The organism is Actinomyces timonensis DSM 23838, from assembly GCF_000295095.1.
GTDB classification, from domain to species: Bacteria; Actinomycetota; Actinomycetes; order Actinomycetales; family Actinomycetaceae; genus Actinomyces; species Actinomyces timonensis.
This window is the reverse complement of the sequence record NZ_JH806633.1, coordinates 523,044-622,052: the sequence shown is the minus strand read 5'-3', so window position 1 is coordinate 622,052 and position 99,009 is coordinate 523,044. Positions and strand designations below refer to the sequence as shown.

Sequence of the window (99,009 nt, the reverse complement as noted above, 5' to 3'; positions counted from 1 at the left end):
AGGCCGCCCCCGCCCCGGCCCCCGAGGCGGCGCCCGCCCAGAGCGCCCCGGCGGCCAGCGGCCCGGTGGACGACCTGCCCTTCGGCGCCACCGACGCCCTGACGGTCCTCCTGGCCCACGCCTCGCGGATCCGCCCCGAGCAGATCGGCGCCACCGACACCACCGAGACCCTCACCAACGGCGTCTCCTCCCGGCGCAACCAGCTCCTCATGGACCTGGGCACCGAGCTCCAGCTCGCCAGCATCGACGGCGCCGCTGACGCCGACATGACGGCCCTGGCCGCCACCGTCGCCAAGGGGGCCCCCGGCTACAAGGCCTTCGGGCCGGTCCTGTCCGACGCCATTCGCACGGGCCTGGGCCGCATCCTCGGCCCCTCCGGCGTGCGCGCCACGCGCGTGGGCGAGCGGGTCAAGGGCACGTGGGGCCTCGGCGACGGCTGGGTCTCCCACGTCACCGCCGAGCTCATGCTGGGCACCCGCGAGGGCGCCTCCATGCGCGGCGAGGACCTGGCCAGCCTCGGTTCCTCCGCCCCGCTGACCAGCGCCAGCGCCGTCGACGCCCTCATCGACTCCGCCGTCCAGGCGGTCGCCGGCGCCCACGGCGTGAGCGTGGCCAAGCCCTCGGCCGCCGGCGGCGCCGGGGGAGCGGTGGTCGACTCCGCCGCCCTGGACGCCTTCGCGGCGACCGTCACTGGTGAGTCCGGTGTCCTGGCCTCGACCGCCCGCACCATCCTCGACGCCCTCGGCCTGTCCGAGAAGGTGACGATCCCCGCGGACGCCGACGACGAGGCGGCCGCCACCCGCGCCGCCCTCGCGGCGATCGACGCCGAGCTCGGCTCCGGCTGGGTCAAGTCCGTCACCCCGGCCTTCGAGCCCGCCCGCGCCGTCCTCATCGACGACCGCTGGGCCACCGCCCGCGAGGACCTGGCCCGCCTGGGCAACGGCGAGCTCGACCTCGACACCGCCCGCCGCGTCCTGCGCCCCGAGGCCTTCACTGGCCTGGGCCAGGCGGTCGCCGACCAGGCCGACTGGTGGTCGCGGACCCTGCGCGCCGGCGAGCTCGCCGACCGCGAGGAGCGCGCTGCCCTCGCCGCCTCACTGGCCTCCGCCGCCCGCGCCGCCGCGGCCCCGGGCGACGCCGCCACCCGCTGGGCCGACGACGTCGCCGTGGTCACCGGCGTGGCCCCCGGCTCCATCGCCGCGGCCGTCACCGGCGAGATCCTCGCCGGCGGCGCGACCGTCGTCGCCACCTCGTCGCGCCTGAGCCACGAGCGCCTGGCCTTCGCCACGCGCCTGTACCGCGAGCACGCCTCCGCCGGCGCCCGCCTGTGGATCGTGCCCGCCAATCTCGCCTCCTACCGCGACGTCGACGCCCTGGCCGACTGGATCGGCCACGAGCAGGCCGTCACCGCCGGCGGCAAGACCACCGTCGTCAAGGAGGCCCTCGTCCCGACCCTCCTGTTCCCCTTCGCCGCCCCGCGCGTCATGGGGACGCTGGCCGACGCCGGCCCGGAGGCCGAGTCCCAGACCCGCCTCCTGCTGTGGAGCGTCGAGCGGTCCATCGCGGCGCTGAGCGCCATCGGCACCGACACGCATGTCGACCACCGCCTGCACGTCGTCCTGCCCGGCTCCCCGAACCGCGGCACCTTCGGCGGCGACGGCGCCTACGGCGAGGTCAAGGCCGCGCTCGACGCGATTGTCAACCGCTGGTCCTCGGAGTCGGCCTGGTCCGGGCGGGTCACCCTGGCCCACCCGCGCATCGGATGGGTCCGCGGCACCGGCCTCATGGGCGGCAACGACCCGCTGGTCGACGCCGTCGAGGCCGCCGGGGTGCGCACCTGGTCCACCGAGGAGATGGCCGCCGAGCTCATGGGCCTGTGCGACACCGCCACCCGCGCCCGCGCGGCCGAGCGCCCCGTCGAGGCGGACCTCACCGGGGGCCTCGGCGATGGCATCGACCTCGTGGCCCTGCGCGAGTCCGCCGCCGCCTCCCTGGCCGCCAAGGCGGCCCCGGCCGAGCAGCGCGCCGAGATCCGCGCCCTGCCCTCGCCGGTGGTGCCCACCCAGCCCACCGCCCCCCAGTGGGGCGACGTGGAGGCCGACCTCGACGACATGGTCGTCATCGTCTCCACCGGTGAGATCTCCACCTGGGGCTCGGGGCGCACCCGCCGCGAGGCCGAGCTGGGCATGAGCGGCGGGGAGGACGTCGAGCTCACCGCCGCGGGCGTCCTCGAGCTCGCCTGGGGCATGGGCCTTCTCACCTGGTACGACTCGCCCAAGGCCGGCTGGTACGACACCGACGGCGAGCGCGTCCCCGAGGAGGACATCTGGACCCGCTACCGCGACGAGGTCGTGGCCCGCTGCGGTATCCGCGAGTTCGTCGACGACGGCGTCATCGCCACCATCGCCGACGAGGAGGTCCCCGTCTACCTCGACCACGACATCACGCTGAGCGTGCCCGACGAGGCCACCGCCCGCACCATCGAGGACTCCGACCCCGAGCACACCCTCGTGGCCCCCGACGCCGAGACCGGCGAGTGGACCGTCACCCGCCTGGCTGGCTCGCTGGCCCGCGTCCCGCGCCGCGCGGCCCTGAGCCGCACCGTGGGCGGCCAGTTCCCGGTCGACTTCGACCCCGAGCGCTGGGGCATCCCCGCCGCCATGGTCCAGGGCATGGACACCATCGCCTCCTGGAACCTGGTGACCGCCGTCGAGGCCTTCCTCGCCGCCGGCTTCACCCCCGCCGAGCTCCTCACCGCCGTCCACCCCTCCGACGTGGCCTCCACGCAGGGCACGGGCTTCGGCGGCATGGAGTCGATGCGCAAGATGTTCGTCGGCCGGCTCCTCGGCGAGGAGCGCCCCAGCGACATCCTCCAGGAGGCCCTGCCCAACGTCGTCGCCGCGCACGTCATGCAGTCCTACATCGGCGGCTACGGATCCATGGTCCAGCCCGTGAGCGCCTGCGCCACCGCGGCCGTCTCCATCGAGGAGGGCTGGGACAAGATCGCCCTGGGCAAGGCCGACGTCGTCATCGCCGGCGCCATCGACGACATCTCCATCGAGTCCGTCGTCGGCTTCGGCAACATGAGCGCCACCGCCGAGGCCGCCGCCATGCGCGCCAAGGGCATCTCCGACCGCCACTTCTCCCGGGCCAACGACCGCCGTCGCGGCGGCTTCGTCGAGGCCGAGGGCGGCGGCACGGTCATCCTGGCCCGCGCCTCCGTGGCGGCCCGCATGGGCCTGCCCGTGGCCGGCGTGGTCGGCTTCGTCTCCTCCTACGCCGACGGCGCCCACACCTCCATCCCGGCACCGGGCCTCGGGGCCCTGGGCGCGGGCCGCGGCGGCACGGACTCGCGCCTGGCGCGCGCCCTGCGCGCCCTCGGCGTGGAGGCCGACGACATCGCCCTGGTCTCCAAGCACGACACCTCCACCGGCGCCAACGACCCCAACGAGTCCGAGCTCCACACCCGCCTGGCGCGGGCGCTGGGCCGCTCCGAGGGCAACCCGCTCGTGGCGGTCTCCCAGAAGACCATCACGGGCCACGCCAAGGGCGGCGCTGCGGTCTTCCAGGTCGCCGGGCTCACCGAGATCCTGGCCACCGGCATCGCGCCGGGCAACGCCTCCCTCGACGTCGTCGACGCGCCGCTGGCCAAGGACGCCTTCTGGGTGTGGCCGCGCACGCCGATGCGCCTTGCCGGCCGCGGCGGGGCCTCAGGGCGCGTCCCCGGCGCCGGCCCCGTGCGCGCGGGCCTGCTGACCTCGCTCGGCTTCGGGCACGTCTCGGGCCTCATCGCCCTGGTCCACCCCGGCGCCTTCGAGGCCGCGCTGCGCAAGGCCAGCGGCCAGGAGGCCGTCGACGCCTGGCTCGCCTCGGCCAACGCCCGCCTCGCCGCGGGCACGCGCCGCCGCCGCGCCGGCATGATCGGCCGCGTCGAGCTCTTCGAGCAGGTCCAGGGCCGCCGCCTCGGCGAGGCCGGCAAGAACCGCGACCCGCACGAGGTCGAGGCCGCCATGCTCCTCGACCCCGAGGCGCGCCTGGGCGCCGACGGCGTCTACCACGCGGGGGAGTGACCCCATCCGGCGCGCGGGCCCGGCGATCCCTGGTGGATCGCCGGGCCCGCGCCCGTGCTCGTTCCTAGACACCCAGGGACTTCGGTCCTACGCTTCTCATGAGTCGGGATTCGGCGCCGTCGCCGCCGACGCGCGCACGAGAATCACCCGGTACCCCTCACCGACTGGAGGCACCCGTGAGCGAGACCACCTATCAGGCGATCGCCATGATCATCTACTTCGTCGCGATGATCATGATCGGCCTGTGGGCCTACACCCGCACCGATGACATCGACGACTACATGCTCGGCGGGCGCGACCTCAACCCCTTCGTCGCCGCCCTGTCGGCCGGCGCGGCGGATATGTCCGGCTGGCTCCTCATGGGCCTGCCCGGCGCCCTGTACGCCTCGGGCTTCGTGGAGGCATGGATCGCCGTCGGACTGACCATCGGCGCCTGGGTCAACTGGAAGGTAACCGCCCCCAGGCTGCGCGCCTACACGGAGGTCGCCGGGGACGCGATCACCATCCCGAGCTTCCTCGACAACCGCCTGCACGACCCCAGGCGCCTGCTGCGCTGGGCGTCCGGGCTCATCATCCTCGTGTTCTTCACCCTGTACGTCTCCTCGGGCATGGTGGCCGGCGGCGTCTTCTTCCAGTCCTCCTTCGGCATGGACTACCGGCTCGGCATGACGCTCGTCGCCGCGATCACCGTGCTCTACACGCTCGTGGGCGGCTTCCTCGCCGTGTCCTGGACGGACCTCGTCCAGGGCCTCATGATGGTCGCCGCGCTCATCGCTGTCCCGATCGTTGGGATCATGCGGGCCGGCGGCGTGGGAAGCCTCGTGGACCGGGTCAACGCGATCGACTCGAGCTACTGGGCGCTGTGGGGTCCGTCGGTCTCCACCATCGGCGTCGTCTCGGCGCTGGCCTGGGGCCTGGGCTACTTCGGCCAGCCCCACATCATCGTGCGCTTCATGGCGATCCGCTCGCCGCGCGAGGCCGTCCAGGGCCGGCGGATCGGCATCGGCTGGATGCTCTTCGCCGTGGCCGGCGCGGCCGGCACCGCGGTGGTCGGCGTGGCCGAGTACGGGCGCGATCCCTCGCGCCTGGCGGACCCGGAGGCCGTCTTCATCGAGCTCGGCCAGCTCATGTTCCACCCGCTCGTCGCCGGGTTCATGCTCGCCGCGATCCTGGCGGCCATCATGTCCACGGTCTCCTCCCAGCTGCTCGTCACCTCCTCCGCCCTCGTGGAGGACCTCTACCGGGCGCTGCGCAGGAACCCGCCGTCGGGCGGCCACCTCGTCATCATGTCGCGCTCCGCGGTGCTCGTCGTCGCCCTTGTGGCCGCGGTGATGGCCTGGGAGCAGAACGACACGATCCTCGCCCTCGTCGCCTTCGCCTGGGCGGGCTTCGGCGCCTCCTTCGGCCCGACGGTCCTGCTGAGCCTCTACTGGCGCGGCCTGACCTCCATCGGGGCCGTGGCGGGCATGGCCGCGGGCGCGCTCATGGTCATCATCTGGGGCAACGTCGACGGCGGCCCCGGAGGGATCTTCGACCTGTACGAGATCATCCCCGGCTTCCTGGCGAACCTCGCCGTGGCCTGGGGCGTCTCCCGCCTGGGCTCCCCGCATCCCGACGTCGACGAGGAGTTCTCCCGCGCCGTCGCAGCCTCCCGTGCCTGACGCCCCCGCCCCCCGGCTGCCCGAGACGCCTGGCGCCGGCATGGTGAGCGCGGTCGGCATGGACCTTGTCCACGTGCCGGGCCTGGCCCACCAGCTGACGATCCCCGGGACGGTCTTCGCCGAGCGGGCCTTCACCGCCCGCGAGCTGCGCGAGGCCCAGCGGCGGGCCAATCGCGCCGGCTCCCTGGTCGCGGAGCCCCTGGCCGCCAGGTGGGCCGCCAAGGAGTCCTTCATCAAGGCCTGGAGCCAGGCGCTCGTGGCCAGGGACAGGGGCGGCCGGGGGAGTGGCACCGGCGCCGCGCCGGTCATCGCGCCCGAGTCCGTGGACTGGCGGGAGATCGAGCTCGTCTCCGACCGCTGGGGCCGCCCCTCGCTCAGCCTGACCGGCCGGATCGCCGACGCCGTCGAGGCGGGCCTCGGGGCCGGGGCCGCCGCCCCGGAGCACTGGCCGGTCTCCCTCACCCACGACGGCGACTGGGCCGCCGCCATCGTCCTGTGGGCCAGTGCTTGACCACCTCGCCGCGCGGCGAGAAGGTGTCACCCGCTCGCGGAAATTGATACTTTAGGCCTTAACGTATCGCCGGAGAGGAGACCACGATGGCGAACAGGGCCCTCATCATCGTCGACGCGCAGAACACCTTCTGCGAGGGCGGCAGCCTTGCCGTCGCGGGAGGAACCGCCGTCGCCGAGCGCATCGCCGCCTGGCTCACCGGTGGGGCCGCCGCCCGCTACAGAGCGATCGTCACGACCCAGGACTGGCACATCCAGCCCGGTGACCACTTCTCCACCTCCCCGGACTTCGTGGGCACCTGGCCCGTCCACGGCGCCGCGGGCACCGACGACGCCGCCCTGCGTCCCGAGATCGCCGCCGCCGCGCCCGGTGCCACCGCCTTCTACAAGGGCCAGTACTCCGCGGCCTACTCCGGCTTCGAGGGCATCGACGGCGCCACCTCCGGGACCTACCTCGACCCCTGGCTGCGCGAGCGCGGCATCGAGGAGGTCGACGTCGTTGGCCTGGCCCTCGACTACTGCGTGCGCGCCACCGCACTCCAGGCGGCCGCCCTGGGCTACGCCACTCGCGTGCTCACCGACCTCACCGCGCCGGTGAGCGCGGCGGGTGCGCCGACCACCCTCGTCGAGCTCGCCGTCGCCGGGGTCGAGGCGCTGGACTCAGCCAGCGCCCGGCGCTGAGGCCGCCTGCTCCTGGCCGCCCCGGCGGGCCAGGCGCTCGGCGCGGACCACGGGGCCGAGCTCGGAGAGCAGCATCGCCGTCAGGGCCAGGCCGCCGCCCACCAGCAGCCGCCACGTCATCGGCTCCTGACCGGCGAGGATCGCAAACAGGGAGGCGAAGACCGGCTCGAAGGTCATGACCACCACCGCGCGGGTCGCGCTCATCCGCGCCTGCGCCCAGGTCTGGAGCAGCAGGGCCAGCAGGCCCGAGGCCAGCGCCATCCACAGCAGCGGGCCCCACACGCCCCACACCATCGGCACGCGCACCCCGCCCGGCAGCGCCGCAGGCCACAGGACGGCGCAGATCCCGAGCATCTGCAGCGCCGTCAGGCTCAGCGGGTCCTGGCCCTGGACGAGCGAGCCCAGGAGCACGATATGCAGCGCGTAGAGGAAGGCCGAGGCCATGAGCAGGGGGATGCCGGCCCCCAGGGCGAACCCGTCGAGGCTGAGCACGCTCACCCCGCCGAGCGCCAGGACGGCCGCCACCCAGGTCACCCGGGACACGCGCGTGCGCAGCAGGACAAGCGCGAGCATCGGCGTGATGACGACGTACAGGGCGGTGACGAAGCCAGCCGTCGAGGCCGGCGTGTAGCGCAGGCCCACTGTCTGCGCGATCTGAGCCAGCCCGTAGACCGTGCCGACGCCGATCCCGGTGAGCGCCTGCCGGCGGGTGAGCCGCAGCAGCCGCCGCCAGCACAGCGCGCAGGCCGCGGCGCTCTTGCCGCCCTCGCCGCTCCCGCGCCGTCCCAGCGCGCCCGGGTCCCTGGCCGGCCGCTCGAGGGCGCTCCTGCCCGTGTGGTTCGGCGAGCCGGGCCCCGGCGGGGTAGGGTTTCCCCAGCAACGTGCTCCGGGGTCGGTGGAAATCCGAGCCGGCGGTGAGAGTCCGCGACCCGAGCCCTCCGCCCGCCGGGCGCGATGGCCCGGTTGAGCCGGTGGGATTCCGGCACCGACGGTGAGAGTCCGGATGGGAGGAAGCACGGGGCGGCCGCGAGGCCCGGATCGGCCACGCGCAGGCGCTTCCCGCGCCAGCCGCCACGGGAGCCGCGCCCCAGGGCGCCGCTGGCCCACCACCCCGGAGAGCGCCCCGGGGACACCCGGGGGAGAGCCCGGAGGAGAACCGACGTGCCTGGTGCCAGCAGTACCGGCCCCGACGTCGCCGAGCGCCCGGCGCGCCCCACGCGGCGAGCGCGACGGCGCGATGACGAGCGCCGCGGGCCCCTGCCCGCCCTCCTCCTGGGCGCCGTCGTCCTCGGGCTCTGGCTCTACGCCTCCCGCAGCGGAACTATCCCGCAGATCCTCCTGCCGGACCCCCTGCGGGTCCTGGAGCGCCTGTGGCTGGCCAGCACGAGGGCGGGCCTGCTGGACTACGCCTGGGTGACCCTGCGCGAGGCGGTCCTGGGCTGCGCCAGCGCGGCCGCTTTCGCGATCCCCCTGGCCTGGACGCTCCACCACTGGGATCTCTTCCGCCGGGCCGTCCTGCCCTATGTGGCGGCCAGCCAGGCGATCCCCGCGATCGCCATCGCCCCGCTCCTCGTCCTGTGGATCGGCTACGGCACCGTGCCGATCGTCGTCCTGTGCGCCTTCATGGTCTTCTTCCCGATCACCGTGACGGTCCTGCTGGGCCTGCGCGGCCTGGACACCGACATCCTCGACGCGGCCCGGCTCGACGGCGCCCACGGCTGGACGATGGTCGTCCACATGGAGGCGCCCATGGTCCTCCCCGCGATCCTCGCCGGCGTGCGCACCGCCTTCACCCTGTCCATCACCGGCGCCGTCATCGGCGAGATGGTCATGGGCGGCGACGGCATGGGCCAGCTGCTGTCCATCCAGCGCGATGCCGTCGACACCACTGGCCTGTTCGCCACCATCACCCTGCTGTGCGCCATGGCCACCACTGTCCACTGGCTCCTGCTCGCCGCCGAGCACCGCAGCCGGACCGTCGCCGCCCTGCGCGGGCGGCGCGCCACCTGACCACTCAACCTTCTGACCACCGACCATCGTCCGATCCGCGAGCCCACGATCCACCGCCCCGCGGCCCGCCTGCGGACCGCGCCATACAAGGAGAACACCGTGACCAGCCAGCCCTCCCGCCCCCGCCTGAGCCGCAGGGGCCTCCTGACCTCCGCCCTCGCCCTCACCGGCGCTGGCGCCCTCGCCGCCTGCTCGTCGGGCACCGCCTCGCAGGCCCTCAACTCCGGCGGCCCCGGGGCGGGCGGCGCGCTGACCATCGGCCTGACCTACACGCCGAACATCCAGTTTGCCCCCTTCTACATGGCCCTGGCCAACAAGGACTACGAGTCGACCGTGGAACTGCGCCACCACGGCGGCTCCGAAGGACTCTTCGACGCGCTGCTGGCCGGGACCGAGCACATGGTCATCGCCGGGGCCGACGAGGCCGCGGTCGCGGCCTCCAACGGCTCCCCGCTCGTCGTCATCGGCGGCTACTACCAGGGTTACCCGGGCTGCGTCATCGCCCGCGAGGACTCCGCCGTCGCCTCGCTGGCGGACCTCAAGGGACGGGTCGTCGGCCTGCCCGGGCGCATGGGGGAGAACTGGTACGCCCTCCAGGTGGCCATGAGGAACGCCGGCCTGACCGAGTCCGACCTGACGATCCTCGAGATCGGCTTCACCCAGCAGGCCGCGCTGGCCCAGCCCAAGTCCGACGCCTCCGACACCTCGAAGCCCGACGCGATCATCGGCTTCTCCAACAACGACGCCGTGGGGCTCAAGGAGTCCGGGGTGGCCGTGCGCACGATCCCCGTCGGCGACGACATCCCCCTCATCGGCGCCTCGCTCGTGACCACCCAGGCCGTCCTGGAGGCGCGCCGCGCCGAACTCAACGACGCCGTCATGGCCTCCTCGCGCGGCATGGCCGCCTTCGTCGCCGACCCGGACGCCGCCGTGACCGCCACCCGCCAGTACGTGCCCGACCTGGTCGACGACGCCCAGGCCAGGCAGGCCCGCGCCGTCGCCGTGGCCACGGCCGAGCTCATCGCGCCCTCGGGAACCTACACCACCATCGGGGCCCTCGATCCGAGCAAAGCCGCCACCATGATCGAGTTCCTTGGCACTCAGGGCATCCTCGGCGCCACCACGATCACCGCCGACGGCGTCTGCCAGCCGCTCCTTGCCGCCTGACGCCCGCGCGACGACGAGACCGGCCCTCGGGCGCGGGCTGGGGATCCAGCGCGCCCGAGGAACGGGGTGGTTGCCAGCGAGAGGCGGGCTCAGCCCGCCGGGGCCGCCGAGGCCCGTCGAGGCCGTCAGAGCCGGCAGGCGAGGAGCTCGGAGACGAGGATCGCGCGCGCCCCCACCTCGTAGAGCTCGTCCATGAGGCGGTTCATATCAGCGCGCGGCACCATGGAGCGCACCGCCACCCAGTCCGGGTTCTGCAGCGGGGAGACCGTGGGGGACTGGATGCCCGGCGTGATCTCGGTGGCCAGGTGCAGCCGGTTCATGGGCACGTCGTAGTCCATGAGCACGTAGGAGCGCGCCCGCATGACCCCCTCCAGGCGCCGCACGAGCGTGGCCAGGCCAGCCTCGTCGGCGAAGGCCTCGGTGGTGATGAGGACCGCCTCGCTGGTGAGGATCGGATCGCCGAAGACCTCCAGGCCGGCCGCGCGCAGCGTCGTGCCGGTCTCGACGACGTCGGCGATGAGGTCGGCGACGCCCAGCTGCACCGAGGACTCCACGGCGCCGTCGAGGTGGACGGTGGTGGCGTCGATGCCGCGCTCGGCCAGGAAGCGGCGCACGAGCACGTCGTAGGAGGTGGCGATGCGCTTGCCCGCGATATCGGCCAGGCTGGACATGGTGCCGGCGGGGGCGGCGAAGCGGAAGGTCGAGCGGGCGAAGTCCAGCGGCAGGTGCTCGATGGCGTCCACGCCGGAGTCAAGGAGGAGGTCGCGGCCCGTGATGCCCGCGTGGACCGTGCCCTGGCCGACATACACGGCGATGTCGCGGGGGCGCAGGAAGAAGAACTCGACCTCGTTGGCCTCGTCGAGGAGGACCAGCTCGCGACCGGAGCGGCGCGCGCGGTAGCCCGCCTCCCTCAGCAGCGAGATGGCGGGATCGGACAGGGAGCCCTTGTTGGGGACGGCGATGCGCAGCATGGTGGTGGTCCTCCGGCTCACAGGTAGGCGTAGACGTCGTCGAGCGTGTAGCCCTTGGCGATCATCATGACCTGGGCGTGGTAGAGGAGCTGCGAGATCTCCTCGCAGGCGGCCTCATCGGACTCGTGCTCGCAGGCCATCCAGGCCTCGGCGGCCTCCTCCACGAGCTTCTTGCCGATGAAGTGGACGCCGCGGTCGAGCTCGGCCACGGTTCCCGAGCCCTCGGGCCGGGTGGCGGCCCGCTCCTGCAACTGCGCGAAAAGGTCCTCGAAGCGTGTCATGGCGCCAGGCTAGCCCACGCCAGGCGCCCTGCCCGCACCGGTCTCACCGCCGCAGTCATCACGGCGCCGTGCCGCGCCCGCGCGTCTCGGGGAAGTGGGGCGGGCCCTGCTACTGAGAGACGAGCGAGACCGCGTGCCTGCCCGCCGCGGCGGCCGCGATGAAGGCGGCATCGTCGGCGTCCAGGCGCCGCCCCATGGTGGACAGGCGGATGCCGGTTTCGGCCTCCATGGCCTCCAGCGCCGAGCGCAGCCCCTCGGCGCTGGACTCCACGAGCCGGTGGCGCTCAGCGCGCCCCCGCTCCTCGCACAGGGAAGCCGCCTGCTCGCGCGCGCCGGCCCAGAAGCCCTCCATGCCGACGGGGTCGGGAGCGCCCACCGGCAGGACGACGTCGGCGCTGGCCAGGGCGACACGCCCGTAGGCGGTCATGGAGTGGTGGGAGACCCCCAGGTGCCGTGGGCGGGCATCGGCCTGGGAGACGCGCAGGCAGGCCACGGGGCGCCCGCCGAGGGCCGCGGCCGCGTTGATGGCCTCCCCGCAGGCCACCCCGGAGAAGCCCCAGGGAGTGTCCGTTCCCAGGTTCCCCGGGCCCTGGATGACGACGATGACCTCGGCGCCCAGCACGTGGCGCGCCGCGAGCAGGCCGTTGTGGACGGAGACGGCCTCGAGGTCCCCGCCCCAGGCCTGGCCCGCCGTCACGGTGCCGGCCAGCCATCCGGCGTCGATGAGGGCCGAGGCCGCCCGCGAGTAGGGCAGGGGGAGGGCCCCGCCGTCGGTCATGACGTAGGCGACCCGTGGGGCGGCGCCATCGGCGCGAAGACCGGCGAGGATCGCGGGCAGGCTCGAGTGCAGGTCGGCGACGACGACGGGCGCGCCGTCGAGCCAGAGCTCGCCGATGGGCGCGGCTAGGACGCCGTGGTGCTCGGTGTCCTGCTCGTCGACGCCGGTGACCATGATCTGGTCCGGCATGTAGCGGGCCTTGACGAGGTGGCCCCCGGGGGCGGGGTCGGCGGGGAGGGCGTCCAGGCGGGCCGTCACCATGGCGTGCCCGCCGGTGCCGAGCCGCCGCGCCAGCGCGGAGACCTCCAGGCGGACGCGCTCGCCCGGCTCCGGCAGGCCGCCGAGGGACTCGTAGGCGACGGCCCGGCAGGATTCGCCCGCCAGGAGCGCCGCGGCGCCAGCGGGGGCGGCGGTGATCCGCGCCTCGAGCTCGGCGCAGCGCCGGCCCGGCGCGCCCCAGGCCCGCCGCAGGGAGACGATCTCGGCATCGCGCAGCATCATGGCGCCACCATAGAGGACGCGTGGGCGGCCACCGGCGCCCCGGGGCCTACGCTGGGGGCGTGCCCACGACCGCCATCCCCGCCGAGGAGCGGCAGATCAACCTCCTCCTCGCCCTGCGCGCCACCAGGACCGGCCTGAGCGCGGCCCAGATCCTCCGCGACGTCGCCGGATACGACCCTCACGGTGGCGCGTCCGCGGCCCGCATGTTCGAGCGGGACAAGGACGCCCTGCGCGAGCTCGGCATCGCGATCCTCACCGAGGGCCCCGCCGACGCCGTGCGCTACCGGATCGAGGAGTCCGACTACGCCCTCCCCGACCTCCACCTCGACGCCGCCCAGGCCAGCGCCATCGCCCTGGCCGCCTCCTCCTGGTCCGACGGCGCCCTGCCCACCGCGGCACGCCGGGCGCTGACCAAGCTGCGCGCCGTCGCCGAGGATGGTGTCGGGGCCCTGCCGGACCTCACCGTCGACCTCGCCGGGCATGAGATCCCCCTGCCGCTGCTCACCGCCATCGAGGAGCGCCGCGCCGTCGCCTTCGACTACGCCTCCTCCTCGCCCGGCAGCTCCGGGACGACGCGGGCACGCCAGGTCGAGCCCCACAGGGTCACCCGCCTCGAGGGCGCCTGGTACCTCGACGGCGCGGATCAGGCCACCGGCGAGCACCGCCGGTTCCGCCTCGCGCGCATCCTCGGCGACGTCACGCCCATCGGCCCGGTGGGCGCCTTCGAACCGCCGCCCCCTCCCGCCCCTGAGACCAGGACCGCGCGCCTCGCGGTCCTCCCCGGTCGGGCCCTCGGCCTGCGCGCCCGGGCCCGCGGCGCCGAGCCCGGCGAGCAGAACAGCGAGCCCTGGCGGGGCCGCGACGTCATCGGCGTCCCCTACGCCGACCCCTTCAGTTTCGCGGGCGCGCTGGCCGCGCTCGGCGACGCCGTCGTCGTCCTCGAGCCCGCTGACCTGCGCGAGGCCGTCCTCTCCCACCTGCGGGGCGCCGCGCGCCTGGTGCCCGATGCCGGCGCCGCGACGGCGGGGGAGGAGTGACATGGCCCGCACACCCGCCGCCGCCCGCCTCGTCCGCCTCCTCGCGCTTCCCGCGTGGGTCGCGGAGAACGACGGCGCCACCATCGCCGAGGCCGCCGCCCACTTCGAGGTCGACGAGGCCACCATCCGCCGTGACGTGGGCACCCTGTGGCTCTCCGGCCTGCCCGGCGGTCTGCACGACGACCTCATCGACTTCTCCGCCACCGCCTGGGAGTCCGGCCGTCTCAGCCTCAGCCAGGCCCACGGCCTCGACCGGCCCGTGCGCCTGTCCCGCGAGGAGGCCGTCTCCCTCCTGCTCTCCCTGCGCGTCCTGGGCGGCGTGCTGGGCGCCGACGCCGAGGCGGCCAGCGCCCTGCGCGGCGCGGAGGCGGCCCTCGCCTCCCTGCTCGGTCCCGCAGTGGTCCCGGACGCAGCGGACGGCGTCGACGAGTCCGGCGCGCATGAAGCGCCATTCCCGGCCGGCCCCGCTGTTCCATCCATGATCCTCGCCGAGGTCTGCCGCGCGCTCGACGAGGGACGCCGCCTCCATCTCTCCTACGTCTCGGCCACCGACGCCCCCTCCGAGCGCGACGTCGACCCCATCGCCCTGAGCACCGACGGCTCCACCCTCACCCTGACCGCCTGGTGCCTGAGCGCCAAGGCCGAGCGAAGCTTCCGCCTCGACCGCGTCCTGGCCGCCACCGTCCTCGACACCCCGAGCACCGCTCACCGCGCGCGCCGCCGCGCCCAGGGGGACGGCCTCGATCACGATCAGGACGCGATCGAGGCGCCCACAGCCGAGCTCATCCTCGAGTTCACCGGCCGCTGGCTCATCGAGCAGCTTCCCCGCACCAGTGCTGAGATCCTGGACGACGGGGCCATCCGCGCCGTCGTCGAGGGACGGGACTGGGACTGGCTGCGGGGCCTCGTCCTCTCCGCCGGGCGCCACCTGCGCTCCGTCGCCCCCGAGCACCTGGCCCTCTCCGCGAGCCAGGCCGCGCGAGCAGCGCTCGATGCTTACGCCGACGGTGGAAACCCCCCGGCCTGAGCGGAGCCGTGAACGGGGCTCTCATCCGGGCCCGCTACACTCAGGGGCGTTCACACGCGCATCGTCAAGCGGAAGCAGGAATCATCATGGGAGCCCTCAAGCCCTGGCACTGGATTGTGCTGCTCGTCGTCGTCCTCCTCGTCTTCGGGGCTGGCAAGCTGCCCGAGATCGCCTCGAGCCTCGGCCAGTCGATGAAGGTGTTCAAGAAGGAGGTCAAGGAGCTCCGCGAGGACGACGCCCCCGCGCAGATCCAGCAGCCCCAGGAGGGCACCTACTACACCCAGCCCACCCAGCCGGGCCAGGCCGCCCCCCAGCAGAACGCCGAGGGCACCAACCAGCAGTGAGGGCCTGACGCCCCGGAGCGCCCCTCAGATCCGCCCGGATCAACGCCGCAGGAGCGGCCCACCACACCCGCCGTCGCAGGAAGCAGCTCATGGTCACCGTGCCCAAGGCCTCCAAGGCCCGCCGCAAGGACAACCCCGAGGCGCGAATGTCCATCGGGGACCACCTGCGCGAGCTGCGCAACCGCCTCATCATCTCCGCAATCGCGATCGTCATCGGATCAGTCGTGGGCTACTTCCTCTACGATCCCGCGTTCTCGCTCATCACGCGACCGATCGCGCAGGCGAACGCCAAGGGCGCCAACCTGTCGCTCAACTTCGGCACGGTCCTGTCCTCCTTCGACATCCGCCTGCGCGTGTCGATCTGGCTGGGCTTCATCATCTCCTCGCCCATGTGGATGTACCAGTTCTGGGCCTTCGTCGGCCCCGGCATGACGCGCAAGGAGAAGCGCTACGCCTGGCTCTACTGCGGCATCGGCGCCCTGCTCTTCCTCGCGGGCGTGGCCCTGGGCATCTGGATCCTCCCGCACGCCATCGACATCCTCACCGGATTCATCCCGGCGGGGGCGACCACCGGATTCATCGACGCCAGCCCCTACCTCTCCTTCGTCACCCGGATCATCCTGGTCTTCGGCCTCACCTTCCTGCTCCCCGAGGTCCTTGTGGCGATCAACCAGTTGGGGCTCGTCAAGGGCCGCACCCTCCTGCGCGGCTGGCGGTGGGCCGTGGTGGGCATCGTGGCGCTCATGGCCATCGCCAACCCCCTGCCCGACCCCTGGTCCATGATCTTCATGTCCATCCCGATCATCGGCCTGTACTTCGGCGCCTGCGGCATCGCCATCCGCCACGACAAGCGCCTCGCCAAGCGCCGGGCGGCCCTCGACGCCGAGCTCGACGCGGCCCTCGCCCGCCCCTCGAAGAACGCGATCGAGGCCGGGCCCGGATCAGCCTCCTGAGCCGCCGCTCGCGCCGCCGATGACACCGCCCCGCCCCTCAGAGGCCCCTGCCTCGCCCGCCGAGCGCTACGCCGCCGCCCGGCGCCGCCAGGCCGCCTCGCGGACCGAGCTCGCCGCCTTCGCCGCCGGACTCGACTTCGTCCTCGACGACTTCCAGGTGACCGGCTGCCAGGCCCTCGAGCGCGGCGAGGGCGTCCTCGTCGCCGCGCCCACCGGGGCCGGCAAGACCGTCGTCGGGGAGTTCGCCGTCCATCTGGGACTGGCCAAGGGCCTCAAGACCTTCTACACCACCCCCATCAAGGCCCTGTCCAACCAGAAGTACCTGGACCTGTCGCGCCGCCACGGGACGGAGCGGGTGGGCCTGCTCACCGGTGACACCTCGATCAACCCGCATGCCGACGTCATCGTCATGACCACCGAGGTCCTGCGCAACATGCTCTACTCGGGCTCGCGGGACCTCGACCGCCTCGGCTACGTCGTCATGGACGAGGTCCACTACCTCGCCGACCGCTTCCGCGGCCCCGTGTGGGAGGAGGTCATCATCCACCTCGCCCCCGAGGTACGGGTGGTCTCCCTGTCCGCCACCGTCTCCAACGCCGAGGAGTTCGGCCAATGGCTCGGCGAGGTGCGGGGGAGCACCGCCGTCGTCGTCTCCGAGCACCGGCCCGTGCCGCTCACCCAGCACATGATCGTCGGCCGGCGCCTCCTGCCCCTCTACGCCCACAGCGAGGCCGCGGCCGAGGCAGCCCGGGCGGATGCCCAGGGCACCCAGAGCGACGACGGCGCCCCATCCGCCGAGCCAGCCCCGCCCCTCAACCCCGACCTCGTCAAGGCCGTGCGCGCCGCCCAGCGCGCCGCGGCCGCCGAGGGAGCCGCCTCGAAGAACCGGGGAGGGGACGGCCCCCAGCCGTGGAAGCGCGGCGGGCGGGGCTCTGACCGCGCGCCACGGCGCGGCGCGGGAGGCGCCCGGGTGGGCCGGCTGCGCCCGCCCTCGCGCCTCGCCGTCATCAACGCCCTGGAGGCCGCCGACCTCCTGCCCGCCATCGTCTTCGTGTTCTCCCGGGCGGGCTGCGAGGCCGCCGTCGGCCAGGCGATGGCCGGGGGAGTGGACCTCACCACCCGCGAGGAGGCCGAGCGCATCCGCGAGATCATCGACCGCCGCACCGCCGACATCCCCGCCACGGACCGGGGCGTCCTCGGCTTCCACTCCTGGGCCTCCGCGCTGGAGAGGGGCATCGCCGCGCACCATGCGGGCCTGCTCCCGGTGTTCAAGGAGACCGTCGAGGAGCTCTTCAGCGCCGGGCTCGTCAAAGTCGTCTACGCCACCGAGACCCTGGCACTGGGCATCAACATGCCCGCCCGCACGGTCGTCCTGGAGTCGCTGCGCAAGTGGAACGGCTCCGCGCATGTCACCCTCAGCCCCGGCGAGTACACGCAGCTGACCGGCCGCGCGGGGCGGCGCGGCATCGACACCGAGGGCCACGCGATCGTCCTGGCCGCCGACGACGTCGAGCCGGCCCTCGTCTCCTCCCTGGCCTCCCGGCGCACCTACCCGCTCGTCTCCGCCTTCCGCCCCACCTACAACATGGCCGTCAACCTGCTCGGCCGCACGAGCCGCGAGCGGGCCAGGGAGGTCCTGGAGTCCTCCTTCGCCCAGTTCCAGGCCGACCGGGGCATCGTCGAGCTCGCCGCCCAGGCCCGCCGCAAGCGCCACGGCCTGGAGGAGCTGGAGTCCCGGATGGCCTGCCACCTCGGGGACTTCCGCGAGTACGCTGCGCTGCGCCAGGAGATCGCCGAGGCGGAGGCGGACCTGTCCTCCGAGCGCAGCTCGGCCCGCCGGGTCGAGGCAGGCAGGTCCATGGCCTCCCTGCGGCGCGGCGACGTCGTCGTCTACCGCAAGGGGCGGCGCTCCAAGCACGCGGTGGTCCTCTCCGGCGGGGAGGACCGCACCGGCGCGCCCGCGCTCACGGTCCTGGGGGAGGACGGGCGCGTCGTCACCCTCAGCCCGGACACCTCGCCCGACGGCGTCATGCGACTGGGCTCCCTGCGCGTGGCCAGCAGCGTGGACGTGCGCCGCCGTGAGCACCGCGACCGGCTCGTCGGGCGCCTCATCGACGCCATCCGCTCCGGCACGCTCTCCGAGGCGCCCCAGCGCAAGCGCCGCCGCACCAGCCCCGCCCAGCGGCGCGGGGAGGCTGATAGCCGCTCGCAGGCGACCACCGCGGAGCGCCTCGAGGAACTGCGCCGCCAGTTGCGCGCCCACCCCTGCCACGGCTGCCCTGACCGCGAGGAGCACGCCCGCGTGGGCCGCAAGTGGGCGAAGGCCCGCTCCGAGGCCGCCCGCCTCATGTCCCGCATCGAGACCCGCACCGGCACGATCGCCCGCCTCTTCGACGCCGTCTGCGAGGTCCTCCTCCACCTGGGCTACCTGGAGCCCGCCGAGGAGGGGCATCCCGAGGGCGAGCTGCGGGTCACGAGCGCCGGCCGCCTCCTCGCCCGCGTCTACGCCGAGAGGGACCTCCTCATCGCCGAGTGCCTGCGCTCGGGGCTCTGGGACGCCCTGGGCGCGGCGGAGCTCGCCGGGGCCGTCTCGGCCTGCGTGTACGAGCCTCGGCTCAGCGCGCAGTCCCTGGGCCTGCCGGTGTCCCCGGGCAGCAGGCTCGGTCAGGTGCTGCGCGGCGAGCTGCGGATCTCACGGTCCATCAACGACCTGGAGGGCCTGGGCCGCATCGCACACTCGCCGGGGGCCGAGCCCGCCCTGGCGGGCGCCGTCAGCGCCTGGGCCAAGGGCGCCGAGCTCGCCGAGGTCCTCGACGCCACGGATATGACCGCCGGCGACTTCGTGCGCTGGGCCAAGCAGCTCCTCGATGTCCTCGGCCAGCTCGCCGGCCTCGTCCCCGAGCCGGGCGCCCACCCGGAGGAGTCCGCCGCGCTCACGGCCCTGGCGCGCACCGCCGCGGAGGCGAGCCTCGACGTCGGCAGGGGAGTGGTCTCGTGGTCCGGGGTGTGAGCGGATATGACCGGACCCGGCCCGCTGGACCTGGCAGGCGGGCCCGGCTCGGCCGCGCGCTGCGGGGCATGATCCTGCCCACCGGCTGGGCGGCCGCCTCGGGACTGGCCCTCACCTCCGCCTTCTCGCCCCTGGACTTCTGGTGGGCGGCGCCGGTGGGCGTGGCCGGGCTCGGCGCCATCGTGCGCGGGCGGACGTGGGGGAGGAGCGCCTGGCTCGGATTCGTCTGCGGACTCGCCTTCTTCGCGCCCCTGCTCCACTTCACGGTGCCCGCGATGGGCAACGCCCAGGGCTGGATCGCGCTGACCATCACCGAATCGCTCTACCTCGCGCTGCTCGGCGCGGCATGGTCCTGGGCGAGCAGGCTCGGACCGCTGGACGACGGGCGCGACGGGGACGGACGGCGGGGCTGGCGCGGCGCCGCCGCCCGGGTGGCCGCCCTCGCGGTGCTGTGGGCAGCCGTCGAGGAGCTGAGGTCGTCCTGGCCCTGGGGCGGCTTCCCCTTCGGGCGGCTCGCCTTCGCCATGGCCGATTCACCCCTGCTGCCCTTCGCCTCGATCGGCGGGGTCGCCGGGCTCGGCCTGCTCGTCGCGCTCATCGGCGCGCTCGAGGCCGAGGCCGCCCACGCCCTGCGCCACGGCACGGGCCTCGGGGCGCTCACCGCCCTCATCGCTGCGGGAGCCGCCGCCGTCGCCCCCCTCGCGATCCCCATGCCCTCCCAGCCAGAGTCCGGCACCCTGCGCCTGGCCGCCGTCCAGGGCAGTGTCGCCGACGCCCAGGACTCCTACGACCGTGCCATGGAAGTCACCGGCAAGCACGCCGACGAGACCATCCGCCTCGCCGGGGAGGCGGGCCCTGGGGCGGTCGACGCCGTCGTCTGGCCGGAGAACGCCGCCGACCTCGACCCCCGCGACCACCCCGCCTCCGCGGCGCGCGTCGACGAGGCAGCGCAGGCCATCGGCGCCCCGATCCTCGTCGGCGCGGTCAAGTACGAGGACGACGCGCGCTACAACGACCTCCTCCTGTGGGCCCCCGGCAGCGGTGCAGGTCCCTACTACCGCAAGCACCGGCCCGTGCCCTTCGCCGAGTACATCCCCCTGCGCTCCCAGATCAGGCGCGTGACCACGCAGGTCGACCGCATCGGCGTCGATATGCTGCCCGGCACCGGCCCGGCCATCCTCTCCGTCCCCTCGGCCTCCCAGGGCCGCGACGTCCCCCTGGCCATCGGCATCTGCTTCGAGGTCGCCTACGACGACCTCCTGCGCGACGGCGTCGAGCAGGGCGGCGAGGCCATCATCATCCCGACGAACAACGCCAACTTCATCGGCACCTCGGAGACCGGCCAGCAGATCGCCCAGGGCAGGGTCCAGGCGGTCGCCCACGGGCGCGCTGTCCTCCAGGTCTCCACCACCGGCACCACCGCCGTCATCAGCCCGAGGGGAGTCATCGAGCAGGAGCTTCCGGACAACACCCAGTCCTCGCTCGTGGCCGAGCTGCCGCTGCGAACCACGCGGACCATCGCCGACCGGCTTGGTCACGGCCCGGCCACGCTCATCGAGGTTGCTGGGGCGCTCCTGGCCATCGCCGGTATGGTGTCCGCTGGACGACGGCGCTGGGCGGCCCGAGCCCCACGCGGCGGGCACCAGGCGCGCCGTCGCACATCAGGTCCGGCGTCCGGCGCCGGACGATCGTCGAGCACACGGAGGAAGCGGACGTGAAGGCACTCGTCGTCATCCCCACCTACAACGAGATCGAGTCACTTCCCGTGGCCCTGGACCGGGTGCGCGAGCACGCCCCGGCCGCCGACATCCTCGTCGTCGACGACAACTCCCCGGACGGCACGGGCGATCTCGCCGATGGCCGTGCGGCCGCCGACGAGCACATCCACGTCCTGCACCGCACGGAGAAGAACGGGCTCGGCCCCGCCTACCTCGCCGGGTTCTCCTGGGGGCTCGGCGCCGGCTACGAGCTGCTCATCGAGATGGACGCCGACGGCTCCCACCGCGCCGAGGACCTCGCCCTGCTCATCCAGCGCGCCGAGATGGCCGACGCCCCGGACCTCGTCATCGGCTCGCGGTGGGTGGCCGGGGGAGCCACCGAGGGCTGGGACGCCAAGCGCGTGGCGCTGTCGCGCGCCGGGAACCTCTACATCAACGCCATGCTCGGCCTTCGCGTCAAGGACGCCACCGCGGGCTTCCGCGTCTACCGCGCCGACCTCCTGCGCCGCATGGACCTGTCCGCGATCGAGGCCCTCGGCTACGGCTTCCAGGTCAACATGACCAAGCTCGTCGATGAGGCCGGCGGGCGCATCGTCGAGATGCCCATCACCTTCCTCGAGCGCGAGGCCGGCCAGTCCAAGCTCAGCGGCGGCATCTTCACCGAGGAGCTCGCCCTCGTCACCCGCTGGGGCGCCGCCAAGAGGGGCGCCCAGCTCGCCGGCCTCGTCACCGCCGCCGCCCAGCGCCTGCGCGGCAAGTGAGAGCGGCGAGAGCACGGCGCGAGGCGAGCGACGCACAAGGGCGGCCGGGGTGGTTCCTCAAGGGAACCACCCCGGCCGCGCCTTATCTCTTCGGGGCCGTGCTTGGGAAGCGCTCAGAAGCGCTCGCGATAGATCTCGCCTGTGCGCAGCATCTCCAGGCGCTCATCGAGGAGCACCTTGAGCTCGTCCATCTCCCGGCGCTCCAGGAGCATGTCCCAGTGCGTGCGGGGGGCCTTCTTGGGCTCATCGGACTCAGGCTCATCCTCCTCGCCGCGGCGCACCGCGGGAAGACCGCACTCGGGGCACTCCCAGGTCTGGGGGACCTCCGCCTCCATCGCCATCGGGACCACCGTGACATGCGCCTCAGGGCATTCGTAGGTGATCTCCTGGCGCTCGACGAACTCGACGCCCTCCTCGGACTCCATCGACTTCGCGCCGATGGTCATGCCTCGCAGCGCGCGGTCTGCCATGCCTGTGCCTCCTGGGTGCGGTGAATCGAGGCGCCTCCCCGTCCGACCACCGCACGGGTGATGGGCCAAGGGGGACGGTCGGGCGCCGTGGGCCTCAACACGGGGCGGGCCGGGAATGTTCCCGGGCCCCGTCGGGCCAGGCCACATCATAGCGTTCGCGGGCGCAGGGCCCCATCACGTGAGATGCTGCGGTCATACCCTGACCGAATGGCTGGAGGAGGCCCTGATGTCCGACGCCATGACAGCCGTGCAGCCCACCGCGCGCGGATCGCGGGCGCGCCTGCGGCTCTGGCCCGGGCGCCGGGCCGAGCCGCTGGGCCTGTGCCTCGTGGTCCCCGGCCTCGGCTACACGGCGTCCATGCCGCTGCTGTTCTGGCCGGCGACGGCTCTCACCGAGGCGGGATGGGCGGTCGTGGCCCTGGAGTGGGATGAGCCGCCGGGCAGCCTGGAGGAGCTGGAGAGCCAGGCGCACTGGACTCGCTCCGCCTCCAAGCGCATGACCGGCCGGGAGTCCCCGATGATGATCGTCGGCAAGTCCCTGGGCACGCGCCTGGCGCCGTGGGCGGAGCGCGAGGCGATCCCGGCGGCCTGGCTCACCCCCGTGCTCAATGACGAGGCGGTCCTGACGACCCTCGAGCTCGGCAAGGCTCCCGCGCTCGTCGCCGGCGGGACCGCGGACCCGGCGTGGCGGGGCGGGCCCCGGCCCCGGATGGACCTGGAGGTCCTGGAGTTCCCCCAGGCGGATCACTCACTGCTCATCACGGGGGACTGGCAGCGCTCCATGCGCATCCAGAACCGCATCACCTCGCGCATCCTCGACCTGGCCGCCCGCGTCGTCGCCCGGGGATAGCCGCGCGCATCGTCGCCCTCGCGGCCCGGCGTCGAGTTCGTCCCTTTGACACCGAGTTCGTACCTCTACCCACCGAACTCGACACGAAAGTGACGAACTCGCGGTCCGCGGGCCCGTTCAGAGCGCGCGGCTCATGAGGGTGAGGTCGAGGACGCGCCCGTGCTTCTCCCCGGCGGCCGGGATCGTGCCGACGATCTGGAAGCCGTGGTGCTCGTGCAGGCGGATGGACACGGCGTTGCCGGCCTCGATGGCGGCGATCATCATGCGGTCGCCCGCACCCCGGGAGGCCTCGATGAGCGCGGCTAGCAGAGCGCCGCCGACGCCCTGGTCTGCCTCGGAGGGGGTGGGACCGCGAAGAACGCCAAACGCCTTATGGATGCGGGGCTCAACGTCATCCACCTGCCCAAGACCATTGACAACGACATCGTCCACACCGACTCCTCCTTCGGCTTCGCCACGGCCCTGGAGATCGCCACGCAGGCCGTGGACCGGCTGCACTCGACGGCGCACTCCCACCACCGCATCATCCTCACCGAGATCATGGGGCACCGGGCCGGCTGGCTGGCCCTGGGCGCCGGCATCGCAGGTGGGGCCGACGTCATTCTGCTGCCGGAGATTCCGTACTCAGTGGACGCGATCGCGGACAAGATCGAGCGGCGCCGCTCCCACGGGTCCTCCTTCTCCGTGGTGGCCGTGGCCGAGGGGGCACTGTCCGTGACCGATCACGCCGAGCTCGAGCACGCCCGCGCCCTGGTCAAGGACGCCTCCAGCCCTGAGCGCAAGGCCATGGCCAAGCGGGGCGTCAAGCGCCTGGAGGCCTCCCACCGTGCCAACACTTTCACCCTGGCCGAGCAGCTGGAGAACCTGACCGGGCTGGAGGCGCGCGTGTCCATCCTGGGATACGTCCAGCGCGGCGGTTCACCTTGCGGAGCTGATCGTCTCCTGGGCACGCGTCTGGGCGTGGCCGGTGCCGAAGCGATCGCAGCCGGCCATTTCGGAGTTATGGTGGCCGACCGCGGTCACGGCACGGAGCTGGTGCCGCTCAAGGAGGTGGCCGGCCACACCAAGTTCGTTCCGGCCGACCACGAGTGGATCCAGGCCGCACGCGCCGTGGGGACGGCGCTGGGGGACTGAGGACCCCGCCCTACGGGGAGGACGACGGCCGGGCCTCAGCTGGGCTGGAGCGGCCCCGGAGTCCAGGCGATCTCTCCGGGTCCCACGCCGGTGGGGGCGTCACCGGAGACGATGACGTCGGCACGCTGCCAGGGACGGTCCTTGGCGAAGAAGGACCGCTCGCCTGCCATCCACCAGTGCCAGAAACGCACCGACTCCTCGGCGTCACCGTTGACGCCCTCAGCAATGTCCCGCTTGATGCCGCGGCGCTCGGCGACGTCGTCGCCGGTCTGTACCCACACATGCGCGTCAATGAGGCCGCTGACCGCGGCTAGGCCGGCACCGGTGCCCTCAATGAGGACCAGGGGAGAGCCGGCGGGGATCCGGATGGAGCCCTCGCGTCCGTGCTCGCGCCACTTGTCCGGGACGAGGTCGAGGCTGCCGGCCTGCCGCAGCTGAGTCAGGGTGTCGACGTACAGCTGATCCCAGTCGTAGAGCGGCTCGTTCCAGATGAGGTCGTCCAAGTGAAAGGCTTGAGCACCGGGGACGGCCGCGGCCAGCGCCGTGGTGAGCGTGGTCTTGCCCGAACCGCCTCGCCCGTCGATCGCGATGATTGCCGGCCGCCCCTGCGGGGCTCCGACCAGGCTCAGCAGGTGCGCGACGAGCTCATCGGTGGCGCTGACCCGCCACTGAGTGACGGCGGGTTCCTCCGGCTGGAGCTCGATGGACTGGTCGGCGTCAACACATCGGAGGCTGTCGCCGTCGATGGGCTTGTTCTGGCTGCCGCACATGGTGGGTCCTTTCAGGTAACGGCTCATGAGGGTCAGGTCGAGGACCTGACCGTGCTTCTCGCCGGCCTGCGGGATAGTGCCGACAGTGGTGAAACCATAGCGCTCGTGCAGGTGCACCGAGGTCACGTTACCCGCCTCGATGAGGGCGATCATGGTGCGGTCTCCGGCCCTTTGTGAGGCTTCGATCAGGGCGGCAAGGAGCCTGGCACCGAGCCCTTTGCCTTGAGCGGCCGGGCTGAGGTAGATCGAGTCCTCGACTGTGCGGGCGTAGCCCTCGTAGGAGTGCCAGGGTCCGGCCACCGCGAAGCCGACGACGTCCTGCGGCCTCCCGGTGACATGGGCGACAAGAGCCGTTCCGCGCCGCACCATGGGGGCCAGCCAGGCCTCGGCGCCAGTGGGATCCTGCTCGACGCTGGTCCAGATGGCCAGGGACTCCCGCACGGCGGCGTTGCGGATCTGGCGGATCGCGGGGGAGTCCGACATGGTCGCCGGGCGGATCCCGTAGGTCTGTACCGCTTCGGAGCGTCCATGGCCCTTGGTCTCAGGAGAGGGCATGGTCGTCCTCCTGCTTGACGTACCGGGCGAGATTCGGTGTTCCGGTGAACACTGTCAGCCTGCGCATGGGAATGACGTCGTGCTTGTCAGCGGCGGTCTGTGCATCAGTCCTTCCATCAGTCACGCACACGATTGTGCCGGACGGCGTCGCACTGAGGCCGCAACAAGCATCGTGCTGAGAAGCCAAACCCACTCACCTAACGCCGATAATGGACATTATGTCATTTTCGGTGGGAGTGGCGATGCCACACTTGCCCGGGCTTGTCCAGGACTGGCGCCGCTCGCCCGTCCGTCTCAGACGGGCCCCTCCTCCGTGCTCGCCATGGCGAGCACCAGCCGGCGCGCCCGGAAGGTCACCATCATGATCGTCGTTCCCACGACCAGCCCGAAGGCGCCCAGCGGCCACAGCACGAGCGCGGCCGCTCCGCGCCCGAGGATGATCGCGAGCAGCCCGACGCAGGCCAGGATGGCTCCCGCGCAGATGCCGGTGCGCCACACGGGCGCCAGGACGCTGCGGCTCAAGGATCCCGGGACTCCCTCACCGAAGGCGCCCGAGAGCTCGCCGAAGCGGTCGTGCGGCGCCTCGATCGGCGCTCCCGACTCATCGATGTAGATCGTCTCCGACATCCCTGTCCCTGTCTCAGCGGAACTACTTCCGGCCATGATGGGACGCTAGGACCGCGACCTTCGTCGAAGCCCTGAGCAACCTGAGAGGAGGCTGGTAGTCGGGCGCTTTGCCGCGAAATGACATAAGTGTGTTCGCGGCTCGTTTTTCCTTTCCCGTCGCCCGATCCAACCGCCCGGCCCAGCCGTCCAGCCCCGCTCACAAGTGCGCGGTCACGCGCGCGCCCCCATCGACCTGCGCCGTCGTGCTCAGCGGGCCTAGGCTCGCCGTATGGCACCCACAGACCCGCCAGCGGGACCGGATGGCCCAACGGTCCCCCAATTGACACCCCACCCCACCGCCGTCTTCCTCGGCGACTCCATCGTCACGGGGTGGAGATCGGTCAGCCACCCCCGCAACCGCTTCTCGTCACTTGTCTGCGAGCACCTGCGCTGGCGCGAGGCGAGCCTGGCCGCCGACGGCATCGGCTTCTTCTGCCGGCGCGGCGGGAAGCTGCCCGGGGGCGGCCGCTCCCCCTCGTGCCGGGACACCACCTGGCTCGAGACGGTCCTGCGCGCCGAGCCCGACGTGGTCACCGTCTGCCTGGGCCTCAATGACGCCGCCCTCCTGCCCTCCCAGCGCGACCTCGTCGAGCAGGCCATCGAGCATGACCTCTCGTTCCTCGCCGAGCGGCTTCCGGGCGTCCCCACGATCGTCGCCCCCTACTTCCCGGCGCTCGGCGTCGGGCCGCGATTCAGCATCATCCACCGGCTCGTCCATGACCACGCCACCGGCCTCGGCCTGGCCTCTACTGACGCCATGAGCATGGCGATCGACGGCGATGAGAACAAGCTCGCGATCGACGGCATCCACCCCAACGACGCCGGTCACGCGGCGATTGCCCGCGCCATGATCACTGTCTATCGCGAGATGGTCCCAGATCTGGCCCCCTCTCCCCCATCCTCTGCCGCGCCGTCGGACGGCGGCGTCCCGCTGTAGCAGCGCGCCGCGCGCGGGCATAGGCTTGCCCGCGGTTGAGTCCTGACCTCAAGACATAGGAGTTGCTGTGCCTCAGCGCCGAGAGCCGACGCTCGCCGACGTCGCCGAGCTCGCGGGTGTCTCGCTGACCACGGTGTCTCGGGTTCTCAACAACCGCGGGTACCTCAGCGAGACGACGAAGGAGAGGGTCGGCGCCGCCATCGCGGAGCTCAACTACCGGCCGAACCAGATCGCGCGCGCCCTCCACGGCATGGCCACCCAGAGCATCGGCGTCATCGTGCCGACGGTCGCCCTTCCCTTCTTCGGCGAGCTCGCCGCACGGCTCGAGGTCGCCCTCGCGGAGCACGGCTACCGCATCCTCGTCTGCAATTCCCAGGGGCGCGCCGAGCGCGAGCGCGAGTACCTCGACCTGCTCGTCTCCCACAGGGTGGACGGCATCATCTCCTCGGCTCACAACGAGGACCTCGCCGACTACGGCACGGTGAGGATGCCGCTGGTCATGATCGACCGCGACCTCTCCCCCACCATCCCCAATATCCGCTGCGACAACGCCCGGGGAGGCGTCCTCGCCACCGAGCACCTCCTGGCGCGCGGGTCGCGCCGCCCGCTGCTCCTCACCTCGCGCACGGGAAGCCGCAACGGCCGCGAGGCCGGCTACCGCGCCGCGCTGGCCCGCTCCGGCATCGAGCCCCAGATCGTCGCCGTCGTCTTCAACACCCCTGAGCCGGAGCGCACCCAGCGCATCGCCGAGGAGCTGACCAATCGCATCGGCCATTTCGACGCCGTATTCGCCACCGATGACCTCACCGCCGCCGGCGTCGTGGAATGGGCGCGCCTGGCGGGCATGCGCGTTCCCGAGGACCTGCGGGTCATCGGCTTCGACGGCACGCAGGCCGTCCGCCAGGCCATGCCGGGCCTGACCACCATCCGCCAGCCCATCGACCAGATCGCGCGCCGCGCCGTCGCCGAGCTGCTCGCCCAGATCGAGGCGGTTCACGACGGCGTCGAGCTGCGGGAGCGGGAGACCGCACCGATGGAGCTCCCCGTCGAGCTCGTCGTCGGCCGGACGACCTGAGCCGCGCTGCCGCCACGTATTCCCCGGACCGGTCTCGCGGTGCTGTTCGCCCGGTTTCGCGGTGCTGATCGCCCGGTCTCGGCGAAGGAGCCGGGCCCCACCGCGCTCTCGCGATGGGGCCCGGCTCCGTTGAAGTGGATGCGCTGGGCGCGCTCAGTCGTGGTTGACGCTGAACAGCGCGTCACCACGCGAGGCGTCCCGGGTGCCAGCCTCGGAGATCCCGGAGAACTTGTCCCCGTTCGACACGACGATCGGCGTGACGATCTGGTACCCGGCCTTCTTGACCGCGTCCCAGTCGACCTCCACCAGCGGCGTGCCGCGGCGGATGACGTCGCCCTGGTGGACCTTCGGGCTGAAGTGCTTGCCGTCGAGCTGGACGGTGTCCATGCCGACGTGGATGAGGATCTCCACGCCGCTGGCGGCGCGGATGCCGTAGGCGTGGCCGGACGGGAAGGCGACGATGACCTCGCCGTCGACCGGTGAGACCACCGGGCCCGTGGACGGGACCACGGCAAGGCCCGGGCCGAGCAGGCCCTGGGAGAAGACGGCGTCCTCGACCTCGGACAGCGGCACCACGCGCCCCTCGATGGGCGAGGTAACGGAGTAGTCCTCGGCGGCCTCCGCTGGGAGCTCGGCCTTGACGGCCTCGTGGGGAGCGTCCTCGGCGGTGTGCTCGTGGGCGGCCTCCGCCTCGGCCTCGAGCGCGGCCTCATCCTCGACATCGCCGTCGGCGAGGGAGGCGGCCCCCTTGGCCGTGCGCGAGTAGAAGTACGCGCCGCTGAAGGCGATCGCCGCGACGAGGACCTCCAGGGCGAGGTAGGCCGGGATGTGCTTGGGGACCATCGACACGAAGCCGACGAATCCCGCGGCACCGAGAGCCTGGCTGCGCACATTGAACACGGCCACGAGCGCGGCGCCAATGGCGGCCGAGCCCATGCCGATGAAGAACGGCCAGCGCAGGCGCAGGTTGACACCGAAGATGGCGGGCTCGGTGATGCCCAGGAGCGCCGAGACACCTCCGGCGCCGGCCAGGCCCTTCATCTTGGCGTCCCTGGCGCGGAAGAACACCGCGATGGCGACGGCGCCCTGGGCGACATTCGCCATGGAGGCGATCGGGAAGATGAAGGAGCCGCCCGTGTTGGCGATGTCAGAGATCAGCGGGATCTCGACGGCCGGGAAGGACTGGTGGAGACCGGTGACGACGATCGGCGAGTACACGAGGCCGAACAGCGCGCCACCCAGCGGGCCGAGCGTGTTGTAGGTCCAGTCCAGGCCGTCGGTGATCCAGATCGAGAGCTGGCGCGTGATCGGGCCGATGACGACGAAGGTGAGGAAGCCGGTTCCCAGCAGGGTGATGAGCGGAGTGAGGAGGAAGTCAGCCGTGCCGGACAGGCGCTTGTGCAGTCGCTTCTCGATGACCGACATGAGGTAGGCGACGCAGATGATCGGGATGACCATCGCCTGGTAGCCGATCTTCTGGACCTCCAGGCCGAACAGGTGCCAGCTGGAGGCGGCCCCGGTGAACTCCCAGAACTTCGCGGCCGCCTCGGGCTTGGACATGTCGTAGGCGCTCAGCAGGGAGCTGGAGACCATGGCGGCGCCCATGGCCCCGCCGAGGTAGACGTTGCCGCCGAAGCGCTTGGCCGCGGAGAAGCCCACGAGCACGGGCAGGAAGGCGAAGGCCGCCGAGGAGATGAGGTTGATGAGGTCGGCGTAGTCGCCGAGCCAGGTCCAGCGCTCCTTGAGCGACATGTCGCCGAAGAGGCCCTCGGCCGTCAGGACGTTGTTGATCGCCATCATGAGACCGCCGGCGATGAGGGCGGGGAGGATCGGGACGAAGATGTCTGCGATCATCTTGATGAAGCGCGAGACGAGGTTGCCGGACTGCGCGGCGACCTGCTTGGCCTCGTCCTTCGAGACCTCCTTGACCCCGCCGGTCGCGATCATGCGATCGAAGACCTGGTCGACATCGCCGGGGCCGACGATGATCTGGTACATGCCTCCGGCGATGAAGGTCCCCTTGATATCGGGGTCCTTGTCGAGCGCCTTCTGATCGACCTTGTCCAAGTCCGCAAGGACAAGGCGCAGGCGGGTCGCGCAGTGCGCGGCCGCCGTGATGTTCTCCGCGCCGCCGACGTAGGTCAGGACGTCGGTCGCCACCCGGGCGTGATCCATTGCCACCCGGTGCCTCCTCTCAGTGGTCGGCACTGCCAGGCGCCATCCACTCAGTCACCGGGCGCGGCAGACCGCGAGATGGGGATCCTGGGGTGGGATGAGGCGCCACGGGGTCGTCGATGATCCCCCTGGCAGAGCCTGTGTCAAACGTAGGTCACAGTACCGTCGCGACCGTGCCCGGGCAAGGCCCGTCTGTCTGTCGGGCGGGGCCTTCGCCAGTGCCTCCCGCGGTTCCGTCGAGCGGGCGGCACCCTAATTCGCTCATCCTTCGGTGGGGCTCGGCCCGATCCGCCCGCGCCCCGCTAGGCTCTCCACCATGACAGTTGAGCGCCCGCGCACCCCAGGGACCCTGCCCGCCTCCTCTTCCAGCGGCCGCCGCCGAGTCAAGGCCCCTGCCGCCCCCGACAACCAGCCCGGCCCCTCGCTCGGCATCGACCTGGGTACCACGCGCACCGTGGTGGCCCGCGTCGACCGTGGGAACTACCCGGTGGTCACCTTCACCGATGAGCACGGCGATATCCAGGAGTACCTGCCCTCGCTCACCGCCCTGACCCCCGACGGCCTCGTCCACGGCTTCGCCGCCCGGGCCGCGGCCCGTGAGGGCGCTCCCCTGCTGCGCAGCCTCAAGCGTCGCCTGTCGAGCCCGCGCATCACCCCGGCCGCCGAGGTCGACCTCGGCGGCCAGCGCTTCACCGTCCTGGAGATCCTCACCGACTACCTGCGCCACCTGCGCGCTCAGCTCAAGGCGGCCCCCGGCATGGATGGCACGGACCCCGGCGCGCGGGGATCGCGCGTGTCGGTGGCCGTCGCTGTGCCGGCCCACGCCTTCGGCGCCCAGCGCCTCCTGACGTTGGAGGCCTTCGGCGACGCCGGATTCAACGTCATCGCCATGCTCAACGAGCCCAGCGCGGCCGGCTTCGAGTACACCCACCGCAAGGCCCGCACTGTCTCCTCCAAGCGCACCCGTGTGCTGGTCTACGACCTCGGTGGGGGCACGTTCGACACCTCGCTCGTCGACGTGCGCGGCATCGCCCACGAGGTGCTCGCCTCGCGCGGCCTGGGAGACCTCGGCGGCGACGACGTCGACCTCCTCCTGGCCCAGTTCGCGCTCGAGCGCGCGGGCCTGCGCGAGGAGGACCTCGATGACCGCGAGGTCTCCGACCTGCTCGACCAGTGCCGCGACGCCAAGGAGGCCCTGTCCCCCCAGACGCGCCGCATCGCCCTGGATGTGCGCGGCGAGGACATCGTCATCCAGGCCGCTGAGCTCTACGACGCCTGCCGCCCGCTCCTGGAGCGCTCGCTGGATCTCATGGAGCCGCTCGTCGGCAGGCTCGCCGACGGCGACCCGGACCTCACCGAGGTCGCGGGCGTCCACCTCGTCGGCGGGGGCTCCGCGCTCCCCCTCGTGCCCAGGATGCTGCGCGAGCGCTTCGGCGCGCGGGTCCACCGCTCTCCCTACCCCGGCGCCTCCACCGCGATCGGCCTGGCCATCGCCTCGGACCGCGACTCCGGCTACGACCTCATCGACCGCCTCTCGCGCGGCTTCGGCGTGTTCCGCGAGGCCGAGGGCGGCCAGCGCACGATCTTCGACGCGATCCTGGGCGAGGACGCGATCCAAGCCGGCGCCACCCGCGAGGGCACGGTCATCACCCGCGAGTACACGGCGGTACACAACATCGGCTGCTTCCGCTTCGTCGAGTGCGCGGGCGTGGACGCCGACGGCGAGCCCCGCGGCGAACTCGCCCCGTACCAGGAGATCGTCTTCCCCTTCGACCCCGCCCTGCGCGACGAGGACCTGGCCGGGCGCGCCGTCGAGCGCACGGGGGTGGGCCGCCGCATCCAGGAGCGCTACGAGATCGACTCCGCCGGGCTCGTCCAGGTGACGATCACCGACCTGGAGGACGGCTTCTCCCGCCGCTACGTCCTGGGCCGCCAGACCGACTGAGGGCCGGCCCCGAGGCGCGCGAACGCCCCGCTCGCACCCTGGCAACAGGGGCGGCGGGGCGTCGTTGTGAGTGGATGATTCAGCCGGCCTGGCGCTTGGCGGCCCTGCGCTTGGCGAGCTCGTCCTCAACGACGGGGGCCTCGGCGTGGTCGACGGGCAGCTCGGCGAGCGATCCCTCGACCTCGTGCCAGACCCGGCCCACAGCGATCCCGAAGACGCCCTGCCCGCCCTGGACGAGGTCGATGACCTCATCGGCGGAGGTGCACTCGTAGACGGAGGCGCCGTCGCTCATGAGGGTCATGGAGGTGAGGTCCTCGACGCCCCGCTCGTGGAGGGCGTCCACCGCGGTGCGGATCTGCTGGAGGGAGACGCCGGTGTCGAGCAGCCGCTTGACGATCTTGAGCAGGAGGATGTCGCGGAAGGAGTAGAGGCGCTGCGTGCCCGAGCCCTTGGCGCCGCGCACCGTGGGCTCGACCAGCCCGGTGCGGGCCCAGTAGTCCAGCTGGCGGTAGGTGATACCGGCGGCGCGGCAGGCGATCGGCCCGCGGTACCCCGAGGAGGTGTCGAGGTCCGGAAGCGTGTCGCCGAAGAGCATGCCCTGGGCGAGCTGCGGTGCGGGTGCGTGAAGACTCGCTTCGTTCGCGCTCACAGGACTGCTCCTCACAGATCGGGTACCGGCCATGGGATCGCGACGGGGGTTCCGTCGTCGACCGCATGCCCCACGATAGAGGGCCATCCGCCCCCGCTCAACGAAGGGCACGCCGACGGAGGCGCCCCTTCTGGTCCTCAATCTCAACCTCAACTCGATGCGCGACGGCGAGGGGTCGGGTTTCGCCTGGTATCCGGGGATTCCAGGGCCACCCCGTCAACCGTGAACGTGACGGAGATCACCTCAGTAGTCACATCTGTCACATGAGTCCCGCGTGTCGCTCCAGCGAGGTGATCATCCCGCCCTCACCTGCCCGGAGGTTCCTCCGGAATGGCGGTGGCGAGGCTGCGGCGCCAGCGGGCCATCCTCTCGTGCATGGTCTGCTCGCCCAGGTCCACCCCGCGCAGCCTCAGAAGCGCCTCGGAGGCCAGGATCGGCCGGTCCAAGGCGCTCGCCAGGACAAGGGCGTCGCCGGGAGCGCAGGGGATCTCCCCCACCTCCCCGCGGTCGTGGTTGCCGGCGAGGACGAGCCCGCAGACGAGGCGCGCATCGGCGTCGGCACCCAAGCGGATCTGGAGGATGGAGCCGCCCAGCGCCTGAATACTGCGCGCCAGGAGACCCGCCCAGGCGGGCTGCGTGGAGGGATCGGGCTCGGAGAGAACAAGCCCTTCGCGCGCGGTGACCGGCACGGCGATCATGCCGGGTCCACCGGCCTCGACGAGGATGGCGACGAGTCCGGTGGATGCTGCGGTGGATCGGATGCCCACGAGATGCATGGGGCGCACGCCACAAGGCTACGGGTCGGCTGGGCGCCACGTCTGGCGAATGGGCTCACCGACTCACCGGTGATCGCAGGGATGCGGGTGGGGCTGATGACCGGTGGCGCGGCTCAGGACAGGGCGCGCACGGCCAGGTGCAGCAGTTCCCCATGCAACTGGCCGACGATACCCGCGAGCTGGGTCGCGGAGTCCTCGGCCGCTGTGGCCGAGCGGCGCCGGGCCGACTGCGTGGCCTGGTCGATGGAGTCCGCGGCCCTCTCCGCGCTGGTGCGCACGGATCGTAGATTGCGCAGGGGCAGCCCCAGGCGCGCCGCCTCCAGGGCGAGGCGCGTGATGCGCAGGCTCTGGGGGGCGAAGCGCCCGCGCGCGTCGGCGGCGATGAGCCCGGCTGAGATGAGCTCGTTGATATCCGACTCAGAGGCGCCCGTGAGGGCCCGCAGGTCCTCCAGGCTCATGTCGGATCCCTCGACGGCGCGCCCCTGCGAGACGACCACTCGGGCCACCGGCGCGGGATCCGGGGCGGAGGCGGAGGCGTCCATGTCCTCCAGGCGCTCCCGGATGACGCCCAGTGGCAGGTACTCGTCGCGCTGTGCGGTCAAGGCGAAGCGCAGCCGGGCGACGTCGGCCTGCGAGTAGCGCCGGTAGCCGTTGCCGATCCGGTGGGGCGAGATGAGGCCCTCGGTCTCCAGGTAGCGCAGCTTGGAGACCGACAGCGCGGGGAACTCCGCCCTCAGCGCCTCGACGACCTCGCTGATCTTCATCGTGGCCTCGCGGGAGACACCGCGCGGCCACGGCCCCAGAGCCCCCTGGACGGGGGCGGGGCTGTGCTCTCTGGCTCGACTGGGCCGGTTCACAGGGCGGGCGCGGCGGGGCCGGGGTGGTAGGTCATCCGGAACTTGCCGATCTGGACCTCGTCACCGGCGCGCAGGGCGGTCTGCTCCACGCGCTCCCTGTTGACGTACGTGCCGTTGAGCGAGCCGGAGTCGCGCACAGCGTACCCGCCGCCGTCGACGGAGGAGAAGATCGCGTGCTTGCGGGACACGGTCACGTCGTCGAGGAAGATGTCGGCGCGGGGATGGCGGCCGACGGTCGTCTGCTGGGCGTCCAGGAGGAATCGCGCCCCGGTCACCGGGCCGTGCTGGACGATGAGAAGCGCCGTGCCCGCCGGTAGGGCGGCGATCGCAGCCCGGTCCTGAGCCGAGAGGCCGATGACCTGGGCGTCGACGTCGGCGGAGAAATCGATCGCGCCGAGGGTCTGAGTCGACGTGGTGTCCGAATCCGATGGAATGCTCGTCATCGTGGCCCCCTCTGGTAGGGCGGCGCTCGTCGCGCCGCGATGGGCCCCACCATACCGGTCTCCGCGCGCCATCGTCGCGCCGATCGGGCCGTCACTCCCTCATCGAACGTGGGAATACGGCCACAGGCCGCGGATCGGACCGGGCGATGGCGGGCGGTCAGCCCACGACCCTGCGGGCCCGCAGCGCCCGGGCCAGGTCGTCCTCCGACTTGAGCACGAGGCGCCGCAGGGCGGCGGGGGCGCCCGCGTGGTGGACGAGCCAGGACTCCACCTGGGACAGGTCGTCATCGTCCCCCGCGGCGGGGAAGAGCCCCAGTACGATGAGCGTGGCGATCTCCTGCCCGCGCTCGGACCAGATCCGCTCCAGGGCGTCGAGGTAGGTGCCGGTCAGGGGCGCGGTCAGGCGCCGGTGCGCCACGGTCGAGTAGGCCTTGAGGAGCGCGCCGACCTCGTCGTTGGACAGCGCGGGGTCCTCCAGGAGTCTGGTGAGGATCTCCTGCTTGGCCTCGGCTGTGGGCGCGGCCGAGGCCACCTGGAGGGCGTGGACGCGGCCGGAGGCGGAGGGGTCGGCGCGCCGCTGGGCCTCGAGGTCGCCGCCGGTGAGGGCTCCTAGGCGCGCGAGGGCGCCGAGGGCCTGCCAGCGCAGCTCGGCGGTCATCTCCAGGCCCGGCAGGCCGGCGTCGAGGAGCGAGCGCAGGCGCGCCACCGTCGCCTCGACTCCCTCTCCCCCGGCGGGGCCGTCCTCGTCGTCCTCGGCCAGCACTGAGGCGTTTCCCGCCAGCGCGAGCCAGGCTCGCAGCCGGACGAGCTGGGCGCCAGAGCCAGGCCTGCTGCGCTCCAGGCGCTCCCAGGCGTCGGGGGCCCCGGAGTCGGCCATGCCGTCGCCCGAGGGCACGCCGAGGAGGCGCCCCACGAGGGCGCGGCGCTCGTGCCCCTCGGCGTAGGTGAGCGCGGCGCGGGAGGCCTGCGAGAGCAGCGTGGCGAGAGTGCCGAGCTCGGTGGCGTCGTCGGCGTGGGCGAGGACCGCCGTGACGAAGTCCGTCGCGCTCAGGCGGGCGTCGCGCAGCAGGTTGTGCAGGCTCGACCACGCCAGGGCCCGGGCCATCGGGTCGGCCAGCGCGCTGAGCGAGTCGAGCATGACGCGCAGGGATGCCGCCTCCGGGCGCACGACGGCGTAGGTGAGGTCCTCGTCGTTGACGAGCACCAGGTCCGGGGCGTCCAGGCCCACAGCCCCGGGGATCTCGGTGATCTCCTCGGCCAGACGGGCTGGGAGCCGGTCCGTGCGGGTGAGGGCGCCGGAGGAGTCGAAGGAGTAGAGCCCGACGACGAGGCTGTGGGGGCGGATGACGGGCTCGCCGGTGAGCGGGTCGGTGCAGGCCTGCTTGACGGCGAGCCGCGTGATGGCGCCGTCCTCGGTCTCGATCTCGGTGGTGAGGATCGAGGGGCCGCAGGTGCGCAGCCACGCCTGGGCCCATGGGCGCATGTCCCGCCCGGAGGCCCGGCCGAGGGTGTCGAGGAAGTCGTCGAGGGCGCCGTTGGCGAAGGCGCGCGAGTCGAACCATTCGTGCGCGGCGGCGTAGAAGGCCTCCTCCCCCACATAGGCGGCGAGCTGTTTGAGGACCGCCGCGCCCTTGGCGTAGCTGATGCCGTCGAAGACCTGGCGGGCCGCCTCGACGTCGTCGACGGTGGCGACGATCGGGTGGGTCGTGGCGGCGCGCTGGTCCTCCAGGTAGGCCCAGGCCTTGCGGGTCGAGGCGAAGGAGACCCAGGCGCCGTCGTAGCCCAGGGCGCTGGCAGCCCAGGTGCCCTGGTGGTCCGCGAAGGACTCCTTGAGCCAGGTGTCCTCCCACCATCGCGGGGTGACGAGGTCGCCGAACCACATATGGCTCATCTCGTGCAGGATGGTGGTGGCCCTCGACGCCCTTTGGGCCGAGGTGGCAGGGCCCCGGAACAGGTAGCGCTCCTCGCTGAAGGTGACGCAGCCGGGGTTCTCCATGGCCCCGAGGTTGTACTCGGGAACAAGGACGGAGTCGTAGGAGCCCCAGGGGAACGGGTAGCCGTAGGCCCGCTCGAACAGGCCCAGTCCGTCGCGGGTCAGCGCCAGGAGCTCGTCGGCGTCGAGGTGCTCGGCCAAGGAGGCGCGGCAGCACCAGGACAGCGGCACGTGCTTCGTCTCCGGGTACTCGGGGCTGCGCCACTGGCCCGTCGCCCGGTGCCACGGCCCCGCGGCGAGCGCCGTGAGATAGGAGGGCAGCGGCCTGGTGGGCGCGAAGCGGGTGACGACGGCGCCGGCAGGCAAGGCCGCGAGGGGCCAGTCCCCCAGCGCGCCGGGAGCACCACCCGGCTCAGCGGCGGCCTCTGGCAGGCCGTTGGCCAGGACGGTCCAGGACGCGGGGTGGGCCACGGCCAGCGAGACCGGCGCCTTGAGGTCGGGCTGCTCCATGACCGGCCAGGCGCGCCGGGCATCGGAGGGCTCGAAATGCGTGTAGAGGTACGTCGCGCCGTCGACGGGGTCGTGGAAGCGGTGGAGCCCCTGCCCGGAGTTGGAGTAGAGCCCCCGGGCGTTCACGACGACGTCGTGCTCCCCGGCGCCCAGGCGGGGCAGCGCGATCCGGGACCCGTCCCACTCGACGCGCTCCGGGTTTCCGTCGATGACGAGCGAGTCCACGCCCTCGCCCTGGAAGTCCAGCCACAGGCCCCGGGCCGGCCGCCCCAGCTCGAGGCTGAGGCGGCCGCGCACCGGAAAGGCGCGCTGGGCGGGATCCTCAGCGCCCGTGAGATCAATACTGATCCCGAGTGCCTTCAGTTTGACGACGGTCGAGCGCCAGGCGGCCTCATCGCGCCCAATACTCGTGGACGATGCGGGGCGCGATGGCGGCTCCGGCGTGTTGAAATCCGGCATCCTCGTTCCGTCCCGGTCTCAGTCCCACTTCTCCTCGACGCGCTCGGACGCGGACCAGGTGACGTGGTAGGTGCCCTCCGGGTCGTCCACGCGGTGGTAGGTGTGCGAGCCGAAGAAGTCGCGCTGGCCCTGGATGAGGGCGGCGGGCAGGCGCTCGGCGCGCAGCTGGTCCACGTAGGCCAGTGAGGAGGCGAAGGCGGGGGCGGGGACGCCGGCGAGGGCCGCTGTGGCGACGATCTGGCGCCAGGCGGGCAGGGCGGCCTCCAGCGCGGAGGCGAAGACCGGCGCGGTCAGGAGGCTGCCGAGCGCCGGCTCCTCGGCGTAGGCGCGGGTGATGTCGTCGAGGAAGCGGGCGCGGATGATGCAGCCGCCGCGCCAGATGCGGGCCATGGCGCCAAGGTCCACCTCCCAGCCGTAGAGCTCGGAGGCCGTGGCGATCTCGTCGAAGCCCTGGGCGTAGGCGGCGATCTTCGAGCCGTAGAGGGCGTCCTTGACGGCGGCCACGAACTCCTCGCGCGCCTCAGGGGTCTCAAGCGCCGGTGGCTGCGCGGCGGCGTCGAGGGCGGCGTGGCGCACGGCCAGGCGGGCGCCGGCGGAGGAGGAGGCGGCGCGGGCGAAGGTCGCCTCGGCGATGGCGGGCACGGCCACGCCGAGCTCGAGGGCCGTCTGGGTGGTCCACACGCCGGTGCCCTTCTGGCCCGCGGCGTCGACGATGGCGTCGACGAAGGGCCCGCCCGTGGCGGGGTCCGTGCGCGAGAGGACCTCGGTGGTGACGTCGATGAGGTAGGAATCGAGCTCGGAGTCCTTCCAGGCGCGGAAGACCTCGGCGATCTCGGGAACGCTCATGCCTGCCACGCCGCGCAGGAGGTCGTAGGCCTCGGCGATGAGCTGCATGTCGGCGTACTCGATGCCGTTGTGGACCATCTTGACGAAGTGCCCGGCGCCGTCGGGGCCCACATGGGTGCAGCAGGGGGTGCCGTCGACGTGAGCGGAGATGGACTCGAGCATGGGGCCGAGGCGGTCGTAGGACTCGGCAGTGCCGCCTGGCATGATCGAGGGGCCGAGCAGCGCGCCCTCCTCGCCGCCGGAGACCCCCATGCCCACGAAGTGCAGGCCGCGCTCGCGCAGCGCCTCCTCGCGGCGGCGGGTGTCGGTGTAGAGGGTGTTGCCCGCGTCGACGATGATGTCGCCGGGCTCCATGAGCTCGGCGAGGGCGTCGATGACCTGCTCGGTGGCGGCCCCTGCCTGCACCATGATGATGGCCACGCGGGGGCGGCGCAGGGAGGCGACGAAGTCGGCCAGCTCGGCGGCGGGCACGAAGGCCCCCTCGTCGGCGTAGCGATCCATGAGTTTCTCGGTGCGGGCCAGCGTCCGGTTGAAGACGGCGACCTCGTGGCCGTGGCGGGCCAGGTTGCGGGCGAGGTTGGCTCCCATCACCCCCAGGCCGACGACGCCGAGGTCTGCGGTTGAGGGGGCCGGGGTGAAGCTGGTCATCGCGTTGCCTTTCAGTGGATCACGGCACGAGCGGCCGTTGCGGCTGGCGCCATCGGCTCCCCTGGGCGTGGGGATTTCGCGTGGGCCGCCGCCAACACTAGCCCGCGGCGCCACCCGCCCCGACTCCTTACTCTCCACGTGAAACGCGCGAGGGCCCCGCGCGCCGGGCGCCTAGAGTGAGGCCAGCCGCAGGCCCCTGCGGCCACTGCCACCCCAGGAAGGCACCCGTGCCAGCATCCACAGCACCGGCCCAGCCCCACTCCTCCTCGCCGGGCGCGACCTCGGCGACGGCCCTGCTCGACAGCCGCGATCTGCGCCTGCCCAGGATCGCCGACCCCTGCGTCCTCGTCATGTTCGGCATCACGGGCGATCTGGCCCGCAACAAGCTGCTGCCGGCCATCTACGACCTGGCCAACCGCGGCCTCCTCTCCCCCAGTTTCTCCCTGGTGGGCGTGGGCCGCCGCGACTGGGACGACGACGCCATGCGCGACTACGTCGAGAAATGGTCCCGGGCCGGTGCCCGCACCCCGTGGCGCGACGCAACCTGGGAGCAGCTGTCCGCCGGGATGCGATTCGTCACCTTCTCCTCCTTCGAGGACGACGCCGCCTACCAGCGCCTCACCAGCGTGGTCGAGGACCTCGACGGCTCGCGCGGAACAGCGGGCAATCGGGCCTTCTACCTGTCGATTCCCCCGGGCTGGTTCCCCGCCGTCACCGAGCGCATCGCCCGCTCGGGCCTGGTGGAGCGCGACGAGCGCTCCTGGCGGCGCGTCGTCGTCGAGAAGCCCTTCGGCCACGACCGGGCCTCCGCCCGCGAGCTCGACGAGCTCATCGGGCGCATCGTGCGGCCCGACGATGTCTTCCGGGTGGACCACTACCTGGGCAAGGAGACGGTCCAGAACATCCTGGCGCTGCGCTTCGCCAACACGATGTTCGAGCCCCTGTGGAACCAGCGCTACGTCGACCACGTGCAGATCACCATGGCCGAGGACATCGGGATCGGCACGCGCGCCGGCTACTACGACACCATCGGCTCTGCCCGCGACGTCATCCAGAACCACCTCCTGCAGCTCCTGGCCCTCGTGGCCATGGAGGAGCCGACCTCCATGGACGCCGCGGCCGTGCGGGCGGAGAAGGAGAAGGTGCTGGCCTCGGTGCGCCTGGAGCGCGACGGCGTCCTCGACCTTGACGCCACGACCTCCCGGGGCCGCTACAGCTCCGGCTACCAGGGCGGCATCGCCGTCAAGGGCTACCTGGAGGAGGACGGCGTCGCCGCCGACTCCAGCACGGAGACCTTCGCGGCGCTGCGCCTGGAGATCGCCAACCGCCGCTGGGCGGGCGTGCCCTTCTACCTCCGGGCAGGCAAGCGCCTGGCCCGGCGTGTCACCGAGGTCGCCATCGTCTTCCGCCAGCCGCCCTTCCTGCCCTTCGACGCCGCCGCCACCGCCGGGATCGGCGCCAACACCATCGTCCTGCGCATCCAGCCCGACGAGGGCGTGACGCTGCGGGTGGCCTCCAAGGTGCCCGGCACCCAGATGGAGCTGCGCGATGTGACGATGGACTTCGGCTACGGCGCCACCTTCAACGAGGACTCCCCCGAGGCCTACGAGCGCCTCATCCTCGACGCGCTCCTCGGGGACGCCCCGCTCTTCCCGCACCAGCGGGAGGTGGACCTGTCCTGGAGGATCCTCGACCCGGTCATCGAGCACTGGATGGCCGCCGGCTCGCCCAAGGACTACCGCCCCGGCTCCTGGGGTCCCGAGGACGCACACGATCTGCTCGCCCGCGAGGGCCGTGCCTGGAGGCGCTCATGATCACCACGCACACCGCCACCACCACCGCCCGGATCACCTCCACGATCCTGGCCGACGAGGGCGCCCACGGCCGCTCGCACGTGCTGACCCTGCTCATCGCCTGCGACGCCGAGCACCTCGAGGCCTCCCTGGAGGCCGCGCACGGGGCCAGCCGCGACCACCCCAGCCGCATCATCGCCGTCGTCCCCGAGCACGAGGAGGCGCAGGAGCCCGCAGGCCCGCGCAGCCGTGACGGGCACGTCGCCTCCGACGTCGGAGGGCACCTCGATGCCGAGATCCGCACCGGTCACGACGCCGGCGCGGGCGAGACGATCGTCCTGCGCCCCTGGGGCGAGGCCGCCGAGCACATCGACACGCTCGTCGTGCCCTTCCTCCTGCCTGACACACCTGTGGTCGTCTGGTGGCCGCACGACTGCCCGCCCGTCCCCTCCGAGGACCCGCTCGGGCGCCTGGCCACCGCCCGGATCACCAACACCCCCGCCCTCGAGCGGCCTGAGACCGCCCTGCGGGGCCTGGCGCCGAGCTCGCGCCGCGGGGACATCGACCTCGCGTGGACGCGCATCACCCTGTGGCGCGCCATGGTGGCCTCCGCCCTCTCCCCCGCGCTGCGCGGGTCGGGGGTGACCTCCGTGCTCATCGAGGGCGAGCGCTGCAACGCCTCCGTGGCGCTTATGACGTCCTGGCTGAGGCTGCGCCTGGGCGTGCCCGTGGAGCGCCGCGACGTCGAGGACTTCAAGGGCATCGCCTCCGTCCAGGCCCGCACTCCCGAGGGCGACATCACGATCACCCGCGTCGACACCGACCGCGTGCGCATCTGCCGCCCCGATGGGCGCGAGCCCCAGATCGCCACCATGACGCGGCGCAGCGAGGTGACGACCCTCGACGAGGAGCTGCGGCGCCTCTCGCCCGACCCCCTCTACGGGGAGGTCCTCGCGGCCTTCCTCGCCGAGGGCCCCAGGAACCAGGACAGCCAGCCCACCGAGGAGGCCGCGCGATGAGCGAGCCCAGCACAGAGCGTCCCGGCGCGCGCCATGCCGTCGAGGCCATTGAGGCCATCGAGACCATCGAGTCTGTGGCGGAGGGACTGCCTGCCCCCGTCGTCGATATCGCGCCGACGCGAGAGGAGGCCTCCGAGCGGGCGAGCGCCGCGATCGCGGCCGCCCTCGCCGAGGCCCTGTCGGCCAGGGGCGCCGCCCATCTCGCGCTGACCGGGGGCTCCGGCGGCAAGGCCATCGCCAACGCCCTGCCCGTGGCCCTCGCCGAGGCGGGGATCTCGCCCCAGGACCTGCGGGGGGTGCATATCTGGTTCGGCGATGAGCGCTTCGTTCCCGCGGGCGACGCCGAGCGCAATGACCTCTTCGCCACCCCGCTGGCGGCCGCTGGTGTGCCCGAGGAGAACATCCACCGCCTGGCCGGGCCCGAGGCCGCCGCCAGCATCCTTATCGCCGCGGAGGCGCTCGAGCGCGACCTGGCCGCCCGGGGCCCCGCTGGAGGCCGCTTCGACGCCGTCCACCTGGGTATGGGCCCAGACGGGCACGTGTGCTCCCTCTTCCCCGGCCACCCCGTGGCGCTGACCACCGGGAGGGACATGGCCGCCGTCGAGAACTCCCCCAAGCCCCCGCCCCAGCGGACCACCCTCACCTTCCCAGCGCTCCACCGCGCCCGCCTCGTCGTCCTCCTGGCCTTCGGGGGCGACAAGCGCGACGCCGCCCGCGCCGGGCTGGGCTCGCCTGACGCGGTGGGGGCCCCGATCTCCTGCGCTCGGGGCGAGAGGACCGCCTGGTTCCTCGACGAGGGTGCCGCTCCGCGGGACAGGTAGTTCTCCCCGTCCCGCACCGGCCCGCGCCTTCGTAGGCTGGGGGGATGAGAAGCACCAGCCTTGGCACCTCGAAGATCCCCGCCTCCAACATCATCCTCGGATGCATGCGCATCAAGGACCTCGACGACGCTGCGATCCGCCAGCTCGTCTCCACCGCCCTCGACGAGGGGGTGACCATGTTCGACCACGCCGACATCTACGGCGGCGGTCATGCCTGCGAGGAGCGATTCGGCTCCGCCCTGGGATGGTCCTCCTCAGACCGCGAGCAGGTCATCCTCCAGTCCAAGTGCGGGATCCGCGACGGCTACTTCGACTTCTCCGCGGAGCACATCGCGTCCTCAGTGGATGAGACGCTGCGGGCACTGCGCACCGACTACCTCGACGTCCTCCTCCTGCACCGCCCCGACGCCCTCATGGAACCGCAGGAGATCGCGGAGGCCTTCGACTCCCTGGCCGCCTCGGGCAAGGTCCGCGCATTCGGCGTGTCCAACCACAGCCGCGGCCAGCTCGAGCTGCTGCGCTCGGTGGTCGGCCAGCCGCTCGTGGCCAACCAGCTCCAGCTCTCGCTCACGCACGCCCCGATCATCGCCGAGGGCGTGGCCCTCAACATGGCCGATGCCCAGTCCATCGACCGCAGCGGCGGCATCCTCGACTACTGCCGGCTCACCGCCACCACCGTGCAGGCGTGGTCGCCGATGCGCGGTCCGGGCTGGGAGGGGCCCTTCCTCGGCGACCGGGCGCGCTTCCCCGAGCTCAACGACGTCGTCGACCGCCTGGCCGCCGAGTACCAGGTGGCCCCGGAGGCGATCGCCACCGCGTGGATCACCCGCCACCCTGCCGATATCCAGGTGGTGCTGGGGACGACGAGCCCGGACCGCCTGCGCCGCTCCATCCCCGGATCCGACCTGCCCCTGACTCGGCCCCAGTGGTACGAGCTGTTCCGGGCAGCCGGGCATATCGTGCCCTGATCCTGTGGATCGGCGGCGGTGACGCGCGCTATCCACAGGCCTCCACCCGACCCATGGCCCGCCGACGTACGGTCGGCTCATGCGCCGCATCTCCCCCGCCCTGCCGCTGGCCATGACGGCGTGCGCTTTTCTCCTGGCTGCCGCCCCGGCGGGAGCGATGGCCGTGCCCGCGCCGTCGGTTCCCTCCACGGCGCCCAGCGCTCCTACCGCGCCAGCCTGGCTCGACGGCGTCGCCTGGGATGACCGCGCGAGCGCCGTCCTCGATCCCGCCGCAGCGATCGAGGCACTGGACGCCCTCCCGGCGGACCAGCCGGCCGCCGAGTCCTGGGGCGCGGGCGGTAGCCGCACCGGCTGGTTCGGCAAGGCGTGGGAGGACGTCGACGGCGATGGCTGCGACACCCGCAATGAGATCCTCGCGCGGGACCTGTCCGAGGCGGACTTCTCGCGCGCCGACGGGCAGCAGGGCCGCGAGGAGGGCAGGGGCCAGGGGGCGGGGGTCTGCCCCGACGCCACCGTGTGGAGCGGCGTCCTCCACGACCCCTACACAGGCAGCGCGGTGAGCTTCCAGCGCGGGCAGTCGACCTCCGACGCCGTCCAGATCGACCACATCGTCCCCCTCAACTACCTCTACGCCCATGGCGCCTGGGCATGGGACGCCCGTACCCGCCTGCTCGTTGCCAACGACCCGCTCAACCTCGTTGCGGTCGAGGGGCAGGCCAACCAGTCCAAAGGCGCCTGCGGCCCGGCCACCTGCCCGATCGGCTCCACGGAGACCGGCACGTGGGCGACGGCCGAGGGCCCCGGCTGGTGGCCGCCGAACAACGCGTACCGGTGCTCCTACTCGCAGCGCTTCGTGAGCGTGGCCGCTGCCTACCGGCTCGGCCTGCCGGAGGCGGACCGCGAGGCCCTGCGCGCCACACTCACGGACTGCGCCGCGGGCGGGGATGGCGCCCCCAGCATCCTGGAGACCACCAGGGACGCCGTGACCGGGACGCCGGGAGCCCTCTTGGCGGACCGCCGGTACGCGGCCCTGCTCATCGTCGGGATGCTGCTCCTGGGGGCGGGGATCGTGGCGCGGGCGCGCCGGTCTCTGCGCCGGGTGGTCCGTCGACGGCGTCGGGTCTGAGCCCCGCGCGAGGCTAAGATGCCGCTGTGGCAACCGACGACGGCTCGCGGACGCAGGAGTCCCTCGACACCGCCCGCCGCCTCGCGATCGAGGCGGCCGAGGGCATGGCCGGGCCCAGGGGCGCGCGCGTCGACGTGTGGCTGTGGAGCGTGCGCCAGATCAAGTCCCGGTCGGCGGCCACCGCCGCCTGCAAGGCCGGGCACGTGCGCGTCAACGGCGAGCCCGCCAAGCCCGCCCAGCAGGTCAAGGTCGGTGACGAGATCCGTTACAGGGTCGACGGCTTCGACCGGCGGCTGCTGGTGACCCACATCCTCGTCAAACGGGTCGGCGCGCCCATCGCGCGCACCGCCTACAAGGACTTCTCCGCCCCCAGGCCCTCGCCCCTGGACGCGCCTGCGGCGATCATCCGGGATCGTGGCGCCGGCCGCCCCACGAAGCGGGAGCGCCGTCAGCTCGACGCCCTCATGGGAGGCGGGGCGGCGGACCCGGGCGAGCGGGTGATCGTCGATGAGTTGGATGCCAAGCTCGCCAGGGCTTTCGATGACAAGGAATGAGATGCCGGGACTGACTGGGCGCCCCTCCATGGGCGCCGCGGCGTTGGCTGGGATCGCCGCGATCGGCGTCGCCGCGGGCGCTGTGGGCGCGAGGCGCCGGGACCTGGGCCCGGCCTTCCACGACGTCGCCTCGGAGCTGCGCGCGCCCCTGCTGGTCCTCGGCCACGGGCCCACGGGGGCGCCGCAGCCCATCGCGCCCGAGTCCTTCACGGGCATGATGCGGCTGACGAGCCAGGGCAGGGTCTTCCCCCGCCGGCTCGGCCGCGAGCAGGTGATCGACTCGGGCGGCCGGAGCCTGCGGCTGTGGCTCTACGAGACCTCTGCCCGGCGCGATGCTGGGCCGACCGGCGCGCTCATCTGGATGCACGGCGGCGGCCTCGTGGCGGGAAGCGCGGCCCAGGACCATGCCCTGTGCTCGCGCATCGCCAGGGAGGCGGGCATCCTCGTGGTCTCCGTCGAGTACCGCCTCGCCCCCGAGCACCCCTACCCCGCTGCCATCGACGACGTCTGGGCCGCTCTCCAGTGGATCCGCATGAGCGCCCCCGCGCTGGGGGTGGACACCTCGCGCCTGGCCGTGGGCGGCGCGAGCGCCGGGGGCGGCCTGGCGGCGGCCCTCGCCCAGCGCTGCCGTGATGAGGACGTGGACCTGGCCTTCCAGATGCTCGTCTACCCCATGCTCGATGACCGCACGGGGTCTGGCGGCGTGGATGTGCCAGGCCGGGGCGACTTCGTGTGGACGGCCCGGCAGAACGCCGAGTCCTGGCAGGCCTACCTCTCGCATCCCTCTGGTGAGCCGGAGGAGCGCCTCTGGGCGGCGCCGGCCCGACGCGAGGACCTGGCGGGGCTGGCCCCGGCGTGGATCGGCGTGGGAGACCTCGACCTCTTCCTCGACGAGTGCGTCGAGTACGCGCGGCGCTTGGAGACCAGTGGGGTGCCGGTGAGTCTGCGCGTCGAGCCGGGCATGTACCACGGCGCGGATATCTGCCAGTGGGCGCGCTCGATGCGGGACTTCCGCGCGGAGTCCATCGACGCGCTCGGGCGGGCGCTGCGCCGCGACTGACGCGGAGGCTGACGCGGGCCCGCCTCGCCGCTGCCCCGCTGGTGCTCGCGAGGGCGGGCCCCGGGCCTCAGGCGCGGTCGGCCGGGAGGCGCTCCATGAGGGCGGCGACGGCGCGCAGCACGCCGTCCTCGGTGTTGGCGGGCGCCGTGTACCGGGCGACCTCATGGATGCCGGGGTGGGCGTTGGCCATGGCGAAAGAGAGCTCGGAATAGTCGTAGAGCCCGAGGTCGTTGAGGTAGTCGCCGAAGACGGCGGTCTGGGCGGGGGTGATGCCCAGGCGCTCCTGGATGGCGCCGACGGCGCGGCCCTTGTCCGCCCCGTGGGACATGAGGTCCACCCAATGCTTCCCGGAGACGACCGTCTGGACGGTGGGCACGGCCGCGCGCATGGCCTCGGCGGTGCCGTCCTCGACGTTGTCGAAGTCGAAGATGGCGACCTTGAGGACGGTGTCGAGCGGGAGGGCGAGGAGGTCGTCCACCACCTGGTGGGCGGTGTAGTAGATGCCGATCTGGGCGGCGAAGGGGGCGTCGTCCCGCTCGGTGTAGGCGCGCTCCTTGCAGGCGACGACGGCGCCGAGGTCGCGCCCCTCGGCCGCGAGGCGGTGGGCGGCCGTGATGGCGGCGCGCGCCTCGTCGGGGGTGATGGTCGCCGAGTGGATCTCGACGCCGTCGTGGACGACGAAGGAGCCGTTCTCCGCGATGAGCGGCGAGTCCTCGACGGCCGCGCCCAGCACCGAGCGGAGGTTGGCCATCTGCCGCCCGGAGGCGGGCGCGAAGAGGATGCCGTGCTTGCGCATCTCGGTGACGGCGTCGTCGAGTCCCGCGGGCAGCCGGCTCTCTGCGTCGACGAGGGTGCCGTCCATATCGGTGACCACGAGCCTGAGGTCGACGGTCTCGGGCAGGGCGGCGGACAGGCGGGCGTCGAGCGGTTCGCGTTTCACGGGGCTCATCATGTCAGAGCCGCCTCACCACGACAGCAGCCGGAGCCCATGGATCAGCTCCATCGGTCGAGCTCCTCCTCGGGCATGGGCTCGTCGAAGTCGTCGGGGACCTCGAGCTCCATGGCTCCGAAGCGGCGGTGCTGAGGCTCAGCATCGCCGGGCTCGCCGTCGTCGTCGGCCTTCTCCGACTTCTCAGTCTTCTCGGCGTCCTCTGCTGGGGCGCTCTCGGCCTGGGCGACCTGCTCGAGGGCGGACTGGCGCGAGAGCGGGACGTCCTTGTAGAAGAAGCCGATGATCATGGCCAGGCCGAAGACGGGCACCATGAGCAGGAAGATCGGGGTGAGCGCGTCGGCGTAGGCGTTGGTGATCGCCGTGTGGAGGGCGTCCGGGAGCTGGTTGACGATGGCCGGTGTGAGCGAGGAGCTGCCGTCGCCGCTGCCCTGGAACTCCTGGAGCGCCGCCTGGACCTGCGGGTCCTCGCTCGTGGCCAGGGCCATGAGGTTGGCGCCGAGCCGGTCGGTGAGGTTGTTGGAGAAGGCCACGCCGATGAGCGAGGAGCCCAGCGACACGGCGACCTCGCGGAAGAAGTTGTTGCCGCTGGTGGCGGTGCCGAGGTTGCGCGGCTCGACGTCGTTCTGGACGAGCGTCATGAGCAGCTGGAAGAACAGGCCGATACCGGCGCCGAGGACGAGCACGGCTGTGGAGATGATCCACACGGGGGTGTCGGCGCTGAAAGTGCTCATCCACAGCAGGGCCGCGCCGGAGACGATCGGGCCGATGATGAGGTAGACGCGGTAGCGGCCGGTGCGGGTGACGAGGATGCCGGAGCCGATACCGGCGGCGAGCATTCCCACCGTCATGGGCACCAGGAGGAGGCCGGAGACGGTCGCGGAGTAGCCGTAGCTCATCTGGAGGAAGGTCGGCAGGTAGAGGCTGGCGCCGATCATGCCGCCCATGGCGAGCATCCCCTGGACGGTGGTGAGGATGAAGGTGCGGTTCATGAGGACCGACATGGGCAGGATCGGCTCGGCCGCGCGCTTCTCCACCAGGGGCAGTACGAGCCAGGCCAGGGCGCCGACGACGATCATGGCGATGAGCGCGGGGCTGGACCAGTCGAGCTGGTTGCCGCCGAAGGTGGCGACGAGGACGATGAGCACGGCCCCGAGGTTCATGAGGGACAGGCCCGCCCAGTCGATCCTGGCCTCGAGCTTGTGGACGGGCAGCTTGAGGACGGCCCACACGGCGATCCAGGCGATGACGCCGAGCGGCAGGTTCACCCAGAAGACCCAGTGCCAGGAGACGGAGTCGGTCAGCCAGCCGCCGATGATGGGGCCGAGGATGGAGGCGATGCCGAACATGGCGCCCATGGGGGCCATGTAGGTGCCGCGGACGCGCGGTGGGATGAGGTCGCCGGTGATCGCCTGGGAGGAGATCATGAGGCCGCCGCCGCCCAGGCCCTGGAGGGCGCGCCAGGCGATGAGCGCCGTCATGGAGTCGGCGGTGCCGCACAGCGCCGAGCCGATGAGGAACAGGGCGATGGCGATGAGGAAGAGGGTCTTGCGGCCCACGAGGTCCCCGAGCTTGCCGTAGACCGGCATGGCCACGGTGACGGCGAGGGTGTAGGCGGTGATGATCCACGCCATATGGCTGGCGCCGCCGAGGTCGCCGACGATCGTGGGCAGCGCGGTGCCGACGATCGTCTGGTCGAGGGCGGACAGGAACATAACGACGAGCAGGGAGGCGTAGACGGCCCAGAAGCGGCGGTCGGGCTTGAAGACGTCCGCCGCCTTGAGAGTCTCGGGCGCCTCGGCCCGCGCGGCGGGGGCGGTGGTGTCGCGCTGTGTCACGCGTGGTCCTTTCTCGTGGCGGCGGGCGCCGGGGTGCCACTGAAGATGCTGTGGAGGCTGTCGGTGATGAGGGCCAGGGCCTCGGCGAGAGTCTCGGGCGCGCCTGGCGCCCTGGTGCTCGTTGCGGCGCCCTTGGCGGAGGGGACCTCGCCAAGGCCGTCCATGCGGCCGTCGCCGGCCCAGAGCTCGAAGGCCGCCTTGTACATGGTGGTGGCCAGCGCGGCGGCGGCGATGACCTGCGGCGAGCCGAGGTCGGCGCCCATGCGCTGCGCGAGGGCGGCGCGGATGACCGAGTGGACGATCCGCACGCGCGACTGGAGCTCGGGGATGACGCTCGGCGCGTCGCGGAGGACGCGGCGCAGGAGCTGGAACTCCTCGGCGTCGCTGCCCATGGGGGCGACGGCGTGGGTGACCAGGGCGAGGAGATCGGTGAGGAGGTCGCCGTCGGAGTCGACGAAGGCCTTGACCTCCTCCTGGGAGGGCGCCTGGGGGGCGCGGAGGATGAGGTCGGCCTTCGTGGGGAAGTAGTTGAAGACGGTGCGGCGGGAGACTCCCGCGTCCGCGGCGACATCCTCCACGGTGGTGGCCTCATAGCCGTGCTCGGCGGCGAGGCGCAGGGCGCTGGCCTGGATCGCCTCGCGGGTGCGGCGCGCGTTGGTGGCGCGCAGTCCCGCCGAGGAAGCAGCGCTGATCGTGGGCGGACGAGTCATAGGACGATGATTGCACCCAGTGCAGCCTTGCACCAAGTGCAGAATGTGTGCTCATGGGCACATGCCGTCAGATCGTGGGAGGGCCGCGGGAGAAAGCACGAGATGGGCTACCTGACAGGCGGCTCATGAGGGAGGATGGGGCGCCGCGGGCGCTCCTCGCCCGCCGTGCCGTTCGCCATGCCGTCCACCAGCGCTTGCTCACGGGCGCTGCCGCCCCAGTCAAAGGCCGATCATGACCTCACCCCTGTCCTCCGGCTCCAGTGAGCCGCGCATGGCCCCCGCCCGCCCGGACGCCGTCGTCACCGCGGGCACCGCCCGCTTCACCGTGCTCACGGACCGGCTCATCCGCATGGAGCAATCCCCCGACAGCGTCTTCACCGACGCCGCGACCCAGCTGGTCCTGACCCGGGACCTGGGCGCGACGCCTGATTTCCAGGTGGTGCGGGGCGATGACCGCCTGGAGATCCTCACCGAGCACCTCCACCTGAGCTACCAGCCCTCGCGCGGCTTCTCCCGCTCCGGTCTGACGGTCAGCCTGCGCACCGCCGTCCTCAATCTCCACGGCGGCACCTGGCACCACGGCGACGTCTGGGACCCCCACGAGAGCTACCCGACGAACCTTGGCGGCACCTGCCGTACCCTGGATGAGGCCGACGGGCGGGTGGAGCTCGGGCCAGGGCTGCTCGCCACCAACGGGATCGCCGTTGTCGATGATTCCGCCTCCCTGCTACTCCAGGAGGACCAGTGGGTGCGCCCCCGGCCAGGTGCCAGCCCGGTTGATGGGACGCCAGCCGGGGAGGATCTCTACCTCTTCGGCTATGGCCAGGACTACCGCGGCGCCCTGCGCGACTTCTTCGCCCTGACCGGTCCGACGCCGCTCGTGCCCCGCGCACTGCTGGGCAACTGGTGGAGCCGCTACCACTCCTACTCCGGCGAGGAGTACCTGGAGCTCATGGACCGCTTCGCGGCGGAGGAACTGCCCTTCTCCGTGGCGGTGCTCGACATGGATTGGCACTGGGTGGATATCGACCCCGCCATTGGCAATGGCTGGACCGGCTATTCCTGGAACACCGACCTCTTCCCCGACCCCGCGCGCTTCCTCGCCGCCCTCCACGAGCGGGGCATGGAGGTGACCCTCAACCTGCACCCGGCGGCCGGCATCCGGCGCCACGAGGACGCCTACGCCCCGATGATGCGCGACCTCGGCCGGGACCCCGCCTCCGGTGAGGAGATCCCCTTCAACATCGCGGACACGGCGTTCGTGGCCTCCTACCTGGAGCACGCCCACCACACGCTGGAGGAGCAGGGCGTCGACTTCTGGTGGCTCGACTGGCAGCAGGGCGGCGTCACCGATATCCCGGGCCTCGACCCCCTGTGGATGCTCAACCATGTCCACTTCCTGGATTCGGGGCGTGAGCGGGAGGGCGGGCGCCGGCGCCCCATTACTTTCTCCCGTTTCGCGGACGCATCCAGCCATCGCACGCCGATCGGCTTCTCCGGTGACACGGTGACGAGCTGGGATTCCCTGGCCTTCCAGCCGGAGTTCACGGCGAGGGCGGCGAATATCGGCTATTTCTGGTGGTCGAATGACATCGGCGGCCACATGTTCGGCGTCAAGGACTCCGAGATGATGGCGCGCTGGGTCCAGTTGGGCTGCTTCTCCCCCATCAACCGTCTTCACTCGACGGCGTCGGCGTTCAATTCCAAGGAGCCGTGGCGCTACTCGCGCAATGCCCGAGCCGCCATGAACGCCTATCTGCGGCTGCGCCACCGGCTGGTGCCGAGCCTGTACACGTGGGCGAGGCGCGCGGCGGCAGACGGCGTCGCCCCGATCCGCCCGCTCTACCACGACTACCCCCGGCGCATGGGCGCCTATTCCCACCACACGGAGTTCCTGTTCGGGGACCTCGTGGTGGTGCCCATGGTGCACCGCGCCGACGCCACTGGGCTCGCCCAGGAGAGCGCCTGGCTGCCCCAGGGCACGTGGTTCGATCTGCCGACCGGACGCCGCTACACGGTGGCCTCCGACGAGGGCGCCGAGCTCGCGCTCTCGCGGCGCCTGGAGCAGGTGCCGGTGCTGGCGCGCGCGGGCAGCGTCGTCGTGCTGGCCGGCGAACTGTCCGAGGCGGCGGGCGCTAATCCCCGGCGCCTCGATGTTCTCGTGGTTCCTGGGGCCGACGGCTTCTTCGTGCTGGAGGAGGACGACGGCTCCCCCGAGCCCGGCGCGGATGCCGTGGTGCGCACGCGCTTCTCGCTCGCCTGGGACGAGGACGCGGGGAGCGCGCGCCTGGAGATCACCCAGGAGGGTCCGCGCGGCGTTGTGCCGGAGGCGCGGGAGATCACCGTGCGGCTCCTGTCCGTTGGGGGCGATGCGCGCGCGTCCCTGGATGGGCGGCCGGTGGAGGTGGGCGTCCGGCCCGCGGATGGCCTGACGCTTGGCGGCGGGCTTGACGTCGCGCTGGGCGAGGTGAGCCTGGCCGACGGCGGTGCGACGCTATCGCTGGAGGGGGTGCGGACTGAGCCGCCTGGCCTGGCCGATGAGGTGTTCTCCATCCTGGAGCCGGTGGAGATCGACTACATGGTGAAGGACCGCGCCTGGGAGGTCGTGCGCTCGGGCGCGACCGGTGGGGCGCTGCTCGGCGGCCTGCGCGCCGTGGGCGTCCCCGACGCCGTGCTCGCCGCCATCGCCGAGGTCGCCTGACCCGCAGCGTCGAGTTCGTCCTTTTGCCACCGACTTCGTACCCTTACCCTCAGATTTCGGCACAAATAACGGAAGAGCCATGAAAGGTTTCTATCATGTCCTTTTCGGCTGTCTACGATTTGTACGGATTCAGCCCGCTGACTCTTGACGATGTCAGCCGAGCCTTCGCCGACGGCACCGTCACGCTGAACGCGACCGATGCTTTCGATGTTTCATTCCAGAAATTTTCATTCGAGCTCTTCGATGCCACTGATGTCGCGAGCCCACACTTAATGCGCTGGGTTGCCGAGCAAGAAGGCAGCCCCATGTACACGCAGGCTTATCGGATGCACATCGAAGGCTACGACACTGACGAGCCATGGGCCTGCCTGACCGCGTTGGCATCCAGAATGAACGGCGTTGCCGTGACAATGGAGAGCGGGGATGGGGCAGGGTATATGACCGACGATCAAGTCGAGTACACCCCACCCGACCCCGACACCGTGCCCGTGAAGGGGCGAGCACTGGCAATGACCTGGTTCGGGCGCCTCCGCATGTGCGAACACCCGGTAGCCCAGTGGATCCGAACATGCGAAGAGCACTTCCCAGACTTCATGCCCGACCGATTCGATTATTTCGATAAACGCTTGATCACAGACAGCTCAAAAGCCTGGCTCACAAGCCCAGACAGCCGAGAATGGTCCGCCACCCTATGGCACTCCGCGCTACTAGGAAGGATCCAATTCTTCCTTCCCCTTGTTGCGAAACGACGAGAGTCGGCTGAACCGTTAGAAGACTCTCTGTATGACGTCTCATGCTACGCTCTCCTGGATTCCGTCGTCGAACGAGGGCAAATGGATCGGTTGAGCGAATTCTTCACAGGAATGGCTCGCGAACTCCACGCAGAAGTGGCTTCATGCGAAGTCCTCGACGGCTACAAAGCGAAAGACGATCTCGCCGAATTCACAACGGAAGCTCAGCGACGGCAGGAGATCAACCGCTCTCGCGACCACACCCTCCTCGGTTTGTTCCCCGATCCCGTGTGGTGGCTGTGGCTGGGACACGACTACTCACGCCTGTTGAGCCCCTGGCTGCAAACCCCCGCCCCACCCTCGTGGAACATCAACGCCGACGGAGACGCCACTTTAATCCGCACCTCGCCCACACCAGCCCGCCGCGAAGAACTCCGCGACGAATGGCTGCCACACGAATACCGCATACGCAAGAACCTATTCGGCAGACCCCGGCCCGCCAAGACCCTCCCGCCGTGGGCCACCGTATGAACCGCCAACCGAACCCCCCACAGCACCGACGAGGAGCAAGCGCCGTCAGCGTCCAGGCGGGCCGGTCGCGCTGCCACCGACCCGCCACGCGGAGCCCCCCAGAACAACCCGGGATCCTGGCGAGAGGTGTGGCACTACTCGTCCAAGCGCTTCACCCACGACAACGCCGCGCTCACAGCCCAGCGCAACAAGGCGCTGGCCGTCATGGCTGGAGAGGCCTCAGCGCGCAGACCCAGGTTCGTCACGGACTCCAAGGCGGGCCTGGCCGTCGAGGTCACCATCGCTGGCCATACCCTCACCACCCAACCCCAGCTCACCACCCAAGCCACCGACATCCTCACAGCCCTCGACATCAACCCGGCACACTAACGTGTCAGGAGTCAGGTGAGACGGTAGGGGCACGAGTAGGAGCGGTTCCGGCGGGGTGTCGGGGCACTCCGGCAGGCGAAGGATAGTCAGCGACTCCCATCATGCCCGCCAAGACCCCGACGCCCCCTCTACCCCCGCGCGCCACCACCCCAACCACACCCTCAAACCGGAAGAACCGGGTTGAGGTGAGACTCTCATAGCTCCACTTGCGCGTTTAGCGATGCTCGACAGCTCGTGTTCAGGGTTGATAAACTCTGTGGCGTGAAGCGGAACGACTTGCTGAGGCGCCTCGCCGCCATCGCCAGGCAGCGCGGCGAGGCGCTGGCTCTCGTTGAGGGAGGTCACCACACCAAGGCCCGCATCGGCGCCACACTTCTCATCGTCCCGCGACACAAGGACATCAACGAGATCACCGCCAAGAGCATTATCCGCAAGGCCGAGGAGAACCGATGAGTACCGTCACTGCCACTGCCACACGCTCGGGTTCCTGGTGGGCCGTCGAGGTTCCCTGCGCGGGGACCGTCCAGTACACCCAGGGACGCACCCTGGCTGAGGCTTTGGACATGGCCCGTGATGTCGTGTCGATCATGGCCGAGGAGGACTCCGCTCTGGCAGACGCTACCGTCGAACTTGAGGTGACCGGCCCTGTGCGCGACGCGGTCACCTGCGTGCACCAGGCGCAGCGCGACGCCGAGGAGGCCCGCGCACGCGCACGTTCCGAGCAGGCCCGAACGGTCTCAGATCTACTCACACAGGGGCTGAGCGTGCAGGACGTCGCGACCCTGATGGGGATTTCCAAGGGGAGGGTCTCTCAGATCGCCAAGGCAGCGTGAAGGACGCCAGCTGAGCGCCTCGCCGCGCTGGCTCAGGCGGCAAAATGCCCGCGCTACGATGACTCGTCGCGCGGGCTGAGGGTATTCGGTTATCAGTCGGGCTGGCGGGATTTGAACCCACGACCCCTTGACCCCCAGTCAAGTGCGCTACCAAACTGCGCCACAGCCCGTTGCCTCACGTCCCTGCGGCTGGAGTCGCCTCCGCCGCTCGGGTCCGCTCGGAACGTGTAGAACCTTAGCCCACCGTGGCCCCGCAGGCGAAACCGGCACGCGGTGACCCCAGTCACGGGCGCGCCGACGGCCTGCGCCAGCCAGCCAGCCCGCCCGCCCGCGGCTCAGGCCGACTTGTACCAGGCGCGGGCCCCGCCGTCGAGGTTCGTGAGGGCACCGGTGTAGCCGGCCGCCTTCAGGGCCTTGATGGCCTTCTTGGAGCGGATGCCGCCCTGACAGGTCACGATGGTCTCCCGCCCGGCATCGAGCTCCCCGGCGCGCTCGACCACCTCCCCGAGCGGGATGTGGATGGCCCCGGGCACGGGCATGGCGGCGATCTCGTCGGCCTCGCGCACGTCCAGGAGCGTGTAGGCCTCGCCGGGCCTCTCCCCCGCCGCGATGCGGGCGCGCAGGTCCATGGCGGTGATGCTCTTCATGGCGTTGTTCCTCTCCAGTTCTGTGGTGTCGGGGACGGCGCAGGTCTCCTGGACCGTCTCCAGGCTCGTGATGGCGGGGCTCGGCCCGCACAGGGGGCAGTCGGGGCGCTTGGCGACGGGGATCTCCCGCACGCTGGCGCCCCAGGCGTCGAGGAGGAGGAGCCTTCCGATGAGGGGCTCCCCTCCCCCGATGATGAGTTTGAGCGCCTCGGTGGCCTGCATGGTGCCGATGATGCCCGGCAGGACGCCGAGCACGCCGGCCTCCGCGCAGGAGGGCACGGAGCCGGGTGGCGGGGGCTCGGGGTGGAGGCAGCGGTGGCAGGGCCCCCGGGCGGCGTCGAAGACCCCGACTTGGCCGGCGGAGTGGAGGACGGCGCCATGGACGAGGGGGATGCCGAGCATGGCGCAGGCGTCGCCGACGAGGTAGCGGGTGGGGAAGTTGTCGGTGCCGTCGATAACCACGTCCCAGCCCTCCAGCAATCGCAGGGCGTTGCTGGCGTCGAGCCGCTCCTCGTGGAGGATGACCTCCATGTCAGGGTTGAGCGCGGTGATCGCAGCGGCAGCCGACTGGGCCTTCGAGACGCCGACGCCGTCAGTGGTGTGGAGGATCTGGCGTTGGAGGTTGGAGATGTCGACGACGTCGAAGTCGACGATGCCGAGTGCGCCGACTCCGGCGGCGGCGAGGTAGAGGGCGGCGGGCGCGCCGAGCCCCCCGGCGCCGATGAGGAGGACGCGGGCGGCGCGGATGCGCTGCTGGCCGACGACCCCGACCTCGGGGACGAGCATGTTGCGCGAGTACCGGGCGCGCTCGGCGTCGCTGAGGTCCCGCAGGCGCCCGTCATCGACGACGGGCGCCCACGGGGAGGCCGGGCCGTGGCCCTGCGCGGGTGCGGTGCTCAGTGGCGCAGCTCCCGGTAGCGGCGGATGAGGCCCTGTGTGGAGGAGTCCTGCGCGGCGAGCGCCTCGGCGTCGCCCTGGACGGCGGGGGCGATCTCGAGGGCGAGCTTCTTGCCGAGCTCGACGCCCCACTGGTCGAAGGAGTCGATGCCCCACACGATGCCCTGCGTGAAGGTGATGTGCTCGTAGAGGGCGATGAGCTGGCCCACGACGCTCGGGGTGAGGGCGGGGGCGAGGATCGACGTCGTCGGCTTGTTGCCGGCGAAGACGCGGGCGGGGACGATCGCCTCCGGGGTGCCCTCGGCGCGCACCTCCTCGGCGGTCTTGCCGAAGGCGAGGGCGGCGGTCTGGGCGAGGTAGTTGGACAGGAAGAGCTCGTGGACGTCGACGCCGCCGTCCTTGACGGGGTGGGCGGGGTTGGCCACGGCGATGAAGTCGGCGGGGATGAGCTGGGTGCCCTGGTGGATGAGCTGGTAGAAGGCGTGCTGGCCGTTGGTGCCGGCCTCGCCCCAGAAGATCTCGCCGGTGTCGGTGGTGACGGAGGAGCCGTCCCAGCGCACGGACTTGCCGTTGGACTCCATGGTGAGCTGCTGGAGGTAGGCGGGGAAGCGGTGCAGGTACTGGGCGTAGGGCAGCACCGCGTGGGAGGCGGCGTGGAAGAAGTTGACGTACCAGACGTTGAGAAGGCCCATGAGCATGGGGACGTTCTCGGCCGGGTCCTTGGTGGCGAAGTGCTCGTCGACGGCGTGGAAGCCGGCGAGGAAGTCGGCGAAGTTCTCGGGGCCGATGGCGACGGCGAGGACGGTGCCGACGGCGGAGTCGACGGAGTAGCGCCCGCCGACCCAGTTCCAGAAGCCGAAGGCGTTGGCGGGGTCGATGCCGAAGTCGGCGACCTTGTCGAGCGCGGTGGACACGGCCACGAAGTGCTTGGCGATGGCGCCGTCGGCGCTGATGCCGCGCTCGGCGAGGGAGGCGAGGAACCAGTCGCGGGCCATGCGCGCGTTGGTGAGGGTCTCCAGCGTGGTGAAGGTCTTGGAGGCGATGATGAACAGGGTGGTCTCGGGGTTGAGGTCCTTGACCTTCTCCGCGCAGTCGTTGGGGTCGATGTTGGAGATGAAGCGGCACTCCAGACCGTCCTGGACGTAGGGCTTGAGGGCCTCGTAGACCATGACGGGGCCGAGGTCGGAGCCGCCGATGCCAATGTTGACGACGGTCTCGATGCGCTTGCCGGTCACGCCGACCCACTCGCCGGAGCGGACGCGGCGGGCGAAGTCGTAGACGCGCTCGAGGACCTTGTGGACGTCGGTGACGACGTCCTGGTTGTCCACCATGAGGGCGTCGGTGGCGGGGCGGCGCAGGGCGGTGTGGAGGACGGCGCGGTCCTCGGTGATGTTGATGTGCTCGCCGGAGTACATGGCGTCGCGGCGCCCGGGCACGTCCACCTCGACGGCGAGGGAGGCGAGGGCGTCACGGACATCATCGGTGAGGAGGTTCTTGGACAGGTCGATGGTGAGGTCACCGACCTGGTAGGTGAAGCGCTCGGCGCGCTCTGGGTCCTGCGCGAACCAGGCGCGCAGGTCAGGGCGCATGCCGAGGTGCAGTTCGGTCAGGCGGGTCCAGGAGGGCGTTGCGGTGGCATCGATAGGCGTCTGCATGCCCCAAGCGTAGCGGGTAGGTCCGACACGAATGGCGGGACGGAAGGGCGGGGTTCGGCTCGGCGGAGGCGGAGCAGGCCTCCGACGGCGAACGCGCAGGTAGGATCGGTCCGCGGCGCCGCACTCTCCCCCAGCGTCGTCATCCCGATTCCAGAGAGGACCGGCGCAGTGGATGCTCCTGACGATTCGGCTGAGAAGAAGCCCCCTCTGGCACGCCGGTTGCAGACGACGGTGGCAGCATGGCGACGGAATGCATGGCGACGGGTGCGGGATTGGTTCAGCGCCTCGCTCTTCCGGGTCATCCTCGGTTGGGCACTGCTTGCGGTCCTGCTGTTCACCGCGCTTGTCTGGCTCTGGGGCGGTGGATTCCCGTGGTCGCGAGGCTGGTGGATCGGCGGTTCCACTCATGCCCGCGTTGCTCCGATCGAGGTTGTCAAAGTCGCGTTGACGACGATCGGTGGCATTGGCGCTGTCGGCTATCTCGTCATCAAGTATCGGGAACGGGCCAGCGCTGAGCGCGATGAGAAGGCGTCGGTAGGGCGGGATGCAGAAGCACGGCTCCTGGCCGCCGTGGAACAACTGGGGAGCGATTCACCCCAGGTACGGATCGCTGGCGTCTACGCCCTGACGGATGTCGCCGACACCTACAAGGGTTCGTACAAGCAGCGGGTCGTCGACATCCTCTGCGGCTACCTGCGCACCGAGCGCGGCCAGTGGGAGCCCGCCACCGGGGACGAGGACGAGTCGGCCATCGTCGTCAAAGGCCGCAGGTGCGTGAGCACAGACGGGCCAGTGGAGTCGACCGTCCTCGAGGTCTTGGCACGGCATCTGCGGAAGGCACGCCCCACGACCGACCGTTCAGAGGAGGTCATTCAAGAGGTCGACGACGACCAACTCTGGTGCGACTGCTCGATCGACCTCCACAACGCAATCTTCGTTGAACCGCTTACTTTCGACGGTTTAGCATTCAATACACCTGCGACCTTCGAAGGCGCGCTATTCATCGCGAACGCCACTTTCGACTCGTCTACCTTCGTCGGACCCACGAGATTCAAGAATGTGGAATTCGTTGAGAGTTCCAATTTTCGAAACTCCACATTCGGTGATGTAACCACTTTCGAGCGAGCGACATTCAGTGGCAGCACCATTTTTACGGGCGTCGTATCTTCGGACACCATTTCTTTCAATGAGGCCAACTTCGTCATCGCAGATTTCAATAACTCATCCTTCGAGCGAGTCGATTTCGAAAGAGCGTTCTTCACTGTTGTCGACTTTCGAAGAACCTCATTCTCCTTCGCGGTCTTCGCAGGAGCCACATTTTACACAGCTGACTTCTGGAAGGCGTATTTTTCCGCCCGAACCGATTTTCGGTATACAACCTATATTTTCGGAGCCGGCTTTCGTGAGGCGAAATTTATGGACTACACCGACTTTTGCAGTGCGAAGTTTAAGCGCAAGGCAGATTTTGAGGGCGCCGACTTCAGTGGCATCGTCAATTTCGAAGGAGCACTATTCAACTATACTTGGAAAACAGCGAGTAACAGTGCCATCACTTTCCCAGTGAATCTCAAAGTCGATTCTAACGTGCGTCTTCCTCCGGGGGCCCGATGGGCGAAATTCGACGAGGACGGCTACGCCATCGAAGATGACAATCCCGCCATCCGCGACGAAGGCGAGCCGCCCGAGGCGTAGCGTCCCGCGCGCCCCTCACCACCTACTTCCGCCTCGCGCGGCCTACCGGGCAGCGGCCACGGCGACGAACTCGTCGTACTCGACAGCCCTCGCTGCCATGCTCAGCCGTGAAAGACCGCCTCGATGTTGTGTCCGTCCGGGTCCAGGACGAAGGCACCGTAGTAACCCGGATGGTACTGCGGCCGCTCCCCAGGGGAGCCGTTGTCGCTGCCGCCCGCGGCAAGCGCCGCCTCGTAGAAGGCATCAACCTGCTCGGTCGACTCCGCCGTCAACGCCAGATGAACGACAGTCGGCGTGTCGGCGGGAACCAGCCACAACTCCGCATTCGGCCCATCCTCGCGCCTTTCGATACCCAGCCCGATCACCGGGCCGTGCTCCGCGAGCACCCGGTAGCCCAAGGGCGCGAGCGCCCTCGTGTAGAAGGCACTCGATGCAGAGGGGTCGCTGACGCCAAGCGAGAGGTGATCAATCACAACCTCATCCTATCCTTGAGTCGTCACGGGCGGGTTGAACTCGGGAACAGCAAAGCGGGGACTCGCGGGCACGCCAGCGTCCCACCCCACTCACCGCCGCTGGCGCTTCTCCCGCACGCGCACGCCGATCTGGATCGGTGTGCCCGCGAAGCCGAACTCCTCGCGCCCTGTCCCTCGCTAACTCCCCTCTCCTATCCCCGGATAGCCGCCACGGCAGCCAGCTCGTCCCGCTCGGGGGCGCCAGCGCTGCGCGGGGCGAGGGTCTCCCACGCGCACTGCGCGGCGGCCACGGCGGCGAGGGCGCTGACGAGCACGAGCCCGCTCACCCTCATTCCCACGGGAATGAGGAGGAGGCAGATGCCGCTCGCGACCATCCGGGACACATAGACGCGGTGGATATTGCGCAGGCGGACGACTGCGAACATCGCGAGGAAGGCGATCGTCCCCGCGCAGAGCAGCGCCGCCGAGCGGGCATCCGCCGGATGATGGGGATCGGCCACCACATGGTGGAAGCCAGCCGCGATCGCGATAAGCCCCGCCACGAGCACGAGATGCCCATAAGCCAGCAGATTGCGCACCGGGAGGAACGGCACGGCGGCGTTCGCGATGTAATGCTCCATGAGCGCCGCGCCGCGGTGGAAGTACGCCCACCACAGGCCCACCACCAGAACGAAAGCCGCCACGAGCACCGCGAGGTCCGCGGTGGTCAGCTCGCTCAGCTCGGCCTGCGGGGTGCAGATCGACACGATCGTCTCCCCCAGTGCCACGATAATGAGCAGCCCGAAGCGCTCCACCACATTGCCGACGTCGTACCTCTGGGTCCGCATCGTGCGCGAGTGGATGAGCGGCCCGGAGATCTCATACAGCGCGGCACCCGCCCACAAGACGAGTTGCGCCGTGCCGCCGACGATCGCCCCGGCGATGAGCAGTGGGGCCTGGATGAGCGAGGCCAGGAGGTCCATGCGGAAGGCCCGGCTGTTCTCCGAGCGGGCGAGCAGGCCGGTGATGAGGAACCGGGACGCCGTGCAGGAGACCGCCAGGACCGTCGCCCGGTCGTTGAAGGCCTCGGGCACGGCCGCGGCGCTCACCATGGCGACGAGCATGAGGAGCATGACCGTGAAGCGGTTGGGCGCCGTCGACATGTCCCGCAGGCTCGTCTGCACGGACACGAGCACCCACTGCCAGTAGACGAGCGCGAGGATGACCCCAGCCCGCGCCACGCCGAGCATCCCCGGCTCTCCGCGCAGGACCCCGCTCACCTCGGTGATGAGGAAGACGTAGACGAGGTCGAACAGGAGCATGACCGGGTCCACCGGCCGGTGATCCAGCGCCCGCGGCGCCGAAGCGCGACCGCCGTCGGCCGGCCCTTCGGCGCCGCCGCGAGGAGCCCGCCCCACACTCATCCGCGAGGCACTCATCGCCGCTGGCGCTTCTCCCGCACGCGCACGCCGATCTGGATCGGGGTGCCCACGAAGCCGAACTCCTCGCGCAGGCGGCGCTCGATGAAGCGCCGGTAGCCGGCGTCGAGGAACCCGGTGGTGAAGATGACGATGCGCGGCGGGCGCACCTGCGCCTGCGTGGAGAAAAGGATGCGAGGCTGCTTGCCGCCACGCAGCGGGTGCGGGGTCGCCGCCTGGAGCTCCCCGAGGAAGGAATTGAGGCGGCCGGTCGGGATGCGCGTCCCCCAGCCCTCCAGGGCGGCGTCGAGAGCGCGCACGAGCCGGTTCGTGTGCCAGCCGGTGGCCGCAGCGAGGTTGATATGCGGCGCCCAGGACACATGCGCGAGGTCGTGCTCGATCTCCCACCTGAGCATCTTCTGGCGGTCCTCGTCCACGAGGTCCCACTTGTTGTTGACCAGCACGAGCGCGCGACCAGCGTCGACCGCCTGCTGGATGACCCGCACGTCCTGCTCGGTCAGCGGCTCGGAGGCGTCCAGGAGGACGACGGCGACCTCCGCCTTCTCAATCGCCCCCTGGGTGCGCAGGACCGCGTAGTAGTCGGCTCCGCGCGACTGGCGCACGCGGCGGCGGATGCCGGCCGTGTCCACGAACACCCACTGGCGGTCGTCGAGCTCGATGATCTCGTCCACGGGGTCGCGGGTGGTGCCGGCCAGCTCGTTGACGACCACGCGGTCCTGCCTGGCGATGGAGTTGAGCAGGGAGGACTTGCCAACATTGGGGCGGCCCACCAGGGCGATGCGGTGCATATGCCCCTCGGGGGCGGCCGGGGCGATGGCGGAGACCTCCGGCAGGACCTCCATGCAGGCGTCGAGGACCTCCCCGCTGCCGCGCCCGTGGAGGGCGGAGACGGCGTAGGGCTCGCCCAGCCCCAGGTTCCACAGGGAGGCGGCGTCGCCCTCCTGGGCCGGGGAGTCGACCTTGTTGGCGGCCAGCACCACGGGCTTGCCGCTGCGCCGCAGGAGGCGCACCACCTGGGCGTCGGTCTCGGTGATGCCCACCTGCGCGTCGACGACGAGCAGGACGGCGTCGGCGAGCTCGACGGCGACCTCCGCCTGGGAGGCGACCGAGGCGTCCAGGCCCTCGACGTCGACCTCCCAGCCGCCGGTGTCCACGATGGTGAAGCGGCGCCCCGCCCACTCGGCGGGGTAGGAGACGCGGTCCCGGGTGACTCCCGGGGTGTCCTGGACGACGGCCTCGCGGCGGCCCAGGACCCGGTTGACGAGCGTGGACTTGCCGACGTTCGGGCGCCCGACGACGGCGAGCACGGGCAGCCCGGCCTCGAAGGCGGTCTCGCCGGAGGGGAGCTCCGCCTCGTCGTCAAGCAGGGCCAGGTCCTCGTCCTCCAGCGCGTACTCCCGCAGGCCGGCGCGCAGGGCCTCGGCCCGCTGCTCGTCGGCCTGGTCTCGCTCGACGGCCTCGGCGCGGGCCGCCTCGATGAGGCCGAGGACGTGGTCGACGGTCTCCTCGAGCGTCATGTCGGAGGAGTCGACGAGGGTGACGCCCTCGGGTGCGGTGAGGAACTGGGAGACGGTGGCGTCGTCGTGGTCGCGGCGCACCACCTGGTCGCGCAGGGCGGCGGCGTCGACGCTCTTGCCCGCGGCCTCCAGGTCCCCGGCGCGGCGGGCCAGGCGGGCCTCCTCGCTGGCGGTGACGAGGAGGCGGACGTCGGCGTCGGGGGCGATGACGGTGGTGATGTCGCGGCCCTCGGCGACGATCCCCGCCCCCGTGCTGAAGGAGCGGTGCAGGTCGACGGCGTCGCGGGACTCCTCGGCGATGATCTCGCGCTGGAGGCGGGCGAGCTCGGCGCGCACGTCGAGGTTGGTGGCGACCTTGGAGACGACGGAGGCGATATGCGGGTCGCGGATGGCCTCGGCGATGTCGACGCCGTCGCAGGCCACGCCGGGTGCCGCGGGGTCGAGGCCCATGTCGAGGGGCATGGTGAGGACGGCCCGGGTGACGGCGTCGGCGTCCACCTCATCGGCGGTGAGGTCGATGCCGGTGCGCTCGCACCACCAGGCGGCGGCGCGGTACATGGCACCGGTGTCGAGGTAGGCCAGGCCCAGCGCTGCGGCGACCCGCTTGGCGACGGTGGACTTGCCCGACCCGCTCGGCCCATCGATGGCGACGACGATTCCCATATGCTCCCGGCCTTCCTGCTTTGCGCTGGCGCGCGACTGGCCCAAGCGTCCCACATGTGCCCGCCGCCGTGCCAAAACCACCCCGCCCGCCTGCACCGACAGGTGCGCTGAGCACCGAGAGGTGCGTTCTCACCGCACCTGACGGTGCTGCGCGCACCCGTCAGTGCCAAGCGCACCCGTCAGTGCTGCGCGCACCCACCCTCAGGCGACGACGACCCTCCAGCCGCGTCCGTCCAGCTCAGCCTCCAGCGGCTGGGCCGCGCTCGGCAGGACGGAGACCAAGGCCAGGCCCGCGCGCTGCCCGGCGGAGTGCTCCATAGCGAAGTCCTCGATGTTCACGCCGGCCTCGCCGATGTCCGTGAAGAGGCGGCCCAGGTAGCCGGGCTGGTCGGGCACGAGCACCTGCACCACCGCGTAGCGCCTGGGCGCGCCGCCGTGCTTGCCGGGGATGCGCGCCTGGCCGGTGTTGCCGCGGCTCATGACATCCGTGATCGCGCCGACGGCGCCGGGGGCGATCGCCTCGGCCCGCCCCGGCGCCGTGTACTCCTCGGAGCCGGCGTCGACGGCGGCCGGCTCGATCCCGGCGATCAGCGCGTCGAGGTCCGCGCGCAGGTCCTTCAGCAGCCCTGCCACGGGACCGGCGTTGCCCACGACGATCGCGGACCACAGCCGCGGGTCGGAGGCCGCGATGCGCGTGACATCCCGCAGGCCCTGTCCGGCCAACTCGAGCGCCGTCTCCGGCAGGGCCTCGAGCCGCGCGGCCACGAGCGAGGAGACGAGTTGCGGCATATGGGAGACGGCGGCGACGGCGGCGTCGTGCTCGGCGGCGCCCAGGCGCAGCGGCGCGGCGCCAGCGTCCATCGCGAGGTTGCGCACGGCGATCTCGGCGGCGGGCTCGGCGCCGTCTGCGACGATCACCCAGGGGCGGCCGGCGAAGAGGTCGGAGTCGGCGGCACCGGCGCCCGAGCGCTCCCGGCCGGCCATGGGGTGGGAGCCCACGTAGCGGGAGGCCGCGGCACCAGCGCGGGCGCGGACCTCGGCGCCCACGCGCGCCTTGACGGAGGCGACGTCGGTGACCACCGCCGCGGGGTGGGCCTCGAGCGCGCCGATGACGACCTGCGCTGCCACATCCGGCGGGGTGGCGACGACGACGAGCGCGGGCTCGGGATCGCCCTCTGCCCTCACGGCGCCGGCCCCCATGTCGCGGGCGAGCGCGAGCGAGGTGGGCGAGGTGTCCTGCAGTTGGACGGGCACGCCGGCGGCGGTGAGGACGAGCGCGAGTGAGGTGCCGAGCAGGCCGGTCCCGATGATGAGCACGGGGCCGCGCGTGGCGGCGGGAGCCGCCGCCGCGCTGGTCGGGCTGGCGCTCTCTGCCGCCCCACTCACAGCCCGACCTCCTTCTGGAGGGCGGCGATCTGCTCGCCGGTGAGCGCCCTCATCGCCCCGGGCTTCAAGCCGCCGAGGGCCAGGGGCCCGAGCTTGGTGCGGGACAGGCGGATGACGGGGTGCCCGACGGCGTCGCACATGCGCCGCACGATCCGGTTGCGCCCGGAGTGCAGGGTGATCTCCAGGATCGAGCCGGCGGGCCCGGAGTCCTTGATGACGACGCGGTCGGCGCTGATGGGGCCGTCGTCGAGCTCGATGCCGCGCTTGAGCTTGCGGGGCACCCAGGGCTCGACCTGTCCCTTGACGATCGCCACATAGGTCTTTGAGATCTCATAGCTGGGGTGCATGAGCCGGTGGGAGAGCTCGCCGTCATTGGACAGCAGGAGCAGCCCCTCGGTCTCGGTGTCGAGGCGGCCCACGTGGACGAGCCGGATGCGCCCACCCGCGCCGCCCTCACCGCCCTGCCCGATTTCCTCGGCGTGCTCGGCCACGTACCGCTCCCCCAGCTCGGCGACGGTCGGCCGCCCCTCGGGGTCCTCCATGGTGGTGACCACGCCGGCGGGCTTGTGCAACATGATGGTGAGGACGTCGGGGCTGGTGAGGATGCGCGAGCCGTCCACCCGGATCTCCTGCTCCACGGGATCGACCCGCACCCCGGGCTCCGTGACGACGACGCCGTCGACGCTCACCCGGCCCGCGGCGATGATCGCCTCGCAGGCCCGCCGGGAGGCGACGCCCGCGTGGGCGAGGACCTTCTGGAGGCGCTGCCCGGACTCGACATGCGGGTCGTCCTCCCCGCCGCGCGAGGCCCGGCGGCGCTCATCGGCGAGCCTCGCCTCGTCCTCCTCGGCCAGGGCACCGTCGTCGAAGGCAGCGAGCTCGGCGGGGGTGAGGGCGTTTTCGTCGCCGAGCTCCTCGATGTCGTCCTCGTCGTAGAACTCCTCCGCCCCGAAGTCCCCCAGGGGGACCCCGTCAGCGCCTGTACTGCCGGTGCTGCCGGTGCTGTGGCCGCGGGTGCTCATCGCGTCTCCGTCTCATGCTCGATGTCCTCCAACTGGGAGGCGTCCGGGAGGTGGGGTGCCAGGGGCGGCAGCCCGTCGAGGCTGTCGATCCCGAGGTACTCGAGGAACTCGTTGGTCGTACGGTAGAGGATCGCGCCGGAGGTCTCATTGCCGGCTTCCTCGATGAGCCCGCGGGCGTGGAGCGTGCGCACGACGCCGTCGACGTTGACCCCGCGGATCGCGGCGATCCGCCCGCGGGTGACGGGCTGGCGGTAGGCGATGACGGCGAGGGTCTCCAGGGCGGCTTGGGACAGGCGCGCGGCGGCCCCGCCGACGACGAAGCTCTCCACGATCCCGGCGTGCTCGGGCGCTGAGGCGAGCCGCCATCCCCCGGCGACGCGCCGCAGGATGAACCCCCGACGGCGCCCGGGCGTCCCCGCGCCTGCCCCCGCCGTGGTCCCCGCGGCAGCCTCGCCCCGGTACTCGGCGGCCAGGGCCTCCAGCAGCGCCTCGGCCTCCTTCTCCTCCAAACCGAGGGCGGCGCCGAGCGCGGCGGCGGTCACCGGCTCGTCGGAGACGACGAGCACCGCCTCTGCCGCGGCCAGGAGCTCATCGCTCGCGGCAGCCGAAACGGCACCAACCGCGCCCTCTGCGGCGCGCGCCTCCTCGCCGTCGGCCTCCGGGACGGCCTGCCCCGCCGACGCATCCGCGCTCATGAGAACTCCTCCCCCAGACCCTCCATATCCGGGGCCATGATGCCTGTCAGATCGTCGTCCCCGCCGCACCAGGACACCGTGATCTCCCCCATGGCCTCGCCCTGCTCCAGGTCGACGCTGCCCTGGCGGTGCAGGATGAGCAGCCCCAGGAAGCGGGCGACGACGACGGCCACCCGGTCCGCGTCGCCCGTGAGCTCGGAGAATGTGAGAGTCCCGGCGGAGCGCAGCCGCAGGGCGAGCACCGTGATCTGCTCGCTGACGGGCACGGCCTCGTGGAGGTGGACGGTCTGCACGCCGGGGGCATCGGGCCGGTTGAAGGCCGCCAGGGCGATGCGGGCGAGCTCGGCGGGACCGACGTTGGCGACGAGCTTGGGCAGCAGGGAGGCGAGCTCGGGCGCGAGCGCGACGACGCGCGGGTGGGCGGTGGCCGCGGCGGTGGACATCTCGTGCAGGGCGGCGGCGGCCCGCTTGTAGGCCCGGTACTGGAGGAGCCGGGCGAAGAGGAGGTCGCGGGCCTCCAGGAGCTCCAGGTCCTCATCCTCCTCCCCGTCCACGTGGGGCAGGAGGCGGTGGGCCTTGAGGGCGAGGAGCGTGGAGGCCACGACGACGAACTCGCTGGCGTGCCCGAGGTCCCAGTCGGCGCGCATATGCGCTATGAACTCGTCGGTCACCTCGGCCAGGGCGAGCTCGGTGACGTCGAGACGGCGCCGGGCGATGAGGCTGAGAAGGAGGTCGAAGGGGCCCTCGAACTGGGGCAGGCTGACGGAGAAGCCGGGGAGCCGCGCGGGTCCCTCCTGCTCGGCGCCCTCGTGCTCCCGGACGGCCTCGGGCGCCCCAGCGCTCCCGGGCGTCCCCGCTTTCCGGGGCGCTGCGGCGTCGTCAGGCGACACAGCCGCGAGCGATGATCTCCCGGGCCAGGCGCCGGTAGGCCTCGGTGCCCGCGTGCGTGGGGGCGTAGGTGTTGATGGGCTCGGCGGCCACGGAGGCGTCGGGGAACTTGACGGTGCGGCGGATCCGCGTGTCGAAGAGGCGCTCGCCGAAGGCCTGCTCGAGTCGCTCCAGGACCTCGCGCGAGTGCAGGGTGCGGGAGTCGACCATGGTGGCGAGGATGCCGTCGATGTCGAGGCGCGGGTTGAGGCGGTCCTTGATCCGCTCGACGGTCTCCACGAGGAGGGCCACGCCGCGCAGGGCGAAGTACTCGGTCTCCAGCGGGATGATGACGCCGTGGGAGGCGGTCAGCGCGTTGACCGTGAGCAGGCCGAGAGAGGGCTGGCAGTCCACGATGATGGCGTCGTAGTCGTCGACGACGGGGCGCAGCACCCGGGCGAGCGCCTGCTCGCGGGCGACCTCGTTGACGAGCTGGACCTCCGCGGCGGACAGGTCGATGTTGGCGGGCACGAGGTCGAGCCCCGGCATGGAGGTCTCGTGGATGACCGGCAGGATGTCCGGGCGGGCGGCCACGAGGAGGTCGTAGATCGTCGTGTCGAGCTCGTTGGCGTTGACGCCGAGGCCCGCCGAGGCGGCGCCCTGCGGGTCGAAGTCGACGATGAGCACCTTGCGCCCGTACTCCACGAGGGAGGCCCCCAGGCTGATGGTCGTCGTCGTCTTGCCGACGCCGCCCTTCTGGTTGCACATGGAGATGATCCGTGCCGGCCCGTGGGACTCCAGGGGCGCGGGGACGGGGAACTCCTTCTGCTCAGGGGCGGGAAGGTCGATCAGGCCGGGCTGCTTGGAGTCACTCACAGGGCCAGGGTAGCGGACGGCACTGGAATCATCAGTAGGCATCATCAGTGAGCCCGGGGATGGCTCGTGGCGTAGACCTCCCTGAGGTGGTCGACGGTCACCTTCGTGTAGATCTGGGTGGTGGTCACCGAGGCGTGCCCGAGCATCTCCTGGACGACGCGCACGTCCGCCCCGCCCGCGAGCAGGTGGGTGGCGAAGGAGTGGCGCAGCGTGTGGGGCGAGATATGCCGCTCGCCCCCGTCAGCGCCGTCGCCGGTGAGGCCCGCCCGGGCGGCGGCCTGCTGGAGGATGCTCCACGCCGTCTGGCGGGACAGGGGCCGCCCGAGTGTGTTGAGGAAGACCTCGGGCACTCCCCTGCCCTTGGCGGCAAGGCTCGGCCTCCCCCGCACGAGGTAGGCGTCGAGCGCCGCCCAGGCGTACTGCCCCATGGGGACGATCCGCTCCTTACGGCCCTTGCCGAACAGCCGGAGGACGCCGCTGCCCGCATCGAGGTCGTCGACGACGAGGCCGACGGCCTCGGAGATGCGGGCCCCGGTGGCGTAGAGGATCTCCAGCAGGGCGCGGTCGCGCAGGCTCACGGGCGAGTCGTCGACGGCGGCCGCCTCCAGGAGCGCGCGCACCTCCTCGACGCTGAGGGCCTTGGGCAGGCGGCGCCCGACCTGCGGGGGGCGGACGGCCGCCGAGGGGTCCGTCGGCGTGGTCCCCTCATCGAGGAGGAATCGGTGCCAGCCGCGCACCGCCGTGACCGTGCGCGCGGCTGAGGAGGCCGCCAGGGCCCGCCCGCCGTCCTCGCCGGTGCGGATGGCCTGGGAGAAGGCGGCGACGTCCTCCTCGGCGACGGCGCCGGGCGCGGTGATCCCGCGCTCCCTGAGGAAAGCGGTGTACCGCGAGAGGTCCCGCAGGTAGGCGGCCAGGGTGTTCTCGCTCAGGCCCCGCTCGACCCGCAGATGCGCAAGATACCCGCGCAGGGATCGCTCGAGGGCGTCCCCGCGCGGGTCTGCTGCGCGGCTGGATGAGGCGGTCAGGAGAGCTTCACCAGGAGCCCGAGGCCGATGATCGTCAGGCTCCACATGAGGCCGACGCCCACGGTGATGCGGTCGAGGTTGCGCTCGGCGACGCCGGAGGAGCCGGCCGAGGAGGAGATGCCTCCGCCGAACATGTCGGACAGGCCGCCGCCCTTCCCCTTGTGCAGGAGGATCGACATGATGAGGAAGAAACTCGACATAACGAGGAGCACCTGGAGGATGATGCGGAGGATGTCCACGCCGTCGTCCTTTCAGTGGAGGGATCCGCGCTGGATCCGTCAGGAGCGGATGTGCCGCTGGCGAGCGCTCGCGCGGCGATGACCGTGGCTGACTCTACCCGAATCGCGGGCCGGGGCCAGGGCGCGCCTCCTGTGAGGTGCCCTGGCCCCGGTCGCTGTTGCGTCACGGGCGCCGCCCGCCCGCCCACATGGGTGGCGGCGGGAGGCGCGGCGCCCGGTCCGGCTCAGGCGGCGTAGAAGCGGCACATGGCCGCGAAGGAGTCCGCCTTGAGGGAGGCGCCGCCGATGAGGGCGCCGTCGATGTCGGGCTGCGCCATGAGCTCGACGATGTTGCCGGGCTTGGCGGAGCCGCCGTAGAGCACGCGGGTGGCCTCAGCGGTGGCCTCGCCGAAGTCCTCGCGCAGGGCCGCGCGGATCGCGCCGCAGACCTCCTGGGCGTCGTCGGCGGTGGCGGTCTCGCCGGTGCCGATGGCCCAGATGGGCTCGTAGGCGATGACGATCTTGGCGACGTCCTCGGCACTCCAGCCCTTGAGGGCGGCGCGGATCTGGCCGAGGACGAACTCGACGTGCGTGCCGGCCTTGCGGATCTCGAGGGCCTCGCCGCAGCACAGGATCGGCGTCATGCCGGCGTCGAGGGCCTTGCGGGCCTTGGCGCCGACGAGCTCGTCGGACTCGCTGTGGTACTCGCGGCGCTCGGAGTGGCCCATGACCACGTAGGAGCAGCCGAGCTTGGTGAGCATGGCGGTGGAGATCTCACCGGTGTAGGCGCCGTTGTCGTGGATGGAGACGTCCTGGGCACCGTACTTGATCTCCAGGTTGTCGGCGTCGACGACGGTCTGCACGGTGCGCAGGTCGGTGAACGGCGGGATGACGACGGCCTCGCACTTGGCGAAGTCGTGGCCGGCGTCCTTGAGCTCCATGGCGATGCCCTGGACGAGGTGGTTGGCCTCGAGGTGGTCCAGGTTCATCTTCCAGTTGCCCGCCATGAGGGGGGTGCGGTTCGACATTGCGATGGTGTCCTTCGTGTCAGTTGGGTTGGTCAGGTGGGGCTGGAGCGGCGCGGTCCGCGCTCAGCCCTCGAGGACGGCGATGCCCGGCAGGGTCTTGCCCTCGAGGAGCTCCAGGGAGGCGCCGCCACCGGTGGAGATGTGGGAGAACGTCGTCTCGTCGAAGCCGAGGGTGCGCACGGCCGCGGCGGAGTCGCCGCCACCGATGACGCTGAAGGCGTCAGAGTCGCTGATGGCCTGGGCCACGGCCTTCGTTCCGGCGGCGAAGGCCTCGAACTCGAAGACGCCCATGGGGCCGTTCCACACGACGGTCTTGGACGAGGCGATCGCCTTGCCGAAGAGCTCGGCGGTCTTGGGGCCGATGTCGAGGCCCATCTGGTCGGCCGGGATGGCGTCGGCGGCCACGACGGTCGCGGGGGCGTCGGCCTTGAACTCCGGGGCGACGACGGTGTCGACGGGCAGGAGCAGCTCGACGCCGTTGGCCTTGGCGGTCTCCAGGTAGCCCTTGACGGTCTCGACCTGGTCCTTCTCCAGCAGGGAGGTGCCGACCTCGTAGCCCTGGGCGACGAGGAAGGTGTAGGCCATGCCACCGCCGATGAGGAGGCGGTCCGCCTTGGACAGCAGGTTGGCGATGACGCCGAGCTTGTCGGAGACCTTGGAGCCGCCGAGCACCACGGTGTAGGGGCGCTCGGGGTTGTTGACGGCGCGGCCGAGGGACTCGATCTCCTTGACCACGAGCAGACCCGCGGCGGCCGGGAGGATCTTGGCGATGTCGTAGACGGAGGCCTGCTTGCGGTGGACCACGCCGAAGCCGTCGGAGACGAAGGCGTCGGCGAGCTCGGCGAGCTGGGCGGCGAAGGCCTCGCGCTCGGCGTCGTCCTTGGAGGTCTCGGCGGCGTTGAAGCGCACGTTCTCCAGCAGGACGATCTCGCCGGCGCTCATGGCGGCGACGGCGGCCTTGGCGGACTCGCCGACGGTGTCCTCGGCCAGGACGACCTTGACGCCGGTGACCTCGGCGAGGCGCTTGGCGACGGGGGCCAGCGAGAAGTCGGGGTTGGCCTGGCCCTTGGGGCGGCCCAGGTGGGCGGTGATGATGACCTTGGCGCCAGCCTCGAGGAGCTTGCGCAGGGTGGGCAGGGCGGCCTGGATGCGGCCGTCGTCGGTGATGTTCTTGTCGGCGTCGAGCGGGACGTTGAAGTCGGAGCGGACGAGGACGCGCTTGCCGGCCAGGTCGCCGAGGGACTCGATGGTCTTCATGGAACCTCTCAAGGTGTGTTGTGGCGTTCGGGTGAACGGTGGATGGAGGATGGGTGGCCGACGCCCGCGCACGCTGGGCGTGCGCGGGCGTCGGTTCATCGGGTGCTCACGGTGCTCTTCACGCCGCGCCTCCCGATCGCTGGCTCAGCTCGTGCGCTGGTTCAGGCGAGCTTGGAGCCGACCAGGGCGGTCAGCTGCACGAGGCGGTTGGAGTAGCCCCACTCGTTGTCGTACCAGGACAGGACCTTGACGAGGTTGCCGATGACCTTGGTCTCGGTGGCGTCGAAGATCGAGGAGTGCGGGTCGCCGACGATGTCGGTGGAGACGATCGGGTCCTCGGTGTAGGAGAGGATGCCCTTGAGCTCGCCCTCGGCGGCGGCCTTGACGGCGGCCTTGACGGACTCGACGGAGACCTCCTTCTCGGCCTGGAAGGTCAGGTCGGTCAGGGAACCGGTCGGGGTGGGGACGCGGACGGCGAGGCCGTCGAACTTGCCCTTGAGGTCGGGCAGGACGAGGGCCACGGCCTGGGCGGCACCGGTCTTGGTGGGGATCATGTTGAGGGCGGCGGCGCGGGCGCGACGCAGGTCCTTGTGCGGGGCGTCGAGAACGCGCTGGTCACCCGTGTAGGAGTGGATGGTGGTCATGATGCCCTGGACGATGCCGAAGTTCTCGTGGAGGACCTTGGCCAGCGGCGCGAGGCAGTTGGTGGTGCAGGAGGCGTTCGACACGATGTTCATCGTGGCGTTGTCGTAGTCGGCCTCGTTGACACCCATGACGAAGGTGCCGTCGACGTTCTTCGCCGGGGCGGAGATGACGACCTTCTTGGCGCCGGCGTCGATGTGGGCCTTGGCCTTCTCACCGTCGGTGAAGAAGCCGGTGGACTCCACGACGACCTCAACGCCGAGCTCGCCCCAGGGGAGCTGGGCCGGGTCGCGCTGCTCGAGGACCTTGATGTGCTTGCCGTTGACGGTGATGCCGTCGTCGTCGAAGGAAACCTCGCCGTCGAAGCGACCAAGGATGGAGTCGTACTTGAGGAGGTGGGCGAGGGTCTTGTTGTCGGTCAGGTCGTTGACCGCGACGACCTCGATGTCGGCGCCCTGCTCAAGCGCGGCACGGAAGAAGTTGCGGCCGATGCGGCCGAAGCCGTTGATACCAACGCGGGTGGTCACTTTGTGTCCTCCTAATGCGCCGGTGAGGCGCACGGTTACGTAGTTCTAGCGCATCCATCGATGCGCCCCGGCCCGCCGGATGATCCCGCGAGGGATCCGTGGGCCGGCTCGCCGAGTCTACCGTCACAGCACGGTGAGGCGCGACTCAAATCCACGCCCTCGGCGAACGCCTCCACGCAGCTGGCGTGATCGGCTCGTGATACCCGCGGCAGGGGGACTGACGTCCCAAGCGGCGCCTTTGGTAACGGCCTTCCGAGCGGCCGGCTCCCCGCCCCGGGCGGCTACAGATCGAGCATGTCCGGGGTGAGGACAGACTCCGTGTCGGGGATGCCCAGGTCGTGGGCGCGCTTGTCCGCCATGGCGAGCAGGCGGCGGATGCGCCCGGCGACGGCGTCCTTGGTCAGCTGCGGGTCGGAGAGCTGGCCGAGCTCCTCGAGGCTGGCCTGCTTGTTGGCGATGCGCAGGCGGCCGGCCTCGATGAGATGGGCCGGGACGTCGTCGCCCAGGATTTCGAAGGCCCGCTCCACGCGCGCCCCCGAGGCGACGGCGGCCCGGGCGGAGCGGCGCAGGTTGGCGTCGTCGAAGTTGGCCAGGCGGTTGGCGGTGCCGCGGGACTCGCGGCGGCTGCGCCGCTCGCCCCAGGTCGTGAAGGCCTCCTTGGCGCCCATCCGGTCCAGCAGGACGCCGATGGCCTCGCCGTCGCGCACGACAACGCGGTCGGTGCCGCGCACCTCGCGGGCCTTGGCGGCCACGTCGAACCGGCGGGCGGCGCCCACGAGCGCCAGGGCGGCCTCGGAGCCCGGGCAGGTGACCTCCAGGGAGGAGGAGCGGCCCGGCTCGGTCAGCGAGCCGCGGGCGAGGAAGGCGCCCCGCCAGGCCGCGGCGGCTGAGGTCCGCACGCCGTGGACGACGGCGACGGGCATGCCGCGCACGGGGCGGCCGCGCCCGTCGACGAGCCCGATGAGGCGCGCGAGCTCCTTGCCGCGCTCGTTCACGCGCAGCACGTACCGGGTGCCGCGGTGCAGGGATCCACCCTGGACGACCATGACCTCGGGCTCCATGCCGAAGAGCTCCTTGAGGTCGTGGTGGAGGCGGCGCACCGCCCCGCCGTGGTCGAGCTCGGCCTCGACGACGATGCGCCCCGAGACGATGTGGAGCCCTCCGGCGAATCTCAGCATCGATGCCACCTGGGCGCGGCGCTGCGCGGTGCTCTCCGCGCTCACGCGCGCCAACTCGTCCTTGACGGTGACGGTCAGCGACATACCTTCCGCTCTCCTCGCTCGTGCCTGGCTGAGGGGCTGGGCCGCGCCCCGGGTCACTCCCCCGGCGCGCCGCCGATGCCGACATCGCCCACCACGCCGTCGAAGGCGTCCCGGAAGGCGGCGGCCAGCCGCAAGGGGTCATGGTTGCACATGGAGTCCCCGGTGCGCACCTGCCGGAGGATCACGGTTGCGCCCATAGCGCCCGCGACCTCCTCGAGATCGTCGAGGTCCTCGACGGTGGAGGGGTCGGCGAGGACCACGTCGAGGCGCAGCTCGGGGGCGTGCTCGCGCAGGACCCTCAGGAGATCGGCCGAGGTCATGCCATCGGTCTCCCCGCTCTGCGCGGTCAGGTTGAGGACGACGGCCCGCCGGGCGCGGGTGGTCACCAGCGCCTCGCGCAGGGAGGGAAGGATGACGTGGGGCAGGACGGAGGTGTACCAGGAGCCGGGGCCCAGGACCACCCACTCGGCCTCCTCGATGGCGTGGATGGCCTCGGGGTGGGCCTGCGCGTCCTCGGGGACGACGGCGACGTTCTCGAGCCGGCCGCGCGTCTTGGCCACGGCCACCTGGCCGCTCACACGCGCGCGCTCCTCGCCGTTGACGATGTCCGCCTCGATGACCAGCGGGGAGGCGCTCATCGGGACGACCCGGCCGTGGATGCCCAGCAGGCGCCCCACCCAGCTCAGGCCCTCGACCTCGTCGCCGAGCAGCTGCCACAGCGCCAGGATGAGGAGGTTGCCCAGGGCGTGGTTGTCCAGCTCCCCTTCGCCCGAGAAACGGTGCTGGAGGACGTCGCGCCAGGTGAGGCCCCATTCCGACTCGTCGCAGAGCGAGGCCAGGGCCATGCGCAGGTCGCCCGGGGGCAGGCAGTCGAACTCCTTGCGCAGACGGCCCGAGGAGCCGCCGTCGTCGGCGACGGTGACCACCGCCGTGAGCCGGCTCGTCACATGCCGCAGAGCCCGCAGGGTGGCGGACAGGCCGTGGCCGCCGCCCAGGGCGACGACAGCGGGGCCCTCCTCCCCGCGCCGGGGCCATCCCCCGGAGTCGATGGTGGTCGGCATGGCTCACTCCCGTCCGAGGTCGCGGTGCTGGGTGTTGACGCGGAACCCGCGCGAGCGCAGGCGCGCCGAGATGCGCTCGGCGGAGGCCACGGAGCGGTGCTTGCCGCCAGTGCAGCCCACGGCGATCGTGACGTTCGGCTTGAGCTCGTCGACGTAGTGCGGCAGCGCCGGCGCGAGCAGGTCGGCGTAGCCGTCGACGAAGGCGGCGGCGCCGGGCTGGCGGAAGACGTACTCGGCCACGGGAGCGTCCCGCCCCGTCAGGTGGCGGAGCTCGGAGACCCAGTACGGGTTGGGGATGAAGCGGACGTCGAGGACCTGGTCGGCGTCGACGGGCAGGCCGTACTTGAAGCCGAAGCTCATGACGTTGACGCGCAGGGCGAGGTCGGACTCGGTGGCCACGAGGTCGCGCACGCGGCGGGCGAGGTCGTGGACGGACAGGTCGGTGGTGTCGATGACCATGTCAGCGGTGCCCTTGAGCCCGCCCAGCAGCGTGCGCTCGTGCTCGATGCCGTCGAGGATGGACGAGGTGCCCTGCAGCGGGTGAGGGCGGCGGGACGACTCGAAGCGCCGCACGAGGACGGCGTCGGAGGCGTCGAGGAAGAGGACGCGCACGTTGGTCCCGCTCTCGCGGACCTCGGCGAGGTAGCGCATGAAGTGGGAGAAGAACTCCCGGCTGCGCACATCGACGACGGCGGCCAGCTGATGGACGCCCGCGCCGACGGTGGTCATCATGCCCGCCAGGGCCGGCAGCAGCTGGGGCGGGAGGTTGTCGACGACGTACCAGTCGAGGTCCTCCAGGGCGTTGGCGGCGCGGGAGCGGCCTGCCCCGGACATGCCGGTGACGATGATCATCTGGGGGCTCGTGGCCGGTGCCACGGGCGGCGCCGCCTCGTCGATCCGGGGGATCTCGATGGGCACCGTGTCCTGGCGGAGCCCGGTGGCCCGGTCGTCGGCCTCGTCCTCGCGGCCGGAGGACCGGGGCCGCGTCGTGCGATGGTTCTCCATGGGTCAAGCATCGCATGACGGGCGGGCCTGTAGCCTGCTCCTGCTCACCGGGTTCGGACTCCGGGGAGCCCCGCGACATCTTCTCGGTCTTTCCCCGCACTGCGCCGCCAGGGCGCGCTCGCGGTTCCCGGCCCCACCACACAGGAGTCACGCGCATGAGCACCAGCGCCGCCGCTTCCAGCCGCACCAGTGGTCGTTCCCTCCCCTCCCCCGCCTCCGCGACTCCCGGCGCCTCCGGTGCCTCCGCCGTCGTCGATGCCGGCTCGCGCACGGACGGGGCTGGCCCAACCGTGCCGCTCATGCCGCTCTTGCCGCTCTTGCCGCTCGGCACCCCGTGGACCACCGGGGCGACCCGTGTGGCGCTCCTCGGCTCGGGCGAGCTCGGCAAGGAGGTGGCGATCGCGCTGGCGCGCCTGGGCGTAGAGGTCATCGCCATCGACCGCTACGACGGCGCCCCCGCCCAGCAGGTGGCGCACAGCGCGCTGACCGTCGATATGTCCGACGCGCGCGAGCTGGCCGCGGCGATCCGCTCCTGCGGGGCGCAGGTCGTCGTCCCGGAGATCGAGGCGCTGGCGACGGACGCGCTCGAGGCCGTGGAGGCCGAGGGTGTCCGGGTGGTGCCGACGGCGCGCGCCGCCCGCCTGACGATGGACCGCGAGGGCATCCGGCGCCTGGCCGCGGAGGAGCTGGGCCTGCCCACGAGCCCCTATGTCTTCGCCTCCTCGCCCGCCGAGCTGCGCGCCGGGGCCGAGGAGGTCGGGCTGCCCTGCGTCGTCAAGCCGGTCATGTCCTCCTCGGGGCACGGGCAGTCCGTGGTGCGCTCGTTCGATGAGCTCGACGCCGCCTGGCGGCACGCGGCCGAGGACGGCCGGGTGGATCGGGGCCGGGTGATCGTGGAGGGCCTCGTGCGCTTCGACACCGAGATCACCCTGCTCACGGTGCGCTCGCGTGACGCGCTCACGGGCGCCACCGTCACCTCGTTCTGCGAGCCGATCGGCCACCGCCAGGCGGGCGGCGACTACGTCGACTCCTGGCAGCCGCAGGCGCTGCCAGCAGCGGCGCTCGAGCGCGCCCGCGAGGTGGCCGGGCGGATCACCGAGGCCCTTGGCGGCTGGGGCGTGTTCGGGGTGGAGCTGTTCATCTGCGGCCAGGAGGTGCTGTTCTCAGAGGTCTCGCCGCGCCCGCATGACACGGGCATGGTGACGATGGCGAGCCAGCGGCTGTCCGAGTTCGAGCTGCACGCCCGCGCGCTCCTGGGCCTGCCGGTGGACACGGCCCTGCGCTCGCCGGGCGCCTCGGCGGTCATCAAGTCCCCGGGCGCGTCGGCTCCGGGCCAGGGCGCGCGATTCGACGGCGTCGCCGAGGCGCTGGCCGTTCCGGGCGCGGAGGCGCGGCTCTTCGGCAAGCCGGAGGCGCATGAGGGCCGCCGTCTCGGGGTGGCGGTAGCGGAGGGCGTGAGCGTCGAGGAGGCGAGGCAGCGGGCCGCCCGCGCCGCCCAGTCCATCCGCGTCCTCCTCTAGCCCCAGCCCCCACTCTCCCATCGAGACCGGGCGAAATCAGGAACGAAACCGGCCGGTTTTCCACAGGCCGGGGCGCGCGGACCGCCACGCCCCGGCCTCTGGCAACGGTCAGTCGACGGCCACCATCACCGAGGAGGCCTTGACGACGGCGTATGCCTCCGCGCCGACGGCCAGGCCGAGCTCATCGATCGCCGCATTGGTGATCGACGAGGTGACGACCATGCCCGGGGCGATCTCGATCTTGACGACGCCGTTCACGGCGCCCTTCTCGATTGCGACAACCGTGCCCTTGAGCTGATTGCGTGCGGAGAGCTTCATCATGTGTCCTTCTGTCAGGGTCTACGAGCATGTTGAGCGGGGCGGGCAGCCAGTGGCGCTCGCTCCGGCAGAGCCAGCAGGTTACCGCTTCCCGTCGATACTCGAATCGAGGAGCCGGGCGATGTGGATCGCGAGATAGCTGGTCTCGTCCGCTCGGATCGTGACGCCGATCCGCTCGGCCAGGAGGGAGGCAACGTCCTCGGCGAGCCGGAAGGCCGCGGGATAGCGCCGCCTCAGGGGCTCCGCGATGAGCCCGGCGGTTCCGTCGTCGATCTGCGCGCCGCTGCGGGCGCGGGCGAGGAAGTAGCGCAGATGCGTGGCGAAGCGGGCGGCGTGGATGGAATCACGGTCAATCCCGCCCGGCACGGCGTCGTCGATGAGCTCGATCGCCTGGGCCACGATCCGGGACTGCGCCGAGGCGTCCTGGATGGAGGCCGCCCCGGTGGCCGCGGCGAAGAGGTGGAGGGCCAGGGCGAAGGCCTCCCCCTCAGGCAGCCGGATCGCTTGGGAGGAGTTAAGGTCGGCCACCATCCGCTCGGCCAGGCGCAGCTCCTCGGGGTGGAGGTGGGCGACCTCGGCGCGCAGGGGGTAGTCCATGCGCTCTCCGCGGCGGGCGCGCTCGAGGGCCTGGTGGACGTGATCGACGACGGCGATGAGGCCGGCGGAGGTGATGGTAGCGCCGAGGTCCTTGACCGCCTGGGTGAAGATCTCCTCGATGAGGGCGATGCGGCCCAGTGGGATCTCGGAGAGCATCTGGCCGACGAGGCCCGCGTCCTGCGCGGTGACGTAGCGGCGGGCGATGAGCGATTCGTCGAGGTCCTGCCCGGCCTTGCGCCCGAAGGCGAGGCCGCGGCCCGTGGCGACGACCTCCCGCCCCAGGGCATCACGGGCCAGAACGACGTTGTTGTTGAAGACCCGCAGGATTCTCACTCCCCGAGTGTGCCACACCACACCTCAAGACCCTTCCCCCTCCCTCCCATCGAGACCGGGCGATCAGCACGCCGAGACCGGGCGAACAGCACCGCGAGATGCGAAACCACGCGGGAATTCCGAATCTCGCGGTGCTGTTCGCCCGGTCTCGCTCATAGGAGGGAGCGATGAATAGGCGGGGCGCCGGGGTCAGTCGCTGGTGGCCTGGAGGGTCGCGCCGTTGGAGGCGATGAGCTCCTTGTACCAGCCGAAGGACTTCTTCCGGTAGCGCGCCAGACTCCCCTCGCCGTCGTCGTCGCGATCGACGTAGATGAAGCCGTAGCGCTTCGACATCTGCGCGGTGGAGGCCGAGACGCAGTCGATGCAGCCCCACGAGGTGTAGCCCATGACGTCGACGCCGTCGGCGATCGCCTCGGCCACCTGCACGAGGTGGTCGTTCATGTAGGCGATGCGGTAGTCGTCCTCGACGGTCGGCCCGTCGGGCCCCTCAATGAGCACGTCCTTGGCCCCGAGCCCGTTCTCGACGACGAACAGCGGCTTGCCCCACCGGTCCCAGAACTGGTTGAGGATGATGCGCAGGCCCACCGGGTCGATCTGCCACCCCCACTCGGAGGCGGGCAGGGTCGGGTTGGGCACGCCGCCCATGATGTTGCCCGGCCCCTGGTCGACCGCCTGGGTGCCGGTGTCGCACACGGACATGTAGTAGGAGAAGGACACGAAGTCGACCGTGTGCTCCTTGAGGGTGGCCAGGTCGCCGTCAGCGATGTCGAGCTCGATGTCCTTCTCCGCGAGGGTCCGCAGGAGGTAGCCGGGGTACTCGCCGCGCACGTGGACGTCGGAGAAGGCGAGGTTGGCGTGGTCGGCCTGGAGGCAGGCGAGCACGTCGCGCGGGTCCGGGGTGAGCGGGTAGATCGGCACGCCGATGACCATGCAGCCGACCTTGATGTCCGGGTTGATCTCGTGGGCGATCCTCGTGGCGCTGGCTGAGGCGACGAGCTCGTGGTGGATCGCCTGGTAGAGGTCCTTGGGCGCCAGCTGCTCCTTGGGCGTGTTGATGCCGCCGGACAGGAGCGGGGCGTGGAGCACGGAGTTGATCTCGTTGAAGGTCAGCCAGTACTTGACGCGGTGCCCGTAGCGCTCGATCACCGTGCGCGCGTAGCGCTCGTAGAAGCCGATGAGGCGCCGGTCGGTCCATCCGTCGTAGGCCTCGGCGAGGTGCAGCGGGGTCTCGTAGTGGCTGAGGGTGACGAGTGGCTCGATGCCGTGCTTCTCGAGCTCGTCGAGCACGCGGTCGTAGAAGGCCAGGCCGGCCTCGTTGGGCTCGGCCTCGTCGCCGCGCGGGAAGATCCGCGACCAGGCGATGGAGAAGCGGTAGACCTTGAAGCCCATCTCGGCGAAGAGCGCGATGTCCTCGGCGTAGCGGTGGTAGAAGTCGATGGCCTCGAGCTTGAGGTTGTCGGGGGTCGGCTTCTCAGTGCGGGGGGCGACGATGCCGTGGGGCATGACGTCCTGGATGGACAGCCCCTTGCCGTCGACGTCGTAGGCGCCCTCGACCTGGTTGGCGGCGGTGGCGCCACCCCAGAGGAATCCCTCGGGGAAGCGGGGTGTGAAAGCGGTTGTTCCAGTCATTCTTTATCTCCTTGATCGTTGATGGATAGTTGCTCGCCGGGGCCTCTCAGTGGTCGATCTCGACGATGGTCTCACCCGCGCGCACCTCGCCGTCGATGATCGGGACGACGGCGCCCAGGCTGGCCGTGTTGGTGACGACGACGATCGTCGTGGTGTCGTATCCGGCGTCGCGCACCGCGGCGAGGTCGACGTCGACGAGCGGGTCCCCGATGCTCACGCGGTCCCCGACGGCGACGCGCGGGGTGAAGCCGGCGCCCTTGAGGTTGACGGTGTCGATGCCCACGTGGATGAGGATCTCGACGCCGTCGTCCGCCTTGATGCCGAAGGCGTGCCCGGTCTCCATGGCGGTGATGATCGTTCCGGCGGCCGGTGCGGCAAGGCCGCCGGCGCTCGGGACGATCCCGACGCCGTTGCCCAGCGCGCCGGAGGAGAAGACCGGGTCCTTGACCCGCTCGAGCGGGAGGGCGCGGCCGTCGACGGGGGCGACGAGCGCGGTGGTGGGCTCGGCGTCGGCGACGGCGGTCGAGCTGCCCGCGCCAGCTGCCCCTGCCGCCTTTGCGGCCCCGGCGGCACTGCCCGCCTGCTCCCCCGCGGCGACGGCGTCGTCCTTCACGCCGAACATGAAGGTGAGGGTGAAGGCGATGATGACGCCGACGATGACGCCGATGAGCCACACGACGAAGTGCGGGGTCTCGAGGTAGGCCGGGAGCCCGATGAGCGAGGGGAAGACCCCGGCCTGGGAGACGCGCCCACCGGCGAGCGCCCCGATGGCCCCGCCGACGGCGCCTCCGAGGATGCCGAAGTAGAAGGGGAGCTTCCGGGGCAGGTTGATGCCGTAGATGATCGGCTCGGTCACGCCGGCGAGGAAGCCGGACAGCGAGGCGGGGCCGGCGAGCTCGCGGACCTTGGCGTCGCGGCTGCGGAGCATGACGGCCAGGCCGGCGGCGGCCTGCGCGAGGACGGCGGCCTCGATGGGCCCGTAGATGAGGGAGTAGCCGTTGGTGGTGATCTCCTGGGTCATGATGGGCACGAGCCCCCAGTGGAGGCCGAACATGACGAAGACCTGCCAGAATCCGCCGATGACGATGCCGCCGAGCAGGGGGACGTGGACGAACAGCCACTGGACGCCCGAGGCGATGCCGTCGGCGACGGTGGTGGTGAGCGGGCCGATCGTCAGCAGGGTGAGGGGCACCATGATGAGCACGGTGATCCAGGGGGTCATGAAGTTGCGGAAGGCGCTGGGAAAGACCCGGTTGCAGACCCGCTCGATATAGCTCTGCACCCACACAGCCACGATGATGGGCAGCACCGAGGACGTGTAGCTCATGATGACCAGCGGAATGCCGAGGAAGCTGTGGGAGCCGCCGTCGTTCATCGCGATGATCGAGGGGTAGACGAGGGCCCCGGCGATCGCCATGGCGGTGAATTGGTTGGCCTTGAAATGCCGTGCCGCCGTCACCGCGAGGACGAGCGGGAGGAAATTCATGAAGGCGTCGGCGGCGGCGTTGAGGACCGTGTAGGTGTCCGAGGCCTTGTCGATCCAGTTGAAGGTGGCGAACATGGCGAGGAAGGCCTTGAAGAGGCCGGTTCCCGCCAGGGTCCACAGCACCGGTAAGAAGATCGCGGAGACGAGGGCGATGAAGGCGTCCAACGGGTTGCGCGACGCCGCCCCGCCCTTTTCGCCCTCGCCCTTCTCCGAGCCGAGGCCTGGCAGGAGGGCCTGCATCTCGGCGAAGAGCAGCGGGACGTCGTTGCCGATGACCACCTGGTACTGGCCCCCGGTCTGCACCACTGTGACGACGCCGGCCATGTCCTTGATGGCGGCGGAATCCGCCTTGGACTCGTCCTTGAGGACGAATCGCATACGGGTGGCGCAGTGGGAGAGCGCGGAGATATTCGCCTCTCCCCCGATCCGCTGAAGTAGATCCGGCGCCATTGCCGCGTAGTCGACTTTTGCCACGAAGAGCCTCCTTGCCTTCCCGCGATCCGCTCCGGGGAAATAAAAAAGACCCGAGGCGCCTCTCACGCAGCACGGCGTGAGGCGTCTCAGGTCTTGCCCCGGGTGGGTCACAATCCTGGTGGGCGATTGCCCACGGATGACGGTACGCGGAACGCCCTTGGCACAACAAGACCACCATCGTATGCTGCACGTCACACCTACGGAGGAGGGAAGCATGGGCATCCCCGCCACGACCAGGATCCTCCTGATCGACGTCGACGGCACGCTCGTCACCTACGAGAACACGGTCCCGGCCTCCGCGGCGCAGGCGCTGCGCCGCGCGCGGGCGGCTGGCCACCGCCTCTATGCCTGCACGGGCCGATCCCGGGCGGAGATGCCGCCGCCGCTGTGGAGCCTGGGCCTGCACGGCATGATCGGCGGCAACGGCGGATACGTGGAGGACGATGGCGAGGTGGTCCTCCACAGCCACCTGAGCGCCGAGCAGTGCGGGCAGGTGGTCGGCTTCCTGCGCGAGCGCGGCCTCACCTTCTACCTGGAGGCGAACTCGGGGCTCTACGCCCCGCCGGATTTCGTCGAGCGGGCGCTCCCAGCGCTGCGCACCTACATGGCGGGCAAGGGCGCCGACGCCACCCGCCTGACCGTCACGGACGTCTTCCCGGATGTGATCCTCACCGAGGACCTCGTGCGCGGGGACATCAACAAGATCAGCTTCGTCCTGGCCGACCCCATCGCCGATATGGAGGCGGCGCGCGCCGCGTTCCCGACCCTGCTCGCCGGGACCTGGGGCGGGCGCGGCCATGAGGCGCTGTTCGGGGACCTGGCGCCGGTGACCTCCACGAAGGTCGAGGCGATCGAGGCCCTGCTCGCGCACCTGGGCGCGGGACGCGAGCAGGCGGTGGCCTTCGGTGACGCGGACGTGGATATCGACATGCTGCGCTACTGCGGCACCGGGGTGGCCATGGGCAATGGCTCCGACGGCGTCAAGGCGGCGGCGGACCTGGTCACCTCGGATGTGGAGGAGGACGGCCTGGCGCGGGCGTTGGAGCGGCTGGGCCTCGTCTGAGGGGCCTGGGGGCCTGGGGGCCTGAGGGAGTCTGAGCCCCGCTCCCCCGGCGTCACTCCTCCGGCGTCATTCCTCCGGCTTCGCGGGCTTCGCGCCACCGAGGCGCTCGTGGATAGTGGCGGCGAGCGCCGGGCCGATGCCCTTGACCTCACTGATCTGCTCGACGCTCGCGGCACGGATGCGCTTGACCGACCCGAAGGCCTTGAGCAGCGCGGCCTGACGGGCCGGCCCGAGGCCGGGGACGTCGTCGAGCACGGAGCGGGTCATGCCGGCGGAGCGCTTGGCGCGGTGGTGTGTGATGGCGAAGCGGTGGGACTCGTCGCGCAGGTGCTGGAGGAGGTAGAGGGCGGGCGAAGTGCGCGGCAGGATGACGGGGAACTCGTCGCCGGGGACCCAGATCTCCTCCAGGCGCTTGGCCAGTCCGACGATGGGCGTGTCGATACCGAGCTCGTCGAGGACGGCGCGGGCGGCACCGACCTGCGGCAGTCCGCCGTCGACGACGACGAGGCCGGGCGCGTAGGAGAAGCGCTTGGCCCGGCCGGTCTCGGGGTCGATGGGGCCGGAGGCGACGGCCACGCCCTCGGCGTCCTCGATCTGCTCGGCGGTCTCCTCGGCGGATAGCTCGGCCGTCCCCTGGCCCTGCTCGGCGAGGAGGCGCTTGAAGCGACGGGTGAGGACCTCGCTCATGGCGGCGGTGTCGTCGGCGGCGCCGGAGCCGTCCTCGCCGCGGATGATGAAACGGCGGTAGTCGGATTTGCGGGGGGCGCCGTCCTCGAAGACCACCATGGAGCCGACCTGGTGGGTGCCCTGGGTGTGGGAGATGTCGTAGCACTCGATGCGCAGGGGCGCCTCGGGCATGTCGAGGGCCTCGGCGAGCTCGTCGAGGGCGGCCGAGCGCTGGGTGAGGTCGCCGGCGCGCCGTGTCTTGTGGAGGCGCAGGGCCTCCTCGGCGTTCTTGCGGACGGTCTCCATGAGGGCGGCCTTGTCGCCACGGGCGGGGACGCGCAGGTCGACGGCGGCGCCGCGCAGTCCGGCGAGCCAGGCGCGCACTGCGGGGGCATCGTCGGGAAGGACGGGGACGAGCACTTCCCGGGGAACGGCGGTGGTGGCGGTGTGGGCGACGTCGTCAACGCTGGTGGCGGCGGCCTCGGCTCGCCGGGGGGCAGCCTCGCCCTCCCGCGGGGCGCGCGGGGCCGGGGAGGCGATGGCGCGGCCGCCGACGCCGACGGAGGTGGTCGGCCCGGAGGTGGGGGCGCCGTCGTCGCCGGGGTCGGGGAGGTCGGCGTAGACCTGCTGGATGAGGCGCTCGATGAGGTCGGCGTCGGTGGCGTCGTCGGGGGTGTCGATGACCCAGCCGCGCTGGCCGCGGATGCGCCCGCCGCGCACGTGGAACACCTGGACAGCGGCGGTGAGCTCGTCGCGCACGAGGCCGAAGACGTCGGCGTCGGTGGCGTCGGGCAGGACGACGGCGTTGCGCTCGATGACCTTGCGCAGGGCGGCGGCGTCGTCGCGCAGGCGGGCGGCCTTCTCGAAGTCGAGGGCGCCGGCGGCGGCGCGCATCTGGGACTCGACCTCGCGCAGGTACGGGCCGGTGCGGCCGGCGAGGAAGGAGCAGAGGTCCTCGGCGAGGGCGCGGTGGTCGGGGGCGGAGATGCGGCCGACGCAGGGGGCTGAGCATTTGTCGATGTAGCCCAGGAGGCAGGGGCGGCCGGAGGCCTTGGCGCGTTGGAAGACGCCGGCGGAGCAGGAGCGGACGGGGAAGACGCGCAGGAGCTGGTCGAGGGTGTCGCGGATGGACCAGGCCTGGACGTAGGGGCCGAAGTAGCGGGCTCCGCGCTTGCGTGCGCCGCGCACCACCTGGGCGCGGGGGAACTCCTCGCCGAGCGAGATCATGAGGTAGGGGTAGGACTTGTCGTCCTTGTACATGACGTTGAAGCGCGGGTTGAACTCCTTGATCCAGGAGTACTCCAGGGCGAGGGACTCCACCTCGGTGGCCACGACGGTCCACTCGACGGCGCAGGCGGTGGTGACCATCTTCTGAGTGCGGGGGTGGAGGGCGGCGAGATCCTGGAAGTAGTTGCTCAGGCGCGCGCGGAGGTTCTTGGCCTTGCCGACGTAGATGACGCGGCCCTCGGGGTCGAGGAAGCGGTAGACGCCGGGCGACGTGGGGATCTCGCCTGTGGCGGGGCGGTACGTCGAGGGGTCTGCCATGGCTGGTGCCTTACTCCCATAGCCCGGGGACGGACAGAAAAACCCGGACCGCGGGGTCCGGGTGGGGGCTGTGAGTGGGCGATACTGGGTTCGAACCAGTGACCTCTTCCGTGTCAGGGAAGCGCGCTACCGCTGCGCCAATCGCCCGAGGTGGGTACCGGATTCGAACCGGTGTAAACGGCTTTGCAGGCCGGTGCCTAGCCTCTCGGCCAACCCACCAGTGAGATGCTGGGGGCTGGGTGGCCGCCCGGCTCCTCGGAGCGGATGACGGGACTCGAACCCGCGACCCTCACCTTGGCAAGGTGATGCTCTACCAACTGAGCCACATCCGCATGTTGTCCCGATCTCCCCGGCTCATCGCCGGATCGCTCGGTGCTGCGCAACCATATCACCCCTCCTCGGCGAGCGCGCAAATGACATGGCGGTGACTCACCTCACCGGACCCCCGTTTGCCGGGCGAGGCCGGTTCTGGCTACTCTGTGCGGGCATCGGGCGATTGGCTCAGGGGTTAGAGCGCCTCGTTCACACCGAGGAGGTCACTGGTTCGATTCCAGTATCGCCCACTACCGCGTTGGGGCCCGGACTGAGAAGTCCGGGCCCCAATGCTGTTCCTGGGTGCCGGGCGCTGGCGGGGCCGCTCGCGACCGCCCAGCGCTTCCCAAGACGTCCCCACGCGAGCCCCGGCGGTCTCCAGGTGCTGTGCCGGCGGCGCGACGTCGTCGGCGACTCCCGCGTCGCGCTCCGCCCTTCTGTCTGTACGGGGGTTCGGGCAGCAAGACGCGGTTTCAAGGCACAGGCCGGGGGTCGCGACCCCGTCCTGAAGGGGAAAACCCCGGCCAGATGGCTGAACCCCCGTCCAGAGGGCCACGACGGCGACCTATCAGGAGACGGCCCACCTGGGTTCGTATCGGAGTCCCGCACCCCAGCGGTCATCCAGGATCAGGCACCACAGGCGGCACGGGCGGGATCGGGAGGTACGAGTGGGGCCCGCCGCCATCGAGCTCCGGCTATGCATTCTTCTCCGGCAACTCGGCCCGGACTGTCAATTCTGCGGCCGTGGGCACGTGATGAAGTGAGAGCCGCCAAAGCGATCGTTGGTATTCCAACGATCCTCAACGGAGCACCTCAAGCGTCCCTCGCCGACGGCAGCAGAATTGACACGCATCCTCACCAGAAGGCCCACCCTAGAAGCCAGGCCCCTGCCTCTCCCCCGCTCCGCTCTCAGAGGCGGGCGCCGTCGGCGACGGTGCCGGGCGAGCCGGCCTCCTCCACGACGGCGTCGCCACTGACCACGACGCCGTCGCCGAAGGTCCAGTCGCCGCGCACCGTCAGCGTGCGGGCGCCCCGGATCGAGGGCACCCCCGCCGGGAATCGCGCCTCGAAGTCCTGGATCTTCTTGTAGTAGCGCGGGTCGAGGTCCACGGTGCAGGAGGTCTCGGAGACCATCTGCAGCAGGCCGTCCTCATCCACCTCGTACACGTCGGAGCGCACGAGGAGGAGGTCGTTCGTCGTCTTGACCGGCAGGAAGCGGCTGCGCGGCACCTCCACGGCGGTGGCACCCTCGAAGGCCTCGACCGCCGCGCCCATGGCCGTCTCCAGCTGGTAAACCGGCGTCGAGGAGCTGTCCGACGGGTCCACGGTCTTCTCGTTGCGGATGAGCGGAAGGCCGAGGATCCCATTGCGCTCGGTGAGCGTGGCGCGCAGGACCTCCAGGTCGAACCAGAGGTTGTTCGTGTGGAAGAAGGGGTGGCGGAACTGGTCGGTGAAGTAGTGCATCTCGTCGGCGGGAGTCTGCGCGGTGTCGCGCAGGATGATGCGCCCATCCGCCTTGCGCACCGCCAGGTGCCCGCCCTTGACGTCCGCCGGGGTGCGCCGGCACATCTCCGGGGCGTAGGGGGCGCCGGAGGCGGCGAACCAGCCCGAGATCCGGGCCGACGGCGCCGCGCCCAGGTTGTCCGCGTTCGACGTCATCGCGTACTTGTAGCCGCGCTCGATGAGGGCGTCGAGCACACCGGAGGCCACGAGCGCGGTGTAGATGTCGCCGTGCCCCGGCGGGCACCACTCCAGGGACGGATCGGCCTCCCACTCGACCGGCTCGAGGTCGTCCTGCCGGATCTTCGGGATGCGGTTCTGGAGGAAGTCCAGCGGCAGCCCATCGACGGCGATCCCCGGGTGCCGCTCGAGGGCGGCGAGCGTGTCCTCGCGAGTGCGGAAGGAGTCCATGAAGATGAGCGGCAGGCTGACGCCGTACTTGACGCGGGCGGCCTCCACCTGCCCGACGAGGAGGTCGAGGAAGGACTTGCCGTCGCGCACCGGCAGGAGGCTCTTCGCGCGGCTCATGCCCATCGAGGTGCCGAGCCCGCCGTTGAGCTTGATGAGGACCGTGCGGGACAGGGCCTCGCGCGCGTCCTCCTCACTGATCTCGACGGCGTCGATCGAGTCGATAGCGGTGAGCGGCTCGATCGTGTCCTCGGGGATGAGGCCGGTGGCTCCGGCCTCCAGTTCCTTGTAGTAGTGGGTGAAGACGTCGATGGCCTCCTGGGCCACCTCGCCCTGCCGCATCTTCGCCTGTGCCGCTCGCAATCCGCTCTCGCTCATGGCTCAGAGCCTACCCGCGTGGCCGCCGGGATGTGAACGATACCAACGGGCTTTCCGATGCTCTCCCATTGCCCTCCGATCAGGCTCGAAGGCGCGCCCGTTCAGGCGAGGAGCTCGCGGTGGATCGTCGTGTCCCCGGTGAGCTCGGGGTGGAAGGCGACGCCGATGATCCGCCCGCCCGCGCCACCAGCACCGCCCGTCCCGCTCATCTGCTCCACGCCAACGACGCTGGCCGGCTCATCGGGCCGCCTCGGGTCCGTCCATGTGGAGAGGACCTCGACGCCGTCGCCCACACGGGCCACCCGCGGCGCCCGGATGAAGGCGGCCCGCACGCGCCCGCCGCGCCAGGGCAGGACTGCCTCGGCGGAGTCCACCTGGGGGCCGAAGGCGTTGCGCTCGACGTCGACGTCCAGGACGCCCAGGCGGGCGAGCAGGATGAGGCCGGCGCAGGTGCCGAGGGTCGGCAGGCCCCGCGCGGCGTCGGCGAGCGCCTGGGTGAGGCCGAAGGCGTCGAGCAGGCGCAGGAGGGTGGTGGATTCCCCGCCGGGCAGGATGAGGGCGTCCAGGCGCGTCAGGTCGCCGGGGCGGCGCACGGGAACCGCCTGGCTCCCCAGGGCCTCCACCATGCGGGCGTGCTCGGCCACCCCTCCCTGGAGGGCGAGGACGCCGACGCGCCGGGCACTCACCAGCCGCGCTCCGCCAGGCGGTGCGGCGCGGGGACGTCGGCCACGTTGATGCCGACCATCGCCTCGCCCAGGCCCCGGGAGACCTCGGCGATGACGGCGGGGTCGTCGTAGGCGGCGGTGGCGCGCACGATGGCGGCGGCGCGGGCGGCGGGGTCCCCGGACTTGAAGATCCCGGAGCCGACGAAGACGCCGTCGGCGCCGAGCTGCATCATCATGGCGGCGTCCGCGGGGGTGGCGATTCCCCCGGCGGTGAAGAGGACCACGGGGAGGCGCCCGGCGCGGGCCACCTCGGCCACGAGGTCGTAGGGCGCCTGGAGCTCCTTGGCGGCCACGTACAGCTCGTCGGCGGGCAGGCCCCGCAGACGCGCGATCTCCGCGTTGATCGTGCGGATGTGGCGGGTGGCCTCGGAGACGTCGCCGGTGCCGGCCTCGCCCTTGGAGCGGATCATGGCGGCGCCCTCGGCGATGCGGCGCAGGGCCTCGCCGAGGTTGGTGGCCCCGCAGACGAAGGGGACGGTGAAGGGCTGCTTGTCGATGTGGTGGGCGTAGTCGGCCGGGGAGAGGACCTCGGACTCGTCGATGTAGTCGACGCCGAGGTGCTGGAGGACCTGGGCCTCGACGAAGTGCCCGATGCGGGCCTTGGCCATGACGGGGATGGAGACGGCGTCGATGATGCCGGCGATGAGGTCCGGGTCGGACATGCGGGCGACACCGCCCTGGGCGCGGATGTCCGCGGGCACGCGCTCGAGGGCCATGACGGCGACGGCGCCGGCCTGCTCGGCGATGACGGCCTGCTCGGGGGTGACGACGTCCATGATGACGCCGCCCTTGAGCATGTCGGCCAGGCCGCGCTTGACGAGTGGGGAGCCGGTCATCGGAGCGGCGGTCGCGGCGCCGGGCGCGTCGGCGGTGCTGGAAGGGGTGGAGGGTGCTGCGGGCGCAGTGGGTGCTGTGGGAAGCGGGGTGTCGGTCATGACGCGATCCTTTCGGCTCACGTGGTCCATAGGTGAGTCCACATCTGATCGATTCTTGTGGACCACCGCTACCCTGGGCCCATGACCCCGCATCGCCAGACGCCCCCGCGCGCGCCGCGGCGGGAGCGACCCGCCGGGTCCCCCGCCGCTTCCCCCACCGGCTCCGACGGCGAGGCGCCGCGCGAGCGGGCGGGCGGCGGGCAGTCGCTGCCGCAGCGGATCGTCGCCGACATCCACGGGCGCATAACCTCCGGCCTCCTCGCGCCCGGTGACCGCCTCCCGGCCACCCGTCATCTGGCGGCCGAGCTGGGGGTCTCCCGCGGGAGCGTCGTCGCCGCCTACGAGCAGCTCATCGGCGAGGGCTACCTCGTGGCCACGCATGGGGGCACACGCGTCGACCCCGCGCTCCCCCACTCGGCGCCGCCCGCCGCCCCCAAGGCCCGTGCCACCGCGAGCGCCCCTGCCCCGGCGGCCCTGCGGCCCGGCGCGCCGGACGTCTCTGAGGTGACATCTGCGCTGTGGCGGGCGTCCTGGCGCGCCGCCGCGGCGGACCCCAGGCCCCATCCGCCGCAGGGCTCCGAGGAGCTGCGCGCGCTCCTGGCCGAGCACGTCCGCCTCACCAGGCGCGTCACGATCGACCCGCACCGGATCCTCGTCACCGCCGGCGCCCGCGATGGCCTGCGGCTCGTCCTGTCCGCGCTGCCCGCCACGGGCCGGCTCGGCGTGGAGGACCCCGGCTACCCCTCGCTGCGCGCCGTCCCCCGCCTGCTGGGCTGGCGCACGACGCCCCTGGCCAGGGATGCCGACGGCGCTCTCCCGGAATCACTGGAGGGCGTCGAGGCCGCGCTCCTCACCCCCAACCACCAGTTCCCCACCGGTGGGCGGATGCCCGCAGTGCGGCGCCACGCGCTCCTGGACGCCGCCGCGGCGAGCGGGACGCTGCTCATCGAGGACGACTTCGACGCCGAGCTCCACGAGGCGCCGGCGCCCCTCCTCGCCTCGGGGAGCGGCGGTCCTATCGCCCTGCTGGGCTCCTTCTCGGCCAGCCTCACCCCGGCGCTCGGGCTCGGCTGGGTGGTCGTCCCCGAGGGCCTCGTCGATGAGGTCGCCCAGCGATGTGTGCCGGTGTCCGGGATCGTCCAGGACGCGATGACCCGCTACCTCCGCCAGGACGGGCTGCGCCGCCACGCGGCGAGGGCGCGCCGCCTCGACCGGCGGCGGCGCGAGGTGTTCCTCGAGGCCTTCCCCTCCGGCACGCCCATGGAGGGCGGGCTCCACGCCGTCGTGCCGCTGGCGCCGGGCGCTGACGAGGGGGCCGCGGTGGCCAGGGCCCGCGCCGCGGGTCTCGGCGTCGAGGGCCTGGGCTCGTACTGGTCGGTCAGGGGGCGGGGCGGGTGGCCGGGGATCGTCCTGGGGCTCGGCAGCCGCTCGCCCGAGCGCCTGCGCGAGCTGCTCGATCAGCTCCGGGTGGCGCTGGGGCCTCGAACTGTCGCTGGCTGAGCAACCTGGGGCCTGTGCTGAAATGGCCTGGGCATTGCGGGGACCTCTCACCATCGGATTCCCACGCGCGCTCGACCGGGCTCGTAAAGTGTGACCTGTCCCATTTCCCTGCTGACCAGCCGGACCCACCGGACCAGCACCAGGAGACATGATGACCGACCCCATTGACGGGCGAGATCCCGATTCCACATCGAGCCACTCCCACGACACGGATGTCGAGAGACGACTCCACGCGCTTGAGACCACGATTGAGGCAATCGCAGGGCTGCTCGCCCAAGCAGCGGAGCTCGCCTCCGAGTGCGCCCATCCACCCGCCGCCCCGCAAGCGACCGCAAGGAGCGGGCCTGAGCCCGCCGAAGAGCACGCGGCCATCCCCGTGCCCGCCACGACGCGGGCCTTCCCGACCATGGCCGGCAAAGGACCGGTACCCACGAGCGCCGACGACGCCCAGGCCGTGACGCCCGAGCCCGAGCGCGCTCCCGGGGAGGGTTCTGAGCACGAGCCCGAGCGGAAGGCCCGCCCGGCGGCGGCTCCCGCGCTCGCCGCCGGTGCGGAAGCGAGCGCGAAGCCAGAGCCGGCCTCCGCGCCGGAGCCCACGTCCGCACCGTCGCCCGAGAGCGCATCAGCCTCCTCCCCAGAGCCCGCCTCCCAGCGGCGCCCCGCCCTGGGCGGCGCCCCCGGCACCACCGGTGCCAGCAGCCCCGCCGCGGCCGCTGCCGCCGCCGCAGCACCGACCGGGAGTCCTGCGCAGGCCCCAGTGCACGGCCCTTTGGCAGGGCCGATGCGCGGCCCTGTCCCGCCCGGCGCGCCCGGCGTTGTCGGACCCGCGGCGCGCGCCGGGGCGATGCCCCGGCCCGGTCTCATGCCCGGGGGCCAGCCCATGGTCCGGAACACGCGGCAGGCTCCCCCCTCATACCCGATGCCGCCCGCCGGAATGCCGGATAGGCAGGCCGCTTCTCCTGCCGCCGCGCCGGGCCAGCCCTCTGCCGCGCGCGAGGACATCGCTTCCGAGGCGGAGTTCAAAGCATTCTGGAACCCTCCCACCGAGGAGGAGGCCCGCGAGTCCAGGCTCAAGGCGTGGGCGCGCGAGGGCAATATCGGCCGGCACCTGCTCTCCGGAGCCGCGGCCATCCTCGTCACCCTCGCCGCGGTGAGCCTGCTCATCATGGTGTGGGACTCGATCCCCAACGTCGTCAAGATCGGCGCGCTCGGCGCCGTCGCCCTCGCCCTCGTGGCAGCGGGAACCCGCCTCGGCTCGACCAAGCCCCGGCTGCGGGTCACCGCTGCCACGCTGACGGGCACTGGTGGCGTTCTAGGCTTCGTCGCGCTTATCGGCGCCGAGGTGCTCCACCTGGGGATTCCCCTGCTCGTCCTCATGCTGCTCATGATGGGATGGGCACTGTTCCTCCTGGCGCTGTCCTCCTACAGCCGCCAGTTCTTCACCGCGATCATCTCGACGCTCGGCGCGCTCACCACGATGGGCTTCGTCGTGGCGAGGGCCCATGACGAGCCGGCCAGCGCCGGGATGCACGGGACTATCCTCGTCGTCTACGCCCTGCTCCTGGCTGGCACCGCCTCCTGGCTCGGCGCCCAGGGCACCAAGCGGGTCCCAGTGCCCAACGCGGGCGGGTCGGGGCCCGGCACGGGAGTCGGAGAAGTCACGGGAGGCTCGGCGCCGCGCCTCCCCGTGGCGGCGTGGTACCCGGCGACGTCCCTCGTCGTCCTCGCCTTCGTCCTGCTCTTCGACGTGCCCTCCCTCATCCGCGATGAGCAGCCCTTCCTATGGATCCTTCTCAACGCGCTCGCCTGGCTGGCGGCTCAGGCCCAGTGCCTGCACCTCGGCCTGCTCCTGTCGCGCTCGAAGTGCCGCGCGCTCACCGGCTGGGAGTGGGTCCTCGATGCGGCCATCACTGCCGTGCCCGTCCTGAAGGCACAGATCTGGCAGGACGGCCCCACGCAAGCGCTCCTCCTCATCATGATCGCGGCGAGAACCGCCATCGCGCTCGGCCTCCTCTCGGGCAGGGGCGATGCCAGTTGGCGGGGCCGCTGCGCCGTCGGGATCATCCCCGGGGCGATCGTCATCGCCCTGGGGACCCCGGCGGTCTCGCTCTACCTCACCGCGCCCGCGGCGATCCTCATCGGAGCGGTTTCCATCGCCGCCGCGCGCCACGGGTGGACGCCCGCCGTCGGCCTTCCCGCCCTGGCTGGCTCCGCGCTGCTCGTCCTGCCGCGCGAGAACGTGCCGACATCGCTCTGCGTGCTGCTGGCGCTGGGCCTGTTCCTCGCCGGGACCCTCATCGCGGAGCGCCTCATGCGCTCCGATGGGTCCCCCCGCAGCCTGTCGTTCCTGCGCCCCGCGCTTGCGGCGACGGTGTTCTGCGTGATCGTCACTCTCAGCGCCCGCGTGGCGGTGCTCATCTCGGACGTCGAGTTGGGCGTCACCATGCTCCAGGTCTGCGCGACGCTCCTCAGCTGCCTGCTCATCCTCGCGGGTCTGACCTCGCCGGCCCTCACGCCTTTGGCCCTGCTGGGCTTCCGGCGGTTCGGCGCCCGGGGCGGCGTCGATGAGGACGGCGGCCCGACCATGCCGTCTCCCCCACCGGCGTCCTGGATAGCAGTGCTCGCGATGTGGCTGCTCGCCCTCACAGATCTCGCCGTCAGCGCGCGCAGCGACACGTTCCTCGAGGACGCCCTTGTCTCCGTGGCTGCCGTGTCCGCGGGGGCCGTCGCGGGCTGGCTGCTCACGCCCTGGGTCGGAGTCGGCGCCCACTCCCTGCTGATCGCCATCCCGGACACGCTCATCGGCCTGGGGGCGCTGGCGATCCTCACCGGTTCGACGGCGTCGTCCTTGCTCATGACGGTGGCGATCCTTGCGATCGGCGGCCTCTGCATCCTCGTGGGCTTCAGGATGCGCGCCACCGAGCTGCGGCACTACGGCCTGGTGCTCGTGCTCCTGGCGGTCTTCAAGCTCGCGCTGGTCGACCTGTCCACGCGCAGTTCCGCCATGCGCGTGGTCTCGCTGGCGGGCGCGGGCATCGTCTGCTTCCTGCTGTCGCTGGCGTACAACAGGCTCGCGGAGGACACCGCACCGTCCCAGGGCGGCGCGCCTGCGGGCGCGTCCGGGCCAGCAGCGGGCTCGGCCGAGGGCCGGGCGTCCTCCCTGGGCATCGACCCCTATCTTCCGAAGCGGTGATCAGCACGACTGACGGCGCCCCGCGCAACGCCGGATCGGCGGAGGCGGGGCGCCGTCGTCGTCGGAGCCCGAACCCGCAGCCTGAGCCCGCGGGGCCGGCTATCGGCGCGTCAGCAGCGGCGCCGCTCCAGCACCTCGGCGAGGAACTGGCCGGTGTGGGACTCCGCCACCGCGGAGAGCTGCTCGGGGGTCCCGGTGGCCACGACGGTACCGCCCCCCTTGCCGCCCTCGGGGCCCATGTCGATGACCCAGTCGGCGTTGGCGATGACGTCGAGGTTGTGCTCGATAACCACCACCGTATTGCCCTTCTCCACGAGCCCCTGGAGGACCTCGAGGAGCTTGCGGATGTCCTCGAAGTGCAGGCCCGTCGTCGGCTCGTCCAGGACGTAAATCGTGCGGCCGGTGGAGCGGCGCTGCAGCTCGGTGGCCAGCTTGACGCGCTGGGCCTCGCCGCCGGAGAGCGTGGTGGCGGCCTGGCCCAGGCGCACGTAGCCGAGCCCCACCTCCACGAGCGTGCTCAGGTGGCGGGAGATGATGGGGGTGGAGGAGAAGAACTCGGCGGCCCGCTCGATCGTCATGTCGAGGACGTCGGCGACGGTGTGGTCCTTGTAGCGGATCTCCAGGGTCTCCCGGTTGTAGCGGGCGCCGTGGCAGACCTCGCAGGGGACGTAGACGTCCGGAAGGAAGTTCATCTCGATCTTGAGGGTGCCGTCGCCCTTGCAGGACTCGCAGCGCCCGCCCTTGACGTTGAAGGAGAAGCGGCCGGGGCCGTAGCCGCGCACCTTGGACTCGGGCACGGCGGCGAAGATCTTGCGGATGTGGTCCCACACGCCGGTGTAGGTGGCGGGGTTGGATCGCGGGGTGCGGCCGATGGGCGACTGGTCGACGTGGACGACCTTGTCGAGCTGGTCGAGGCCGCGCACGGTCTTGTGCCGCCCGGGGACGCCGTGGGCGCGGTTGAGGCGGTTGGCGAGCACCTGGAAAAGGATGGAGTTGACCAGCGAGGACTTGCCGGAGCCCGAGACACCGGTGACGGCGGTGAGCACGCCCAGGGGGAAGGAGACGGTGACGTCCTTGAGGTTGTTCTCGCGGGCGCCGACGACGGTGATCTGCCGTTTCTTGTCGACCCGGCGGCGGGTGGGCGGGATCGGGATCTGGCGGCGGCCGGCGAGGTAGTCGCCCGTGTAGGAGTCGGTGGCCTCCAGGAGGCCGGCGAGCTCGCCGGAGTGGATGACCTCGCCGCCCTTCTCCCCGGCGCCGGGCCCGATGTCGACGATCCAGTCGGCCGAGCGGATGGTGTCCTCATCGTGCTCGACGACGATGAGCGTGTTGCCGAGGTCCCGCAGCCGGGAGAGGGTCTCGATGAGGCGTGCGTTGTCCCGCTGGTGCAGGCCGATGCTGGGCTCGTCGAGGACGTAGAGGACGCCGACGAGCCCGGAGCCGATCTGGGTGGCCAGGCGGATGCGCTGGGCCTCGCCGCCGGAGAGGGTGGCGGCGCCTCGGGACAGGCTGAGGTAGTCGAGCCCGACGTCGACGAGGAAGCCGAGGCGGGCGTTGATCTCGGTGAGCACGGAGGAGGCGATCTGCTTGGCCTGCCCGGTGAGCTCGAGGTCCGCGAGGAAGTCGCGGCACTCCCCCACGGGCAGATCGCAGAGCTCGGCGATGGACTTGTCCCCCACGCGCACGGCGAGGACCTCGGGCTTGAGGCGCGTGCCGAAGCAGACGGGGCAGGGGACCTCGCGCATGTAGCCCTGGTAGCGCTCCTTGGACCACTCGGACTCGGTCTCGTCGTGCTTGCGCATGACGTAGTTGAGGACGCCCTCGAAGCCGGTGGAGTAGACGCGCTCGCGCCCCCACCGGTTGCGGTAGGTGACCTTGACCTCGTAGTCCTTGCCGCGCAGGATCGCGTCCTTGGCGCGCTCGGGCAGGGCGCGCCACGGGGTGTCGATGTCGAAGCCGAGCTCGGCGCCGAGCGCCGACAGGGTCCGGTTGAAGTGCTTCTGGTGGATGGTCCAGGGGGCGATGGCGCCCTCGGCGAGGGTGAGCTCCTCGTCGGGGACGACGAGGTCGGGGTCCACCTCGAGGCGCACGCCGATGCCGGTGCACTCGGGGCAGGCGCCGTAGGGGGCGTTGAAGGAGAAGGTGCGGGGCTCCATCTCATCGAGGGCGAGCTGGTGCTCGTTGGGGCAGGCGCGCTTCTCGGAGTAGCGGTGGAGGCGGGCGGGGTCGTCCTCGTCGCGATCGACCTCCTCGATGATGACGATGCCGTCGGCCAGGCCGAGGGCGGTCTCGACGGAGTCGGTGAGGCGCCCCCGGATGCCCTCGCGCACGACGAGCCGGTCGATGACGACCTCGATGTCGTGCTTGAGGCGCTTGGACAGCTCGGGCGGGGCGTCGAGGCGGTGGGTGTCGCCGTCGACCCTCACCCGGTTGAAGCCGCGCGAGCGCAACTCCTCGAACAGCTCGGTGTACTCGCCCTTGCGGCCGCGCACGACGGGCGCGAGCACCTGGAAGCGCGTGCCCTCGGGCAGGGAGCGGACGCGGTCGACGATCTGCTGGGGGGTCTGGGAGGAGATGACGGCGTCGCAGACGGGGCAGTGCTGGATGCCGGCGCGCGCGTAGAGGAGGCGCAGGTAGTCGTAGACCTCGGTGACGGTGCCGACGGTGGAGCGGGGGTTGCGGGAGGTGGACTTCTGGTCGATGGAGACCGCCGGGGACAGGCCCTCGATGAAGTCGACGTCGGGCTTGTCCATCTGGCCGAGGAACTGGCGGGCGTAGGAGGACAGTGACTCCACGTAGCGGCGCTGGCCCTCGGCGAAGATCGTGTCGAAGGCGAGCGAGGATTTGCCGGAGCCGGACAGCCCGGTGAACACGATCATCTTGTCGCGGGGCAGGTCAAGGCTGATGCCCTTGAGGTTGTGCTCGCGGGCTCCACGGATGATGAGAGTGTCATTCACGGGCGCGAGTCTAGGCGCAGCGCGGCGTCGTACAGATGTTCGACTCGCCACGTCAGAGATGGTCTGTGCCACGGCTCACGCGCACGGCGCCGGAGGGCTAGGCTGCCGTCATGAGCAAGATCTTCACCGTCGAGTACACCTACGTCACCGGTCGGGATGAGGAGCTGTCCGCGATCCGCCCGAGCCACCGCGCCTTCAACGGGGCCCTGGCGGACCAGGGGCGCCTCATCGCCGCGGGCCCCTACCCGGGGACGAATGACGCCCTCATCGTCGTGCGCGCTGAGGACGCCGACGGCGCGCTGGCCCTGCTCGACGACGATCCCTTCCACGTGGCCGGGCTCATCGCCGAGCGGACGCCCCGGGAGTGGAACCCCGTCATCGGCCAGATCTCCTGACCTCCTGAGACACCCTCTCGATCGGTCCCGGGCGGGCGGTGCCGAGCGCGCCCGGAACCGG

General features: G+C 71.6%; 81 protein-coding genes, 5 tRNA genes, 1 pseudogene and 1 riboswitch. Of the genes and pseudogenes, 37 read left to right on the top strand and 50 right to left on the bottom strand.

Annotation, left to right across the window (positions count from 1 at the left end):
- From A1QA_RS14175 to A1QA_RS0109185, 4 genes are all read left to right on the top strand, one after another.
- Positions 1 to 4,070: beta-ketoacyl synthase N-terminal-like domain-containing protein (locus A1QA_RS14175; RefSeq protein WP_043508388.1), on the top strand; the 4,070-nt coding region annotated here is incomplete at its 5' end.
- Positions 4,071 to 4,246: 176 nt separating this feature from the next.
- On the top strand, positions 4,247 to 5,731 hold the full coding sequence (putP, locus tag A1QA_RS0109195) for a sodium/proline symporter PutP (protein ID WP_017178620.1): 1,485 nt from the start codon (positions 4,247 to 4,249) through the stop codon (positions 5,729 to 5,731).
- Complete coding sequence (locus A1QA_RS0109190; RefSeq protein WP_017178619.1) at positions 5,724 to 6,242, top strand: holo-ACP synthase; 519 nt, start codon at positions 5,724 to 5,726, stop codon at positions 6,240 to 6,242. Before putP ends, A1QA_RS0109190 begins: the two co-directional genes overlap by 8 nt.
- 86 nt (positions 6,243 to 6,328) lie before the next feature.
- Entirely contained in the window at positions 6,329 to 6,922 is a 594-nt protein-coding gene (locus A1QA_RS0109185) for an isochorismatase family protein (protein ID WP_017178618.1), read from the top strand.
- Here the strand turns inward: A1QA_RS0109185 and A1QA_RS15970 are convergent.
- Positions 6,902 to 7,642 (bottom strand): DMT family transporter, encoded by a 741-nt coding sequence (locus A1QA_RS15970; RefSeq protein ID WP_482746695.1) that lies wholly within the window; start codon positions 7,640 to 7,642, stop codon positions 6,902 to 6,904. The two genes, A1QA_RS0109185 and A1QA_RS15970, sit on opposite strands and share 21 nt — an antisense overlap.
- 158 nt (positions 7,643 to 7,800) lie before the next feature.
- Positions 7,801 to 7,942, top strand: a riboswitch (FMN riboswitch).
- 141 nt (positions 7,943 to 8,083) lie between these two features.
- Here A1QA_RS15970 and A1QA_RS0109175 point away from each other — a divergent pair.
- Both A1QA_RS0109175 and A1QA_RS0109170 read left to right on the top strand, forming a co-directional pair.
- Complete coding sequence (locus tag A1QA_RS0109175) at positions 8,084 to 8,932, top strand: ABC transporter permease (protein ID WP_017178616.1); 849 nt, start codon at positions 8,084 to 8,086, stop codon at positions 8,930 to 8,932.
- Positions 8,933 to 9,031: 99 nt separating this feature from the next.
- Positions 9,032 to 10,099 carry an ABC transporter substrate-binding protein gene (locus A1QA_RS0109170; RefSeq protein ID WP_017178615.1) on the top strand — a complete coding sequence of 356 codons (1,068 nt, stop codon included), beginning with the start codon at positions 9,032 to 9,034 and terminating at the stop codon, positions 10,097 to 10,099.
- Positions 10,100 to 10,224: 125 nt separating this feature from the next.
- Here A1QA_RS0109170 and hisG read toward each other — a convergent pair whose 3' ends face one another.
- From hisG to A1QA_RS0109155, 3 genes are all read right to left on the bottom strand, one after another.
- Positions 10,225 to 11,070, bottom strand: a complete 846-nt coding sequence (gene hisG, locus A1QA_RS0109165; protein ID WP_017178614.1) for an ATP phosphoribosyltransferase — start codon at positions 11,068 to 11,070, stop codon at positions 10,225 to 10,227.
- A gap of 17 nt (positions 11,071 to 11,087) precedes the next feature.
- Positions 11,088 to 11,351, bottom strand: a complete 264-nt coding sequence (locus A1QA_RS0109160; protein WP_017178613.1) for a phosphoribosyl-ATP diphosphatase — start codon at positions 11,349 to 11,351, stop codon at positions 11,088 to 11,090.
- 109 nt (positions 11,352 to 11,460) lie between these two features.
- Positions 11,461 to 12,630, bottom strand: coding sequence for a DUF3866 family protein (locus A1QA_RS0109155; RefSeq protein WP_017178612.1), 1,170 nt, complete (start codon positions 12,628 to 12,630; stop codon positions 11,461 to 11,463).
- Positions 12,631 to 12,689: 59 nt separating this feature from the next.
- Between A1QA_RS0109155 and A1QA_RS0109150 the strand changes: the two genes are divergently transcribed.
- The 7 genes from A1QA_RS0109150 (at position 12,690) to A1QA_RS14165 (ending at position 21,480) form a co-directional block, all read left to right on the top strand.
- On the top strand, positions 12,690 to 13,667 hold the full coding sequence (locus A1QA_RS0109150; RefSeq protein WP_051000618.1) for a helix-turn-helix transcriptional regulator: 978 nt from the start codon (positions 12,690 to 12,692) through the stop codon (positions 13,665 to 13,667).
- A 1-nt stretch (position 13,668) separates the two neighbouring features.
- Positions 13,669 to 14,694, top strand: coding sequence for a helix-turn-helix transcriptional regulator (locus A1QA_RS0109145; RefSeq protein ID WP_017178610.1), 1,026 nt, complete (start codon positions 13,669 to 13,671; stop codon positions 14,692 to 14,694).
- 86 nt (positions 14,695 to 14,780) lie between these two features.
- On the top strand, positions 14,781 to 15,038 hold the full coding sequence (tatA, locus tag A1QA_RS0109140) for a Sec-independent protein translocase subunit TatA (protein WP_017178609.1): 258 nt from the start codon (positions 14,781 to 14,783) through the stop codon (positions 15,036 to 15,038).
- Positions 15,039 to 15,127: 89 nt separating this feature from the next.
- A complete protein-coding gene (tatC, locus tag A1QA_RS0109135; protein ID WP_017178608.1) occupies positions 15,128 to 15,991 on the top strand; it encodes a twin-arginine translocase subunit TatC in 864 nt (287 codons plus the stop codon).
- A 19-nt stretch (positions 15,992 to 16,010) separates the two neighbouring features.
- The gene (locus tag A1QA_RS0109130) at positions 16,011 to 19,001 is read left to right on the top strand and encodes a DEAD/DEAH box helicase (protein WP_017178607.1); all 2,991 of its coding nucleotides are present in this window, start codon (positions 16,011 to 16,013) and stop codon (positions 18,999 to 19,001) included.
- A gap of 68 nt (positions 19,002 to 19,069) precedes the next feature.
- Positions 19,070 to 20,719: an apolipoprotein N-acyltransferase gene (gene lnt / locus A1QA_RS0109125; protein WP_017178606.1), complete on the top strand. Its 1,650-nt coding sequence runs from the start codon at positions 19,070 to 19,072 to the stop codon at positions 20,717 to 20,719.
- Positions 20,716 to 21,480 carry a polyprenol monophosphomannose synthase gene (locus A1QA_RS14165; protein WP_017178605.1) on the top strand — a complete coding sequence of 255 codons (765 nt, stop codon included), beginning with the start codon at positions 20,716 to 20,718 and terminating at the stop codon, positions 21,478 to 21,480. Before lnt ends, A1QA_RS14165 begins: the two co-directional genes overlap by 4 nt.
- 113 nt (positions 21,481 to 21,593) lie before the next feature.
- On the opposite strand, the gene A1QA_RS0109115 is transcribed toward A1QA_RS14165, so the two are convergent.
- Positions 21,594 to 21,950: an RNA polymerase-binding protein RbpA gene (locus A1QA_RS0109115; RefSeq protein ID WP_017178604.1), complete on the bottom strand. Its 357-nt coding sequence runs from the start codon at positions 21,948 to 21,950 to the stop codon at positions 21,594 to 21,596.
- A 226-nt stretch (positions 21,951 to 22,176) separates the two neighbouring features.
- Between A1QA_RS0109115 and A1QA_RS15045 the strand changes: the two genes are divergently transcribed.
- Positions 22,177 to 22,800, top strand: coding sequence for an alpha/beta fold hydrolase (locus A1QA_RS15045; RefSeq protein WP_017178603.1), 624 nt, complete (start codon positions 22,177 to 22,179; stop codon positions 22,798 to 22,800).
- A 117-nt stretch (positions 22,801 to 22,917) separates the two neighbouring features.
- On the opposite strand, the gene A1QA_RS14155 is transcribed toward A1QA_RS15045, so the two are convergent.
- Positions 22,918 to 23,199, bottom strand: a complete 282-nt coding sequence (locus tag A1QA_RS14155) for a GNAT family N-acetyltransferase (protein WP_244266123.1) — start codon at positions 23,197 to 23,199, stop codon at positions 22,918 to 22,920.
- Between A1QA_RS14155 and A1QA_RS14150 the strand changes: the two are divergent.
- Positions 23,119 to 23,934 (top strand): annotated as a pseudogene (locus A1QA_RS14150) (6-phosphofructokinase); the annotation flags it as partial. The gene A1QA_RS14155 and the pseudogene A1QA_RS14150 sit on opposite strands and share 81 nt — an antisense overlap.
- Positions 23,935 to 23,969: 35 nt before the next feature.
- On the opposite strand, the gene A1QA_RS0109095 reads toward A1QA_RS14150, so the two are convergent.
- The 3 genes from A1QA_RS0109095 to A1QA_RS0109090 form a co-directional block, all read right to left on the bottom strand.
- Positions 23,970 to 25,259 (bottom strand): GNAT family N-acetyltransferase, encoded by a 1,290-nt coding sequence (locus tag A1QA_RS0109095; RefSeq protein ID WP_017178600.1) that lies wholly within the window; start codon positions 25,257 to 25,259, stop codon positions 23,970 to 23,972.
- Positions 25,246 to 25,383: a hypothetical protein gene (locus tag A1QA_RS15965; protein WP_154652341.1), complete on the bottom strand. Its 138-nt coding sequence runs from the start codon at positions 25,381 to 25,383 to the stop codon at positions 25,246 to 25,248. Before A1QA_RS15965 ends, A1QA_RS0109095 begins: the two co-directional genes overlap by 14 nt.
- A gap of 170 nt (positions 25,384 to 25,553) precedes the next feature.
- Positions 25,554 to 25,886 carry a hypothetical protein gene (locus A1QA_RS0109090; protein WP_017178599.1) on the bottom strand — a complete coding sequence of 111 codons (333 nt, stop codon included), beginning with the start codon at positions 25,884 to 25,886 and terminating at the stop codon, positions 25,554 to 25,556.
- A gap of 268 nt (positions 25,887 to 26,154) precedes the next feature.
- On the opposite strand from A1QA_RS0109090, the gene A1QA_RS0109085 reads away from it, so the two are divergent.
- On the top strand, positions 26,155 to 26,862 hold the full coding sequence (locus A1QA_RS0109085; protein WP_051000580.1) for an SGNH/GDSL hydrolase family protein: 708 nt from the start codon (positions 26,155 to 26,157) through the stop codon (positions 26,860 to 26,862).
- Positions 26,863 to 26,929: 67 nt separating this feature from the next.
- A complete protein-coding gene (locus tag A1QA_RS0109080) occupies positions 26,930 to 27,937 on the top strand; it encodes a LacI family DNA-binding transcriptional regulator (protein WP_017178597.1) in 1,008 nt (335 codons plus the stop codon).
- Between the two features lie 153 nt (positions 27,938 to 28,090).
- Here A1QA_RS0109080 and A1QA_RS14145 read toward each other — a convergent pair whose 3' ends face one another.
- Positions 28,091 to 30,112 carry a sucrose-specific PTS transporter subunit IIBC gene (locus A1QA_RS14145; RefSeq protein WP_017178596.1) on the bottom strand — a complete coding sequence of 674 codons (2,022 nt, stop codon included), beginning with the start codon at positions 30,110 to 30,112 and terminating at the stop codon, positions 28,091 to 28,093.
- Between the two features lie 316 nt (positions 30,113 to 30,428).
- On the opposite strand from A1QA_RS14145, the gene A1QA_RS0109070 reads away from it, so the two are divergent.
- Entirely contained in the window at positions 30,429 to 32,057 is a 1,629-nt protein-coding gene (locus A1QA_RS0109070) for an Hsp70 family protein (RefSeq protein WP_017178595.1), read from the top strand.
- A gap of 79 nt (positions 32,058 to 32,136) precedes the next feature.
- Here the strand turns inward: A1QA_RS0109070 and A1QA_RS0109065 are convergent, their stop codons facing one another.
- The 6 genes from A1QA_RS0109065 to gndA all read right to left on the bottom strand — a co-directional run bounded on the left by A1QA_RS0109065 (position 32,137) and on the right by gndA (position 39,178).
- Positions 32,137 to 32,652, bottom strand: coding sequence for a MerR family transcriptional regulator (locus tag A1QA_RS0109065; RefSeq protein ID WP_043508509.1), 516 nt, complete (start codon positions 32,650 to 32,652; stop codon positions 32,137 to 32,139).
- A gap of 359 nt (positions 32,653 to 33,011) precedes the next feature.
- On the bottom strand, positions 33,012 to 33,491 hold the full coding sequence (locus tag A1QA_RS0109060) for a bifunctional nuclease family protein (RefSeq protein ID WP_425265732.1): 480 nt from the start codon (positions 33,489 to 33,491) through the stop codon (positions 33,012 to 33,014).
- A gap of 104 nt (positions 33,492 to 33,595) precedes the next feature.
- On the bottom strand, positions 33,596 to 34,246 hold the full coding sequence (gene ftsR, locus A1QA_RS0109055; protein ID WP_017178592.1) for a transcriptional regulator FtsR: 651 nt from the start codon (positions 34,244 to 34,246) through the stop codon (positions 33,596 to 33,598).
- An 89-nt stretch (positions 34,247 to 34,335) separates the two neighbouring features.
- Entirely contained in the window at positions 34,336 to 34,782 is a 447-nt protein-coding gene (locus A1QA_RS0109050) for an FHA domain-containing protein (protein ID WP_017178591.1), read from the bottom strand.
- Between the two features lie 157 nt (positions 34,783 to 34,939).
- Positions 34,940 to 37,684 carry an aminopeptidase N gene (gene pepN, locus A1QA_RS0109045; protein ID WP_017178590.1) on the bottom strand — a complete coding sequence of 915 codons (2,745 nt, stop codon included), beginning with the start codon at positions 37,682 to 37,684 and terminating at the stop codon, positions 34,940 to 34,942.
- Between the two features lie 18 nt (positions 37,685 to 37,702).
- Positions 37,703 to 39,178: an NADP-dependent phosphogluconate dehydrogenase gene (gndA, locus tag A1QA_RS0109040; RefSeq protein ID WP_017178589.1), complete on the bottom strand. Its 1,476-nt coding sequence runs from the start codon at positions 39,176 to 39,178 to the stop codon at positions 37,703 to 37,705.
- 227 nt (positions 39,179 to 39,405) lie between these two features.
- Between gndA and zwf the strand changes: the two genes are divergently transcribed.
- The 7 genes from zwf (at position 39,406) to A1QA_RS0109005 (ending at position 46,519) form a co-directional block, all read left to right on the top strand.
- Entirely contained in the window at positions 39,406 to 40,992 is a 1,587-nt protein-coding gene (gene zwf / locus A1QA_RS0109035) for a glucose-6-phosphate dehydrogenase (RefSeq protein ID WP_017178588.1), read from the top strand.
- Positions 40,989 to 41,990: a glucose-6-phosphate dehydrogenase assembly protein OpcA gene (locus A1QA_RS0109030; protein ID WP_017178587.1), complete on the top strand. Its 1,002-nt coding sequence runs from the start codon at positions 40,989 to 40,991 to the stop codon at positions 41,988 to 41,990. Before zwf ends, A1QA_RS0109030 begins: the two co-directional genes overlap by 4 nt.
- Entirely contained in the window at positions 41,987 to 42,811 is an 825-nt protein-coding gene (pgl, locus tag A1QA_RS0109025; RefSeq protein WP_017178586.1) for a 6-phosphogluconolactonase, read from the top strand. The genes A1QA_RS0109030 and pgl overlap by 4 nt, the downstream gene beginning before the upstream one ends.
- A 44-nt stretch (positions 42,812 to 42,855) precedes the next feature.
- Positions 42,856 to 43,779, top strand: coding sequence for an aldo/keto reductase (locus A1QA_RS0109020; RefSeq protein ID WP_017178585.1), 924 nt, complete (start codon positions 42,856 to 42,858; stop codon positions 43,777 to 43,779).
- 79 nt (positions 43,780 to 43,858) lie between these two features.
- Complete coding sequence (locus A1QA_RS0109015; RefSeq protein ID WP_017178584.1) at positions 43,859 to 44,905, top strand: HNH endonuclease family protein; 1,047 nt, start codon at positions 43,859 to 43,861, stop codon at positions 44,903 to 44,905.
- A gap of 104 nt (positions 44,906 to 45,009) precedes the next feature.
- Positions 45,010 to 45,459 carry an RNA-binding S4 domain-containing protein gene (locus tag A1QA_RS14140; protein ID WP_082181215.1) on the top strand — a complete coding sequence of 150 codons (450 nt, stop codon included), beginning with the start codon at positions 45,010 to 45,012 and terminating at the stop codon, positions 45,457 to 45,459.
- A 1-nt stretch (position 45,460) separates the two neighbouring features.
- Entirely contained in the window at positions 45,461 to 46,519 is a 1,059-nt protein-coding gene (locus A1QA_RS0109005) for an alpha/beta hydrolase (protein WP_154652340.1), read from the top strand.
- Positions 46,520 to 46,586: 67 nt separating this feature from the next.
- On the opposite strand, the gene A1QA_RS0109000 is transcribed toward A1QA_RS0109005, so the two are convergent.
- From A1QA_RS0109000 to A1QA_RS14135, 3 genes are read right to left on the bottom strand one after another with little or no spacing between them, the layout of a single operon-like run.
- Positions 46,587 to 47,459 (bottom strand): HAD family hydrolase, encoded by an 873-nt coding sequence (locus A1QA_RS0109000; protein WP_017178581.1) that lies wholly within the window; start codon positions 47,457 to 47,459, stop codon positions 46,587 to 46,589.
- Between the two features lie 53 nt (positions 47,460 to 47,512).
- Entirely contained in the window at positions 47,513 to 49,306 is a 1,794-nt protein-coding gene (locus tag A1QA_RS0108995; RefSeq protein WP_017178580.1) for an MDR family MFS transporter, read from the bottom strand.
- Entirely contained in the window at positions 49,303 to 50,016 is a 714-nt protein-coding gene (locus tag A1QA_RS14135; protein WP_017178579.1) for a TetR/AcrR family transcriptional regulator, read from the bottom strand. The genes A1QA_RS0108995 and A1QA_RS14135 overlap by 4 nt, the downstream gene beginning before the upstream one ends.
- Before the next feature lie 232 nt (positions 50,017 to 50,248).
- On the opposite strand from A1QA_RS14135, the gene A1QA_RS0108985 reads away from it, so the two are divergent.
- From A1QA_RS0108985 to A1QA_RS0108965, 5 genes are all read left to right on the top strand, one after another.
- The gene (locus A1QA_RS0108985) at positions 50,249 to 52,717 is read left to right on the top strand and encodes a glycoside hydrolase family 31 protein (protein WP_017178578.1); all 2,469 of its coding nucleotides are present in this window, start codon (positions 50,249 to 50,251) and stop codon (positions 52,715 to 52,717) included.
- Positions 52,718 to 52,812: 95 nt separating this feature from the next.
- A complete protein-coding gene (locus A1QA_RS15960; RefSeq protein WP_154652339.1) occupies positions 52,813 to 53,979 on the top strand; it encodes a hypothetical protein in 1,167 nt (388 codons plus the stop codon).
- Between the two features lie 126 nt (positions 53,980 to 54,105).
- Positions 54,106 to 54,348 carry a hypothetical protein gene (locus A1QA_RS0108975; protein WP_017178576.1) on the top strand — a complete coding sequence of 81 codons (243 nt, stop codon included), beginning with the start codon at positions 54,106 to 54,108 and terminating at the stop codon, positions 54,346 to 54,348.
- A gap of 261 nt (positions 54,349 to 54,609) precedes the next feature.
- Positions 54,610 to 54,801, top strand: coding sequence for a hypothetical protein (locus A1QA_RS0108970; RefSeq protein ID WP_017178575.1), 192 nt, complete (start codon positions 54,610 to 54,612; stop codon positions 54,799 to 54,801).
- Between the two features lie 110 nt (positions 54,802 to 54,911).
- The gene (locus A1QA_RS0108965; protein WP_154652338.1) at positions 54,912 to 55,181 is read left to right on the top strand and encodes a hypothetical protein; all 270 of its coding nucleotides are present in this window, start codon (positions 54,912 to 54,914) and stop codon (positions 55,179 to 55,181) included.
- A gap of 96 nt (positions 55,182 to 55,277) precedes the next feature.
- Here the strand turns inward: A1QA_RS0108965 and A1QA_RS0108960 are convergent.
- The 3 genes from A1QA_RS0108960 to pgi all read right to left on the bottom strand — a co-directional run bounded on the left by A1QA_RS0108960 (position 55,278) and on the right by pgi (position 58,380).
- Positions 55,278 to 55,351 (bottom strand) — tRNA-Pro (locus tag A1QA_RS0108960).
- 165 nt (positions 55,352 to 55,516) lie between these two features.
- The gene (gene moeB / locus A1QA_RS0108955) at positions 55,517 to 56,614 is read right to left on the bottom strand and encodes a molybdopterin-synthase adenylyltransferase MoeB (RefSeq protein WP_017178573.1); all 1,098 of its coding nucleotides are present in this window, start codon (positions 56,612 to 56,614) and stop codon (positions 55,517 to 55,519) included.
- Positions 56,615 to 56,724: 110 nt separating this feature from the next.
- Entirely contained in the window at positions 56,725 to 58,380 is a 1,656-nt protein-coding gene (pgi, locus tag A1QA_RS0108950) for a glucose-6-phosphate isomerase (protein ID WP_017178572.1), read from the bottom strand.
- Positions 58,381 to 58,548: 168 nt separating this feature from the next.
- On the opposite strand from pgi, the gene A1QA_RS0108945 reads away from it, so the two are divergent.
- Positions 58,549 to 60,072, top strand: coding sequence for a pentapeptide repeat-containing protein (locus A1QA_RS0108945; protein WP_167320650.1), 1,524 nt, complete (start codon positions 58,549 to 58,551; stop codon positions 60,070 to 60,072).
- Positions 60,073 to 60,173: 101 nt separating this feature from the next.
- Here A1QA_RS0108945 and A1QA_RS0108940 read toward each other — a convergent pair whose 3' ends face one another.
- The 16 genes from A1QA_RS0108940 to rapZ form a co-directional block, all read right to left on the bottom strand.
- The gene (locus tag A1QA_RS0108940; RefSeq protein ID WP_017178570.1) at positions 60,174 to 60,545 is read right to left on the bottom strand and encodes a VOC family protein; all 372 of its coding nucleotides are present in this window, start codon (positions 60,543 to 60,545) and stop codon (positions 60,174 to 60,176) included.
- A 191-nt stretch (positions 60,546 to 60,736) separates the two neighbouring features.
- A complete protein-coding gene (locus tag A1QA_RS0108935; RefSeq protein WP_244266122.1) occupies positions 60,737 to 61,846 on the bottom strand; it encodes a low temperature requirement protein A in 1,110 nt (369 codons plus the stop codon).
- A 113-nt stretch (positions 61,847 to 61,959) separates the two neighbouring features.
- Positions 61,960 to 64,143 carry a bifunctional cytidylate kinase/GTPase Der gene (gene der, locus A1QA_RS0108930; protein WP_017178568.1) on the bottom strand — a complete coding sequence of 728 codons (2,184 nt, stop codon included), beginning with the start codon at positions 64,141 to 64,143 and terminating at the stop codon, positions 61,960 to 61,962.
- A 201-nt stretch (positions 64,144 to 64,344) separates the two neighbouring features.
- Positions 64,345 to 65,529: a prephenate dehydrogenase gene (locus A1QA_RS0108925; protein ID WP_017178567.1), complete on the bottom strand. Its 1,185-nt coding sequence runs from the start codon at positions 65,527 to 65,529 to the stop codon at positions 64,345 to 64,347.
- Positions 65,526 to 66,551, bottom strand: coding sequence for a pseudouridine synthase (locus A1QA_RS0108920; RefSeq protein WP_017178566.1), 1,026 nt, complete (start codon positions 66,549 to 66,551; stop codon positions 65,526 to 65,528). The genes A1QA_RS0108925 and A1QA_RS0108920 overlap by 4 nt, the downstream gene beginning before the upstream one ends.
- Positions 66,548 to 67,246, bottom strand: a complete 699-nt coding sequence (scpB, locus tag A1QA_RS0108915) for an SMC-Scp complex subunit ScpB (RefSeq protein WP_017178565.1) — start codon at positions 67,244 to 67,246, stop codon at positions 66,548 to 66,550. Before scpB ends, A1QA_RS0108920 begins: the two co-directional genes overlap by 4 nt.
- Positions 67,243 to 68,004, bottom strand: coding sequence for a segregation/condensation protein A (locus tag A1QA_RS0108910; RefSeq protein ID WP_051000612.1), 762 nt, complete (start codon positions 68,002 to 68,004; stop codon positions 67,243 to 67,245). The genes scpB and A1QA_RS0108910 overlap by 4 nt, the downstream gene beginning before the upstream one ends.
- A gap of 121 nt (positions 68,005 to 68,125) precedes the next feature.
- Positions 68,126 to 68,989: a ParA family protein gene (locus A1QA_RS0108905; protein ID WP_017178563.1), complete on the bottom strand. Its 864-nt coding sequence runs from the start codon at positions 68,987 to 68,989 to the stop codon at positions 68,126 to 68,128.
- Between the two features lie 44 nt (positions 68,990 to 69,033).
- Positions 69,034 to 69,957 carry a site-specific tyrosine recombinase XerD gene (gene xerD / locus A1QA_RS0108900; protein ID WP_026048829.1) on the bottom strand — a complete coding sequence of 308 codons (924 nt, stop codon included), beginning with the start codon at positions 69,955 to 69,957 and terminating at the stop codon, positions 69,034 to 69,036.
- Between the two features lie 53 nt (positions 69,958 to 70,010).
- Entirely contained in the window at positions 70,011 to 70,253 is a 243-nt protein-coding gene (gene secG, locus A1QA_RS0108895) for a preprotein translocase subunit SecG (RefSeq protein ID WP_017178560.1), read from the bottom strand.
- A gap of 224 nt (positions 70,254 to 70,477) precedes the next feature.
- On the bottom strand, positions 70,478 to 71,260 hold the full coding sequence (gene tpiA, locus A1QA_RS0108890; RefSeq protein WP_017178559.1) for a triose-phosphate isomerase: 783 nt from the start codon (positions 71,258 to 71,260) through the stop codon (positions 70,478 to 70,480).
- A 63-nt stretch (positions 71,261 to 71,323) separates the two neighbouring features.
- Positions 71,324 to 72,517 carry a phosphoglycerate kinase gene (locus A1QA_RS0108885; RefSeq protein WP_017178558.1) on the bottom strand — a complete coding sequence of 398 codons (1,194 nt, stop codon included), beginning with the start codon at positions 72,515 to 72,517 and terminating at the stop codon, positions 71,324 to 71,326.
- 161 nt (positions 72,518 to 72,678) lie between these two features.
- Positions 72,679 to 73,686: a type I glyceraldehyde-3-phosphate dehydrogenase gene (gap, locus tag A1QA_RS0108880; RefSeq protein WP_017178557.1), complete on the bottom strand. Its 1,008-nt coding sequence runs from the start codon at positions 73,684 to 73,686 to the stop codon at positions 72,679 to 72,681.
- A 281-nt stretch (positions 73,687 to 73,967) separates the two neighbouring features.
- Complete coding sequence (gene whiA / locus A1QA_RS0108875; protein ID WP_017178556.1) at positions 73,968 to 74,948, bottom strand: DNA-binding protein WhiA; 981 nt, start codon at positions 74,946 to 74,948, stop codon at positions 73,968 to 73,970.
- A 53-nt stretch (positions 74,949 to 75,001) separates the two neighbouring features.
- Positions 75,002 to 76,009, bottom strand: coding sequence for a gluconeogenesis factor YvcK family protein (locus tag A1QA_RS0108870; RefSeq protein ID WP_017178555.1), 1,008 nt, complete (start codon positions 76,007 to 76,009; stop codon positions 75,002 to 75,004).
- Positions 76,010 to 76,012: 3 nt separating this feature from the next.
- Positions 76,013 to 77,014, bottom strand: a complete 1,002-nt coding sequence (rapZ, locus tag A1QA_RS0108865) for an RNase adapter RapZ (protein WP_017178554.1) — start codon at positions 77,012 to 77,014, stop codon at positions 76,013 to 76,015.
- A gap of 299 nt (positions 77,015 to 77,313) precedes the next feature.
- Here rapZ and purT point away from each other — a divergent pair, with 299 nt between their 5' ends.
- Positions 77,314 to 78,534, top strand: coding sequence for a formate-dependent phosphoribosylglycinamide formyltransferase (purT, locus tag A1QA_RS0108860; protein ID WP_043508502.1), 1,221 nt, complete (start codon positions 77,314 to 77,316; stop codon positions 78,532 to 78,534).
- 108 nt (positions 78,535 to 78,642) lie between these two features.
- Here purT and A1QA_RS0108855 read toward each other — a convergent pair whose 3' ends face one another.
- The 4 genes from A1QA_RS0108855 to A1QA_RS0108840 form a co-directional block, all read right to left on the bottom strand.
- Positions 78,643 to 78,852, bottom strand: coding sequence for a TOBE domain-containing protein (locus tag A1QA_RS0108855; protein ID WP_026048828.1), 210 nt, complete (start codon positions 78,850 to 78,852; stop codon positions 78,643 to 78,645).
- A gap of 81 nt (positions 78,853 to 78,933) precedes the next feature.
- Entirely contained in the window at positions 78,934 to 79,782 is an 849-nt protein-coding gene (locus A1QA_RS0108850) for a PRD domain-containing protein (RefSeq protein ID WP_017178551.1), read from the bottom strand.
- 189 nt (positions 79,783 to 79,971) lie between these two features.
- Entirely contained in the window at positions 79,972 to 81,411 is a 1,440-nt protein-coding gene (locus tag A1QA_RS0108845; RefSeq protein ID WP_017178550.1) for a glycoside hydrolase family 1 protein, read from the bottom strand.
- 46 nt (positions 81,412 to 81,457) lie between these two features.
- Positions 81,458 to 83,371, bottom strand: coding sequence for a beta-glucoside-specific PTS transporter subunit IIABC (locus A1QA_RS0108840; RefSeq protein WP_026048827.1), 1,914 nt, complete (start codon positions 83,369 to 83,371; stop codon positions 81,458 to 81,460).
- Between the two features lie 214 nt (positions 83,372 to 83,585).
- On the opposite strand from A1QA_RS0108840, the gene A1QA_RS0108835 reads away from it, so the two are divergent.
- A complete protein-coding gene (locus tag A1QA_RS0108835; RefSeq protein ID WP_017178548.1) occupies positions 83,586 to 84,434 on the top strand; it encodes a Cof-type HAD-IIB family hydrolase in 849 nt (282 codons plus the stop codon).
- A 66-nt stretch (positions 84,435 to 84,500) separates the two neighbouring features.
- On the opposite strand, the gene uvrC is transcribed toward A1QA_RS0108835, so the two are convergent.
- The 4 genes from uvrC to A1QA_RS0108815 form a co-directional block, all read right to left on the bottom strand.
- Entirely contained in the window at positions 84,501 to 86,645 is a 2,145-nt protein-coding gene (gene uvrC / locus A1QA_RS0108830) for an excinuclease ABC subunit UvrC (RefSeq protein ID WP_017178547.1), read from the bottom strand.
- Between the two features lie 75 nt (positions 86,646 to 86,720).
- Positions 86,721 to 86,792, bottom strand: a tRNA-Val gene (locus tag A1QA_RS0108825).
- 1 nt (position 86,793) lies between these two features.
- Positions 86,794 to 86,864 (bottom strand) — tRNA-Cys (locus tag A1QA_RS0108820).
- Between the two features lie 40 nt (positions 86,865 to 86,904).
- Positions 86,905 to 86,977 (bottom strand) — tRNA-Gly (locus tag A1QA_RS0108815).
- A gap of 158 nt (positions 86,978 to 87,135) precedes the next feature.
- On the opposite strand from A1QA_RS0108815, the gene A1QA_RS0108810 reads away from it, so the two are divergent.
- Positions 87,136 to 87,208 (top strand) — tRNA-Val (locus A1QA_RS0108810).
- Between the two features lie 658 nt (positions 87,209 to 87,866).
- On the opposite strand, the gene A1QA_RS0108805 is transcribed toward A1QA_RS0108810, so the two are convergent.
- The 3 genes from A1QA_RS0108805 to pdxS all read right to left on the bottom strand — a co-directional run bounded on the left by A1QA_RS0108805 (position 87,867) and on the right by pdxS (position 90,804).
- A complete protein-coding gene (locus A1QA_RS0108805) occupies positions 87,867 to 89,243 on the bottom strand; it encodes a UTP--glucose-1-phosphate uridylyltransferase (protein ID WP_026048826.1) in 1,377 nt (458 codons plus the stop codon).
- A 101-nt stretch (positions 89,244 to 89,344) separates the two neighbouring features.
- Positions 89,345 to 89,929: a pyridoxal 5'-phosphate synthase glutaminase subunit PdxT gene (gene pdxT / locus A1QA_RS0108800; RefSeq protein ID WP_017178545.1), complete on the bottom strand. Its 585-nt coding sequence runs from the start codon at positions 89,927 to 89,929 to the stop codon at positions 89,345 to 89,347.
- Entirely contained in the window at positions 89,926 to 90,804 is an 879-nt protein-coding gene (gene pdxS / locus A1QA_RS0108795) for a pyridoxal 5'-phosphate synthase lyase subunit PdxS (protein WP_026048825.1), read from the bottom strand. The genes pdxT and pdxS overlap by 4 nt, the downstream gene beginning before the upstream one ends.
- Before the next feature lie 180 nt (positions 90,805 to 90,984).
- Here pdxS and pdxR point away from each other — a divergent pair, with 180 nt between their 5' ends.
- Together pdxR and A1QA_RS14130 are read left to right on the top strand one after the other, a co-directional pair.
- Positions 90,985 to 92,403, top strand: coding sequence for a MocR-like pyridoxine biosynthesis transcription factor PdxR (gene pdxR / locus A1QA_RS0108790; protein ID WP_017178543.1), 1,419 nt, complete (start codon positions 90,985 to 90,987; stop codon positions 92,401 to 92,403).
- 151 nt (positions 92,404 to 92,554) lie between these two features.
- Positions 92,555 to 95,596, top strand: a complete 3,042-nt coding sequence (locus A1QA_RS14130) for a DUF2339 domain-containing protein (protein ID WP_043508387.1) — start codon at positions 92,555 to 92,557, stop codon at positions 95,594 to 95,596.
- A gap of 110 nt (positions 95,597 to 95,706) precedes the next feature.
- Here A1QA_RS14130 and uvrA read toward each other — a convergent pair whose 3' ends face one another.
- Positions 95,707 to 98,553: an excinuclease ABC subunit UvrA gene (gene uvrA, locus A1QA_RS0108780; RefSeq protein WP_017178541.1), complete on the bottom strand. Its 2,847-nt coding sequence runs from the start codon at positions 98,551 to 98,553 to the stop codon at positions 95,707 to 95,709.
- A gap of 110 nt (positions 98,554 to 98,663) precedes the next feature.
- Between uvrA and A1QA_RS0108775 the strand changes: the two genes are divergently transcribed.
- Positions 98,664 to 98,948, top strand: coding sequence for a YciI family protein (locus tag A1QA_RS0108775; protein WP_017178540.1), 285 nt, complete (start codon positions 98,664 to 98,666; stop codon positions 98,946 to 98,948).
- Positions 98,949 to 99,009: the final 61 nt, after the last annotated feature.

Coding starts and splice junctions, on each gene's coding strand:
- A1QA_RS0109185 (WP_017178618.1), top strand. CDS start 6,329: ATGGCGAACAGGGCCCTCATCATCGTCGACGCGCAGAACACCTTCTGC.
- hisG (WP_017178614.1), bottom strand. CDS start 11,070: ATGCTGCGCATCGCCGTCCCCAACAAGGGCTCCCTGTCCGATCCCGCC.
- A1QA_RS0109160 (WP_017178613.1), bottom strand. CDS start 11,351: ATGACACGCTTCGAGGACCTTTTCGCGCAGTTGCAGGAGCGGGCCGCC.
- A1QA_RS0109155 (WP_017178612.1), bottom strand. CDS start 12,630: ATGATGCTGCGCGATGCCGAGATCGTCTCCCTGCGGCGGGCCTGGGGC.
- A1QA_RS0109145 (WP_017178610.1), top strand. CDS start 13,669: ATGGCCCGCACACCCGCCGCCGCCCGCCTCGTCCGCCTCCTCGCGCTT.
- tatA (WP_017178609.1), top strand. CDS start 14,781: ATGGGAGCCCTCAAGCCCTGGCACTGGATTGTGCTGCTCGTCGTCGTC.
- tatC (WP_017178608.1), top strand. CDS start 15,128: ATGGTCACCGTGCCCAAGGCCTCCAAGGCCCGCCGCAAGGACAACCCC.
- A1QA_RS0109130 (WP_017178607.1), top strand. CDS start 16,011: ATGACACCGCCCCGCCCCTCAGAGGCCCCTGCCTCGCCCGCCGAGCGC.
- lnt (WP_017178606.1), top strand. CDS start 19,070: ATGATCCTGCCCACCGGCTGGGCGGCCGCCTCGGGACTGGCCCTCACC.
- A1QA_RS0109115 (WP_017178604.1), bottom strand. CDS start 21,950: ATGGCAGACCGCGCGCTGCGAGGCATGACCATCGGCGCGAAGTCGATG.
- A1QA_RS15045 (WP_017178603.1), top strand. CDS start 22,177: ATGTCCGACGCCATGACAGCCGTGCAGCCCACCGCGCGCGGATCGCGG.
- A1QA_RS0109095 (WP_017178600.1), bottom strand. CDS start 25,259: ATGCCCTCTCCTGAGACCAAGGGCCATGGACGCTCCGAAGCGGTACAG.
- A1QA_RS0109090 (WP_017178599.1), bottom strand. CDS start 25,886: ATGTCGGAGACGATCTACATCGATGAGTCGGGAGCGCCGATCGAGGCG.
- A1QA_RS0109085 (WP_051000580.1), top strand. CDS start 26,155: ATGGCACCCACAGACCCGCCAGCGGGACCGGATGGCCCAACGGTCCCC.
- A1QA_RS14145 (WP_017178596.1), bottom strand. CDS start 30,112: ATGGATCACGCCCGGGTGGCGACCGACGTCCTGACCTACGTCGGCGGC.
- A1QA_RS0109070 (WP_017178595.1), top strand. CDS start 30,429: ATGACAGTTGAGCGCCCGCGCACCCCAGGGACCCTGCCCGCCTCCTCT.
- A1QA_RS0109065 (WP_043508509.1), bottom strand. CDS start 32,652: ATGCTCTTCGGCGACACGCTTCCGGACCTCGACACCTCCTCGGGGTAC.
- ftsR (WP_017178592.1), bottom strand. CDS start 34,246: ATGAAGATCAGCGAGGTCGTCGAGGCGCTGAGGGCGGAGTTCCCCGCG.
- A1QA_RS0109050 (WP_017178591.1), bottom strand. CDS start 34,782: ATGACGAGCATTCCATCGGATTCGGACACCACGTCGACTCAGACCCTC.
- pepN (WP_017178590.1), bottom strand. CDS start 37,684: ATGCCGGATTTCAACACGCCGGAGCCGCCATCGCGCCCCGCATCGTCC.
- gndA (WP_017178589.1), bottom strand. CDS start 39,178: ATGACCAGCTTCACCCCGGCCCCCTCAACCGCAGACCTCGGCGTCGTC.
- A1QA_RS0109030 (WP_017178587.1), top strand. CDS start 40,989: ATGATCACCACGCACACCGCCACCACCACCGCCCGGATCACCTCCACG.
- pgl (WP_017178586.1), top strand. CDS start 41,987: ATGAGCGAGCCCAGCACAGAGCGTCCCGGCGCGCGCCATGCCGTCGAG.
- A1QA_RS0109020 (WP_017178585.1), top strand. CDS start 42,856: ATGAGAAGCACCAGCCTTGGCACCTCGAAGATCCCCGCCTCCAACATC.
- A1QA_RS0109015 (WP_017178584.1), top strand. CDS start 43,859: ATGCGCCGCATCTCCCCCGCCCTGCCGCTGGCCATGACGGCGTGCGCT.
- A1QA_RS14140 (WP_082181215.1), top strand. CDS start 45,010: ATGGCCGGGCCCAGGGGCGCGCGCGTCGACGTGTGGCTGTGGAGCGTG.
- A1QA_RS0109005 (WP_154652340.1), top strand. CDS start 45,461: ATGCCGGGACTGACTGGGCGCCCCTCCATGGGCGCCGCGGCGTTGGCT.
- A1QA_RS14135 (WP_017178579.1), bottom strand. CDS start 50,016: ATGACTCGTCCGCCCACGATCAGCGCTGCTTCCTCGGCGGGACTGCGC.
- A1QA_RS0108985 (WP_017178578.1), top strand. CDS start 50,249: ATGACCTCACCCCTGTCCTCCGGCTCCAGTGAGCCGCGCATGGCCCCC.
- A1QA_RS15960 (WP_154652339.1), top strand. CDS start 52,813: ATGTCCTTTTCGGCTGTCTACGATTTGTACGGATTCAGCCCGCTGACT.
- A1QA_RS0108965 (WP_154652338.1), top strand. CDS start 54,912: ATGGCCCGTGATGTCGTGTCGATCATGGCCGAGGAGGACTCCGCTCTG.
- moeB (WP_017178573.1), bottom strand. CDS start 56,614: ATGCTCGTCCCCGAGGTCGGGGTCGTCGGCCAGCAGCGCATCCGCGCC.
- pgi (WP_017178572.1), bottom strand. CDS start 58,380: ATGCAGACGCCTATCGATGCCACCGCAACGCCCTCCTGGACCCGCCTG.
- A1QA_RS0108935 (WP_244266122.1), bottom strand. CDS start 61,846: ATGCTCCTGTTCGACCTCGTCTACGTCTTCCTCATCACCGAGGTGAGC.
- der (WP_017178568.1), bottom strand. CDS start 64,143: ATGGGAATCGTCGTCGCCATCGATGGGCCGAGCGGGTCGGGCAAGTCC.
- A1QA_RS0108920 (WP_017178566.1), bottom strand. CDS start 66,551: ATGAGCACCCGCGGCCACAGCACCGGCAGCACCGGCAGTACAGGCGCT.
- scpB (WP_017178565.1), bottom strand. CDS start 67,246: ATGAGCGCGGATGCGTCGGCGGGGCAGGCCGTCCCGGAGGCCGACGGC.
- tpiA (WP_017178559.1), bottom strand. CDS start 71,260: ATGTCGAACCGCACCCCCCTCATGGCGGGCAACTGGAAGATGAACCTG.
- A1QA_RS0108885 (WP_017178558.1), bottom strand. CDS start 72,517: ATGAAGACCATCGAGTCCCTCGGCGACCTGGCCGGCAAGCGCGTCCTC.
- whiA (WP_017178556.1), bottom strand. CDS start 74,948: ATGTCGCTGACCGTCACCGTCAAGGACGAGTTGGCGCGCGTGAGCGCG.
- A1QA_RS0108870 (WP_017178555.1), bottom strand. CDS start 76,009: ATGCCGACCACCATCGACTCCGGGGGATGGCCCCGGCGCGGGGAGGAG.
- rapZ (WP_017178554.1), bottom strand. CDS start 77,014: ATGGAGAACCATCGCACGACGCGGCCCCGGTCCTCCGGCCGCGAGGAC.
- purT (WP_043508502.1), top strand. CDS start 77,314: ATGCCGCTCTTGCCGCTCTTGCCGCTCGGCACCCCGTGGACCACCGGG.
- A1QA_RS0108855 (WP_026048828.1), bottom strand. CDS start 78,852: ATGAAGCTCTCCGCACGCAATCAGCTCAAGGGCACGGTTGTCGCAATC.
- A1QA_RS0108845 (WP_017178550.1), bottom strand. CDS start 81,411: ATGACTGGAACAACCGCTTTCACACCCCGCTTCCCCGAGGGATTCCTC.
- A1QA_RS0108835 (WP_017178548.1), top strand. CDS start 83,586: ATGGGCATCCCCGCCACGACCAGGATCCTCCTGATCGACGTCGACGGC.
- uvrC (WP_017178547.1), bottom strand. CDS start 86,645: ATGGCAGACCCCTCGACGTACCGCCCCGCCACAGGCGAGATCCCCACG.
- A1QA_RS0108805 (WP_026048826.1), bottom strand. CDS start 89,243: ATGAGCGAGAGCGGATTGCGAGCGGCACAGGCGAAGATGCGGCAGGGC.
- pdxS (WP_026048825.1), bottom strand. CDS start 90,804: ATGACCGGCTCCCCACTCGTCAAGCGCGGCCTGGCCGACATGCTCAAG.
- pdxR (WP_017178543.1), top strand. CDS start 90,985: ATGACCCCGCATCGCCAGACGCCCCCGCGCGCGCCGCGGCGGGAGCGA.
- A1QA_RS14130 (WP_043508387.1), top strand. CDS start 92,555: ATGACCGACCCCATTGACGGGCGAGATCCCGATTCCACATCGAGCCAC.
- A1QA_RS0108775 (WP_017178540.1), top strand. CDS start 98,664: ATGAGCAAGATCTTCACCGTCGAGTACACCTACGTCACCGGTCGGGAT.